This is a genomic window from Streptomyces sp. A 4/2 (assembly GCF_940670765.1).
Lineage (GTDB): Bacteria > Actinomycetota > Actinomycetes > Streptomycetales > Streptomycetaceae > Streptomyces.
The window spans coordinates 113,895-229,237 of the sequence record NZ_CALNVW010000034.1 but is presented as its reverse complement, the minus strand read 5'-3'; the positions used below and the strand labels follow the sequence as shown (position 1 = coordinate 229,237).

Sequence of the window (115,343 nt, the reverse complement as noted above, 5' to 3'; positions counted from 1 at the left end):
GGACGCTCGCCAGATGGGCGACCTGCCGGTGGTACGGATAGCCGTGCAGCAGCACCAGATCCGTGCCGAGGCCTGTCGCCGCAGCGATGAAGTCACCGAGCAGCAGCGGGTCGCTCACGCCGATGTGCAGCTGGAGAGGGCGCCCGGTGGCGACCGCGTTCCACAGGAGGTGGCGCCGGAGCACCGGATCGGTGAGCCTGCCCCCGACCTGGCGGCCCGCCAGCCAGCGCCCGGCGGCACCGCGGACCTCACCGGGTCCTGGCGGGTCGGCTGCCGGTGCGATTCCCTGCTCCAGCGGAGCGACCGCGGTGAAGGCGACCGCGGAACCGGCCGCTCCGTGCACGGCCTCGGCCAGATTGGCGAGGAAGGACTCGACGGTGCCAGAGGTGTCGGCGACCTGCTCGGCGAGCAGTTCCAGACGGACGGTCTCGTGGGCCTCGGCCGCGCCCGCCGCCGCCATCTCCTGCGGCCTCATGAGGTCACCCGGCAGCCCGGTGTCCACCAGAAAGGTGGTGATCCCGCTGCCGCGCAGCAGCCGTCTCCCCACCTCCAGCACGCCGAGTTCCCGGCGGCGGGCCAGGTAGCGGGCGGGCGGGCAGTGCGGTTCGAGGTCGAGCAGCGGCGGACACCAGCGCCGTACGGCGAAGCCGGTCTGGGTGTCGAAGAAGGTGGTGCCGGGGGCGGGCGGCCCCGGAGTCCTGCCGAGGTACGCCTCGAAGGTGCCGAGGCCGAGTTCCGTCCGGAGCACTCCGTGGCAGTACTGGTCCACCAGGGAAGGTGTCTCGATCATCCGGGGCCTCCGCTTCGGACTGTTCTCCTTCAGTCCTAACGGGAGAAGGCACCCTCAGGTGTTGCCCTCAGCCGGTGCCCTCAGCTGTTGCCCGAGCCACCGAGCTGGATGCCCGCCATCCGCTTCCACTCGTACGGGCCGGTGCGGACCTTGGCCGCGAACTCCCCGTCGAAGGATTCGTGGACGGTGACCCCGGCCTTCTCGGCGGCGCTCTGCGCCACGGCGTACGACGGGGCCATCAGGTCACCCCAGTCGCCGTCCTCGCCCACCAGCACGATGCGGGCCCCGCGCCGTCCGATGTACGCGAGCTGCGCCTCGGCGCCGCCGTGCGCCCGGCCGAAGGCCTGGATCTGCTTGGCGAGCCTGGCCGTCCTGCGCTCGGCCCTGGCGTCGTGCTTCTCGTCAGCGTTCTCGTCAACCTGAGTCTCTGCCATGGCCGCACACTACTCGCGAGTAGGAGCGGGGGCGACGGTCGGGTGACGTGGTGTGGGCCACTGACGCGCCGGCCCCGACGCGGACAGCTAGCGCAGGAAGGGGTCCACCGCGACGGCCACGAAGAGCAGCGACACATAGGTGATGGACCAGTGGAACAGCCGCATCTCCTTGAGCTTGACGCCCGTGACGCCGTTGTTGGCCCGCGACCGCAGCGCGTGCGCCTCCCGGAGCCAGAAGCCGCCCGCGAGCACGGCCACCACGGTGTAGAGCCAGCCGGTGTAGCCGAGCGGGGTCAGCAGCAGCGAGACGGCGACCATCACCCAGCTGTAGATCACGATCTGCCGGGCCACGACCTGGTTGGTCGCGATGACGGGCAGCATCGGGACACCGGCGCGCGCGTAGTCGTCCTTGACCTTCATGGACAGCGGCCAGTAGTGCGGCGGCGTCCAGAAGAACATGACGAGGAAGAGGATGACCGGGGCCCACGACATCGAGTCGGTGACGGACGACCAGCCGATGAGCACCGGCATGCAGCCCGCGATGCCGCCCCAGACGATGTTCTGCGAGGTACGGCGCTTGAGGATCATCGTGTAGATGACGACGTAGAAGAGGAGTGCGCCCAGCGAGAGCGCCGCCGACAGCCAGTTGACGAGCAGGCCGAACCACAGCGTGGAGAACACGGCGAGCGTGAAGGCGAAGACCAGGCACTCGCGCGGGGACACCATTCCGGTGATCAGCGGGCGCTGCGACGTGCGGTCCATCACGGCGTCGATGTCGCGGTCGATGTACATGTTGAACGCGTTGGCGCCGCCGGCGGACAGATATCCGCCCACGCAGGTCACCAGAACGAGCCACAGATTGGGGACGCCCTGCTTCGCCAGGAACATCACCGGAACGGTGGTGATCAGCAGCAGTTCGATGATCCGCGGCTTGGTCAGCGCCACAAAAGCCTTGACACGGGCCCCGAATGGCCGACGGGCCCCCGGGCTGGGAGTCAGGACGACCCCTGCGGGTCGGGACTCGACGGCCGTCACGTACACCCCTGACAGAGAATTTCCCAGCAAGTTCCGGCCGTGAAGGCGCGGTAAAGACTTGCGCGTACCACGCCACTCTAAACGCTGCCCCTACGTCGCCCTCCCCGGGGGTGGGGTCGTGTTGAGGCCGTTGCCCGCACCCGGGATGCATGGGGAGAACCGTCTTCCGACGGGCGAACCGACGCGCCCGACCGCACCCTGGGAAGTGTCTGTCTTCCGCCGCGGGGAACTCGAAAAGACGGGCGTTGCCACAGGGGTAGGCTCGACAACGCCCGGACACATCGACCGTCACCGGGAAACACATATCTGGAGAGGAGCCCTGACCCAGGGTGAGCACCAAGCCGACCACCACTGATTTCGAGTGGACCGAAACGGACCAGCGGGCCGTCGACACCGCCCGCGTTCTGGCCGCGGACGCCGTACAGAAGGTCGGCAACGGCCATCCCGGTACGGCCATGAGCCTGGCCCCGGCCGCGTACACCCTCTTCCAGAAGGTGATGCGCCACGACCCCGCCGACCCCGAGTGGGCCGGCCGTGACCGGTTCGTCCTCTCCGCGGGCCACTCGTCGCTGACCCTGTACACCCAGCTCTACCTGGCCGGGTTCGGCCTGGAGCTGGACGACCTCAAGGCGTTCCGCACCTGGGGCTCGAAGACCCCGGGGCACCCGGAGTACGGGCACACCGCCGGTGTCGAGACCACCACCGGCCCGCTGGGCCAGGGTGTCGCCAACGCGGTGGGCATGGCCATGGCCGCCCGCTACGAGCGCGGTCTCTTCGACCCGGAGGCGGCCCCCGGCACCTCCCCGTTCGACCACTTCGTCTACGCGATCGCCGGCGACGGCTGCCTCCAGGAGGGCATCTCCGCGGAGGCGTCCTCGCTCGCGGGCCACCAGAAGCTCGGCAACCTCGTCCTGCTGTGGGACGACAACCACATCTCCATCGAGGGTGACACCGAGACCGCGGTCTCGGAGGACACCTGCGCGCGGTACGAGGCGTACGGCTGGCACGTCCAGCGCGTCGCGCCCCAGGCGAACGGCGACCTCGACCCGGCGGCCCTGTACGCGGCGATCGAGGCGGCCAAGGCCGAGACCGGGCGCCCTTCGTTCATCGCGATGCGCTCGATCATCGCCTGGCCCGCCCCGCACGCCCAGAACACCGAGGCCGCGCACGGCTCGGCGCTCGGCGACGAAGAGGTCGCCGCGACCAAGAAGGTCCTCGGGTTCGACCCGGAGAAGTCCTTCGAGGTGTCCGACGAGGTCGTGGCGCACACCCGCGCGGCGCTCGACCGCGGCCGTGAGGCCAAGGGCGAGTGGGAGAAGACCCTCGCCGCCTGGCGCACCGCCAACCCGGAGCGTGCCGCGGAGTTCGACCGGATCAGCGCGGGCGAGCTGCCCGCGGGCTGGACGGACCACCTCCCCGCGTTCGAGGCCGGTCAGCCGGTCGCCACGCGCGCCGCTTCCGGCAAGGTGCTCCAGGCACTGGGCGGGATCGTTCCCGAGCTGTGGGGCGGCTCCGCCGACCTCGCGGGCTCGAACAACACCACCATCGACAAGACGTCGTCGTTCCTGCCGGCGGGCAACCCGCTGCCGGGCGCCGACCCGTACGGCCGCACGGTCCACTTCGGCATCCGCGAGCACTCCATGGCCGCGGCCATGAACGGCATCGCGCTGCACGGCCACACCCGTATCTACGGCGGCACCTTCCTGGTGTTCTCCGACTACATGCGTAACGCGGTCCGGCTCTCCGCTCTGATGCACCTGCCGGTCACCTACGTATGGACGCACGACTCGATCGGTCTCGGCGAGGACGGCCCGACGCACCAGCCGGTGGAGCACCTGGCCTCGCTGCGTGCCATCCCCGGTCTGAACGTCGTCCGCCCCGCGGACGCCAACGAGACCGTGATCGCCTGGCGCGAGATCCTCCAGCGCCACACCAAGGAGTTCGGCAAGGGCGCCCCGCACGGCCTGGCGCTGACCCGTCAGGGTGTGCCGACGTACGAGGCGAACGAGGACGCGGCCAAGGGCGGTTACGTCCTCCTCGACGCCGAGGGCGGCGACGCCCGGGTCGTGCTGATCGGCACCGGCTCCGAGGTCCACCTGGCCGTGCAGGCGCGCGAGCAGCTCCAGGCCGCGGGGATCCCGACCCGGGTGGTCTCGATGCCCTCGGTCGAGTGGTTCGAGGAGCAGGACCAGGCCTACCGCGACTCGGTGCTGCCGCCGGCCGTCAAGGCGCGGGTGGCGGTCGAGGCCGGTATCGGTCTGACCTGGCACCGCTTCGTGGGTGACGCGGGACGGATCGTGTCGCTGGAGCACTTCGGTGCGTCCGCCGACGCCAAGGTCCTGTTCCGCGAGTTCGGCTTCACCGCCGAGGCCGTGGCCGCCGCTGCCCGGGAATCTCTCGAAGCCGCCGCACGCTGACGCTTCTATACAGACAAGTAGGAGATGCAACTCTCATGACAGACGCACTCAAGCGCCTCTCCGACGCAGGCGTCGCGATCTGGCTCGACGACCTTTCGCGCAAGCGCATCACGTCCGGCAACCTCGCCGAGCTGATCGACCAGCAGCACGTGGTGGGTGTCACCACCAACCCGTCGATCTTCCAGAAGGCGATCTCCCAGGGCGACGGTTACGACCAGCAGCTCACGGACCTCGCGGCCCGCAAGGTCACCGTCGAGGAAGCCATCCGCATGATCACGACGGCGGACGTCCGGGACGCGGCCGACATCCTGCGCCCGGTCTTCGACGCCACGCAGGGCCAGGACGGCCGGGTCTCCATCGAGGTCGACCCGCGTCTCGCGCACCACACCACGGCCACCATCGCCGAGGCCAAGCAGCTCGCCTGGCTGGTGGACCGCCCGAACACGCTCATCAAGATCCCGGCGACGAAGGCGGGCCTGCCCGCCATCACCGAGACCATCGGCCGGGGCATCAGCGTCAACGTCACGCTGATCTTCTCGCTGGAGCGCTACCGCGCGGTCATGGACGCCTACCTGGCGGGTCTGGAGAAGGCCAAGGCCGCGGGCCTGGACCTCTCGAAGATCCACTCGGTCGCCTCCTTCTTCGTGTCCCGGGTGGACACCGAGATCGACAAGCGGCTGGACGCCCTGGGCACCGACGAGGCCAAGGCACTCAAGGGCAAGGCCGCCGTCGCCAACGCGCGTCTCGCGTACGAGGCGTACGAGGAGGTCTTCTCCTCCGACCGCTGGACCGCGCTCGACAAGGCGCAGGCCAACAAGCAGCGTCCGCTGTGGGCCTCGACCGGTGTCAAGGACCCGTCGTACCGGGACACGATGTACGTCGTGGACCTGGTCGCGCCCAACACGGTGAACACCATGCCGGAGGCGACGCTCGACGCGACCGCCGACCACGGCGAGGTCACCGGCAACACCGTCTCCGGCACCTACGAGCAGGCTCGCGCCGACCTCGGTGCGGTGGAGAAGCTCGGGATCTCGTACGACGATGTCGTACAGGTCCTGGAGGACGAGGGCGTCGAGAAGTTCGAGGCCTCCTGGATCGACCTGCTCAAGTCCACTGAGGCAGAGCTCGCACGCCTCGCCCCTTCGGAGGGCTGAAACCTTGTCAAGCAGCAACCCGCTGCGTGACGCTGCGGACCGACGGCTCCCGCGTATCGCGGGGCCGTCGGGCCTGGTCATTTTTGGCGTCACGGGTGATTTGTCCCGTAAAAAGCTGATGCCCGCCGTCTACGACCTGGCCAATCGCGGCCTGCTGCCGCCGGGCTTCTCGCTCATCGGCTTCGCGCGCCGCGACTGGGAGGACGAGGACTTCGCCCAGGTCGTCCACGACTCGGTCAAGGAACACGCGCGCACGCCCTTCCGCGAGGAGGTCTGGCAGCAGCTGATCCAGGGCATGCGCTTCGTCCAGGGCGACTTCGACGACGACACCGCGTTCGCCACGCTCAAGTCGACCATCGAGGAGCTCGACAAGCAGCAGGGCACCGGAGGCAACTTCGCCTTCTACCTGTCCGTGCCGCCGAAGTTCTTCCCCAAGGTCGTCCAGCAGCTCAAGAAGCACGGGCTGGCCGACCAGCGGGACGGATCCTGGCGCCGCGCGGTCATCGAGAAGCCGTTCGGCCACGACCTGAAGAGCGCCCAGGAGCTCAACAAGGTCGTGCACGAGGTCTTCCCGCCGCACGAGGTCTTCCGGATCGACCACTACCTCGGCAAGGAGACCGTCCAGAACATCCTGGCGCTCCGCTTCGCCAACACCCTCTTCGAACCCATCTGGAACCGGTCCTATGTCGACCACGTCCAGATCACCATGGCCGAGGACATCGGCATCGGCGGCCGGGCCGGGTACTACGACGGCATCGGCGCGGCCCGTGACGTCATCCAGAACCACCTGCTCCAGCTGCTCGCGCTGACCGCGATGGAGGAGCCCGCCTCCTTCGACGCCCAGGCGCTGGTGGCCGAGAAGACCAAGGTCCTCGGTGCCGTCAGGCTGCCCAAGGACCTCGGCAAGGAGACCGTACGCGGTCAGTACGCCGCGGGCTGGCAGGGCGGCGAGCAGGCCGTCGGCTACCTCCAGGAAGACGGCATCGACCCCAGGTCGACGACCGACACCTACGCCGCGGTGCGGCTGGAGATCGACAACCGCCGCTGGGCGGGCGTCCCCTTCTACCTGCGTACCGGCAAGCGGCTGGGCCGTCGCGTCACCGAGATCGCGGTCGTCTTCCAGCGCGCGCCGCACTCCCCCTTCGACCACACGGCGACGGAGGAGCTGGGCCAGAACGCGATCGTCATCCGGGTGCAGCCCGACGAGGGCATCACGATGCGGTTCGGGTCCAAGGTGCCCGGCACCTCGATGGAGATCCGCGACGTGTCGATGGACTTCGCGTACGGCGAGTCCTTCACGGAGTCCAGCCCCGAGGCGTACGAGCGGCTCATCCTCGATGTGCTGCTCGGCGACTCGAACCTCTTCCCGCGCCTGGAGGAGGTCGAGCTGTCCTGGCGGATCCTCGACCCGATCGAGGAGTACTGGGACACCCACGGCAAGCCCGCACAGTACGAGTCGGGCACCTGGGGACCGGCCGAGGCGGACGAAATGCTCGCACGCGAAGGACGGAGCTGGCGTCGCCCATGAAAATCGATCTGACGGAAACCACGGCCAGCAAGGTCAACAAGGCACTGGTGGAGGGGCGTCGCGCGGTCGGCACCCCCGCCGTCGGCATGGTGCTGACCCTCGTCATCGTCACCGACGAGGAGAACGCCTACGACGCGCTGAAGGCGGCCAACGAAGCGTCGCGCGAGCACCCCTCGCGCATGCTGGTCGTCGTCAAACGCGCCTCCCGCTCGCCCCGTGACCGGGCCACGGCCCGGCTCGACGCCGAGATCAGGGTCGGTGCGGACGCGGGCACCGGCGAGACGGTCGTCCTGCGGATGTACGGCGAGGTGCTGCACCACGCCCAGTCGGTGGTCCTGCCGCTGCTGCTGCCGGACGCCCCCGTGGTGGTCTGGTGGCCGGTGAACGCGCCGCTCGACCCGGCCAAGGACCCGCTCGGCGCGCTGGCCCAGCGCCGGGTCACCGACTCGTACGCGGCCGAGCAGCCCATCAACGAGCTGTCCGCCCGCGCCGCCGCCTACACCCCGGGCGACACGGACCTGGCCTGGTCGCGCATCACCCCCTGGCGCTCGATGCTCGCCGCGGCGCTCGACCAGGTGCCGAGCCGGGTGACCGGGGTCGAGGTGGAGGGTGAGGAGTTCAACCCGAGCTGTGAGCTGCTCGCGATGTGGCTCGCCGACCGTCTCGACGTGCCGGTGATCCGCTCCGTGTCGGCCGGCCCCGGCCTCACCGCCGTACGGATGCAGACGGACCACGGCGAGATCGTGCTGGACCGCCCGGACGGCTCGCTGGCCACCCTCTGCATGGCGGGCCAGCCGGACCGCGCGGTGGCACTGAAGCGGCGGGAGACCTCGGAGCTGCTCGCGGAGGAGCTGCGCAGGCTGGACCCGGACGACACCTATGCGGCGGCGCTGAAGTTCGGCGTGGACCGGCTTGCCGAGCCCGCGCCGAAGAGCGCCGCGTCCGGGAGCGCGCCCGCCGTGGACGATGCTCCGAAGGCCGCTCCCGCGTCGAAGAAGGCGCCGGCCAAGAAGGCGGCGTCGAAGTGACTGCTCCGCAGCTCGTCGTCCACCGCGACAAGGAGCTGATGGCGCAGGCCGCGGCGGCCCGACTGATCACCAAGATCGTGGACGCCCAGGCCGCCCGCGGCTCCGCCTCGGTGGTGCTCACCGGTGGGCGCAACGGCAACGGGCTGCTCGCGGCCCTCGCCGAGGCGCCCGCCCGGGACGCCGTCGACTGGTCGCGGATCGACCTGTGGTGGGGCGACGAGCGTTTCCTCCCGGAGGGCGACCCGGAACGGAACATCACCCAGGCCCGAGCGGCGCTGCTCGACTCGGTGGGTGTGGACCCCGCGCGGGTGCACGCCATGGCCGCTTCGGACGGTCCGCACGGCAGCGACGTGGAGGCCGCCGCCGCGGCGTACGCCGCGGAGCTGGCCACTGCCGCCGGTCCCGGGGACCACGGCGGGGTTCCGGCGTTCGACGTGCTGATGCTCGGGGTGGGCCCGGACGCGCACGTGGCCTCGCTCTTCCCCGAACTCCCGGCCGTACGGGAGTCCGTGCGCACGGTCGTCGGTGTGCACGGCGCACCCAAGCCCCCGCCCACCCGCATCTCGCTGACGCTGCCCGCCATCCGGGCGGCACACGAGGTGTGGCTGCTCGCCGCGGGCGAGGACAAGGCCGGGGCCGCGGCCCTCGCACTGTCCGGGACCGGGGAGATCCAGGCCCCGGCCGCGGGCGCGTACGGCCTCAGCAGGACACTGTGGCTGCTCGACTCGGCAGCGGCTTCCCAGCTGCCGCCGCAGCTCTACGCACCGGCCACGGCCTAGCACCGCGTACATGGGACCGGCCCGCACCCTTGAGGGGGTGCGGGCCGGTCCCTTTTGCCAAGCGGCAGGTCAACGACCGCGCAGGGTGCGGTACGTGGAGATCAGCGCGGCGGTGGAGCTGTCCAGCTGCTCGTCGGCCCCGGCCTCGCTCCCGCTTTCGGTGAGGAGCGGCTCGATCTTCTTGGCGAGGACCTTGCCGAGCTCGACGCCCCACTGGTCGAAGGAGTCGATGTTCCAGATGGCGCCCTGGACGAACACCTTGTGCTCGTAGAGCGCGATCAGCTGGCCCAGCACGGACGGGGTGAGCGTGTCCGCGAGGATCGTCGTCGTCGGGTGGTTGCCCCGGAACGTCTTGTGCGGGACGAGCTCCTCGGCAACGCCTTCCGCCCGTACCTCGTCGGGCGTCTTGCCGAAGGCGAGGGCCTGGGTCTGGGCGAAGAAGTTCGCCATGAGCAGGTCGTGCTGGGCCTCCAGCCCGGACGTCAGGTCGTCGACGGGCCTGGCGAAGCCGATGAAGTCCGCCGGGACGACCTTGGTGCCCTGGTGCAGCAACTGGTAGTACGCGTGCTGGCCGTTGGTGCCCGGCGTGCCCCAGACCACCGGTCCGGTCTGCCAGTCGACCGGATTGCCCTGACGGTCCACGGACTTGCCGTTGGACTCCATGTCCAACTGCTGGAGGTAGGCGGTGAACTTGGAGAGGTAGTGCGAGTACGGCAGGACCGCGTGCGACTGCGCGTCGAAGAACGCGCCGTACCAGACGCCCAGCAGGCCGAGCAGGAGCGGGATGTTCTCCTCGGGCGGGGCGGTGCGGAAGTGCTCGTCGACCTGGTGGAATCCGTCCAGCATCTGCCGGAAGCGGTCGGGGCCGATCGCGATCATCAGCGAGAGGCCGATGGCCGAGTCGTACGAGTACCGTCCGCCGACCCAGTCCCAGAACTCGAACATGTTGGCCGTGTCGATGCCGAAGTCCGCGACCTTCTCCGCGTTCGTCGACAGGGCCACGAAGTGCTTCGCCACCGCGTCCTCACCGGCCCGCAGATTCGTCAGCAGCCAGTTGCGCGCGGACGTCGCGTTGGTGATGGTCTCAATGGTGGTGAAGGTCTTGGACGCGATGACGAACAGCGTCTCCGCCGGGTCCAAGTCCCTTACGGCCTCGTGCAGATCGGCACCGTCGACGTTGGAGACGAAGCGGACCTGCAGCTCGCGGTCGGTGAACGAGCGCAGCGCCTCGTACGCCATCGCGGGGCCGAGGTCCGAACCGCCGATGCCGATGTTGACGACGGTCCTGATGCGCTTGCCGGTGTGACCGGTCCACTCGCCCGACCTGACCCTGTCGGCGAAGGCGGCCATCTTGTCGAGCACGGCGTGCACGGCCGGCACGACGTTCTCCCCGTCCACCTCGACGACCGCGTCGCGCGGAGCGCGGAGCGCGGTGTGCAGCACCGCGCGGTCCTCGGTGGTGTTGATCTTCTCGCCGCGGAACATCGCGTCGCGCAGCTCGGCCACCCCGGCGGCAGCGGCCAGCTCACGGAGCAGGCCGAGTGTCTCGTCGGTCACCAAGTGCTTGGAGTAGTCGAGATACAGATCGCCCGCCCGGAGGGTGTATGCGGTCCCTCGCGCCGGATCCCTGTCGAACAGCTCCCGCAGACGCGTGTCGCCCAGCTGCTCCCGGTGCTTGCCCAGTGCGGTCCACTCGGGCATCTGGTTGAGCCTGGTACGGCCTTCTGCGTTCATCTCGGACATCGGTCCATTCTTCTCGTACCTGCGTACATGCCCCGCTGCACATCCAACCTAATTGATCTGACGTGCGAGTGACGCTACGGCAGCCGCGAAGAGAGCCGCTGCGAGAAGTGCCGGGGTGTTCAGCCCCCACGCGGCGGCCACCGCACCGCCCAGCAGCGCACCCAGGGGGGCTCCGCCGGTCGACAGCGTACGGAAGGCGGCGCTGATCCTGCCCACCATGGCTTCCGGGCTGCGCTGCTGCATCAGCGTGACCTGGTTGACGTTCCACAGCATTCCGCACGCCCCGAACAGGGCCAGCGCGGCGACCGTCACCCAGAGCTCCCGGACGCTCCCGACGGCGACCAGACAGCCGGTCTGGACGCTTCCGGCCAGGAAGACGCTCCGGACGCGCCCGACGCGCAGGGACACCCGGCGGGACAGCAGCCCGCCCGCCAGACTGCCCGCCCCGACCGCGGTGAGGGCCGCCGCATAGCCGCTGTGCCCGGCGCCGAGCCATCCGGTGACGTCCAGGACCAGAGTGGCGATCAGCGCGCCCATGCCGATGTTGCACAGCATGGTGGCGATGCACAGCGCTCTCAGCATCCCGTCGCGCCACAGCACCCGTATGCCTTCGGCGATGTCGCTCCGCAGGGTGCGGCCCGTGGCCCTGGGCGGCCGGTCGGGCGCGGCCGTCCGCAGCGAGGCGACCAGACCCGCCGCGAGGACGTAGCTGACGGCGTCCGCACCGTACGGCGCCGCCGCCCCGGCCACCAGGAGCGCCGGCACCAGGGGCGCGGCCAGGAAACCGCCGACGATCTGCTGACCGGTCATCAGCCGCGCGTTGGCACTGCCCAGCGCCTCAGGCGGGACGAGTTGGGGCAGCAGGGCGGTCGCCGCGTTGTCGAAGAGCGTCTGGAGTGTGGTGAGCGCGAAGGCCAGGGCGATCAACAGGGCTATCGACGCGTGCCCCAGCGCGACCATCACCGCGAAGGCGGCCATCAGCACGCCCCGCACCACATCGACGCCCCACATCGCCCGCCGCTGGTCCACCCGGTCGGCGACCGCGCCACCCAGCAGCCCGAACAGCAGCCACGGCAGATATCCGCAGGCCGTCACCAGGGACACCAGCACCGGATCCCGGGTCAGCGACGCGGCGAGCAGCGGCATCGCCGCCGTACGCAGCGAGTCCCCGAACTTCGAGACGACGGCCGCCGTCCAGAGACGGCCGAACCCGCCACGCCAGGCCGGAGCGCATACCTGCGCGGCTGCGTCGGCCATCACAACTTCCCTGCCGGGTCCACCGGTTGACGTTCCATGGTGAAGACCGTAGACGGCACCACTGACAACGCGGTCCGACCGTGCGGTCCGGCAACGCGGTCCGGCCGGACACCCCGAGAGGGTCCGGCCGGAATTCATACGGTTAGATCTCGCCCCGCAGTTTCGCCAGGGCCTCGGCGAGAATCGCCTCGCCGTCCTCGTCGCTGCGCCGCTCCCGTACGTACGCGAGGTGCGTCTTGTACGGCTCGGTGCGCGGCGGGTCCGGCGGATTCTCGCTGTCCTGACCGGCGGGGAACCCACAGCGCGGGCAGTCCCAAGTCTCCGGAACCTGTGCGTCGTGGGCGAAGCTCGGCTGCGTCTCGTGCCCGTTCGAGCACCAGAAGGAGATGCGGAGGCGCGGCGCGGACTCGCCCCGCTCGGCCTCCCCCATCGGCCCCGCTCCGACCCGGCTTCCCCGGATCGCGTTGCCACTTGCCACGGTCGTAACTCCCTGCGTGATGGTGCTCGAAGATGCCCCAGTCTACGTAAGGCCCAACGCGCGTCCAGTGATTGGAGTTACACCCCCGCACCGGAACGCGGGGGCACGGAAGCGGACGGTCAGTTCTTCAGCTTCATCAGCAGACCGAGCACGACGATGCACACGAACCACAGCAGGCCGAGCACCACGGTGATGCGGTCGAGGTTGCGCTCGGCGACCGAGGAGCCGCCGACGGACGACTGCATGCCACCACCGAACATGTCGGAGAGGCCGCCGCCCTTCCCCTTGTGCATCAGCACCAGCAGCATCAGCAGCAGGCTGAAGACGATCAGGGCGATCGAGAACCCCAGAATCACGGCTGGACCAACTTCCTCGGAACTCTAAACGGACGACGGGGCCGGACGGCTGCTGCCAGCCGTCTCGGCCCCGCAAGGGTACGACGGATCCGCGCTACCGCATACTCACTGGTCGCGGAACCGGACGATCTTGACGAACTCGTCGGCGTCGAGCGCCGCGCCACCGATCAGCGCACCGTCCACATCGGGCTGCGCCATGATCGCGGCGACGTTCCCGGACTTGACGGAGCCGCCGTACTGGATGCGGACCTTGTCGGCCAGCTCCTGCGAGTACAGCTCGGCCAGCCGCCCGCGGATCGCACCGCAGACCTCCTGGGCGTCCTCGGGGGTGGCGACCTCGCCGGTGCCGATCGCCCAGACCGGCTCGTACGCGATCACGATCGACTCGGCCTCGTCGGCCGGGATGTCCTTGAGCCCGCCGTCGAGCTGCTTCAGCGTGTACTCGACCTGCTGTCCGGCCTTGCGGATGTCCAGGCCCTCACCGACGCACAGGATCGGGGTGATGCCGTACTTGAACGCGGCCTTGACCTTGGCGTTGCAGAGCTCGTCGCTCTCCTCGTGGTACTGACGGCGCTCGCTGTGGCCGACGGCCACGTAGCTGCACTTCAGCTTGGCCAGCATCGGGCCCGAGATCTCGCCGGTGTACGCGCCGGAGTCGTGCGCCGAGATGTCCTGGGCGCCGTACTTGATCTTGAGCTTGTCCCCGTCGACCAGGGTCTGGACGGACCGCAGGTCGACGAAGGGCGGCAGGACCGCCACCTCGACCGCGTCGTAGTCCTTGTCCGTGAGCGCGAAGGACAGCTTCTGGACGTGCGCGATGGCCTCGAGGTGGTTGAGGTTCATCTTCCAGTTGCCCGCCATCAGCGGGGTGCGGGTGCTCTGATTCGTCATGAGGGTGTCAGTTCTCCAGTGCGGCGAGGCCGGGAAGCGTCTTGCCTTCGAGGTATTCGAGGCTCGCGCCGCCACCGGTCGAGATATGTCCGAATTTGTTCTCGTCGAAGCCCAGGATGCGGACCGCGGCGGCCGAGTCGCCACCGCCGACGACGGTGAAGGCGGGGCTGTCGAGGAGTGCCTGCGCGACGGCCCGGGTGCCGTCCGCGTAGTCGGGGTGCTCGAAGACGCCCATCGGGCCGTTCCAGAAGACGGTGGCCGCGTCGGCGAGCTTCGATGCGTACAGCTTGTCGGTCTCGGGGCCGTTGTCCAGCCCCATCTGTCCGGCCGGGATGGCGTCCGCGGGGACCGTCTGGGGGTGGGTCGGCGCCTTGGCCTTGAGGTCCGGGAACTGCGCGGAGACCACGACGTCGACGGGGAGCACGAACTCCACGCCCTTCTCCTTCGCGCGCTGCAGGTACTCCAGCACCACCGGGATCTGGTCTTCCTGGAGCAGCGAGCTGCCGACCTCGTGGCCCTGGGCCTTGAGGAAGGTGTACGCCATGCCGCCGCCGATGAGGATGCGGTCGGCCCGCTCCAGGAGGTGGTCGATGACGCCGAGCTTGTCGGAGACCTTGGCACCGCCGAGGACCACCGCGTACGGGCGCTGGACGTCGGAGGTCAGCTTCTTGAGGACGCCGACCTCGGTGGCGATGAGGTAGCCGGCGGCGTGCGGCAGGCGCGCCGGGAGGTCGAAGACCGAGGCGTGCTTGCGGTGCACCGCGCCGAAGCCGTCGCCGACGTAGAGATCGGCGAGACCGGCGAGCTGGTCGGCGAAGGCGCCGCGCTCGGCGTCGTCCTTGGAGGTCTCACCGGCGTTGAAGCGGAGGTTCTCGATGACGGCGACCTGGCCGTCGGCGAGAGCGGCGACCGTGGCGCGGGCGGACTCGCCGACGGTGTCGGTCGCGAACGCGACGTCGGTGCCGAGGAGTTCACCGAGACGCGCGGCGACGGGTGCGAGCGAGAACGCCGGGTCCGGGGCACCCTTCGGGCGGCCCAGGTGGGAGGCGACGACGACACGTGCGCCCGCCTCGGCGAGCTTGGACACCGTCGGCAGGACGGCGCGGATGCGGCCGTCGTCGGTGATGGTGGTGCCGGAGAGCGGCACATTGAGGTCGGCGCGGACGAATACCCGCTTGCCCGCGACCCCTTCGGCGAGAAGTTCGTCGATGGTCTTCATGAGTTCCTGGACTCCTTGGAAGATCTGGACAGGCGACGGGGCCCGGACCGCGCGTCGTTGCGCAGTCCGAGCCCCGTGCTCACATCGAGGTGCCTACCGGCCCGTGATCAGAGCTGGTTGCCGACGAAGACCGTGAGGTCGACCAGACGGTTGGAGTAGCCCCACTCGTTGTCGTACCAGCCGATGACCTTCACGCTCTTGCCCTGGACCATGGTCAGGGAGGAGTCGAAGGTGCAGGACGCCGGCCAGTTGACGATGTCCGAGGAGACGATCGGGTCCTCGGTGTAGTCGAGGAGGCCCTTGAGCTGGCCCTCGGAGGCCTTCTGGAACGCGGCGTTCACCTCGTCCTTGGTGACCTCGCGCTCCAGCTCGATGACCAGGTCGGTCACGGAGCCGGTCGGGACCGGGACGCGCATCGCGATGCCGTCGAGCTTGCCCTCGAGCTCCGGGATGACCAGCGCGGTGGCCTTGGCGGCACCCGTGGTGGTCGGAATGATGTTCTCGGCGGCGGCGCGGGCGCGGCGCAGGTCCGAGTGCGGGTAGTCAAGGATGCGCTGGTCGTTGGTGTACGCGTGGACCGTCGTCATCATGCCCTTGACGATGCCGAAGTTCTCCAGGAGAACCTTGGCCATCGGCGCCACACAGTTGGTGGTGCAGGAGGCGTTGGAGATGACGTTGTGCTTTGCCGCGTCGTACTTGTCCTGGTTGACGCCCATCACAATGGTGATGTCCTCGCCCTTGGCCGGAGCCGAGATGAGGACCTTCTTGGCGCCGCCCGCAATGTGCTTCTCGGCATCGGCCTTCTTGGTGAAGAAACCGGTCGACTCGATGACGATGTCGACTCCCAGCTCACCCCAGGGGATGTCGGCCGGGTTGCGCTCGGACAGCACCTTGATGGTGTGGCCGTCAACGGTGATGGTGTCTGCGGTGTGCGAGACCTCGGCCTTGAGACGGCCCAGAATCGTGTCGTACTTCAGCAGATGCGCGGTGGTCGCAGTGTCACCCAGGTCGTTGACAGCCACGATCTCGATGTCTGCACCCTGCTCCAGCAGCGCGCGGAAGTAGTTACGACCGATGCGGCCAAAGCCGTTGATGCCTACGCGGATCGTCACGAACTCGATCTCCTCGTTGGTACGCCGGGTTTCGACGCCACGGCGAGATGTATGGGATGTCCCCGACCGCTTCCGACCCTACCTCTCGAATGGCCTCAGGGTCATATCGAACGGCACCGTAAGGGATTCCGGACCTGACGCCGGCACCTGTACCTACCAGTAAAAGCGTCGTGGCTCATACGACGGTGCCGGTACCCATATGGGCACCGGCACCGATCAGTTGGCCGTTGCGGGAAGGCCGGGTGAATTCAGCGGATTCAGCCGACGAGGCTGTCGTCCATCTCTTCGGAGAGGGTCGACTCCGTGCCGGGAATTCCCAGATCCTGTGCCCGCTTGTCCGCCATCGCCAGCAGCCTGCGGATCCGCCCGGCCACCGCGTCCTTGGTCAGCGGCGGATCGGCGAGCGCGCCCAGCTCCTCCAGCGACGCCTGCTTGTGCTCCATCCGCAGCCGCCCTGCCGCCGCGAGATGCTCGGGGACCTCGTCGGCGAGGATCTCCAGCGCGCGCCCCACCCGGGCCCCGGCGGCGACCGCGGCCCGCGCCGAGCGGCGCAGGTTGGCGTCGTCGAAGTTGGCGAGGCGGTTGGCGGTGGCGCGGACCTCGCGGCGCATCCGCCGCTCCTCCCAGGCCAGTACGGACTCGTGGGCGCCGAGCCGGGTCAGCAGGGCGCCGATCGCGTCCCCGTCCCGGACGACGACCCGGTCCACGCCCCGCACCTCGCGGGCCTTGGACGCGATCTGGAGCCTGCGGGCCGCGCCCACCAGCGCCAGGGCCGCCTCGGGCCCCGGGCAGGTCACCTCCAGCGAGGAGGAACGGCCGGGCTCGGTGAGCGAGCCGTGCGCCAGGAAAGCACCCCGCCAGGCCGCCTCGGCGTCACAGGTGGCCCCCGAGACCACCTGCGGGGGCAGTCCGCGGATGGGACGGCCCCGGCCGTCCACCAGGCCTGTCTGGCGTGCCAGCTGGTCGCCGCCTGCCACGACCCGTACGACGTAGCGGCTGCCTCTGCGCAGACCGCCGGGTGCCATCACGATCAGTTCGGAGTTGTGTCCGAAGATCTCCAGGACGTCCCGCTTGAGCCGGCGCGCCGCCATCGCGGTGTCCAGCTCCGCCTCGATCACAATCCGCCCGCTCACCAGGTGCAGCCCGCCGGCGAACCGAAGAATCGCCGAAACCTCCGCCTTCCTGCAGCAGGTCCGGGTGACGGGGAGCCGGGAAATTTCGTCCTTCACCGCTGCCGTCATCGCCATGGGCCGATCCTTCCATGCATCCGAAAAATACGGTCGTACGCGGCGGCCAGCAGCTCCCGGTCATGTGTCGGGGAGCCGTCGGGCGAGGCCACGGGCGCCAGCTCGACCGCCGCACCGAGCCCTTGGGCGGCTTCGGCGAGACTTGAGCGGTCGGGCACGGCGGCCTCGTCGGCCAGCACCACGTCCAGGGCGAGTTTAGGGGCGTGTCGGGCCAAAACCTCCAAATGACGCTGCGGTGAGAAGCCATCGGTTTCACCGGGTTGCGGCGCGAGATTGAGCGAAAGCACTTTGCGAGCCTTCGTCTCGATGAGCGCGTCCAGCAATTCGGGCACCAGGAGATGCGGAATCACCGAGGAGAACCAGGAGCCGGGACCGAGCACCACCCAGTCCGCGTCGAGGACCGCGGCGACGGCCTCCGGCACCGCCGGCGGGTCGTTCGGGACGAGGTGCACCGACTGCACCTCGCCCGGGGTGAGCGCGACCGTCGCCTGGCCACGGACCGTGCCGATCTCGTCGGGGCGGTCCGGGTCGTGGCCGCGTACGAGCGCCTGGAGCTCCAGCGGTACGGCGGACATCGGCAGCACCCTGCCGTGCGCGCCCAGCAGCTTGCCGACCAGGTCGAGGGCCTGCACATGGTCACCCAGCTGCTCCCACAGGGCCACGATCAGCAGATTGCCGACCGCGTGCTCGTGCAGGTCGCCCTTGGACTGGAAGCGGTGCTGGATGACCCGGGACCAGGTCTGCCCCCAGTCGTCGTCCCCGCAGAGCGCCGCGAGCGCCTTGCGCAGATCACCGGGCGGCAGTACGCCCAGCTCCTCACGGAGCCGTCCGCTGGAGCCGCCGTCGTCGGCGACGGTCACCACGGCGGTCAGGTCCCCGGTGATCCGGCGCAGCGCGGCGAGCGAGGCGGACAGTCCCATCCCGCCGCCCAGGGCGACGACCTTGGGCTGGGTGCCACGCCGGATCCGGCCGGGGACCAGACGTACGCGCCGCAGCTTCGGGGTCGCGCGGCTCGTCACTCGCGCCCCATGTCGCGGTGGACGAGCACCGTCTCGATCCCTTCCGACGCCAGCCGGGCGGCGAGCTTCTCGGACATCGCCACCGAGCGGTGCTTGCCGCCGGTGCAGCCGACCGCGATGGTCACGTACCGCTTGCCCTCACGGCGGTAGCCGGTGGCGATGATCTGGAGCAGCTCGCTGTACTGGTTGAGGAACTCCTTGGCACCCGGCTGGTTGAAGACATAGGCGGAGACCTCCTCGTTGAGGCCGGTGAAGGGGCGCAGCTCGGGGACCCAGTGCGGGTTCGGCAGGAAGCGGCAGTCGACGACGAGGTCGGCGTCGACGGGCAGTCCGTACTTGTACCCGAACGACATCACCGTCGCACGCAGTTCCGGTTCCTCGTCGCCCGCGAACTGGGCGTCCATCTTGGCGCGCAGCTCATGGACGTTGAGGCTGGAGGTGTCGATCACCAGGTCGGCGTCGCCACGCAGCTCGCGCAGCAGGTCACGCTCGGCTGCGATGCCGTCGGTGATGCGGCCGTCGCCCTGGAGAGGGTGCGGTCTGCGGACCGATTCGAAGCGGCGCACCAGGGCGTCGTCGGACGACTCCAGGAAGACGATCCGCCGGGTGACCTGCTTGTCCGCCAGGTCGGCGAGGGACTGGCGGAGGTTGTCGAAGAAGCGGCGGCCCCGGACGTCGACGACGACGGCGATCCGCGCCACGTTGCCCTGCGAGCGGGCGCCGAGCTCCACCATGGTGGGGATCAGCGCGGGCGGCAGGTTGTCGACGACGAACCAGCCGAGGTCCTCCAGACACTTGGCCGCGGTGGAGCGCCCGGCGCCCGACATCCCGGAGATGATCACCAGCTCCGGGATGGCCGCCTCGGTGGCCTCGGCCGGTGTGCCCGTGCTGCCCGTGCCCACGTCTGCTCCGTCCCGTTCCTGCTCTTCACTCATGCGTGCTGCCCCCGTCGTCTTCCATGATCTCTCCTGTTGCCGTGTTCACGGCGGGTGCGGCCGGAGCCGCCTCCGCGAGCACCGCGGCCACCGCCTCGGCCGTTCTGCGGCCTATACCGGGCACCTCGCAGATCTGATCAATTGTGGCTTGTTTCAGCTTCTTGACGGAGCCGAAGTGCTTGATCAGGGCTTGTTTCCTGGTCTCGCCCAGACCGGCCACGGAGTCCAGCGGGCCGGATGTGAAGCGCTTGGCCCGCTTGACGCGCTGGTAGGTGATGGCGAAGCGGTGGGCCTCGTCACGCACCCGCTGGAGGAGGTAGAGCCCTTCGCTGGAACGCGGCAGGACCACCGGGTCGTCGTCATCGGGGAGCCAGACCTCTTCGAGGCGCTTGGCCAGGCCGCAGACGGCGACGTCATCGATGCCGAGCTCGTCGAGCGCGCGCTTGGCCGCGGCCACCTGGGGCTGTCCGCCATCGACCACCACCAGCTGGGGCGGGTAGGCGAAACGCTTGGGGCGGCCGTCGTCCTCGGGGGCCTCGGCCGTCTGTTCCTCGGTCCACTCCCCCGTCCGCTCCTTCTCCTGGAGGTAGCGCTTGAAGCGGCGGGCGATCACTTCGTGCATCGAGCGGACATCGTCCTGCCCCTCGAAGCTCTTGATCTGGAAGCGGCGGTACTCGCTCTTCCGCGCCAGACCGTCCTCGAAGACGACCATCGACGCCACCACGTCGTCCCCCTGGAGATGGGAGATGTCGTAGCACTCGATGCGCAGGGGCGCGCTGTCGAGACCGAGCGCCTCCGCGATCTCCTCCAGGGCCCGGGAGCGAGTGGTGAGGTCGGACGCACGCTTCGTCTTGTGCAGCACCAGCGCCTGCTGGGCGTTGCGCGCGACCGTCGCCATCAGGTCCTTCTTGTCACCGCGCTGCGGGACCCGCAGGGAGACGTGCGAACCTCGGCGGTCGGCGAGCCACTGGGTGACGGCCTCGGGCTCCTCGGGAAGGGCGGGGACCAGCACCTCCTTGGGTACGGCGTCGCCCTGCTCCTCCCCGTACAGCTGCTGGAGCGCGTGCTCGACGAGGCCCGCGGTGTCCACGGCCTCGACCTTGTCGGTCACCCAGCCGCGCTGTCCGCGGACCCGGCCGCCCCGGACGTGGAAGATCTGGACGGCGGCCTCCAGCTCGTCCTCGGCTACGGCGATCAGATCGGCGTCGGTGGCGTCGTTGAAGACGACCGCGTTCTTCTCCAGGGCACGCTTGAGCGCCTCGATGTCGTCGCGGAGCCGGGCCGCCCTCTCGTACTCCATCTCCTCCGCCGCTTCCCGCATCTCCTGCTCGATGCGGCGGATGTACGTGCCGGTGTGGCCCGCCATGAAGTCGCAGAATTCCTCGGCCAGTTCGCGGTGTTCCTCGGGGGTGACGCGGCCGACGCAGGGCGCCGAGCACTTGCCGATGTAGCCGAGGAGACACGGGCGGCCGATCTGGGCCGAGCGCTTGAACACCCCGGCCGAGCAGGTGCGTACCGGAAAGACCCGGAGCATCAGGTCGACGGTCTCGCGGATGGCCCAGGCGTGGCCGTACGGACCGAAGTAGCGCACGCCCTTCTTCTTGGGGCCGCGCATCACCTGCACCCGCGGAAATTCCTCGTTGAGGGTGACCGCGAGGGACGGATAGCTCTTGTCGTCCCGGTACTTGACGTTGAAGCGGGGGTCGAACTCCTTGATCCAGGAGTATTCGAGCTGGAGCGCCTCGACCTCGGTGGCGACGACGGTCCACTCCACGGAAGCGGCCGTCGTGACCATCGTGCGGGTGCGCGGGTGGAGGTTGGCCAGGTCCTGGAAGTACGAGGAGAGGCGCGGGCGCAGGCTCTTCGCCTTCCCGACGTAGATCACCCGGCGGTGCTCGTCGCGGAATTTGTAGACCCCCGGCGAGTCGGGGATCTGTCCCGGCTTGGGGCGGTAGCTGGAGGGGTCTGCCATGTCTCCCACCCTACTGGCGGGGACTGACAGTGCGAGGCCGTAGCGGGCCGGGGTCAGGCCTTCTTGTCGGGGCCCGCGATCAGCTTGCCGCCGACCACCTTCACCGGGACGTCGTTGAGCGGGCGGCTGGCGGGGCCCTGGAGCACCTTCCCCGTCATGGCGTCGAAACGGCTCCCGTGGCAGGGGCAGATGCCCACCGTTCCCTCGATCTTCTGCAGGGGGCAGTTCTGGTGCGTGCACCGCGACCAGAGCGCCTTGTACTCGTCGGTGCTCGGGCGGCTCACGATCAGGAACTGGTCCTTGTAGTACTTGACCCCGCCCACCGGGACCGCGTCCGCGGCGCCGAGGTCGACGGGCTTGTCCGGCCCCGTCGACGTGCTGCTTCCCCCCGAGCAGGCCGTGAGTCCGAGCCCTGCGGCGCCTGCGAGGGCGGCTCCCATGAGGACGGTACGGCGGGCGGGGGGCAGACCGGACATGGGAGGCTCCACTGTTCAAGGCATCGGTGACGGAACCGACGATACCGGTGGAGATCTCCGCCCCTTCCGGCGGCGTTTACGGTCCAGGAATCTTCGGCTACGTTCGGGATCTGTGATCACCGTCGCCGGAGAGTCCCTGATCGACCTGGTGCCGCAGAACGCCGCCGCGCCCGGTGAACCGCTGCCCGCACTGCTGCCCCGGCTGGGCGGCGGGCCGTACAACACCGCGATCGCGCTCGGGCGGCTGGGTGCCCGGGTGGGTTTCTGTTCGCGGGTCTCCACGGACCACTTCGGCGAGGCGCTGCTCGACGGGCTGCGGACGGCCGGGGTGGAGCTCTCGCTCGTTCAGCGCGGCCCCGAGCCGACGACGCTCGCGGTGGCGACGGTGGGGGCGGACGGTTCCGCCGGATTCGGTTTCTACGCGGAAGGCAGCGCGGACCGGCTCTTCACACTGCCGGTGCAACTCCCCTCCGGAGTAAGGGCGCTGTCACTCGGCACGTGTTCGCTGGTCCTCGAACCAGGTGCGAGTGCGTACGAGGCGCTGCTGCGGCGGGAGTCGGCACGCGGGGTGTTCACCCTGCTCGACCCGAACATCCGGAGCGGGCTGATCCCGGATGCGGACGGCTATCGGAAGCGGTTCAGGGGCTGGCTGCCGGATGTGACGCTGCTGAAGCTGTCGGAGGAGGACGCGGAGTGGCTCGGCGGCGGCCCGCAGGAGTGGCTGGCCGCCGGCCCGCAGGCCGTGGTCATCACGCACGGTGGTGACGGTCTGACCGTACGGACCAGGGCCGGTGGCTCCTACCGCGTGCCCGGCGTGGCCGTCGACGTGGTGGACACGATCGGCGCGGGTGACACGGTCAACGCGGCGCTGCTGCACGGCCTCGCCGAGCGGGACGCCCTGTCGGCGCGGGCGATCGCCGCGCTCTCCGGCGACGACTGGGCGCAGGTACTGGGCTTCGCCGCCCGAGCAGCCGCGCTGACCTGCTCCCGTGCCGGGGCGCAGCCGCCGTATGCGAGGGAGCTGGGGTAGCGGCCGTACACGTACGCGGGGCCGGGCGCAGCCGCCGTCGCGGTGCGGGGTGCGGGGTGCGGGCCGTAACCGCTGGAGGCGTGCAGAGGTACGGACCGTAACCACCGGGGGGCCGTGGCGTCCGGCGGTCAGGGACCGGCCGTCGCGGGTCCGTGCCTTCGGAGAAAGGCGGTGACCGCGAAGCCGAATCCGGCAGGCTCCTCGGCCCAGGGCAGGTGCCCGGCGCCCCGCAGGGTGACCCGCTCCACCCGTGGCAGGGCCCGCTCCAGGGAGTCGACCGCCGAGCGGGGCCGGATGTCACGGTCGCCGTCCACGATCAGCACCGGGACGTCCAGCTCCGCGCACCGCACGCGCAGTGCCGGGGTGCCCCAGCTCTGCCGGTTCTCGGCGTTGATGGTGTCGTTGGCCGTCTCGTTGACGCCGTACCAAGGGGTGGCCATGGTCTCGGCCAGCTCCCGGGCACGGTCCCGGTCCTGGAATTCCACCGACCACTGGAGTACGGCTCTGTCCCGGCCGGTCAGCGTGCGCCAGCGCTCCAGGTCCTCTCCCAGACCTCGGTGGAGGCCGTGGACGAACTCCGGGTGCCAGCCCGCTTCCGGGTCGATGCCGGTGCCGGACACATAGACCAACCCGCTGACCCGGCCGGGGTGTTCCAGCGCATAGCTCAGGGCCAGTTGGGCACCCCAGGAGTGACCGAGCAGCGCCATCCGGGCCAGCCCGAAGTGGCGCCGTACGTCGTCGAGATCCTGGACCGAACGGGCCACCGTGTACGGACCGTCGGACGGCTCCGAACGGCCGCAGCCGCGCTGGTCCCAGCGGTGTACGGCGTAATCGGGCAGCAACTCGGCCACCTCGTCCAGGGTGTCCCACAGGCCGGGACCGCCGTGGCAGAGCACCACGGGCGGGCCCGCGCCACGGCGCACGGCCCAGAGCCGTGCGCCGTCGTCGGTCCGTACAGCCTCCGCGGTCACGACGAAGCGCGGCGCGTACGCGTCGTCTTCTTCGCGGCGGTCTTCGCCGGGGTGCTCCTGGCAACCGTCTTCCCGGCCCCGGCCCCGGCCGTCTTCGCCGCTGCCGTCTTCCTCGCGGCCGTCTTCTTGACCGGCGCCTTCGTCCCGGACAGGGCCGCGTCGCTGATCCGGTCCGCGTCCAGGATGTCCCGGAGGAACTTCCCGGTGTGACTGGCCGGGACCCCGGCGACCTGCTCCGGAGTGCCCTCGGCGATGACGAGGCCACCGCCGTTGCCGCCCTCGGGGCCCATGTCGATGACCCAGTCCGCCGTCTTGACGACATCGAGGTTGTGCTCGATGACGATCACCGAGTTGCCCTTGTCCACCAGGCCGGACAGCACATGGATGAGCTTGCTGATGTCCTCGAAGTGGAGCCCGGTCGTCGGCTCGTCCAGCACGTACACCGTGCGTCCGGTGGAGCGCTTCTGGAGCTCGCTCGCCAGCTTCACCCGCTGCGCCTCGCCTCCCGACAGGGTGGGCGCGGACTGGCCGAGCCTGACGTACCCGAGGCCGACCTCGTTGAGCGTGCGCAGATGGCGTGCGATCGTCGGGACCGCCTCGAAGAAGTCCAGGCCCTCCTCGATCGGCATGTCCAGGACCTCGGCGATGGACTTGCCCTTGTAGTGGACCTCCAGGGTCTCCCGGTTGTACCGCGCCCCGTGGCAGACCTCGCAGGGGACGTACACATCCGGCAGGAAGTTCATCTCGATCTTGATCGTGCCGTCACCCGAGCAGTTCTCGCAGCGACCGCCCTTGACGTTGAAGGAGAAGCGTCCCGGCAGGTAACCGCGGACCTTGGCCTCCATCGTCTCGGCGAAGAGCCGACGGACGTGGTCGAAGACCCCGGTGTAGGTCGCCGGGTTGGAACGCGGGGTGCGTCCGATGGGCGACTGGTCGACGTGCACGACCTTGTCGACCAGGTCGTCGCCGTCGACGCGGGTGTGCCGGCCCGGGACCGTACGCGCGCCGTTGAGCTCGCGCGCGAGATGCGTGTAGAGGATGTCGTTGACGAGTGTCGACTTACCGGATCCCGAGACTCCGGTGACCGCGGTCAGCACGCCCAGCGGGAACGACACGTCGATGTCCTGCAGGTTGTTCTCCCGGGCGCCGTGCACCGTCAGCCGGCGCCCCGGGTCCACCGGCCGGCGCAGGTCCGGGATCGGGATGGCCCGCTTGCCCGCCAGGTACTGGCCGGTCAGCGACTCCTTGTTGGTCAGCAGGTCCTTCAGCGATCCGGAGTGGACCACCTTGCCGCCGTGCTCACCCGCGCCGGGGCCGATGTCCACCACCCAGTCGGCCACCTTGATGGTGTCCTCGTCGTGCTCGACGACGATGAGGGTGTTCCCCATGTCCCGCAGCCGGACCAGCGTCTCGATGAGGCGGTGGTTGTCCCGCTGGTGCAGACCGATGGACGGCTCGTCCAGCACGTACAGCACGCCGACCAGGCCGGAGCCGATCTGGGTGGCCAGCCTGATGCGCTGCGCCTCGCCGCCCGAGAGGGTCCCGGCGGCACGATTCAGCGAGAGGTAGTCGAGGCCGACGTCGACCAGGAACTTCAGGCGTTCGTTGACCTCCTTGAGGACCCGCTCGGCGATCTTCTTGTCGCGGGCGTTGAGCTTCATCCGGCCCAGGAACTCGGCACACTCGCTGATCGACATCGCGGCGACCTCGGCGATGGACTTCTCCATCACCGTGACGGCGAGAACGATCGGCTTGAGGCGGGTGCCTTCACAGGTGGGGCACGGCACTTCGCGCATATAGCCCTCGAAGCGCTCCCGGCTGGAGTCGCTCTCGGCCTCCGAGTGCCGTCGCTTGACGAACGGCACGACCCCCTCGAAGGAGGTCGTATAGGCGCGCTCGCGCCCGTAGCGGTTGCGGTAGCGGACCTCGATCTGGGTCTTGTGTCCGTGGAGCAGGGCCTTCTTGGCACGCTGCGGGAGTCCCGCCCAGGGGATGTCCGTACGGAATCCCAGCTCTTCGGCGAGCGCGCCGACGAGCCGTGCGAAGTACTCCTTGGTGTGACCGAGCGACCACGGGGAGATCGCGCCCTCGTCGAGCGACTTGTCCTCGTCGGGGATGATCAGCTCGGGGTCGACCTCCATCCGCGTACCGATGCCGGTGCAGTCGGGGCAGGCGCCGAAGGGCGAGTTGAACGAGAAGGAGCGCGGCTCCAGCTCTTCGAAGGACAGGTCGTCGTACGCGCAGTAGAGGTGCTCGGAGTACATCCGCTCGCGCTCGGGGTCGTCGGCGGGCAGATCGACGAAGTCGAGGATGACCATGCCCCCGGCGAGGCCGAGCGCGGTCTCCACCGAGTCCGTGAGACGGCGCTTGGCACTGTCCTTCACCGTGAGGCGGTCGATGACCACCTCGATGGTGTGCTTCTCCTGCTTCTTCAGCTTGGGCGGCTCGGAGAGCTGGATCGTCTCGCCGTCCACCCGGGCACGGCTGTACCCCTTGGTCTGCAGATCGGAGAAGAGATCGACGAACTCTCCCTTGCGTTCCCGCACGAGCGGCGAGAGCACCTGGAACCGGCTGCCCTCGGGCAGGGCGAGGACCTTGTCGACGATGGCCTGCGGGGACTGCCGCGAAATGGGCCGGCCGCACTGGGGACAGTGCGGCTTGCCGATGCGCGCGAAGAGGAGACGCAGGTAGTCGTAGACCTCGGTGATGGTGCCGACCGTCGAGCGCGGGTTGCGCGAGGTCGACTTCTGGTCGATGGAGACAGCCGGGGAAAGACCTTCGATGAAGTCCACATCGGGCTTGTCCATCTGGCCGAGGAACTGCCGGGCGTACGAGGAGAGCGACTCGACGTAGCGCCGCTGCCCCTCGGCGAAGATCGTGTCGAACGCGAGAGAGGACTTACCCGATCCGGAGAGCCCGGTGAAGACGATCAGGGAGTCGCGAGGGAGGTCGATCGAGACGTTCTTGAGGTTGTGCTCGCGAGCGCCACGAACGATGAGACGGTCGGCCACGCCGGTCCGCACCTTTCTGAGAGAAGAAGCAGGGGCGGAGCCCCCTCCCCAGGGTATGGGGGGCGCCTCAGCGATGTCTGAAGATGGCTTGTTGGATGTCTCTCACGAGCCTATAGCACGTGCATTCGATTTACGGCCATCGGTAAAGAGCTTCACCCGAAGGAGTGGAGAGGCCTATCGTCAGGCACATGATCGATCACGAGCGGGACCTGGCGTCTGTGGATGAAGCGACCGAACGGCTCCTGGCCTCGGCCGCCGGACTGGACAACGCGGCGGTCCACGAACCGTCACGGCTTCCCGGCTGGTCGCGCGGGCACGTACTCGCCCATCTCGCCCGCAACGCCGATGCGCTGTGCAATGTCTTCGAGGGCCGTCCGATGTACGAGACGGCCGAGGTGCGCGATGCCGACATCGAGCGGGACGCACCGCGCCCGCTCTCCGAGCAGTTGGAAGACGTACGCGCCAGCGCGGCCCGACTCCGGGAACGGGCGGCGCTCCCCGCCGACTGGTCACGGACCGTCACCCTGCGCAACGGCGTCACCGACACGGCCGCCCGGATCCCCTTCCGCCGGCGGGTGGAGATCGAGCTGCACCACGTCGATCTGGGCATCGGCTACGAGCTGGAGGACCTGTCGGCGGAATTCACCGCACGGGAGATCGATTTCCTCCAGCAGCGCTTCTCCTCGGACCCCGCCGTGGCGGAGGTCACCGGTCCCGCCACCGCACTGCTCGGCTGGCTCTCGGGCCGCAGGGACGGCGCGGGACTGACCGCCCCCGGCGCAACGCTGCCTGTGCTCCCCTCGCTCTAGACTCGGCAGCATGACGTACAGCGGAGTGGTGAAGGTCGGCGGCGGCGCGGACGTGCACGAGCTGACAGCTCTGATGATCTCCAAGGTCGCAGTGGGGCCGATGAACAACAACGCGTACCTGCTGCGCTGCCGGGAGAGCGGCGAACAGCTGCTGATCGACGCGGCCAACGACACCGCGACACTGATGCAGCTGATCGGCGAGGACTCCATCGCGTCCGTCGTCACCACCCACCGCCACGGCGACCACTGGCAGTCCCTGGAAGCCGTGGTCGCGGCGACCGGCGCCCGCACCTATGCGGGGCGGTACGACGCCGAGGGCATCCCCGTCACCACCGATGTCCTCGTGGAGGACGGTGACACGATCCGGGTGGGGCGGGTCGCACTGACCGCCCGCCGGCTGATCGGCCACACCCCGGGTTCCATCGCACTCGTGTACGACGACCCGCACGGCCATCCGCACGTCTTCACCGGCGACTGCCTGTTCCCCGGCGGGGTCGGGAACACCTGGGAGGATCCCGCGGCCTTCGCGAGCCTCCTGCACGATGTCGAGACGAAGCTTTTCGACGAGCTCCCCGACGAGAGCTGGGTCTACCCGGGCCACGGCCACGACACCACGCTGGGCGACGAGCGTCCGCACCTCGGGGAGTGGCGCGCTCGCGGCTGGTGATCCCCCGATCCCAGCCGCGAACCCGCGCCGCCCCCCTGCTTTCCGCCCGCTGCTTCCCGCCCGCCGGGGACAGCGCGGGCCGCTGGGCCGTCAGACGTCCACGCTGTCCTTCTTCGCTGCCTCCGCCGCCTCCGCTGCCGCCTGCTTCTTGTTGGCGAGAAGGCTGGTGACAGTGGTGACGATCAGCACGCCGCAGATCACCCCCAGCGAGACCGGGATGGAGATCTCGGGAACGTGCACCCCGGACTCGTGCAGCGCGTGCAGCAGCAGCTTGACGCCGATGAAGCCGAGGATCACCGACAGCCCGTAGCTGAGGTGGACCAGCTTCTTGAGCAGGCCGCCTATCAGGAAGTACAGCTGCCGCAGCCCCATGAGCGCGAAGGCGTTGGCCGTGAAGACGATGTACGGGTCCTGGGTGAGGCCGAAGATCGCGGGGATCGAGTCCATCGCGAACAGCACATCGGTCGTGCCGATGGCGAGCATGACCACCATGAGCGGGGTCATGATCCGCTTGCCGTTCTTCTGAATGAAGAGCTTGGTGCCGTGGTAGCGGTCAGCGACGCCGAAGCGCTGCTCGATGGACTTGAGAAGCCGGTTCTCCTCGAACTCCTCGTCCTCCTCGTCGGAGCGCGCTTCCTTGACGAGCTTCCAGGCGGTGTAGATGAGGAACGCGCCGAACAGGAAGAAGATCCACGAGAAGCTGGCGATGATCGCCGCGCCGGCCGCGATGAAGATCGCACGCAGGACGAGGGCTATCAGTACGCCGATCAGCAGTACCCGTTGCTGGAGCGGGGAGGGCACCGCGAACTTCGCCATGATCAGGATGAAGACGAAGAGGTTGTCCACGCTGAGCGACTTCTCGGTGATGAAGCCCGCGAAGAACTCACCCGACGCCTGGCCGCCCCCGAAGAGCAGCAGGCCCAGACCGAAGAGCGCGGCCAGGGCGATCCAGACCACGGTCCAGATACCGGCTTCCTTGATCGACACATCGTGGGGCTTGCGCCCGATGAAGAAATCGACTGCGATCAGGGCGCCCAGACCAAGAATGGTCAGCACCCACAGGGTCAGAGAAACGTCCACTACGCCTCCGGCGATTGCTACGGCTACTTGATCAGCGTCGTCGCTGCCGGAGGTCTCTTCCACCCGAGCCGGAACACCGGCTTCCGGGTCGACGCCCCGGGTCCCGGACGGGTCCGTATTGACGGGTACGTCGCACTTGGGGAGTACTCCCCTCCGCACCAAGAACAGTACAGGCAATACCAAGAGAAGGTAAAGAGATCGGTAAAGATCAATTCAAAACAGCAGGTCAGTCCGGCAGGCCTCGACGGGCCTCGGCCACGTGACCGAGGACGTGATCCAGCACCCGGCTGCCCGGCGGCGGGAGTGACGGCTCATACGTCCAGGCGTGACCGACCCACGGGTCGGCAAGGTGGTCGTCGGGCACGGGCGTTATACGCAGAAGCGAACGCCACAGCGGATCGAGCACCGGACCGTACCGGCTCGCGTCCTCCCGGTCGGCGACCATCAGCAGATGGACGCCGACGGACGGCCCCTCGTCGGCGAGATAGCGCAGATGCGTGAGCGCACGGTCGTCGAATCCGTGCGGGAAGTCGTTGACGATCAGCAGTTGTTCCGCGGTGTCCAGGTCCGGCGGAAGAGAGTCGGCCGCGCCGCCGCGCACGGCCATCTGCACCAGATCCACCCGCTGGACGAGCCGCCCCAGTACATCGGCCACCGTCCGCGCACCCGCCACCGGCGCCGGGTCGAGCACTCCTGAACCGACCAGCGGGGCAAGCGATCCGGCAGCCGAACCCGCCGGGTCGATGACGTGCACCGCGAACTCACCGGCCGGGTAGACCGCCAGCAGCCGCGCGGCCAGCGCCACCGCGGTGTCCATGGCACGTGTACGCAGCCGGCCCGCGTCCCACTCCACGGCCGGGTCGGATGTGGTGCGAGCGCTGTCGATCCACAGACCGCGCTCCAGTGGCAGCCGTACCAGCATCGGGATGCGCAGCTCGGGCCGTTCCGGAAGGTGCAGATCTCCGACGCGCAGCGCCATCGGGATCTCCATCGGAACGCGGTACCCGTGCCAGACGGGGTTGTCCCAGCGGGCGAAGGCCGGGGGCAGAGCGGGCTCCACGACCTGCGATTCCGCGATGAGCTGGGCGAGGTCACGGTCGAGCACCTCACGCGCCTGGGCTGTCAGCCCGTCACGCTTCTCCTGCGCCTGCCGACGGGCGTCGGCCCCGGCGGGGCCGATACGGCCGCGCGGATCCGAGAGGGCCCGGTCGACCTCCTGCTCCATGCGGGACTCGGCGAAGCCGACCGCACTGCGGTACGCGGCGGTGGTGCGCGCCAGGTCCTCGAACATGCCCCAGACCTGGTTGTACAGGCGCTCCTCCATGGACCAGCCGGTGGCATCTCCCGCGACAGGCGTGGCCGGTTGTCCGGGCGGGGAAGCGGGAGGAGGCGGAGGTGCGGCGCTCCGACGGCGCGGATGCACGTAGTCGACGGGGCCGCTGGGTCCGGTACCGGCCCCGGCCGTCCGGGGCGGCGGCACCGCCACCGCGCGGGCCGCACCGCCCACGACCGCGGCCTGGATGACACCGGCGAGCTCATGGGCCTGCAACAGCCCCTGGTCGCTGAGCATTTCGGCGAGGCCGCCCGCGTATCCCTGGCCGACGGCACGGACCTTCCAGGCACCGTGTCTGCGGTAGAGCTCCAGGGCAACAACCGCTGACTCGGCGTCGAGACCGGTGACGGTGTAGGTGGCGATCTCCGCGCCGTCGAGACCGGTGACCGCGACGAAAGGTGCGGCGACGGCGGCGAACGAGGCAGGGCCCCCGACGCCGTCGGGCAGCGCGAGCAGGACGTTCACGCGGTGCACGGTGTCCGGCAGCGCCTCCAGGTCGACGGCGAGCCGATGGTCGCTCGCCGCCTGTCCGGAGACTTCGAGGCCGGGCAGCTGCGGCGCCCCGGGGTGGGCGACCCACTCCGCGCCACGGACCTTTCCCTGCTCGTCGCCGAGCGTGGCACCGGCCACGACCGGCTTTCCGGTGGAGACCCGGATCTCCAGTCGGGTCCCGGGCAGGGGGTGGTTCTGCCCCCGCACCAGCTCGGCCGTCATCGCGTGTGTCTCCTCGTCGCTCTGCATTTCTGGTCGCTCTGCACTGCTGATGCCGCGCTGCACTACTGATCGCGCTGCACTACTGGTCGCGCTGTACTACTGATCGCGCTGTACAGGTCGTCGCACGGACGTCACTTCGCCGCTGCTCAGCCAGGGCTCGGCCGCCGCTCGGACGCCGGACGCGGTTGCCCTGCGGATGCGAGGCAGCTCCCGGCGGCAACGCGCCCCCGGGAGCTGCTCGTAGTACGTGATGGACGTCCCGGTTACAGGTGCGGCAGGATCGTCGGCATCAGGTCCTGGAACGTGCGGCCGTTGGCGGGGGCGCCGATGGCCGTCATCTGCCAGCCCGCGCCCGCGCGGTGCACCTTCGCCATGATCTGGGCGGTGAACTGGCCGCCGCCGTCGAGCGTGTACCGGGCGAGTTCGTCACCGTTGGCCTCGTCGACGATGCGGCAGAAGGCGTTCTGCACCTCCTGGAACGTCTGGCCGGTGAAGGAGTTCACCGTGAAGACGATCTGGTCGATGTGCACCGGGACCCGCGAGAGATCGACGAGGATCGCCTCGTCGTCGCCGCCCTGTCCGGCGCCGCCGACCAGATTGTCCCCGGTGTGCTTCACCGAGCCGTCGTCGCTGACGAGATGACGGAAGAACACGACGTCCACCGGCTGCTTGTCGGCGAACAGCACCGCCGAGGCATCGAGGTCGATCTCACGGGTGCGTGAACCGAACAGCCCGCGGCGCGGTGCCGCCTGCCAGCCGAGTCCCATCCGCACCGCGGTCAGGGTGCCCCCGTTGTTCTTCTGCAGGCTGATGGCCTGCCCCTTGGTCAGGTTGACGCCAGGGCCCTTGGCAAAATTGGCCGTCACGCGCTGTCCCTTCTTCCTGTTTCCCCACGTTTTCCCCGCACCCTACGCAGTGGCGCCGACACCGCAGGAGGGCCGGGGCGTTTTTGTGTCGTTCTTGCAACAACCAGGTCAGGCCAGCCCTCCCTCCTTCATCTGGCGCAACTCCTTCTTCAGCTCGCCGACTTCGTCACGGAGCCGGGCGGCCACCTCGAACTGCAGATCCGCCGCCGCGGCCCGCATCCGCTCGGTCATCTCCTCGATGATCCCCGCGAGTTCGGCCGCGGGACGATCGGTGGGAACCGTCCTCGCGCCCTTGGCGCCCTTGCCCGCTCCGCCGCCCAGCGCGGGCACCGGAGCCTTCGCCTGCTTCCCGTCCTTCGTCTGGCGGTAGCCGGTGCCGAGCAGTTCCTCGGTGTCGACCTCCTCGCGCGCGATCGTCGCGACGATGTCGTTGATCTTCTTACGCAGGGGCTGCGGGTCGAGACCGCGCTCCTTGTTGTACGCGACCTGCTTCTCCCTGCGCCGGTTAGTCTCCTCGATGGCCTTCTCCATCGCCGGAGTGATCCGGTCCGCGTACATGTGGACCTGCCCGGAGACGTTGCGCGCCGCCCGGCCGATCGTCTGGATCAGTGAGGTCCCCGACCGCAGGAAGCCCTCCTTGTCCGCGTCGAGGATGGCGACCAGCGACACCTCGGGGAGGTCGAGTCCTTCACGCAGAAGGTTGATGCCGACCAGTACGTCGTACTCACCGGCCCGCAGCTCGCGCAGCAGCTCGATACGGCGCAGCGTGTCGACATCGCTGTGCAGATAGCGGACCTGGATGCCCAGGTCGAGGAAGTAGTCGGTGAGGTCCTCGGCCATCTTCTTGGTGAGCGTGGTCACCAGGACGCGCTCGTCCTTCTCCGTGCGCATACGGATCTCGTGCACGAGGTCGTCGATCTGGCCCTCGGTGGGCTTGACGACGACCTCGGGGTCGACGAGTCCGGTGGGGCGGATGATCTGCTCCACGAAGCCGTCGCCCCGCGAGAGTTCGTACTTCCCCGGGGTGGCGGACAGGTAGACGGTCTGGCCGATCCGCTGCTGGAATTCCTCCCACTTCAGCGGTCTGTTGTCCATCGCGGACGGAAGCCGGAAGCCGTGGTCGACGAGTGTGCGCTTGCGGGAGGCGTCGCCCTCGTACATCGCGCCGATCTGCGGAACGGTGACATGCGATTCGTCGAGAACGAGCAGGAAGTCCTCGGGGAAGTAGTCGATGAGCGTGTTGGGCGCGGTTCCGGGCTCACGGCCGTCGAAGTGCATCGAGTAGTTCTCGACGCCGGAGCAGCTGCCGATCTGGCGCAGCATCTCCAGGTCATAGGTGGTGCGCATGCGCAGCCGCTGGGACTCCAGCATCTTGCCCTGTCTGTCCAGCTCCGCGAGCCGCCCCTCCAGCTCCTTCTCGATGCCGTTGACCGCCTTCTCCATGCGTTCCGGGCCCGCCACGTAGTGGGTGGCCGGGAAGATGTAGAGGGATTCGTCCTCGCTGATGATCTCGCCGGTGAGCGGGTGCAGCGTGGAGAGCGCCTCGATCTCGTCGCCGAACATCTCGATCCGGACCGCGAGCTCCTCGTACACCGGGAAGATCTCGATGGTGTCGCCGCGCACACGGAAGGTGCCGCGGGTGAAGGCCACGTCGTTGCGCGTGTACTGGATGTCGACGAAGCGGCGCAGCAGCTCGTCGCGGTCCAGCTCGTCGCCCACCTTGAGCGACACCATCCGGTCGACGTACTCCTGGGGCGTACCGAGGCCGTAGATGCAGGAGACCGAGGCGACCACGATCACATCGCGCCGGGTCAGCAGCGAGTTCGTCGCGGAGTGGCGCAGCCGCTCGACCTCCTCGTTGATCGAGGAGTCCTTCTCGATGTACGTATCGGACTGCGGGACGTACGCCTCGGGCTGGTAGTAGTCGTAGTACGAGACGAAGTACTCGACGGCGTTGTTGGGGAGCAGCTCACGGAATTCGTTGGCCAGCTGGGCGGCGAGCGTCTTGTTCGGCGCCATCACCAGAGTGGGGCGCTGGAGCTTCTCGATCATCCAGGCAGTGGTCGCCGACTTGCCGGTACCGGTCGCGCCGAGCAGGACAACATCCTTCTCACCTGCACGAATGCGCTTTTCCAGCTCTGCGATGGCCGTCGGCTGGTCGCCGCTGGGCTGGTAGGGACTGACGACCTCGAAAGGCGCCACCGTGCGTTCGATCTTGGAAACGGGCCGCATGCAACCACCGTACGACCCACCACTGACAACCGCGGCCGACCGCCGCCCGGCGGCACTGTCGGTGGGCCGCCGTACGGTGGAGGCGTGAACAGCGACCGGCAGATCATCGAGTGGACCGCAGTCGGCAGCGACATCGGGCCACTGCTGCTCGCTGCGACCGGGAGGGGCCTGCTGAGCGTCGTCTTCCATGCCGACGCAGCGGTGCGGAAGAGAGCCCTTGAGCAGCTTGCCGCGCGATGCGGGACCGCACCGGTCGAGGCGCCGGATTCGGTACGGCTGGCCGGACCCGTGCGTCAGCTGGCGGCCTATTTCGCGGGTGATCTGCAGGAATTCGACCTGACGCTGGACTGGACGCTGACCTCCGGGTTCAACCGGCAGGTGCTGCGTGAGCTGGCGACCGGAGTGCCGTACGGCTCGGTCGTCGGGTACGGCGACCTCGCGCACCGGGTGGGCCAACCGGGGGCGGCGCAGGCGGTCGGCGTGGCGATGGGGTCGAATCCACTGCCGGTCGTCGTGCCCTGCCACCGTGTCGTGGAGAGTGATGGAGGGCTGGGCGGATTCGGCGGAGGGCTGGAGACGAAGCGCCGGCTGCTGGCCCTTGAGGGCGTGCTCCCACAACCCCTCTTCTGATTCCGGTGGTTCCGACCTCTGCGGGCCCGCCGGCGGGAGCCCCGGCACCCTGGTGGGAGCCCTGCCTCGAAGCCCCTGGTGGTGGGCTGTCCAAGAGCACCTTTCGCCTGTGCGTAAGGGGTGTCACACTGCGGCGGTGACTACCACTGGAGGCGCCCGATGACCGCCGTCGACAACGAGGCCGACGGCACGGCCGGTATACCGGGCCCGCTCGCCCACCCCGCCGACCTGCCCGCCCTGCGCCGCCGGGTCAATGCCGTGCTCATCGCGAGCCAGATACTCGGCGGGCTCGGCGTCGCGACCGGTGTCGCGCTCGCCGCCGTACTGGCCAAGCAGGTCAGTGGTACCGAGGCCCTGTCCGGGCTCGCTCCGACGGCGACCGTGATCGGCACCGCTCTGCTCTCCGTGCCGCTGGCAGCCCTGATGACCGCCCGCGGACGCCGCCCCGGGCTGGTTCTCGCGTATCTGATCGGTGCGGTCGGTGCGGCTGTCGTCGTGCTGGCCGCCGTCCTCTCCAACTTCCCGCTCCTGCTGGTGGGCATGGCCGGTTTCGGTGCCGCCTCCTCCGCCAATCTGCAGGCCCGCTTCGCCGCCGCCGACCTGGCGGAACCGGAACGCCGCGGCCGGGCCATCTCCACCGTCGTGTGGGCCACCACGATCGGTGCCGTTCTCGGGCCGAACATCGCCGCCCCCGCCGGTCGCAGTGTGACGGGCCTGGGCATTCCCGCGGCGGCGGGCCCGTTCGCCTGGTCGGCCGGGGTGTTCCTGGTGTCGGGGGCGCTCGTCGCCGTACTGCTGCGGCCCGATCCGCTGCTGACGGCGCGCGCCCTGGCCCCGGCCTCGGACCGGTCCCCCGAGGGCCGTTCGCTGCGGGCCGGCGTCGCAGCGGTGGCCGCGTCGCCGCGGGCGCGACTGGCGCTGGTGACCGTCGCGGTGTCGCACACCACGATGGTGTCGATCATGTCGATGACCCCGGTCGCGCTCAGCCACCACGGCGCCGGCATCCAGCTGATCGGGCTGGTCATCTCCGGTCACATCGCGGGGATGTACGCGTTCTCCCCGGTGATGGGGTGGCTCTCGGACCGCATCGGCCGCCTCGCGGTGATCGGTCTGGCGGCCGGACTCCTGGCGTTCGCCGCGCTGCTGGCCGGGACCGCGGGCAGCAGTCACGGACAGACGGCCGCCGGACTCTTCGTGCTCGGCCTCGGCTGGTCGGCGGGGCTGGTGTCCGGTTCGACGCTGCTCACCGATTCCGTGCCACAACCCGCCCGCGCCGCCGTGCAGGGCCTCTCCGACCTGACCATGAACACAGCGGCGGGGGTGGGTGGCGTGGCGGCGGGGCTGATCGTCTCGCGGGCGAGCTACGGCTGGCTGAATGCCGCCGGCGCCTGCCTGCTGCTGCCGCTGGCCGGGCTCGTCCTGCTGACGGTCCGCCGCCGCGCCACCGCGGCCACCGTCAGAGGCTGATGTGGTACGCCTTGCGCAGCGTCTCGTGGACGGTCCAGGTCGTACGGTCGCCCTCGCGCAGCACGCAGGCGTCGCCGGGGCCGATCTCCAGGGTCTGCCCGCCCTCGACCGCGACGCTCGCCCGCCCGCTGACCACCACGAAGAGTTCATTGGCCTCGGTGTCGGTCACCACACCGGGGGTGATCTGCCAGATCCCGCGCAGTTGGGTGCCGTCCGCCGATTCCCAGAGCACCTTGCCCGTGACCTCGGGATTCCCGGAGACGATCTGCGCCGGGTCCAGGGGCTCCGGCTCCAGTTCGGCATCCGGGATGTGCACGGCAAAAGAAGCGGAAGTCTGATCAATTGTTGTCATAGCGCGAAACTTTAGCGACCATGACCGGCTGGAAAAATCCGGTGTCCTCAGGAGCGTGCCATCTGGTCTCCACGAACCCCGCCCGCGCCGCGAAACCGGCGGTCTCCCGCTGGGTGAGCGCCCAGTAAGTGGCCCGGCGCGTGCGCGTCACCCAGGTCGGGCCCTCCTCCGGCAGCAGTTGGAAGTGCTCCAGGTCGTAGCGCTCGCCGTCCCGGTGCCAGTGCCACAGCTGGAAGGTGATGGTCCGCCCCTCGGGCCGCTCCCTCACCTGGGGCGGAGTGGAACCGGGCCGCTCGCGGCGCAGTTGGTCGTACGGACGTGTGGACAGCAGAAGCAGCCCGCCGGGCCGCAGCACTCTGCGCATCTCGTCGAGCGCGGCCCGTACGTCGACGGAAGTGAGCAGGTGCGGCAGGGAGTTGTCGGCGCAGACGACGACATCGAAGGAACGGTCCGCGAACGGCAGCGCGCGCATGTCCGCGGCGCCGGCCGTGAACCGGAGTCCACGCGCACGGGCTTCACGCTGGGCCCGCGCCGCCGCGACCGGGCTGAGATCGCTGCCGGTGACCCGGTGTCCGCGCGCCGCCAGGCCCAGCGCCTGCGTGCCGATACCGCAGGCGCAGTCGAGTACGTCGTGGCGGCCCGGCCCGCGCGCCTCGGAGATCAGCCCGCCGAGCGCATCGCCCTGCCGGGTCACGGCGGCGTCCCAGTCGGCGTAGATCAGGTCGTAATCGGCGGCGAGTTGATCGTAGAAGAGCTGTGTGGGGTCCACCCCCGCACGCTAGCGCGGCCCCTGCTGCGACGGCGAGCAGCTACGGCGACGGCCGACGCGGCCGATTGTCAGTGGTGGCGTCTAGCGTGGAATCACTGAAGATCAGCCGCACCGGCTGGTCCCTGGGGAGGGGTGTGCGATGGCTGCTGCGCAGGTGGGGAAGACGACGTATCTGGAGCTGTCCCAGGAGGGCGGCGGGGCACACAAATTCTACGAAGTGACCGTCACCGGCACGGTGGTAGCCGTGCGGTACGGGCGCATCGGCGCCGACGGGCAGCGCCAGGTCTCGACCTTCCCGACGGTCGAGAAGGCGAAGGCCGCCGCGGCGAAGAAGCTGGGTGAGAAGGTGCGCAAGGGATACGCACCGGCGGTACAGGGCGGGCGCGCACCCCGGTCCGTGACCCGCCGTCAGGTGACCTCGGCTCCTTCCACGGCGCGGGCGACGGCCCCGGTGCTCTGGCGGTTCCGTACCGGCACCTCGGCGTTCGGGATCCATATCGACGAGGACCACTGCTGGGTCGGAAACCAGCACGGCGATGTCTACACGCTGGGCCACGACGGCGAGGTGCTGGCCCGCTTCTCGCTGCCGGACGGCGTCAAGTGCCTGGTCGCGGACGACTTCTGGATCTACGCGGGGTGTGACGACGGCAAGGTGTACGACCTGTCGTCGAAGGTGCCCTTCGCCGCGTACGAGATCGCGGACGACGTGGACATCTTCTGGCTGGACATCCACGAGGGCGTGCTGAACGTGTCCGACCGCAGTGGCGGTCTCACGGTCATCGACCACGAGGACGAGTTCCAGTGGTCCCGCCGCTCCAACGGCAGCAACGCCTGGATGGTGCGAGCCGACGACAGCGCGGTCTATCACGGGCACACGCGCGGTGTGACGGCGTACGCCGCGGACGGCAGCGGCGAGTTGTGGCACACGGACACCTCCGGCGGCGTGCTCTTCGGCTGGCAGGAGGAGACCGCGGTGTACGCGGGAACGGGCCGGCAGGTCGTCGAGCGGCTGACCAAGGCGACCGGCCGGAGCGAGGCGCGGTACCGGTGCGACGCGGCGGTCTACTCCTGCGCGACCTCCGCCGACGGCGAGTACGTCTTCGCGGGCGACCTCGCCTCCTCGGTCTACTGCTTCGCCGCGGACGGCACCCGGCTGTGGAAGCTGGGGACGGGCGGCGGCTCGGCGCTCTCCATGCAGTACCACGCCGAGAAGCTGTACATCGTCACCACAGACGGCTCGCTGGCCTGCATCGATGCGAGCGAGGCGGCCATCACCGCGGCGCAGGGCGGAAGCGTTCCGGTCGCCTTGGACGTCAAGCAGGCTGCGGCGCTTCCCACGTACACCCCGGCGGCGACCGTGGCCACGGTGAGTGCGATGCCCGCGCCGGGAGCCGGGATAGTCGTGGAGTGCGTGCAGGTCGGCGGACGGCTGCGCGTCCAGGTGGTCTCGGACGGCTACGAACCCTCCTGGCACGTCCAGTTCCCCCGGGCGATACGTCAGGTCGGCGCCCGCTACGTGGTGGACGCGCTGCACTCCTCCTCGGGCGGCTTCTACCGGGTGCGGGGAGAGATAAAGCGCCTGGTCTAGACCAGCCCCCGGGTGGGACCGTTCCAGGCGAGGTGGTCGGGGTGGTCCGCCCGTACGACGACATCGGCGGTCTCCGCAGGATCCACTTCGTCCTCGTACCTCCGGAAGGCCGGCAACGTCCACTGCGTGTCCTGCCCGGTACGGCGCTGAAGCGCTCCCGGCGAGAGCCGCAGGTGCACACTCAGATCGAAGGGAAACCAGTGCCCGAACAGAAACGGCCCCTGCACGATCAACAGCGCACCGTCCGGAAGTTGCTGATACGGGCTGCGGGTGGCCCGATCGGTCACCGGGTCCCACAGATCGGGCAGTACACGACCGCTGCCGCCTGCCTCCAGCGGACCGAAGACCTCCCGCCAGAGCGCACCCGTGTCGAACCAGCCGCTGTAATACGCGTCCGGGTCCCGCTTCCCGTACTCGTACCGCAGGGAGGCCGGGCGTAGAAAGCCCTGTGTGCTGACGAGGTGGACGGACCGGCCGCGTTCCCGTAGCGCCTCGGCCACGGCGGCCGACAGTTCGGCGGTGGGCGCGGCGGGTGCGCCATCGATCGCGATCTTGGGCCAGGGGCCGCCGTCCGCGGCCTTCAGTCCGTCCGCGCGCTGTGCCAGGGCATCGGCCAGCCGTTCCCAGGAGATCGCTTCGAGTCGCACCCCTCCATCATCGCTGAGGTCGCCGACCGGCCATGACCGGTGAGGTCCCGGAGGGATGGCGTACGGTGTGGGTCGCGCGGGGCGAGATCGACACGCAGGCCAGGGGGTTGCGGACCATGGTGATTCGTACTAGGCGGACCATGACCCGAGCCGCGAGCCGCGAGCCGCGAGCCGCGAGCCGCGAGCCGCGAGCCGCGAGCCGCGAGCCGCGAGCCGCGAGCCGCGAGCCGCGAGCCGCGAGCCGCGAGCCGCGAGCCGCGAGCCGCGAGCCGCGAGCCGCGAGCCGCGAGCCGCGAGCCGCGAGCCGCGAGCCGCGAGCCGCCAGCGGTGGTTGCGTGTTCCGGTCGGTGAAGATCCCGAGCGCTGGCGCACCCTGCCCGGCAAACGCCTCGTGGTCGCCGTGGCCCGCACCGTCACCTCGACCGTTCGGGTCCTGGACGTGCTGCGCCCCGTTCTGCGGGACGACCCGCGCGTCGATGTCGTCTTCGCGTACGACCCGACCTCCGCGTTCAACCACGGAGTCGAGGAGTTGCTGCGGACTGTCGGCGCCCGCGTCATGCCCTGGGGGCAGTTGGCCTCGGCCGAGCCCGATCTGATCGTCACCGCCACCGAGAACGCCCGGCTTCCCGGAGTCTGTCCCGTCCTCGTCCTGCCGCACGGCGTGGGCTTCCACAAGACCGTCCCCGACTCCCGCAGCACCCGCGAACGGCTGGCCGGGTTGGTGCCCGCCGCCCTGCTGCGCAGCGGGCGGGCCCGGCTCGCGGTCTCGCACCCGAGCCAGGCCGCGCAGTTGGCTGCCGCCCACCCCGCGGCGGACGGACTCAGCGTGCTCATCGGGGATCCCTGCTACGACGCGCTGCTCGAAGGCCGGAACCTGCGCGCCAGGTACCGCGACGCCCTGGGCGTGGGCCCTGAGCGACGACTGGTGATGCTGAGCACGACCTGGCGCGAGGAGTCCACCATGGGCTCTCAACCGGGCCTACCGGCCAGGCTGTTGGCGGAGCTGCCGAGGGACGAGTACGCCGTCGCCCTCGTGAGCCACCCCAATGTGCAGGCCGCGCACGGCTCCTACCAGGTGGAGACCGTACTCGCGTCGGCCCGCGGCTCCGGTCTGCTGCGGATCCCGCCCGCAGCAGGCTGGCAGGGAACGCTGTTGGCCGCCGACCTGCTGATCGGCGACCACGGATCCGTGACCTTCTACGGAGCCGCGCTCGGAACCCCGCTGCTGCTCGGCGCGTTCAGTGAGCACGAGGTGGTACCCGGCACACCGATGGCGGAGCTGGGCCAGCTGGCGCCGCGGCTCGTTCAGGACGCACCGTTGCGCGCACAGATCGAGCGCACACTCTCCGAGCACCAGCCGGACCGCTTCCGCAAGCTCGGGGAGAGCGCCTTCGCCGACCCCGGTCACGCGTTGGGGAATCTGCGCACCGTGGTGTACGAACAGCTCCGGCTCGATCCGTGCGAGGGGCCTCCACCGCCCAGGCTGGCTCCCGTACTCCCCGTGCCACAGCCGGACGAGGAGGACACGACCGCGTCCGTCGTCATCACCCGGGTCGTCACCAGCCAGGGCGACAGCCGGGTCGTGGTCGAACGGTTCCCGGCGTCCGTCGCTCACCTCGTCGCCGAACCGGACACCGACAGCACAGACACCGACCGCACAGACACCGACAGCACGGACAGCGTCTTCCGGTACGTGAGCTGCGGCGACGACGCCCGGGACCAGGGCGTCGCGGAGAGCGCATCCGTCCTGGTGCGCCGTACGGCCGCCCCCACAGCGGTTGCCGCGGCCCGCTGGGCCGAGAACGTCTTCGCCCGCTACCCCGGCGCCCTGCTCGCTGCCTCGTCGCTCGCGGGCGGCTGCTGCCGGGTGCGGCTCACGGACGGCCGTACGGTCGAGGTGTCCACGACCGGCCGGACGACCGACGCCGGGATGTCGGCCTCGGCCGTCTACAGCTGCCTCCGGGCAGGCCTGCCCCTGGCGGGCTTCCTCACCCTCTGCTTCGCCGGGCGCGAGGAGGACGTCACGCTACGGCTGCTCCCCTGAAGGGAATTCAGGGGAGGAGAATTCCGCTGAGAGGCGCTCGCGCAGGACAGCCACGCGCGGGCCGCCGCCCTCCTCGTAGATCTCCAGTGCCCGCACCAGGTGGCGCAGACGCTGGTCTCCCGAACAGAGCTCGGCCAGCGCCTCGCGTGCCGGGGCCTCGTAGTGGCGTGCGCCCACGGACCCGAACGCGTGCACGGCTTCCTCCAGCGCGGTGACCGCCTCGTCGTCACGTCCCAGATGGTGGAGCGTGGTCCCGATGGCGCTGCGTGCGCGGGCCGCCATCCGCTCGTCCTTCACCGTCAGCGCGAGGAACCGTCGCCAGGCCTCGTCGAGCGTGTCCAGGGCTGTGGTGTGCCGCCCCGCCGAGTCCTGTGCGCAGCCCAGGAAGTAGAGGCCGATGGCGATACCGCGCGGGTCACCGTCCAGGCGGTAGAACTCCAGCGCCTCCCCGTACGTCTCCACGGCGCGGGAGAGGTCGTGCCGGTCCCAGTAACGACCGTAGAACTCACGCGCGGAGGCCCGCAGCAGCGTGTCACCGCTCTCGTCGGCCCGGACGATCGCGGTCTCCAGCTCCGCGCGGGCACGGTCGTCGTCTCCGCGGTCCAGCAGGGGACGTGACACCAGGGCGCGCAGCCGGGACTCGGCGGCGGGATTCCCGTCCGCGGCGGCAGCCAGCGCGCCGAGCTCGCCGGACTCCGCCCAGTCGTTGAGGTAGCGGCGGTTGAGGTAGAGCGCGGTGAGCGCCTCCGCCAACTCCCAGGTCCGGCGGTGCAGATTCAGCGCCGCCGCGGCGCGCACGGCTGCGAGGAGTTCGGCGCGGTGTCCGACCAGCCAATTCAGGGCGTCGGCCTTGGTGGAGAACGGCCCAGCGGCACCGTCTAGTCGCCGCGTGTACGCGCCGATGCGCATCCGGCCGCCCATCACGGCCAGGTCTGCGTACCCGGTGAGGGTGAGGAAGTGGTCGATCACGCGCTTCACGGCTGCCGCGCGTTGTTCCACGGTCTCGTGCTGTTCGGCCTGGCTGCGGGCGTGGAGGCGTACCAAACCGTGGAACCCGTACGGACCGGCGGGTTCGTGTCCCGGTCCGGCCCCCGGCTCCCGCTCCCCGTCGCCGGGCACCGCGACCTCCACCAGACTCGCCTCTTCGAGCGTGTCCAGGAGGCGCTGTGCCTGCCGGGGTGTCAGGTCCGCGAGAGCGGCGGCGGTCTCGGCGTCCCAGTGGTGCCCGGGATAGACGCCGAGGAGCCGGTAGAGGCGGGACGCCTCCGCATCGAGGCCCTCGTACGCAACGGTGAAGACGGCAGCCACAGCGTTTTCTCCTCCCAGGCTCAGGGCATCCAGTCGGCCCTGCTCATCGGCCAGTTCGGCGGCCAGCGCGGACGGAGTGAGTCCTCGGTGCATGGCCAGGCGGGCGCCCGCGACCCGCAGCGCGACAGGTAAGCCGTCGCAGAGGTCGACGATGCGGGCTGCCGCATCCGGATCGGCCGCCACGCGCCCGGCCCCGCACAGGTCCTCCAGGACGCGCAGGCCGTGCGCCGGTTCGAGCGGTCCGAGACGCATCAGCTCCGCGCCGGACATGACCAGCTCGCCGAGCCGTCCACGGCTCGTGGCGATGACGGCACTGCCCGGACCACCGGGGATCAGCGCTCTGAGCTGAGCCGGTTCGGTGACGTCGTCGAGCACCACCAGGACCCGCCGGAGCGCCGTGTGGCTGCGGAAGAGCGCGCACAACTCACCGAGTGTGGGTGGCAGGTATTCGTCCGTGACTCCGAGCGCACGCAGACAACTGGTCACGCCGGTGGAGACATCGGCGCCCACCTCGCGGCGCAGTTCGGTGAAGTCGACATAGAAGTCACCATCGGGAAACTGCTCGCGCCGGTCCTGGACCCATTGCCGGACCGTGGCCGACTTCCCCATTCCGGGCAATCCGCTGAGCACCGCGACGCGCGCACCGTTGCCGCCCCGGCCGGCCCAGTCGTCGATGTCGCCGAGGACCGCCGTCCGATTGACGAACCCGGGCGACGCCGGGGGGACTTGCCGGGGCACCACAGCCGTCCGGGGCTGCGGCATGTTCACGGTCAGAGCCCCGATCTCTCCTGCCTGAATGACGGGACCGTACGCGGTTCCGTCGAAGTCGTTCCTCACGGACCCTGAATCCATCTTTTCCCCCGCGGCGGCCGACACCATCCGGTGCACACGCTACCCGTGCGGGCATCCGGGCGCCGGTACGATCTGGGCCATGCCGCTGCCCGACCCCAGGAACGTACAAGTGAATTACGGAAGCGGCATACGCGGCGATACCGGACACTCTAGAATGAACGATGCGATAGCGGTCAGCGGTCAGCGGTCAGCGGTCAGCGGTCAGCGGTCAGCGGTCAGCGGTCAGCGGTCAGCGGTCAGCGGTCAGCGGATGACAGGCGGCGGGCGACAGGCGGCGGAGCAGAAGTCCGTACTCTTCGCGGCCCGTTCGGCGACCGCCCTGCACCGTCTCCTCGACGTCATCCCGGCCTTCGCGGGTGACGACCGCATCCGCCACCGCCGGTTCACCCTCGTCCCCGGCTCGGAGTTCGACATCGACGCCCTCGCCGCGGTCGAACGCGCCGGCGCCCGAACGATCCCGTGGGCCGAGGCCGTACGCCACCCGCACGACCTGATCGTCGCCGCCAGCCCGAAGGGCGATCTCGACCGTCTCACCGGCCCGCTGGCCCTGCTCCCGCACGGTGCGGGCTTCAACAAGGCGGTTCCGTACGAGGGATCGGCCCGTACGGCGTCCGGTCTCGATCCGGCGATGCTGCTGCGCAACGGCCGGCCGATCGCAGACCTGCACGCCCTCGCCCACCCCAGCCAGGCCGACCGCCTCGCCGTCGGCTGCCCTCCGGCCGCAGCCCGCAGCACCGTAGTCGGCGATCCGACCCTGGACCGCATGCTGGTCTCCCTCCCCCGCCGCGGGAGTTACCGCACCGCCCTGGGAACCGGTGGCCGCAAGGTGATCGCCCTGACCTCGACCTGGGGCCCCGAGTCCCTGCTGGCCCGGCGTCCCGGTCTGCCTGCGGAGCTGGCCGCCGGACTCCCCCACGACGGCTACCAACTGGCCCTGATCCTGCACCCCAACGAGTACAGCAGGACCAGCGCCTACGACCTCCGCGAGATCCTGGAGCCCGCGCTGGCCTCGGGGATGGTGCTGGCCCGTCCGTACGAGGAGTGGGCGGCGGTACTCGTCGCCGCCGACGCGGTCATCACCGACCACGGTTCGTCGGCGCTCTACGCGGCGGCGCTGGGCCTGCCCCTGATCGCGGCGTGCGACGGCGGCGACGAGCTCCTCCCCGGCAGTCCGATGGCGGAACTTCTCGCCCAGGCCCGTTTCCTTGCCACACCGGCCGATCTCGAACCGGCGCTGGCCGCCCACTCCCCCAGCGCGGTCCGCGCCCTCGCCGCACCGGCCTTCGCCGAGCAGGGCGCCGCACTTGAGCGCCTGCGCACCGAGCTGTACGCACTGCTCGGCCTCACTCCCCGGGCTGGTGAGCTGGTCGCCCGCCCGTTGCCGGCCCCCGCACCCGCCTCGCACGGTCCGGCAGCCTTCGCCGTACGGACGGAGGTCCACGGGGACCAGATCGACGTCGACCGCCGCCCCGCGCACGCGGATGTCCCGGCCCACCATCTGGCTGCCGAACGGGAACGGGCGACAGAGCCCCAGACGCAGAGCGCGTCGCTGCTGTTCCGGCGCCGCACCCGGACCGCCGTGCCGCACCCGCACACCGCGGCCCCGACCGCGGCCGGCTGGACCGCCCGCGCACTCGCCGACCACCCCGGACACCGGACGGCAGCGGCCGAACTCACCGCCTCCCGCTGGCTGCTGCGCCGACCGGAGACGCCGTTGCTGCTGCTGCGTATCGAACCGTGCCGCACCGGGGACAGGGTCGTACGGACCGATCCGGCGGCCGTGCTGTCCGGCGTGCACGCCTGGCTGACGGACAACCCGTACCCCCGCCTCCCCACCACGCTGCACTGCCGGGTCGGGGGCCAGGTCTACCGCGCCCGGCTGGCTCCGGCCACCGACGAGGAAGCAGACCACGAGCTCTGAAACATCGCGCGCGAGGGGAGTGCGTGCAGGCGATCGAACCCGCACCTCAGCCCCCACCTGAACCCCCTCCTGAACCCTTTCATGGAGCCGTTCCTGGAACCCTTCCTGCGGCTCGGACCCAGTCGGCTCAGAACCCGCCTTCCCGTTCGCGGAGCGCGGCAGCCGCCGCACGGTGGGCCGTTGCCGCGTCCGCGTCCCCGGTGTCCGCGGCCAGCGAGGCGAACGCCTCCAGAATCCGCACCTCGTCCCGAACCGAACCGCGTTCCCGCGCTCCACTCAGCGCGGCGGCGTACAGGCCGGCGGCCTCGTCCCGTCGACCGACGCGGTGCAGCACCCGCCCCAGTTCGAAGCCGGTCCGGGCCGCCATCCGCTCACGCTGCTGTTCCCGCGCCATCGCGTGGGCCTGTTCCAACAGCGCCACGGACCGGTCCAGTTCGCCCATCCCCGCTGCGGCCTGGCCCAGCAGATGGGACTGGAGCAGCACGCCGTACGCATTGCCGATCCCGGTGTGGATGCGCAGCGATGCCTCGAAGTCCGGTGCGGCGCCCGCCCAGTCGCCTTGTACGGAGCGGACCTTGCCCCGGAACTCCAGGGCGGAGGCCAGCAGTTTCGGACGGTCCAGCAACTGGGCCGCGGCTACGGCCGGTTCCACCTCGGCATACGCCTCCTCGTACCGCTCCTGCTCCCACAGGGGGCGGGCCAGCTGGCAGCGCATCCGTACCAGAGCAGCGCTGTGCCCGGCCCGCTGGGCGGCGTCGCGCCCGGTGCGGAATGCCTCGGTCACATCGCCGTAGTGCGCATGGTCGAGGAAGTGGGTCCACAGGGGTTCGCAGAGCGCCCAGGCCGCGTCGTCCATCCCGTGCGCGTACGCGGTGCGGACACAGGCGTACAGAGCGAGCCGCTCTCCCTCCATCCAGTGCAGGGCACGCACCTTGCTCTCCCCGAAGTCCACGTCCGGCGCATCCGCGTCACCGGGCTCCGGCTCCGGCTCCGCGAGCGTCATCCGTGGCCCGGCCGCCAGCGCGTCGGCGCGCTGGGCCTGGCGCAGATACCAGTGGATCACCCGCTGCCGCGCCGCCGCGGCCTCGGCATCCCCGCCGTCCCGGCGTGCGCAGCGCACCGCGTGGGCCCGGAGCAAATCGTGCATCCTGAGCCGGCCGCCCCTTCCGGGGAGCAGCAGGCTGGCCCGCTCCAGCTCCTCCAACGCGTCCTCGGCCGCGTCCGGCCCCGCTCCGAGCAGTGCGGTGACGGCCTCGGGCGCGATGTACGGACCGGGGTGCACCGCGAGCAGCCGGTAGAGGCGGGCAGCCTCACCGCTCAGGTCTCCGTACGCCGCGTTCCATACCGCTTCAACCATCGGGACCCCCCTCTCCGTCAGTTCGTCGGTCAACTGGGCGACGAGCCGCAGGAGTCCGCGCCTGCGGTGTCTGCGCAGCCAGTCACCCGCGACCTCCAGCGCGACCGGAAGTCCGCCACAGACCTGGGCCAGCCTCTCGGCCGCCGCGGTCTCGGTGGTCAGCCGGGGGTCGTCGACGATGCTCCGCAGCAACTGCGCGGCGTGCTCGTTCCCCAGCGGTCCCAGTGGCACCTCCAGGTCGGCGCCGCCCTTGAGGTCGTCCAGCCGCCCCTGGCTGAGGGCGATCACCACGCTGTCCGCCGACACCGGCATCAGCTGTTTCACCTCGAAGCCGATCCGTGCACCGTCGACCACTACGACCATCCGCTTGCCCCGTGTACGCGCCCAGTACTGGCGCTGCCGTCCCGCATACGTCGGCTCCACGCAGTCCGGACGCACCCCCAGTGAGCGCAGCAGCTCTCCCAGGACTTCCGCCATCTCGACACCTCCGCCCCGGCGGTGGTCGTCGAGATCGACGAACCGCACGGCGTCCGGGAAGTCGCCGCCCAGCCGCCGCGCGAGGTGCACTCCGAGTGCGGTCTTCCCGACTCCTCGCACTCCGTGCACCGCGACGACGAGGGGCCGCTCGGCCTCCACGCGTCCCGGTCGTCCGATCACCCCGAGCACGGCGTCCCGTTCGCTCTCCCGGTTCACGAAGTGCGCGGCGCCCGGCGGCAGCTGGAACTCGGCGATATCCGGATCCGCATCCGCGCCCGCATGGAAGTGAACCTCCCCCACGCTTCCGGCCTGAACCACTGTCCCGACCCTGGCTTGCCCGCTCACGCTGTTCCGCGTCTCATCGACCACGTGCCAACTCTATTCAGCATCACTGGCATTGAGTGGATATCAGGGCGGGAAGCATCTCTCCATGACGGTTCGCCCGCTGCTCCTCCTCGACGTGGATGGCCCCCTCAATCCGTACGCCGCCCGCCTGCCCCGCCTGCGCGGCTACACCACACACCGATGCCACCCCGCCAACTGGCTCTCCCGCCAGACCCCCGGCTCCCGCGCCCACCGCCGGGGCCTGCGCGTCCGTCTCCTCCCCGGGCACGGTGCCCGTCTCACCGCGCTCCCCTTCGACCTGGCATGGGCGACCACCTGGATGCACCAGGCGAACGAGATGATCGCCCCAGTCATCGGCCTGCCCCACGACCTCCCGGTAATCGAATGGCCGGAACTCTTCGCCAAGGACCCCGACGGCCTCTACTGGAAGACCCGCCCTCTCCTGAACTGGGCCGCGGGCCGCCCGTTCGCCTGGGTGGACGACATGATCACGGACCTGGACAGGGCCCACGTCACGGCCCACCACGACGCTCCTTCGCTGCTGCTGCGCATCGACCCCCGCCGCGGTCTGCGGGAGACGGACTTCGCCACACTGATCAGTTGGTCGAAGTCCTTGTGACGCCGTGAGGGCTTCCCCGGATAGGCCTCCGCGGCTCCCGCCTCGTAGAGAGGCTTCCCGATGCCCCGGTCCTTGTGCCTCCGCTGCCCCGGAGACCACAGGGCTGGTCACCTGTACGGAACCGGGCGAGGACGAGGGCTTGCGACCGGTCTAAGCGGTGGGCATAGCTCGGCAGATGGCTTCATGCAGGCACAAACGCTGAGGCCCGCGTCGCAGCCGGGGCTGGGTTCTGGGTCTGGGTCTGGGTCTGGGTCTGGGTCTGGGTCTGGGGCCTGGGCCTGGGCCTGGGTCTGGGGCACGCTCCCTCGTCGATCCGTCATCTCAGCCCTCCAAGCCGCCCATACGGCCGGGCAGCACGATCCAGTCCTTCATTGCGCACTGGACCAATGCCTTGATGTGTGCCTTGCCCCCAACCTCACGTCTCGTCCGAGACATATGAAGCCGCCCGTTCCGAGATGACCGCAGCTCCGCCGTCCTTGAACACGTCCTCGCAGAACGACGCCACCTCTGCCGTACCCGGACGGTTTCGAGCCGGCGCGGAGGCAGGCCGGACTGCGGGCGAGCGACGCGGAGGGCTGGTTGTACTTCGCGCGGCCGGGCGAGACACGGTGCGCGTCCCTGCGGTGCGCTTGGCCGGGCGTCGGGAGCCTCCTGATACTCGACAAGTGGCTGGACGGGTTCAGGGCGCCCGCTCGGCGTCGGCTCAGCGCGCCGCGGTTCCCGTCAGGACATCGAGTTCCAGGCCGAGTTCGCGGGCCAGGGCGTCGTCGGTCCACTCCAGCATCGCGGCGCGGGAGAGCGGCGCACCGTAGGAGGTCATCTGGACGGCGAGGCCGTCCAGGAGGGCGGTGAGGCGCCAGGCCGTGGCGGCGGCGTCGGGGCAGTCGAACTCACCGGCGGCGGCGCCCTCCGCGATGACGTCCGCGAGCGCCGCCTTCCACTGCTGGTCGAGCCCGCCGGCGGTCTCGCGCAGTACGGGGTCGCGCAGCGCACCGGCCCAGGCCTCGATCCACAGGCGCCAGCCCTTGGCCTGGCCGGTCGGGGCGTACCAGCGGACCGCCGCACGCAGCCTGCGGACGGCGGAGGTGCGGCGGCCGAGCAGGAGGCGGAGGTGGGCGAGGTCGCCCTCGGCGGCGTGCGCGAAGGCCGCGGCGACGAGCTTCTCCTTGGTGGCGAAGTGGTAGAGCACCAGGGCGTTGCTGACGCCCAGGGCGGAGGCGACATCGGCGACGCGCACGGCCGCGGCGCCGCGCGCCTCGATCTGCTCGATGGCGGCGCGCAGCAGCTCCTCGCGCCGCTCGGCAACGTTCAGTCTGACTCTTGCCACCTCGTCACCCTACTGTCCCCACAGGGTGTCCGAACCCTGTGGGGGACAAGGTCGCACGGACCCTTGACAGCGCGCAACGGCGGGGCCACAGTCGACCACTATTGACTGTTCATTCAGTCAATAGCACTGCGCCACGCCTCCCTTGCCCGCGCCGCAGCAGGAGTCCCTCAGTGACCCGTACACCGATCTCGCCGTCGCACGGCACCGCACCGAGTTCCCCCCAGGGCGCCCCCGGGGACTGCCCCGGTCCGGAGTGCTCCCCCGATTTTCCAGGGGCTGGGGTGAGCAACGTCCCCGGCTGCGCAAGTCCCTGAACCGGATCGAGGGCGCCGGGGGCCGCGGCCTGCACGGCGGGCCGGGTCGTCAGCGGAACCATCCGAAGCGCTCCGCGATGACCGGCAGCCGCTCGGCCACCAGGGCGTGCGCGGCGGCGCGGGGCGTGCAGTCGTCGGCCTCGGCGCGGGACAGCATCTGGTCGATCAGGGCACGCATCGAACGGCGGGTGTGGGCGAACGCCTCGTCGGCGTCGGCGCCGATGTCGCCGAACAGCGTCCACCACCACCACGCGTTGGTACCGGAGTTGACGACGACGTCCGGCAGTACGGTGATGCCGCGGCCGGTCAGCAGCGCCTCCGCCTCCGGCAGCACCGGCATGTTGGCGGCCTCGACGATCCAGCGGGCGGTGATGCCCGCCTGGTTGGCGGTGTCCACGGCGTACGAGACGGCGGCGGGCACCAGCACCTCGGCGTCGGCCGTCAGCCAGGCACCGGCCGGCAGTTCGCTGTCGTCGGCGCGGAGCACGGCGCGGTCCACGCAGCCGTGGCCGTCACGGGCGGCGAGCAGCGTCTCGATGTCCAGACCGGCGGGGTTGGCGAGGGTGCCCTTGATGTCGGCGACGGCGACGACGCGCAGTCCGGCGCGGACCAGGAAACGCGCGGTGGCGCCGCCCATGGTGCCGAAGCCCTGTACCGCCACCCGGGTTCCCTGATAGGGGGTACCGGCCCGGTCCAGCGCGGCGAGTACCGATTCGGCGACGCCGCAGCCACCGACGAGCTCGCCGAGTCCGATGCCGTCCACCTCGATGGCGAACGCGTCGGCGAGGCGCTGCCGGGCGGCCTCCTCGTCGTCCAGGAGCGGGTAGACGGCCTGGATGGAGGAGACGAGGCCCGCCTCGGAGGCGGCCCGGTCGACGAGGTCCTGAGTGAGGCCGAGGTCCTCGCCGGTCGTCCAGAAGCGTTCGACGTAGGGGCGTACGGCGCGCAGGTAGCGGACGAGAACGCCGTGGGCGGCGGGGTCGCGCGGGTCGCAGTCGATACCGCCCTTGGCGCCGCCCAACGGGATGTAGCGGCCCTGCGGGTTGTAGTGCAGCGCCTCCTTCATCGTCATGCCGCGGGCCAGACCGGTCACTTCCTCCAGGGTGCAGCCGGCGCGCATCCGCAGGCCGCCGCTGGAAACCCCGCGCACCAGCCGGTCGACGACGAGGTGTCCCTGGTGCCCGGTCTCGTGGTCGGTCCAGGTGAGAGAGATCAAGGGGGCGGCGGGAGCGGGCGACGGGCTCGTCACGGGCGTGGCGGGGGTCTGCGGCGCGGGGGAGGACGGCGTGTGGGAAGACGTGGTCATCAGGAGGACTCCTCCGGAACGGTGATGAGGGTGGGCCCCGGGGTGGTCAGGGCCAGGCGCAGGGCTTCGGCGAGCGCCTCGGGGGAGTCGGCGTGCACTCCGTGGCCGCCGTAGGCGCGGGCCAGTGCGGGCAGGTCGACCGGGGGCAGGTCGACGCCGGTCGGGTGGTCGCAGCGGGCCGCCATTTCGCAGCCGGTGCGCGTCCCGGCTCCGCGTCCCGGCGTCCCGCTCGTCCCGCAGCGCGGCGACGGCCCGGCGGACGGCGACGGCCCGGCGGACGGCGACGGCCCGGCGGACGGTACCGGTCTCCGGCCGTGGGGTACCGGCATCCGGCCGTGGGGTACCGGCATCCGGCCGTACGGTGCCGGTCTCCCGGCTGGTGCGGGTCGTTGCCCCGCCGCCGCGGCAGGCGGCGAGCAGTGCGCGCACGGTGTGGCAGGCATCGCCCACCAGCGGGAGGTCCGCGGGCAGTCCCGCGTACATCTGCGCCGGGTCGACATCCACCCGGACGAGGGTGCCGCCGAGTGCGGGCGGATCCGTCCACAGGTCGGACTCGGCCAGCTCCGTGCCGACGCCGGTGGTGCGGGTGGCCGTAGTGGTGAGGGAGGCGGCGTCCGAACCGGTGCCGGGCTCGGTGACGGCCAGCATGAATCCGGTGATGCCGACCTCGGCGGCCCTGCGCCACAAGTCCCAGGGGGTCTCGACGTCGGCCTCGTCGACGGCGCGCGCCACCGGCCGGATCTCCTCCAGCGCGAAGGTACGGGTGAGGTCGACGATGTCCCGCTGTTCGGGGGTCAGCGGGATCAGCTCGGTGGGCAGCTCCGACATGGCGTCTCCAGACACGACGATGACGTCCTCGGACCGACCGGCACACGGGGAGGAGCTGTCACGGGGCCATGCACCGACCGGCCTTACTGAATCGCTAGTCAGTATTTGGAGTCCGGGCCGCCGGTGTCAATGAGTGCGGATACTGAACCTTCATTCAGTGACCTTTCCACCATGCGCAACGGGGGGTTGACCACCCCCCGATCACCTCGTACGGTGCTCCCACCTCGCAGGTGTATCGATTAACCACCTCCCGGGCACCCACTCCCCTGCTCCCCTGTAGGAGGCCGCACGCCGTGCGTTCCATGCTGAATCGTCGCGGATTCATCACCGCGGGAGCGGCCGTCGCGGCCGGTGTCGCCGCCCCCGGGCTGTCCGGGTGCGGGCTGGTCGGAGGGGACGAGTCCGACCCCGACACCCTGGTCGTCCACAGTTCGCTGGGCGGCACCGCGCCCGGCTCCGCGACCTTCCGGGCCGTTCTCGACATGTTCCGCAAGGAGAACCCCGGACTCAGGGTCAAGAGCCTGATCAACGGGGACGAGCTGGGTCAGGTCTACGAGACGTCCCGGCTGGCGCACAAAGAGGCCGACGTCGTCATGGTCAACCTCTACGACAAGACCGTCTCCTGGACGGCGCTCGGCGCCACGGTGACCGTCAACGGGTACCTGGACGACTGGGGCCTCCGCGAGCGCATCCTGCCCGCAGCGCTCGACGAGTGGACCGACGACAAGGGACGACTCCGCGCCCTTCCCTACATCGCCAGCAACTGGCCCGTGGCATTCAACCGCGGCCTGATGCACAGAGCCGGGGTCGAGGACATACCGCTCACCGGGGACGCCCTGATCGCCGCCGCCAGGAAGCTGCGGGCGAAGGGCACCGCGCCCGTCACCATCGGCGGCAACGACTGGACCGGACAGAAGCTGCTCGCCCAGATCATCCAGTCCTTCGTCACCGCCCCGCAGGCCAAGAAGCTCTACGCCACCGGGGACTTCAGCGGGATCAGCGGGGCGCGCGAAGGCATCGAGTACTTCGTCGAACTGCGGGACGCCGGTGTCTTCACCGACAAGGCCCAGGGGCTCACCACCGACTCGATGACCACCCAGTTCAACACCGAGGCCGCCGCCATGCAGTCGGCGATGTCCTCGGCCCTCGCCCGGGTTCCTGACAACGTTGCCAGGCATACGGATGTCGGTGGCTGGCCGCTGCCGCCCGGAGCCGTGCACGACAGGCCGACCATCCTGCGGACCTTCACCGTCTCCGGGTTCTGGGTGAGCCCCAACGGCACCAAGAAGATCGAGACCGTCGAGAAGTTCGTCCGCTTCATGTACCGGCCCGACATCGTCTCCCGCTTCATCACCGAGGGCGGCCGGGACATGGCGGTGAAGAGCGACACCCTGAGCGACGGGTTCCCGCTGGTCGCCAAGGCCCAGCAACTCGGCGCCGACGTCAGCCAGGTCGTGCTTCCCGATCTGTACGTACCGCCGTCGGCCGTCCAGCCGATGATCCAGGCCACCAGTACGGCCTTCACGCCCGGCGTCAGCGCCCGGCGGATTCTCTCCGCGCTCCAGGGCGCGTACCGCAACGCCTGAGGAGGCAACCCCATGACGATGACGTCATCCGTCAGGCCCGCCTCCCGGCAGGCCGGTCCCCCCTCCGCCGCGCAGCGCAGGCAGCGCGGGCCCCGGACCACGATTCTCGCCCTGCCCGCCCTTGCCTGGTACCTGGTCTTCATGGTCGGGCCCATGGTCGCGATCTTCGTGATCGCCGCCCTGCACTGGCCCGGCATGCTGCAGCCGACCTCCTTCGCCGGATTCGACAACTTCGGCGCGCTGTACGACGATCCGGTCTTCTGGCAGGCCGTGCGCAACACCGGCGTCCAGATGGTCATCGCGATCCCGGTGATGATCGTCTGCGCCTACATGGTCGGGTACTACGTCGCCCAGAAGCCGCCGGGACACCGGGTCATCCGCTATCTGCTGTTCGTGCCGGGGCTCATCTCCACCCCGGCCAAGGCCATGGTCTTCTACGCGGCGCTCTCCCCCGACGGCCTGGTCAACGGCGCCCTGAAGTCGGTCGGTCTCGGCTCGCTGACCGACGCCTGGCTCGCCAACCCCGACACCGCGCTCTACTGCCTGATCGCGCTCGACGTCTGGGCCGGTATCGGCTTCACCGCCGTCCTCTTCGCCGCCCGGCTCGACAGCGTCCCCGAAGAGATCGGCGAGGCCGCGCAGCTGGACGGCGCCGGGCACTGGCGCGCCATGTGGCGGATCCACTTCCCCGTCATCAAGGAGTACGTCGGTGTGGTGACGATGCTCCAGTTCCTCTGGACGCTCTTCGGCTCCGCCCAGCAGGTACTGCTGCTGACCCAGGGCGGCCCCGCCAACTCCTCGACCACGCTGTCGTTCCTCGTCTACGAGAAGGCGTTCATGGAGAGCGACCTCGGCTACAGCCAGGCCGTCGGCGTGGTCCTCTTCCTCGCGGGGCTCGTCGGGCTGCTCGCCATCCGCCGCGCTTTCCGCCAGAGCTACTGATCGGAGCCCGACCCACCATGGCCACCACACAGTTCAGAAAGCCCCGGTTCAGGAAGTCCTGGCTCCCCGCGCACATTCTGGTGTGGGCGTACGCCGTGCTGCTCGCCATTCCGCTGTACTACTTCCTCGCCTCCGCCTTCAAGTCCAACGAGGCCATCTTCGCGAGCCCGCTCGCCCCGCCGACCTCGTTCGGATTCGGCAATTTCCGTACCGCGTTCGAGAGCGCGGACCTGGGGATGGCGATCCTCAACTCCGCGATCGTGACGGTGTTCTCGCTCGCGCTGACCCTGGGCCTCGCGATACCCGCCGCGTTCGCACTCGCCCGCGCACAGGGCAGGGTCGGGTCCGTCATCGAGAAGATCTTCTCGCTCGGCTTCCTCGTCCCCACCTTCGCCGCCCTCTTCCCGACCTTCCTGCTCTCGGCGGCCACCGGCCTCTTCCACACCCGGCTGTTCATGGTGCTGTTCCTGCCCGCCACGGCGATGCCGCTGTCGGTGGTGATCCTCATCCAGTTCATGCGGACCATTCCGCGCGAGATGGAAGAGGCCGCCCGGATCGACGGCGCTTCGACCTTCGGCGTGCTGCGGCACATCTACACCCCGATGTGCATGTCGGGCATCGCCACCGTGCTGCTGCTGAACTTCCTCACCTTCTGGAACGAGTACCTGTACTCGCTGATCATCATCGGCCCGGACCCCGACCTGCGGACCATTCAGGTGGCCCTGCCCACGCTCAAGTCGCAGATCGGCACGGACTACGGCATCCTCACGGCCGGTACGATCCTCACGCTCGTCCCCGTCTGGATCATGTACACGCTGCTGCAGAAGCGCATGCAGCAGGCCCTCGTGAGTGGTGCGGTGAAGATGTGAGTCCGAGTACGCCCTCCGGCCCCCGGCCGACGATCAAGGATGTCGCAGCCGGGGCCGGAGTCTCCACGGCCGCGGTGTCCAAGGTCTTCAACAACACCGGCCGGATCTCCGAGCCCACCCGCCGCCGCATCCTCGACGCGGCGGAGCGACTGGGCTGGTCGCCGAGTGCGTCGGCGAGCGCGCTGCGCCGCTCGCGTACGCGCACGGTCGCCATGGTGGTGCGCCGCCCCACCGATGTCCTCGGCGCCGATCCGTTCTTCTCCGAGCTCATCACCGGTCTGGAGAGTGAGCTGTCGCCGCGCGGCTACGGGCTGCTGCTGCACCTCGCCGGCGACGTGCGCGAGGAGACCGCGCTGTACGAACGGCTGGCCGCCGAGGGCCGCGTCGACGGCGCCGTACTCACCGAGCACCGCGCCGACGATCCACGGCTGCCGCTCCTGAAGGGCCTGGGACTGCCGGCGGTCCTGCTGAGCACGGCGCACGGCAACGGGATCACCGAGGCCGTCGGGCACCTGCTGGCCCTCGGGCACCGGCGCATCGGCTACGTCTGCGGGCCGGACGACCTCCTGCACACCCGTTTCCGGCTGCGGGTCCTCAGGGAAGCCCTGGCCGCACACGGTCTCGTACCGGCCGCGGTGGTCCACACGGACTTCACCGAGGCGGAAGCGACAGCCGCCACCGAGCGGCTGCTCGCACTCGACGACCGGCCCACGGCCCTCGTGTACGCCAACGACTCGATGGCCGTCTGCGGACTCGGCACCGCCCAGCGGGCAGGCCTGTCCGTACCCGGCGAACTCTCCGTGGTCGGCTACGACAACCTGCCGCTGGGCCGCTGGATCCACCCCCGCCTGACCACCGTCGACCAGTACGTCCAACAGGCCGGCGCAGCCGCCGCCCGCGAGCTGCTCGCGCAGTGCGGGGAGGACGTCCGCACCGAACCCCTCACCGGACAACCCCGGCTCGTCGTACGTGAGTCGACCGGTCCCGCCTGACCCCCTGGAGCACCACAGATGCAGCGCCACAGCGCCCAGCTCGCCCACGACCCCGCCGTACTGCCCTGGCTCGGGGCCAACTACTGGTCCCGCACCGGCGGCCCCCTGATGTGGCGCGACTACGACCCGGCGGTCGTCCGCGAGGAGCTCGCCGTACTGCGCGAGCACGGGCTCAACATGACCCGGTCGTTCTTCTACTGGCCCGACTTCCACCCCGAACCGCACCGCATCGACGAGAAGTTGTGCGACCGGTTCCGGGACTTCCTGGACGCGCACGGCGAGTACGGGATGGGGACCGTTCCCACGTTCATCGTCGGTCACATGTCCGGGGAGAACTGGGACCCCGTCTGGCGCGCGGGCCGCGATCTGTACGAGGACGTGTGGATGGTCGGCCGCCAGGCGTGGTTCGCGAGCGAGATGACCCGGCGCTTCAAGGACCACACGGCCGTCACCGGCTGGCTGATCACCAATGAGATGCCGGGGTACGGGCGGATCTACCAGGTCGACCCGCCGTCGGTGGACGTGGTGACGGCGTGGGCGCAGTCGATGTGCAACGCGGTACGGGCGGCGGGCGGCACCCAGCCCGTCTCGCTCGGCGACGGCGCCTGGGGGCAGGAGGTGACCGGGCGCGACAACGGTTTCTCGCTGCGCGAGACCGCCGAGTACGTCGATTTCGTCGGGCCCCACGTGTACCGCTCGGACACCGACAAGGTCCGCCAGCACTACCGGGCGGCCTTCGAGTGCGAGCTGGCCGCGGTGACCGGACAGCCGGTGGTCCTGGAGGAGTTCGGGCTCTCCACGGACACCGTGTCGGCGCGCAACGCGGGCGTGTACTACCGGCAGACACTGCACAATTCGCTGCTCGGCGGTGCGACGGGCTGGATCGCCTGGAACAACACCGACTACGACGACCTGTGGGAACGGTCCCCGTACGACCACCACCCCTTCGAGATGCACTTCGGCATCACGGACAGCGCGGGACGCCCCAAGGAGCCGCTGCGCGAAGTGGCCGCCTTCGGCAAGGTGCTGGAGCAGGTCGACTTCCCGCGCTGCCGGCGGGCCGACACCGGAGCGGCGCTGGTCGTCCCCGCCTTCCTGGAACGCGGATACCCCTACAGCAGGCCCGCCGACCGGCCGTTGATCTTCTCCTCGCTCCACCAGGGCTATGTGGCCGCCCGCGGCGCCGACCTCCCGGTGGGCTTCGTCCGGGAGGCGGACGGGATCGCCGACGACGTCCAGCTGTACCTGCTCCCGTCGACCCGGCAGCTGACGACGCGGACCCGGCGGGATCTGGAGCGGCGGGCGCGGGCGGGGGCGACGGTGTACCTGTCGTTCTGCTCGGGCGAGCACCCGGCGACGCGCGGCCCGTGGTTCCACGACCTGGACGGCCTCTTCGGGGTGGAGCACCAGTTGTCGTACGGGGTCGCCGAACCGATCGAGGACAACGTCCTGGAGATGACCTTCACCGAGGACTTCGGCCCGCTGAAGTCCGGGGAGACGCTGCGTTTCCCGGTGTCGGGGAACGAGGACAGCCGCGCGTATCTCCCGGTGGTGCCGCAGGGCGCCCGGGTGGTGGCGACCGACGGGCACGGTCGCCCCGCACTGCTGGTCCACGAGATCGGGGAGGGCCGGACGGTACTGGCCACGTACCCGCTGGAGAACATGGCGGCCCGCACCGCCCGGGTCAACCCGGAGCAGACCCACCGCCTGTACGAAGCGCTGGCGGAGGTCGCCGGGGTGGCGCGGGCCGTGACGGTGGACACCCCGTACGTCAGCGCCGATGTCCTGGTCCACGAGGACGGGCGGCGCTTCGTCTGGCTGGTCAGCCAGTCGGAGGACGCGCTGAACGTACGGCCGGGCGGAGGCCGCCTGTTCGACCTCGGTACGGGCGCGGAGTCACCGGAGGTCGCGCTGGAGCCGTACGGGGTGCGGGTGCTCGAACTGCGCGACCAGGACCAGGAACTGCTCTAACCGCGACCGCGGTCCCCGCCCATGCTCTGGCGACCGATGATCCCGGCCTGGATCACGGGAGCTTGGTAAGTGCCCCCGGACATGCTGTTGTTGATGACCCCGACCCGCGTGCCGGACGTCGGCGGTGCCATCTCGTCGAGCAGCGTGCGCAGTTCGGCGGCGGCTTCCGGGTCCGCCTGGAGGGCGCGGCGCATCCGCAGTCGCCACTCGCCCTGCACATCGGCGGCGGTGTCGGTGTCACCGGCCTGCTGTGCGGTGGTCAGTTCGGCGCGGGCCGCGTCCAGTTCGGCTGCCACCGCCGTCGGTTCGGCGCTGCCCCGCCGGGCCAGGAACGCGGCCATCCGGTCACGGGTACGCGTCCAGGCATCGGTCGCCATCTGCTGTACGAGTGCGGTCGCCCCCGCCGTCACCAGCGCCGTCAACTCCGCGTCCACTGTTCCCCCTTGGCCGTCTCTGCTGTCCGGTGAGTTCCTTTTCCCCGGCTGCTTCCGAAGCCTAGCGCCGCAACGCCGCCACCGGGTCGCGGTGCGGGCTGTCGCGTGGCCACCAGTCGTCCCTGCCCGGGTCCGATTCGTACGGATACCAGCGGCCGTCCTGGCCGAAGCGCAGCTGGAGTGCGCTGCCGGGGATCGTCAGGCGGTTGCGCCAGGGCTGGAAGCGCGGCAGCCCGGCGGCGGCCAGGGCGGGGCGAGCCCGGTCGAAGGGGCCCGCCGGTGGGTCCCACGGTGTTTCGAGTACGGACAGCCCGTCGGCTCCGCCCTGCCGCCAGGCGGCGACCGCGCGTGCCAGGTCGGTGGGGCTGCGCCCGGTGGCTCCGGCGAGGTCGCGGTAGAGCGTGCGGGTGGTGGCGGTCAGCCCGGCGGTGGGACGGGCGGCGGCCAGCCGGACGGCGTCCTGCCAGGGGGTGAGACCGGCGACCGGGTCGGTGCCCGTGGTCAGCAGGGTGTGGGCGCGGGCGGCGGCGTCGGTGGCGAGGTGGTCCAGGGTCAGCGGGTCGGGGGCTCCGCGCGCGCCGGGGTAGGCGGGGGGCTGGCCCGGGTACGGGCCGGGCGGCAGGGGCGCGGGCAGCGGCGGGAGGAACCGCGGGGCGAGCGCCTCGCGCGCGGGCACTCCGGGCGTGGGCGGCGCCGCACGCCGGTCACGGGCCGCGTGGGCCGCGTTGCGCCTGGCCAGTTCGTCGAGGAGTTCCCGCTCACCCCTGCCGCGCATCAGCAGCAGCACGAAGGGGTCGGAATCGAGGAGCCGGGCCGTCTCGTAGCAGAGGGCGGCGGCGTGCTTGCAGGGCCGGCCGCCGTCCGGGCAGGAGCAGGACGGTGTGAGGTCACCGGGCGCGGGGAGCAGGGCCACCCCCGCTTCGGCCGCCGCGTCGACCAGCGAGTGGGGCATGTCCTTGTCGAGGAGAGCGGCGATGTGGCCCGGCTGGGCAGCGGCAGCGTCGAGGAACTGCTCCCAGTCGGGGTCCGTGAGCGTACGCAGCCGCAGCTCGGCACGGTAGGGGCGCGGACGGCTCCCCTGGACGTACGCGAGGATGCGGCCCGGCGCCACGTTCACCGCGGCCACATGGCCGCCGTCCGCGTACTTCCTGCCGCGTTCGAGACGTCCTTCGTCCAGTGAGAGCGCCTCCACGGCTGCCACCCAGGCGTTCCCCCACCAGCTGCTCATGACGGCCTCCGCAGCGACACCAGGTCGGCGAGTTCCGCGTCGCCCAGCTCGGTCAGGGCGCTCTCGCCGGAGCCGAGGACCGCGTCCGCCAACGCCCGCTTGGCGGTGAGCATGTCGGCGATGCGGTCCTCGACCGTACCCTCCGCGATCAGCCGGTGGACCTGCACGGGCTGGGTCTGGCCGATGCGGTAGGCGCGGTCGGTCGCCTGCTCCTCCACCGCCGGGTTCCACCAGCGGTCGTAGTGGATGACATGGCCCGCTCGGGTGAGGTTCAGGCCCGTCCCCGCGGCCTTGAGGGAGAGCAGGAAGACCGGGGATTCACCGGCCTGGAAACGGTCCACCATCTCCTCGCGCCGGGCCACGGGGGTGCCTCCGTGCAGGAGTTGGGAGGGGACGCCGCGGGCGGTCAGATGGTCGGAGAGCAGCCGGGCCATCGCCACGTACTGGGTGAAGACCAGGACGGAGCCGCCCTCCGACAGGATCGTGTCGAGGAGTTCGTCGAGGAGCGCGAGCTTGCCCGAGCGGCCCGCGAGCCGCGAGGGCCCCTCTTTCAGGTACTGCGCCGGGTGATTGCAGATCTGTTTGAGCGCGGTGAGCAGCTTCATGATCTGGGCGCGGCGGCCGGCACCCTCGTCGGCCTCGATGACCGCCATCGATTCACGGACCACGGCCTGGTAGAGGGATGCCTGTTCACGGGTGAGCGAAACGGGGTGGTCGGTCTCCGTCTTGGGCGGCAGTTCGGGGGCGATGCCCGGGTCGGACTTCTTGCGGCGCAGCAGGAACGGGCGGACCAGCCGGGCCAGCCGCTCGACCGCCCCGTCCTCCTCGCCGTTCTCGACGATCCTCGCGTGGCGGGCGCGGAAGGTCTTCAGCGGGCCGAGCAGTCCGGGAGTCGTCCAGTCGAGCAGGGCCCACAGCTCGGAGAGGTTGTTCTCCACCGGCGTTCCGGTGAGGGCGACGCGGGCCGGGGCGGGGATCGTGCGCAGGGCCTTCGCCGTGGCCGCGTGGGGGTTCTTGATGTGCTGCGCCTCGTCCGCGACGACCATGCCCCAGGGGTGCGCGGCCAGTTCGGCGGCGCTGGTGCGCATCGTGCCGTAGGTGGTGAGCACGAAGCCGCCCCCGGTGTCGTCGAGGGAGCGGTCCGTGCCGTGGAAACGGCGGACGGGCACCCCGGGCGCGAACCGGGCGATCTCCCGCTGCCAGTTGCCGAGCAGCGAGGCGGGGCAGACCACCAGTGTCGGTTCGCGGCGTGCCCGGTGCAGGTGGAGGGCGATGAGCGTGATGGTCTTCCCCAGGCCCATGTCGTCCGCGAGGCAGCCGCCGAGGCCGAGCGAGGTCATCAGATCGAGCCAGCCGAGGCCGCGCAGCTGGTAGTCGCGCAGCGTGGCGTCCAGGCCGGTGGGCTGCGGCAGCGGGGCGGCGTCCGTGGTGAGCCGGGAGTGGAGGGCCGCGAGCGCGCCGACCGGCACCGCTTCGACCGTCTCGCCGTCCACCTCGGCGCTGCCGGTGAGCGCCGCCGACAGCGCGTCCACGGGTGCGAGAAGCCCCAACTGCCGCTTGCGCGCCTTGCGTACGAGGGCCGGATCGACCACCACCCACTGGTCCCGCAGCCGGACCACCGGGCGGTGCGCCTCGGCCAGGATGTCCATCTCCGCATCGGTCAGCCGGTCGTCACCGAGCGCCAACTGCCAGCTGAAGGAGAAGAGGTGCTCGGTGTCGAAGAACGAGGTGCCGTCCGTGGCCGAGCCGGGGGCGGACCGTACGACTGCGGTGGCGGTGAGCGAACGGGCCAGCTCCCTGGGCCAGTGCACGGCCACCCCCGCCGCGGCGAGCCTGGCCGCCGCCGGGCCGAGCAGCTCGTACAGCTCCTCCTCGGACAGCGGCAGTACGTCGGGCACCGGGCGCTCCAGGAGCCGGGCCAGCGGGGGCCAGACCCGGGCCGCGCGCCGCAGCGCCAGTACCGCGTCGATCCGCACCCGCGGCCCGAAGTGCTTGTCGCCGTCCCCCGCCCAGAGCCGCCCGGCGTCGATCACGAGGGTCGGGTCGGCGAGGCTGTGCACCTGGACGACGGCCGCACCCGCCCGGCGCTCCACTTCCGCGGCGCCCCCGCCCCGGTCGGTCCCATCGGTCCCATCGGTCCCGTCAGCCTGGTCGAAGAGTTCGAACCCGGAGAGGTCGAGGCGCAGCGAGACCTGCACCCCGGCGTCCGACCCGGCCGCCACCTCCGCCGCCCACTCCCGCAGTCCGGGCAGCTGCTGGGCCTCACGGGCCGCGTAGGCGGCCCCGGCCGCGTGCGGTGCCGCCGGGGTGCGGGGCAGAGTGTCGGCGACGGCGTCGTAGAACGCCCGGATCAGTCCCGGTGGCTCGGGCAGTTCCATGGGGGTGCGCCCGGGAAGCGGCGTGGCGTGTGCCTCCGGTGGCATGGCTGCGGCGATGGCCCGCAGGTGTGCGATGTCCTCCGCGTCCAGCGGTCCGGCTCGCCAGGCGTCGTGGTCGTCGGCGGTCAGGCCGGGGAGCAGCCGACCGCGCGCGACCAGCTGCAGGGCGTGCAGCGCCGCCGCGCCCCAGCAGCGGACGGCCGGATGGGCCACCGGGGAGTGCCGGGCCGCCACCAGCAGCGGCAGCGCCTCGGCGACGGACAGCAGCACCGCAGGGACGGTCCGGCGCCGGACCGCTGCGCCCTGGCGTCGCACGACCGCGAGCTCGTCGGGCCCGGACACCTCACCGTCGGGGTCCCAGAAGGCGAAGCGGCCGTCCCGTGGCAGCACGGCGGGGAGGAACACCGCGGCCCCTCTGATGAGCCCGGCCGGCCCCGGCCCGGCGGCAGGCACGGTCCCGGCGGCAGGCACGGTCCCGGCGGCAGGCGCCGGCCCACCGGTCCTCCGCGCTCTCCCCGTCTCCGGCACCCCGCTCACCTGCCTTCCCCCCTCGCATCCGATGTCTCTGCGAGTCTAGGTGCGGGGTCTGACAACGGACCCGGGAACCGGAACCTGCCCTTCCGACAGGCCTCAGCGCACCCCCTCCCACAAGGCGCGCTCCCGCGCCCGCGGGTCCTGGCGGGGAGCGGACTCCTCGTCGAAGATCATCGTTGTGCGCGCGGCCCGGTCGTAGGGCGCCCATCCGGGGTCTCCGGTCGTCGCGAAGGCCACCCACGCACCGTGCACGGTGTCCGCCAGGCTCTGGGGCGGGCAGTTCCCGAGCATCGCGGCGTACGACGGATCGCGGAGGTTGTCGAAGACGAAGCCCAGCTCGGCCGCATGGCAGGCGCCGAGCCTGCCGCCGAACTGCGGGGAACGCCAGGCGAATTCGTACAGCCGGGAGCCGGGAACCGCCTCGGCGAGGCGGACGGCCGGAATCCGGTAGAACCAGTCGGTCGCCACTACGTCGAGGAGCTCACCCGGCGACGCCTGCGGGCGGGTCGCACGGTAGACGGCGAGTGCCCTGTCCGGGTCGAGTCCGTACGCCGTCAGCGCGAGCCGCAGCCGTTCCTCGGTGATCGCGTCCAACCGTCCGGTCGGGACCATGAAGAGCCGGTTCTCCTCACGGTTGCTGCCGACGAGCAACTGGACACCGCACTCCGGACCCGGCAGGGCGAGCCCGGGGAGCACCGGCTCGAAGGGCATCACGTTGAGCGCCGCATCGCCCCACAGCTCCGGATCCGGGCGTCGCCCGATCTCGGCGCGCAGCCTGGCCTGGGCGGGCAGCAGCTCCGCGAGCGGCACAGCGGCGAACTTCTCGGCGGTCGGCTCGATCCCCAGGTACTCCGCGAGCCGCGCGGCGATCAGAGCGGCCGTCGCGGGCCGCAGGAAGTGGTGGGCGGCCCCGCTCTGCAGAATCGCCCGGCCGAACAGCCCGGCCGCCCGTTCCGTCCCGAGCAGCACCCCGATGCCCATGGCCCCGGACGACTCCCCGAAGACGGTGACCCGGTCGGGAGCGCCGCCGAAGGACTCGATGTTCTCGCGCACCCACTCCAGGGCGGCGATCTGGTCGAGCAGCCCCCGGTTGTCCGGCGCTCCGTCCAGGCTCAGGAAACCGTCCGTGCCGAGCCGGTAGTTGACCGTCACACAGACCACACCGTCGCGGGCGAACGCACTGCCGTCGTAGCCGGACGCCGAACTCGAACCGTTCGCGAACCCTCCGCCGTGCAGCCACACCAGCACCGGAAGCCCCCCGTTGGGCCCCGGCTGCGGCGTCCAGACGTTGAGGTTCAGACAGTCCTCACCGTCACCGCCACGGCCCTCCGGGATGAGCGTGTCGAACGGGGGCGCGTACGGAGCCTTGGGCGCGGTCGGGCCGTACGCCTTCGCCTCGCGCACGCCCTCCCACGACGGGGGCGCCGCCGGTGCACGGAACCGGCGCGGGCCGAAGGGCGGCGCCGCGTAGGGGATGCCGAGGAAGGACGCCACCCCTTCGTCGCCCATCCGCCCCCGGACCGCACCCTGGCGGGTCATGCACACAGGTTCCATCTGGTTCGGGCTCACTCTGTTCAATTCCGGTCCCATCGGCTCGAAGAACAGCAATGTGGCGGACGTTCCCTTCCCTGGTACCGTGCCGCGCCCCTCCCGTAAAGATCCCGGAGTCCCCGGCCTGGAGAACCGAGACGGACCCAGCCGGCACAGGACCGACCGGGAGAGGTTCGGATCGGCGGGCCGCACCAAGGCGGCCGTAGTGACGTCCCCCGCGCGGCCCAGCACCGGATGCCGTCCCGCCCGGGGCACGGCAGGGTGGGGCCCACCAGTGACTCTCTGTACAGACGGGACCGCCCATGTCCGATCACCGGCGTCTCGGCATCATCGCCGGGGCAGTGCTCCTGCCGTTCGCCGTCACCGGCTGTTCCGGTCTCAACCGCAGCGCCGTCGGCACGATCTCGTACACCACTCCGGCCTCACAGGTCGTCACCGTGTCGAACCCGTCCGTACGGGGCTGTCACCCGCTGCTGCGCGGCGGCGCCGCTTCCGTCGTCAACAACACACTGATCGACATGGTGCTGTATCCGGGCACCAACTGCGCCGGCAGGCCATCGGTGTACAACGCCACCACGCTCACGAACACGGTGACGCCCCCGCTCGTCGCCTGGCGCAGTTACAGCCTGGTCCACTGACCACCTCACGGACGACGCCACTGGCACCACCGCCGGAAACACCGCAGCCGGCACCACGGACGACGCGGCACGGCGCGCCCGCCCGCAGTCGGAGCCAGAGCTGGGCTCAGTGCCGGGGCAGCGCCCTCACCCATGTTCCGTCGTCCGTGAGACAGCGGTCCACGACGAGCCCCGCCCCGTCGAGGTGGTGCGCGAACTCCTCCCTGGTCAGCGGGCGCGACAGGAAGGTCTGCGTCCACGTCGCGTCGGGGTAGACGTACTCGCAGACCATCGAGTCCACGCCGTCCCCGACCGGGGTCGCGGACAGGATCCGCACGATCCCGCCCGTGTCGTTCTGCCGCTCGCGCGGGACGTCCGTGTGCCAGTCCGGGCCTTCACGCTGGATCAGCACACAGCCCTCGTCCTTGACATGCCGACGGCAGGTACGCAGCATGCCCTGACGGACCGCCGGGTCTCCCGAGTGCACCAGGTACGACGCCAGCATCACCACGTCGAAGGTCTCTCCCGCGTCGAGCGTCTCGATCGGGCTGCATATCGTGCGCACACCCTCGATCTGCTCCAGCATTCCTGGCGACTCGTCGACCGCGGTGACGGCGAAGCCCCGCTCGGTCAGCGGGCGGGTCACCCGGCCCGCCCCGCAACCCAGTTCGAGGATGCTCGCTCCGGCCGGGACAGCCGAAGCGATCACATCCGGTTCGCTGCCGACCGGCAGGCGTCTGTACAACTCCACGGAGCAGCCGTCGGGCGTCCGCGCGCCCGGCCCCGTGCCGTCATATCCCTCACGCATCCGAAGGCTCATGCCCGCCGAACGAACACGCCGGACCGGTCGTTCCCTCCCGGTCGCCGGTCTCCGGTCGCCGGATCAGCGGTCCGGTCAGCCCCCGGACCGGCCCTCCGAATCGAAGCGGGCCGCTTCCAGGTACTCCGGCTTCGGATCGAGCGCGGCGGCCAACCGGAAGTGGCGCCTGGCCTGTTCCGGACGGCCGGCCCGCTCGAAGGTACGGGCCAGGGCGAAATGCGCGAAGGCGTTGTCCGGCTCCCGCTCCAGTACCAGCTGGAACTCCAGCTCGGCCGGGCGCAGTTGGGCAGCAGCGAAGAACGCGCGCGCCCGCAGCAGACGGGCCGCCGTGTTCTCCGGGTGGGCGGCGATGACCTCGTCGAGCAGCTTCACGGCGCCGCGCGGATCACGGGCCGCCAGCAGCGCTTCCGCCGCCCGGTAGTCGATGACGTGGGTCTCGGGGTTGCTGTGGGACATCCGTCCGGTCCTTTCCGTCGTACTACTGCCCGCCCGGGGCTTCGGGGTCAGCCGCCCGCCCGGCCTGCTGCCCGCTCGGACAGCTGCGCCCAGACCGTGCGGACCTGCGGCTCCAGGGCCTCCAGGGGGCCGTCGTTGTCGATCAGGAGATCTGCGATCTCCCTGCGTTCTTCCCGGCCGGCCTGGGCTGCCATCCTGGCTCGGGCCTCGGATTCCCGCATGCCGCGCAGCCGTACCAACCGGTCGAGCTGTGTCCCGGGCGACGCGTCGACCACGATCACCAGGTCGTAGAGCGGGGCGAGACCGTTCTCGGTCAGCAGGGGCACGTCGTGGATGACGATCGAGTCCGCTCCCGCAAGGCCCTCCAGCTCCGCGGAGCGGGCTCCGACGAGCGGGTGGACGATCGCGTTCAGCGTCGCGAGCCGGTCCGCGTCGGCGAAGACGATCGAACCGAGCTTCGGCCGGTCCAGGCTTCCTTCGGCCGTGAGGACCGACTCCCCGAACGCCTCGACGACGGCCGCCAGCCCGGGAGTTCCGGGCTCGACCACCTCGCGCGCGATCCGGTCGGCGTCGATCAGCACCGCTCCGTACGAGACGAGCAGCCGGGACACTTCGCTCTTTCCGGCGCCGATTCCACCGGTCAACCCCACTTTCAGCATGGGCAGGAGCTTAGACCGACCGTCTTTCCTCCGGACCGGGCCGGGCCCCGGCCGGAGCCGTCAGAGTTCACCTTCCCGCTCCGCGAGGAAGCGCTCGAACTCGCGGCCGATCTCGTCGGCCGACGGCAGATCGACCGCCTCGGCGACCAGATTGCCGCGGGTCTCCGATCCGGCCAGCGCGTCGTACTGGTGCTCAAGTCCCTGGACGAGTGCGACCAGTTCCTCGTCGCCCTCGCCGATCTGGCGCTCGATCTCGTCCTGGGTGCGCTGCGCCTCCGTACGCAGGGAGTGTGCGACTCCCGGCAGCACGAGCCCGGTCGCTCCCGTGACGGCTTCGAGCGCGGTCAGCGCGGCGTCCGGGTACGAGGAGCGTGCGACGTAGTGCGGCACGTGGGCGGCGACGCCGAGCACGTCGTGCCCGGACTGCGCCAGCCGGTACTCGACCAGCGCCTCCGCGCTGCCCGGTACCTGCGCCTCGTCGAACGGGGACCGGTGCCCCGGCATCAGGTCGGTGCGGTTGCCGTGCGGAGTGATGCCGACCGGGCGGGTGTGCGGGACGCCCATCGGGATGCCGTGGAAGTTCACCGAGATGCGTACGCCGAGCCGCTCGACGATCTGCTCCACCGCTGCTGCGAACCGCTCCCACTCGACGTCGGGCTCGGGGCCCGACAGCAGCAGGAAGGGCGCTCCTGTCGCGTCCTGCACCAGACGCACTTCGAGGGCCGGTGTCTCGTAGTCCGCCCACTGGTCGCGCTTGAAGGTCAGCAGGGGGCGGCGTGCCCGGTAGTCCACGAGCCGGTCGTGGTCGAAGCGGGCCACCACCTGATGGGGGAGGGTGTCCAGCAGCCCCTCGACGATCTGGTCGCCGGTCTCGCCCGCGTCGATGTACCCGTCGAAGTGGTAGAGCATGACAAGTCCGGCCGACTCCTGCGCGAGCGCCACATCGACGACTGCCAGGCCCTTCGGCTCCCATGCGTACAAATCTTGCGGATCCAGCACGATTACCGCTCCTCCTCGTGTTCATCGGGGAGAACGTCCGAGGGGGCGCGAGCATTCCCCGCGTACGCCTCTTCACAGGCGGCTCCCGGTGCGGGGCAACTCCCGGCCCCCTGACGGTCCGTCCTCTCGCGCCCCCTCCGTCGTCCTCCCCCTCCGGCGCGACGCGCACCCCTCCCCCGGGCGTCCCCCCGGACTCTCCCCCGGACTCCCCCGTACCCCTTCCCCCGCACCCCTTGGTCCAGACCTTGACATGTCCACGCGCCGTCCCTACCGTCTCGGGGCAGCACAGCGTTCAGAAACTCGCCCACGGTTCACATGGACAAACATCGAGCGATGCTGTGGCGCGAATCCCGAACCCCGACGCGGAGGCCCCCATGCGTACCCGCCCGCTCCTCCTGCCCCTTCTGATCACGACCCTGGCCGCCGGCGGCCTGACCGCGACCGCATCGACCGCCGAAGCCGCCACGGTCGTCCAGGTGTCCACCGCGGCCCAGTTGAAGTCGGCCCTCACCACCGTCGGCCCCGGTGACACCATCCGGCTCGCCGACGGCACGTACACCGGCAACTTCAAGACGACAGCCGCCGGAACGTCCTCGTCCCGGATCACCCTCACCGGTTCGTCCAAGGCCGTCCTCACCACCACCGGCGGCGGCTACGGCCTCTATCTGAACGGGGCCTCGTACTGGACGGTCCAGGGCATCACCCTCACCGGCGGCCAGAAGGGGATCATGATGGACACGGCGGTCGGCGTGACCATCGATTCGGTGACCGTGCACGGCCTGGACATGGAGGGCGTGCACTTCCGCAGGTCCAGCAAGGACGGCGTCGTCAAGAACTCCCGGATCTACGACACCGGCCGCGACGGCCGCGGCATGGGTGAGGGCGTCTACGTCGGCACGGCGGGCGACCTCTCCGACAACAGCGACCGGGTGCAGATCCTGAACAACACCATCGGGCCCGGCGTCGGCGGCGAGAACGTCGACGTCAAGGAGGGCACCAGCGGCACACAGATCATCGGCAACACCTTCGACGGCAGCGGCCTCACCGGCGCCCACTACGACGACTCCTGGGTCGACGTGAAGGGTAACGACGCACTCGTCGAGAACAACACCGGCACCCACACCAGCAACACCGGCTACGAGACCCACACCCAGCAGCCGGGCTGGGGCTGCGGCACGGTCTTCCGCTCCAACACGTCCGACCTGAGCGACGATCCGGGCGCGCTCCAGCTCGCGTTCAACATCACCAACTACCAGGCGGACAGCTGCCCCACCACGGTCTACGCCAGCAACACGGTCACCGGCGGCAAGGGGCTCACCAACATCGCCGTCACCCCGTGAACCCGCGCCCGCAGACATGAGCAAGGCCCGCCCCCCGAAGGGAGCGGGCCTTGCTTTCAGCTATCTACCAGCTGGGACCTGAGCGTCAGCTCTGGCCACCGGCCAGCTTCTCGCGCAGGGCGGCCAGCGCCTCGTCCGACGCCAGGGCGCCGGAGTTGTCGTCCGACTCCGAGGAGTACGAACCACCCGAGACACCCGCACCGGCGTTGCCACCGGTCGCGGCCGGGGCGGCAGCGCCCTCGGCAGCAGCGGCCTCGTCGGCCTCGCGGGACTTGATGACCTGGGCCTGGTGCTGCTCGAAGCGCGACTGCGCCTCGGCGTACTGACCCTCCCAAGCCTCGCGCTGGGTCTCGAAGCCCTCGAGCCAGTCGTTCGTCTCGGGGTCGAAGCCCTCGGGGTAGATGTAGTTGCCCTGGTCGTCGTACGACGCGGCCATGCCGTACAGCGTCGGGTCGAACTCGACCGAGGCCGGGTCGGCACCGAAGGACTCGTTGGCCTGCTTCAGCGAGAGGCTGATGCGGCGGCGCTCGAGGTCGATGTCGATGACCTTGACGAAGATCTCGTCGTTGACCTGGACGACCTGCTCCGGGATCTCCACGTGGCGCTCGGCCAGCTCGGAGATGTGGACCAGACCCTCGATGCCCTCGTCGACGCGCACGAACGCACCGAACGGAACGAGCTTCGTGACCTTACCCGGGACGACCTGACCGATCTGGTGCGTACGGGCGAACTGCTGCCACGGGTCTTCCTGCGTCGCCTTGAGCGACAGGGAGACGCGCTCGCGGTCCATGTCGACGTCGAGGACCTCGACGGTGACTTCCTGGCCGACCTCGACAACCTCGGAGGGGTGGTCGATGTGCTTCCAGGAGAGCTCGGAGACGTGCACGAGACCGTCGACGCCACCCAGGTCCACGAAGGCACCGAAGTTGACGATCGAGGAGACGACGCCGGAGCGGACCTGACCCTTCTGCAGGGTCGTGAGGAACGTCTGGCGGACCTCGGACTGGGTCTGCTCGAGCCAGGCACGGCGGGACAGGACCACGTTGTTGCGGTTCTTGTCCAGCTCGATGATCTTGGCCTCGAGCTCCTTGCCCACGTAGGGCTGGAGGTCGCGGACACGACGCATCTCGACCAGGGAGGCCGGCAGGAAGCCACGGAGGCCGATGTCGAGGATGAGACCACCCTTGACGACCTCGATGACGGTACCGGTGACGATGCCGTCTTCTTCCTTGATCTTCTCGATGGTGCCCCAGGCACGCTCGTACTGAGCGCGCTTCTTCGAGAGGATCAGGCGGCCTTCCTTGTCCTCCTTCTGGAGAACCAGGGCCTCGATCTCGTCGCCGACCTTGACGACCTCGTTCGGGTCGACGTCGTGCTTGATCGAGAGCTCGCGGCTCGGGATGACGCCTTCGGTCTTGTAACCGATGTCGAGGAGAACCTCGTCCCGGTCAACCTTGACGATGACGCCGTCAACGATGTCGCCATCGTTGAAGTACTTGATCGTCTCGTCGATCGCCGCGAGGAACGCGTCCGCGTCGCCGATGTCGTTGACCGCAACCTGCGGCGTGGTGGCGGTGGTCTCGGTGCTGCTCGTCATGTGGGAAAGGGCTCCGGTACGGACATTGAAGTCGTAGGTACTGCTACGCCGGGAGCCCGTATCGCCTCTGCAGACGCCGGACAGCCCAGGAAGCGCCGATCCGGTGTTCCGTGTTCGTTGCCGAACACGTCGGTGGCGCCTCGATAACCGAGGGGACATGCAACAGATGCAAGCGCAGCCTGCTAGGTCTGAGGAGCGCAGGCTCGCAGCGCAACTTGTAGCATACGGGGACGGCCGGACACGGTCAATGCGCGAAGGCGCACACCCGGGGCGGAACGCCCCATTCCCGGCACAACTTCGGCCGCACGGGGCCGGATCGGCCCCGGACACCGTTCCACCAGCGACGCATCCCGTTGGTCCCGACGATACAGACAGGCACGATGAGCGAAGAGTACGAGCCCGAGGCGACACGTCGTGACGCCGGGGACACCGAGAGCAGCCGTGCCAACCGTGGCTGGTGGGACCGGAACGCCGACGAGTACCAGACCGAGCACGGCTCGTTCCTCGGCGACGACCGTTTCGTCTGGGGGCCCGAGGGCCTCGACGAGGTCGAGGCCGAGCTGCTCGGCCCCGCCGAGGAGCTGAAGGGACTCGACGTCCTGGAGATCGGCGCGGGCGCCGCGCAGTGTTCGCGCTGGCTGGCCGCGCAGGGCGCGCACCCGGTGGCACTCGACGTCTCGCACCGCCAGCTCCAGCACGCGCTGCGGATCGCCGAGCACAACCCCGGCGGCGCGAGCGTGCCGCTGGTCGCGGCCGACGCGTCGGTCCTCCCCTTCCGCGACGGCTCCTTCGACCTGGCCTGTTCCGCGTACGGCGCGGTCCCCTTCGTCGCGGACCCGGTGAAGGTCTTCCGCGAGGTGCGGCGGGTGCTGCGGCCCGGCGGGCGCTGGATCTTCTCCGTCACGCACCCGATCCGCTGGGCGTTCCCCGACGAGCCGGGGCCCGAGGGCCTGACCGTCGCCGCCTCCTACTTCGACCGCACTCCGTACGTCGAGGAGGACGAGAAGGGCGACGCGGTGTACGTCGAGCACCACCGCACCGTCGGTGACCGGGTGCGGGACGTGGTGGCGGGCGGCTTCCGGCTGGTCGACCTGGTCGAGCCGGAGTGGCCGGCCTGGAACACCTCGGAGTGGGGCGGCTGGTCCCCGCTGCGCGGCAAGCTGATCCCGGGGTCCGCGATCTTCGTCTGCGTACGGGACTGAGCCCGCGGCGTGACGGACCGTCCCGGCGGCGTACGGGACTGAGCCCGCGGCGTACGAGACTGGGCGGGTGATCCGTACCGGCGCGCTCGACGTGCTCCCCGTCCGTACCGCCGTGCCCGCCCTGGAGCGGGCACTCGACGCGCACGGGACCGCCGTGCTCTGCGCGCCGCCCGGCACCGGCAAGACCACCCTCGTCCCCCTGGTGCTCGCCGGTCTCGTCGGGGACGGAGCCGGGCGCGGTCCGGTGCGGAAGGTGGTCGTCGCGGAACCCCGGCGCATCGCCGCACGCGCGGCGGCCCGCCGGATGGCCTGGCTGCTCGGCGAGTCCGTCGGCGGCCGGGTGGGATTCACCGTGCGCGGGGAGCGGGTGGCGGGCCCCGGCACGGTGGTGGAGGTCGTCACGACCGGTGTCCTGCTGCAGCGCCTCCAGCGCGACCAGGAGCTGGCCGGGGTCGATGTGGTGATGCTCGACGAGTGCCACGAACGCCATCTCGACGCGGACACCGTCGCCGCCTTCCTGCTGGACGTACGGGCGGCGCTCCGGCCCGAGCTGCGGCTGGTCGCCGCCTCCGCGACGACGGACGCGCAGGGGTGGGCGCGGCTGCTCGGGGACGCGCCGGTGGTGGAGGCCCGGGGCGTGGCGTACCCGGTGGAGACGGTGTGGGCGCCGCCGGCCCGGCCGGTGCGCCCGCCGCACGGGATGCGGGTCGACCCCGCACTGCTGACGCATGTCGCCTCGGTCGTCCGGCGGGCGCTGGCCGAGCGGACCGGGGACGTGCTCTGTTTCCTGCCCGGGGTCGGTGAAATCACCAGGGTGGCCGGGCAGTTGGGCGGCCTGGGGGTGGATGTCCTCCAGGTGCACGGGCGGGCTCCGGCCGCCGTTCAGGACGCGGTACTCGCGGGTTCGGACAGCCGGCGGGTGGTCCTCGCGACATCGGTGGCCGAGTCGTCGCTGACCGTGCCGGGGGTACGGGTGGTGGTCGACGCCGGGCTGGCCCGGGAGCCGCGCACCGACCACGCGCGCGGGCTGAGCGCCCTCACGACCGTACGGGCTTCGCAGGCCGCGTCCCGCCAGCGCGCGGGCCGGGCCGGGCGGGAGGCCCCCGGCACCGTCTACCGCTGCTGGACGGAGGCCGAGAACACCCGGCTCGCCCGCTTCCCCTCCCCCGAGATCAAGGTCGCCGACCTGGCCGCCTTCGCACTCCAGGCGGCCTGCTGGGGCGACCCGTCGGCTGCCGGCCTGGCACTGCTCGACCCGCCGCCGGCCGGGGCGATGGCCGCGGCCCGGGAGGTACTCGCCGCGATCGGCGCCGTGGACGCGGACGGCCGGGCCACCGGACGGGGCGTACGGATGGCCCGGCTGGGACTGCACCCCCGGCTCGCGCGGGCGCTCGTCGACGGCGCACGCGAGGTCGGAGCCCGCCGGGCCGCGGAGGTGGTGGCACTGCTCAGCGAGGAGCCGCCTCGGGAGTACGGGGACGACCTGGCCGCCGCCTGGCGCACCGCGCGCGCGGGCGGCGACAGCTACGCGGGCCGCTGGCGTCAGGAGGCCCGCAGGCTGGCTTCGGGGGTGGACGGCGGCGGTACGGGCCGGGGCGGCCGGGCACCCGCCGCAGGCGACGACGCCGTGGCGGGGCTGGTCGCCGCGCTGGCCTTCCCCGAGCGGGTGGCGCGGGCCCGGTCCGAGGGCGTGTTCCTGATGGCGTCGGGAACGGGGGCCGAGACGGCGGCCGGGTCGCGGCTGCGCGGCTCACCGTGGCTGGCCGTCGCGGTCGCCGACCGGCCCGCGACCGCCGCCTCCGCACGGGTGCGGCTGGCGGCCGTGATCGACGAGGACACCGCACGGCTGGCCGCCGGGCACCTGCTCGGCACGGACGAGGAGGTCCGCTGGGAGAGCGGCGACGTGCTGGCGCGGCGGGTGGAGCGGCTGGGCGCCGTCGAACTGGCGGCGAGAGCGCTGAAGAGCCCGGAGCCCGCTCTCGTACGGGAGGCGCTCCTCGACGGGCTGCGCCGCGAGGGGCTCGGGCTGCTGCGGTGGTCGCCCCACGCGCGGGAACTGCGGCAGCGGCTGGCCTTTCTGCACCGGGAAGTGGGCCGGGGCTGGCCGGACGTCTCGGACGAGGCCCTCGCCGGGCACCCCGACGCCTGGCTGGAACCCGAACTGTCCAGGGCACGGCGGAGAGCGGATCTGGCGCGGATCGACGCCGGACAGGCACTCGACCGGCTGCTGCCCTGGGCGACCGGTGAGGCGGCGCGGCTGGACGAGCTGGCGCCCGAGCGGTACGAGGTGCCGAGCGGGTCACGGATCCGGCTCGACTACGGGGGCGCGCAGCCGGTGCTCGCGGTGAAGCTCCAGGAGATGTTCGGTCTCGCCGAGACCCCGGCCGTCGCAGGGGTGCCGGTGCTGGTGCATCTGCTGTCCCCGGCCGGGCGGCCCGCCGCCGTGACCGCGGACCTGGCGTCGTTCTGGCGCGAGGGGTACCGGTCCGTACGGGCGGAGCTGCGCGGGCGCTACCCGCGCCACCCCTGGCCGGAGGACCCTTCGGCGGCGGAGCCCACGCGGTACACGAAGGCCCGCCAGAACGGGAGTCGGTAACCCTTCACGCGTTGACCGGCACGGGGTCCGGGAGGTGCGACCCGGACGGGTCCGGATCCCCGGGCCTGCGGCTGCGGGCCTCCAGGAGCAGCGCGAGCGCCAGCAGGCAGATCCCCAGGCCCAGGAACCCCCAGGGGAGGTAGGAGGTCAGCAGCAGCACCAGCAGGCGGTTGGACTTGACCAGGGCGACCGTGGCGTCGACGTAGTCCGGGCGCATCTTCACATCACCGGCGAACACGGTGACCTTCGCCCGGCCCCCCAGCAGGGTCCCGCCGCGCAGCTCCTCCTTGTGGAGCTCCTCACCGTTGACGGGGGCGCCGGTGACCGGGTCGACCCAGAACATCCGCTTCGTGGTGTACCAGCGGGTGGTACCCGTCTTCGCCACGGACTCCGCGGTGATGCCCTTGACGGGCATCTTCTTGGGCAGCGGAACCTTGGTCCACGGGACCGTCTGCTCGAAGTAGTAGACGTCGAGGCCGTGGAACTTCACGGTGCCCTTGTAGTGGATCGGGGCGGACGTCCGGGACTGCGCGTCGAAGTACTCGTAGTCGCGCTTCTGGGTCAGGAAGGGCCACTTGTACTCGATGCCCGTACGGATGACTGGGTCGCCGTCGACCATCTCGCCGGTCGCGTGCACCGGTGCCTGGCTGTGCGCGTCGAAGATGTAGCGCTCGGGGATCTCCGAGACCATTTTCCCGTCGGGCCCGGCGATGTACGACAGCGTGTCCCAGACGACGACATCGCGTCCGGCGCTCTGCTCGATCCGGTCGGACTCCTCCACGTTGCCCTTGAGCGTCTGCACGATCGTGACCTCGGGGACCTTCTTGGCCTGCATCGTGCCGTAGTCGATGAGGGTCGCGGGCTTCGCCTGGAGCACCTCCTCCTGGTACTGGTTGGCCGGGATCTTGGCCAGCCGGGGGAACGCGTACCAGCGCAGCAGCGGGGACATGGCGGCGCAGAAGACCGCGAACGCGAGCAGCACCAGACTGGCTTTACGACGCATGACCGTCGTCCTCCTACTTCTTGGGACCGGGGACGGTGGTGAGCAGGGGTTTGGGCGAGGTCTTGCCGGTGGGCGAACCGACAGCCGAGATGGTGAGGACGAGGGCGAAGGCCACTGCCAGCCCGATGGCGGCGGCGATGAGGGCGCGCATACTCGGCCTCCTGGAGAATCTGATACAGCGTCAGGGATGGGGCACCGTAGCAACGCAGCCGCGAGATGAGAACACGTCGTACCGAGAAGACATCGCACCGGGCCGCCGGACGGCACCTGCGCGCCGGCACGCAACACCCGTGTCAGGACATGGCGAAGCCCGGCCGGACACCGCGTCGGGTGTCCGGCCGGGCCGGGTCAGGTGTCCAGCCGGGCTGTTACCCGGCGGAGCAGGGTTCCGGGCTGCCGCTCCCGCTCGGTGAGGGCGAGGGCGACGGCGAGCCGCCGGCACTGCCCGAAGGACTGGGCGTCGGTGTCGGCGTGGGGCTCGCCGAGTCCGAGGGAGAGGGCGAAGGTGTCGGGCTCGCACTGTCCGAGGGGGACGGCGAGGGCGACGGGCAGCCGGAACCGCTCGGTGAGGGCGACGGGGACGGCGAACCGCTGCCGGACGGGTGCGGCGAGGGCTTCCCGCTGCCGCTCGGGGTGGGGTGCGGGGAAATCGTCCCCTCACCGGTCTTCGTCGGCTTCGGCTTCGGCTTCGCGGACGGACTCGGGGACGAGGTGGAACCCGCCGGACCACCACCGGGGTGCGAGCCGTTGCCCCCCGTACCGAACCCCTCGCCGTCGGGGCCGGTACCGGCCGGCAGCACTCCCGTGCCGTCCGGGACACCGTGGCTGCCCTTCTTGTAGAACTCGAACCAGGACAGGACCGTACTCAGGTACTCCTGCGAGTGGTTGTAGCCGAGGATCGACTGGTCGAGATCGTGCTTCACCGCCAGATCACGGCTGTCGGCGCAGAGATACCGGCCGGTGGCGAGCGACGCGTCGAAGATGTTGTTGGGGTCCTTCTTCCCGTCGCCGTTCCCGTCCTGCCCCCAGACGGCCCAGGTCGAGGGGATGAACTGCATCGGGCCGACCGCACGGTCGTGCTCCGAGTCCCCGTCGTACTGCCCGTGGTCGGTGTCGGGGATATTGGCGAAGCCCGCGCCGTTGAGCACCGGACCCAGGATCGGCGAGAGCGTGGTGCCCCCGGCGTCCACCCGGCCACCACGCGCCTGACCCGACTCGACCTTGCCGATCGCCGCGAGCAGCTGCCACGGCAGATGACAGGACGGATCGGTACCCGCGACGGTCTGCTCCGCCTTCTTGTACGCGGCCAGCACCGAAGCCGGTATGCCCGCCTCGGCCGCCCCGGCGGGGGTGTTCACCGGAGGCGTCGTGGTCTCCGGGGTGACCAGCGGCGGAAGGTCCGTGAAATACGGCGAGTCGCCGCTCACCGGGGTACCGGCAGGTGGCGTCGCGTCAGCAGCCTGCCGGTTGCCCAGGGGCTGATCGCCCGGACTGCCCACCGCGCCCGGCGCCTGCGAGGCGGTCATCGCCGCCACCGCCAGCGCGGCCATCGTGGTCGCGGTCGCCCCCTTGCGCAGCCGACTGCTGAAATGCGGTGCCATGTACGGGCCCTCCCCTGGACTGCTCGTCGCGCTCCCCGGCGCAGGACTCCGGTGACACTACGACAACTCCCGGCGCCACAACACCGGTCCCTGACCGCTATTCACCGATTCTTCAGCTTCGGACCCCACACAACCCGGACACCTCCGGACGACCCGAACACCCGCCACCCCGACCGGCCCCCCCTGCTCCGCCGGTCAGCGCCCCGGCCCGCTCAGTGCGCGGCGGACTCCCAGTCCGCGCCCACCCCCACCGACACATCCAGCGGAGCACGCAACTGCGCAGCCGCAGCCATCTCCCGGCGAAGGATCTCCTCGACCCGCTCACGCTCGCCCGGAGCGATCTCCAGCACGATCTCGTCATGCACCTGGAGCAGCATCCGCGACGCCAGCCCCGCCCCCGTCAGCGCCCGGTCGACCTTGAGCATCGCGACCTTCACGATGTCCGCCGCCGTCCCCTGGATCGGCGCGTTGAGCGCCATCCGCTCGGCCATCTCACGACGCTGACGGTTGTCACTGTTGAGATCCGGCAGATAACGGCGGCGCCCCAGCATCGTCTCCGTGTACCCCGTGGCCCGCGCCTCCTCCACGACACGCTGCAGATAGTCCCGCACCCCACCGAACCGCTCGAAGAACGTGTCCATCAGCGCACGCGCCTCACCCGCCTCGATATTCAACTGCTGGGAAAGACCGAACGCCGAGAGCCCGTACGCCAGCCCGTACGACATCGCCTTGATCTTGCGGCGCATCTCCGGGTCGACAGCGGACTTCTCCACACCGAACACCTGCGAGGCAACCGTCGTGTGCAGGTCCTCACCCGAGGCGAACGCCTCGATCAGCCCCGCGTCCTGAGACAGATGCGCCATCACCCGCAACTCGATCTGGCTGTAGTCCGCCGTCATCAGCGACTCGTACCCCTCGCCCACGACGAAGCCCCGGCGGATGGCCCGCCCCTCGTCCGTACGCACCGGGATGTTCTGCAGATTGGGATCCGTGGACGACAGCCGGCCGGTCGCCGCGACCGTCTGGTTGAACGTCGTGTGAATACGGCCGTCCGCCGCCACCATCTTGATCAGACCCTCGACCGTCACCCGCAGCTTGGCCTGCTCACGGTGGCGCAACATGATCACCGGCAGATCGTGCTCGGTCTGCGCGGCAAGCCACGCCAGCGCGTCCGCGTCCGTCGTGTACCCGGTCTTCGTCTTCTTCGTCTTCGGCAGCCCCAGCTCACCGAAGAACACCTCCTGCAGCTGCTTCGGCGAACCGAGATTGAACTCGTGTCCCACCGCCGCATGCGCCTCCTTCACCGCCTGCTGCACCGCACCCGCGAACTGCCGCTCCATCCCCTCCAGATGAGCCCGGTCCGCGGCGATGCCATGACGCTCCAGCCTGGCGAGCAACACCGACGTCGGCAGCTCCACCTCATGAAGAAGATCCGCCGCACCGACCTCCTGCAGCCGCTCACCGAACGCCGCACCGAGATCGAGCACCGCACGCGCCTGCGTCATCAGCGCCTCGGCCTCGGCCTGCTCGTCCGAACCGAAAGCGAGCTGCCCGTCCGCCGAAGCAGCCGGAGCCAGCTCCCGGCCCAGATACTCCACCGCCAACGCCTCCAGCGCGAACGAACGCCGACCCGGCTTCACCAGATACGCCGCGAGCGCGGTGTCCATCGTGACGCCCCCGACACTCCACCCGTGCTCGGGGAACACCCGCATCGCGTTCTTCGCACCGTGCATGACCTTCGCGGCGCCCTCATCCGCGATCCACGCCGCGAACGCCCGCTCGTCCGCCTCATCCAGCTGCGCCGGATCGAACCACGCCGCCGCGCCCCCCGCAGCCGCCAGCGCGACCTCACCGACACTGCCCGTACCCAACGCCCAGGACTCGACCGTCGCCACACCCAGCGGCTGCCCGCCGTGCTCGGCCAACCACGGCGCCAGCTCACCGGACCCCAACACCGAACCGTCCAGCTCCACCCCGGCCGCCGGAGCCGCCGGCTCCTCCTCCGCCGCGCCCGGATCAACGGCCAGCAACCGCTCCCGCAGGCTCGGGTTCCGGATCTCCAGCACCTCCAGCACCCCCGCCAGCGCCTCACGGTCGTACGCGACACGCTCCAGATCCGCAGGACCCTTCGGCAACTCCACGTCCCGCACCATCTCGGTCAGCCGGCGATTCAGCCGCACCGCATCCAGATGATCACGGAAATTCTGCCCGGCCTTCCCCTTCACCTCGTCCGCACGCTCCACCAGCTCCGCGAACGAACCGAACTGATTGATCCACTTCGCGGCCGTCTTCTCACCGACCCCCGGAATCCCCGGCAGATTGTCCGACGGGTCACCCCGCAGAGCCGCGAAATCCGGATACTGCTGCGGAGTCAGCCCGTACTTCTCCTCGACCTTCTCCGGCGTGAAACGGGTCAGCTCCGAGACACCCTTCGTCGGATACAGCACCGTGACCCGGTCCGTGATCAGCTGGAAGGAATCCCGGTCACCCGTCACGATCAGAACATCGAAACCCTCCGCCTCGGCACGCGTGGCCAGCGTCGCGATGACATCGTCCGCCTCGAACCCCTCGACCGCGAACCGGTCCACCCGCATCGTGTCCAGCACTTCACCGATCAGCTCGACCTGCCCCTTGAACTCGTCCGGCGTCTTCGAACGGTTCGCCTTGTACTCCGGGAACTCCTCCGAACGCCACGTCTTACGGGACACATCGAAAGCCACCGCGAAATGCGTCGGCGCCTCGTCACGCAACGTATTCGCCAGCATCGACGCGAAACCGTAGACGGCATTCGTCGGCTGACCGCTCGCGGTCGTGAAATTCTCCGCGGGCAGCGCGAAGAACGCCCGGTACGCCAGAGAATGCCCATCCATCAGGAGCAGGCGGGGGCGGGTGCTTGCGGTCTGCTTCGGCGCTGCCTGTGCTGTCTGCGCGGTCTTCGCTGTCTTTGCCACGGAAGCGATCCTGCCACGGAGCACTGACAATCCAGACCTCCGCACACCTCCCCGGAGCACCTGTCGGTGCCGCGTGACAGGATCGGTCACGTACGCCAGATCCGCCCGTTCGAAGGGGAGCGCCATGGCTGCCAAGCCGCCCGCAGGTGACCCGGTCCAGGACGCACCGCAGGTCGCGCCCCCCAAACACGCCGCCGCCGGAATCCCCGCCATCGCCCACACCCTGCAGATCGCCCAACAGCAGATGGGCGTCGTGCGCACCGCCAGGACACTCCTCAAGGTCAACCAGAAGGACGGCTTCGACTGCCCCGGCTGCGCCTGGCCCGAAGGCGACAAACGACACACCGCGGAATTCTGCGAGAACGGCGCGAAAGCCGTCGCCGAAGAAGCGACACTCCGCCGCGTCACCCCCGAATTCTTCGCCGCGCACCCCGTCGCCGACCTCGCCGAACGCAGCGGCTACTGGCTCGGACAACAAGGCCGCATCACCCAGCCCATGCTGCTCCCCGAAGGCGGCGACCACTACGAACCGGTCAGCTGGGACCAGGCCTTCACCCTCATCGCCGACGAGCTCAACGCCCTCGGCTCCCCCGACGAAGCACTCTTCTACACCTCGGGCCGCACCAGCAACGAAGCAGCCTTCCTCCTCCAGCTCTTCGCCCGCGCCTACGGCACCAACAACCTCCCCGACTGCTCCAACATGTGCCACGAGTCCTCCGGCACCGCCCTGTCGGAAACCATCGGCATCGGCAAAGGCAGCGTCTCCCTCGACGACATGCACCAGGCCGACCTGATCATCGTCGCCGGACAGAACCCCGGCACCAACCACCCCCGGATGCTCTCCGCACTGGAGAAGGCCAAAGCCGCCGGCGCCAAGATCATCTCGATCAACCCGCTGCCCGAAGCCGGACTCGCACGCTTCAAGAACCCGCAGACCCCCCAGGGCATGCTCCGGGGCGCAGCACTCAACGACCTCTTCCTCCAGATCCGCATCGGCGGCGACCAAGCACTCTTCCGCCTCCTCAACAAACTGATCATCGAGACCGACGGCGCCACCGACGAACTGTTCGTACGCGAACACACCCACGGCTACCAGGAGTTCGCCGCCGCCGCACGCGCCGCCGACTGGGACCAGACCCTCACCGCGACCGGCCTCGACCGCACGGACATCGAACAGGCCCTCGCCCTGATCCTCGCCTCCAAACGCACCATCGTCTGCTGGGCCATGGGCCTCACCCAGCACAAACACTCCGTGCCCACGATCCGCGAAGTCGTCAACTTCCTCCTCCTGCGCGGCAACATCGGCCGCACCGGCGCCGGCGTCTGCCCCGTCCGCGGACACTCCAACGTCCAGGGCGACCGCACCATGGGCATCTTCGAACGACCCGCCCCCGCATTCCTCGACGCCCTCGACCAGGAATTCGGCATCACCTCACCCCGCCACCACGGCTACGACGTCGTCCGCTCCATCGAAGCCCTGCGCGACGGCAGAGCCAAAGTCTTCTTCGCCATGGGCGGCAACTTCGTCGCCGCCACACCCGACACCCACGTCACCGAGGCAGCGATGCGCCGCGCCTCCCTCACCGTGCACGTATCGACGAAACTCAACCGCTCACACACCGTCACAGGCACCCGCGCACTGATCCTGCCCACCCTGGGACGCACCGACAAAGACATCCGGCCAGGCACCCGCGGCACCAGGAGCACCACCCGGTTCGTCACCGTCGAGGACTCCATGGGCCTCGTCCACGCCTCCCGCGGCAACCTCACCCCCGCAAGCCCCCACCTCCTCCCCGAACCCGCCATCGTCGCCCGCATGGCACGCGCCACCCTCGGCGACCGCACCACCATCGACTGGGAGGAATTCGAGCAGGACTACGCCACGATCCGCGACCGGATCTCCCGCGTCGTCCCCGGCTTCGAAAACTTCAACACCCGCATCGCCGCCCCCGGCGGCTTCGCCCTCCCGCACGCCCCCCGCGACGAACGCCGCTTCCCCACCACCACCGGCAAAGCCAACTTCACCGCGGCACCCGTCGAGTACCCCACACTCCCCGCAGGCCGGCTGCTCCTCCAGACACTGCGCTCCCACGACCAGTACAACACCACGATCTACGGCCTCGACGACCGCTACCGCGGCATCAAGGGCGGTCGCCGCGTCGTCCTCGTCAACCCCGACGACGCCCGCGAACTCGGCCTCCCCGACGGCACGTACGCCGACCTCGTCAGCGAATGGAAGGACGGCGCAGAACGACGCGCCCCCGGCTTCCGGATCGTGCACTACCCCACCGCCCGGGGCTGCGCCGCCGCGTACTACCCGGAGACCAACGTCCTGGTCCCGCTCGACGCCACGGCCGACATCAGCAACACCCCCGTGAGCAAATCCGTGGTGATCCGTCTGGAACAATCTCCCCCCGCCTAAGCGTTTGCTTAAGCGCCCCGGACACCACCACGATCGGAGCCACACCCCCATGGGCGAGCAGACCACCGTGAATTTCCCCCAGGAAGTCATCGACGAGTACGCGGCCCTCGGCGTCGACCTGGTCGCACTCTTCTCCGCCGGGCACCTCGGCGAACGCATGGACGTACGCATCGTCGAAGCCTCCGCCGACCGCGTCGTCGGCACCATGCCCGTCGAAGGCAACACCCAGCCCTACGGCCTGCTGCACGGCGGCGCCTCCGCCGTCCTCGCCGAAACCCTCGGCTCCGTCGGCGCCATGCTGCACGGCGGCCCCGCCAAACTCGCCGTCGGCGTCGACCTCAACTGCACCCACCACCGCGGCGCCCGCAGCGGACTCGTCACCGGAGTCGCCACCCCCGTCCACCGGGGCCGCTCCACCGCCACCTACGAAATCGTCATCACCGACGAACACGACAAGCGGGTCTGCACCGCACGCCTCACCTGCCTCCTCCGCGACGCCAACCCCGGCAACCCCACGGGCTGACACGGAAACCTGACAGCACACGCACCACCCCGGCACAGCGCCCGACCGGTACAGAACACGCCATCGCGCACCACGGCAGCGAGCGGAATCCGTCACTCCCGACGACCGCCACACCACTCCGCCGTCACCCTGCGTCACAGGAACGCAAGGAACGCACGGGTCCGCGACGCCCCCCGCACCCCCACCTCCACCGGGTCCGGGGGCGCCGTCGCCCCAACTCCCTTACACCACAAGGTGACAGCAGCAAGATTGCCTCAAGCCCCTGAGCGGAACTGCGCGTTCTCATCATGTGGGCAGATAGATGGTGACCGCATTCCTCCCAACTGTCCGCTGTAGGACAGCCGTTCAACCCTCCGGGCATAACAAGACAGTCACATCCTGACCCTCTCCGGCCCACACCTCTGCCACCTGCGCTTAGAGTCACGGCCAGTCACCGCGCCGCCGGGCGCGTCTGCAGCACGGCTCAGTACCACCCCAGTACGGCCCGGCGAGACCTACGTCGCCTCAGCAGAGGCGACGCGCCAGGGAGAGGAAACATCGTGCGACACCGTTCGTTGCTCATACTCACCACCGTGCTGACCACCGGAGCACTCACACTCACCGCCTGTGGATCACGCGACAACAAGGACAGCAAGGGCGGCGACAGCAAGACCGAGGTCATCATCGGCGTCGACGCGCCCCTCACCGGAGCGAACTCCGCCACCGGCCTCGGCATCCAGGGCGGCGTCAAGGTCGCCATCGACGACGCCAACAAGAACAACACCGTGCCCGGCGTGAAGTTCGCCATCAAGGCCCTCGACGACAAGGCCCTGCCGCCCACCGGCCAGCAGAACGCCTCCACCCTCGTCGCCGACAAGAACGTCCTCGGCGTCGTCGGCCCCCTCAACTCCGGTGTCGCACAAACGATGCAGCAGGTCTTCGCCACCGCCAACCTCGTCGAGATATCACCGGCGAACACCGCCCCCGAACTCACCCAGGGCAAGAACTGGCAGACCTCCAAGGTCCGCCCCTACAAGACGTACTTCCGCACCGCCACCACCGACGCCCTCCAGGGCGGCTTCGCGGCCCAGTACGCCGGCCAGACCCTCAAGAAGAAGAAGGTCTTCGTCGTCGACGACAAGCAGACCTACGGCGCCGGCCTCGCCAAGCTCTTCAAGTCCAACTTCCTGAAGGCAGGCGGCAAACTCGCCGGCGAAGACCACGTCAACACCGGCGACAAGGACTTCTCCACCCTCGTCACCAAGATCAAGAACTCCGGCGCCGACATGCTCTACTACGGCGGCCAGTACGACGAGTCCCAGATCATCACCAAGCAGCTCAAGGACGCCGGCGCCAACATCCCCCTCATGGGCGGCGACGGCATGTTCTCCCCGACCTACATCAAGACCGCCGGCAAGGCAGCCGAAGGCGACCTCGCCACCTCCGTCGGCGTCCCCGTCGACTCCCTCCCCGCCGCCAAGGACTTCATCGCGAAGTACAAGGCCGCCAAGTACACCGGCGACTACGGGACCTACGGCGGATACTCCTACGACGCCGCCACCGCCATCATCAAGGCCGTCGGCGCCGTCGTGAAGGACGGCAAGATCCCCACCGACGCCCGCCAGCAGATCGTCGACGCCGTCCAGAAGACCGACTTCGACGGCATCGCCGGCCACGTCGCATTCGACCAGTACGGCGACACCACCAACAAGCAGCTCACCGTCTACCAGGTCAAGAACGGCGTCTGGAAGGCCGTCAAGAGCGGCGTCTACACCCCCGCCGGCTGACCAGGAACACCGCACCACCCAGGGCCGCGCGGCCAGGACCACCCGTCACCGCGCGGCCCGCAGTCTCCCCCCGCTCACTTCCCACCCACATGGAGGCCACGCGGTGAACTCCCTGCCGCAGCAGCTGGCCAACGGGCTGTTCCTCGGCTCGATGTACGGGCTGATAGCCATCGGATACACGATGGTCTACGGCATCGTCCAGCTCATCAACTTCGCCCACGGCGAGATATTCATGACCGGCGGCTTCGGCGCACTCACCATCTACCTGTACGTGCTGCCCAACGGCACATCCATGTGGATAGCCCTGCCCGCCATGCTCATCGGCGGCGCCCTCGTCGCCGTACTCGTCGCCGTAGGAGCCGAACGCTTCGCCTACCGCCCCCTACGCGGCGCACCACGCCTCGCACCACTCATCACCGCCATCGGCCTCTCCCTCGCCCTCCAGCAGGCCGTCTTCAACTGGTACCCCGGCGCCGAGAACGCCCGCGTCTTCCCCGCCCTCCCCGGCGGCCCCTACCACCTCGGCTCCGTCACCGTCCAGAGCGGCGACCTCTTCCTCATCATCGCCGCCCCGCTCTGCATGGCCGCCCTCGCCGTCTTCACCCGGACCTCCCGCACCGGCCGCGCCATGCAGGCCACCGCCCAGGACCCGGACACCGCCCAGCTCATGGGCATCGACACCAACCGCATCATCGTGATCGCCTTCGCCATCGGCGGCCTCTTCGCCGCCGTCGCCGGCATCGCCTACGGCTTCAAAATCGGCAACGTCGACTACAGCATGGGCTTCCAGGCCGGACTCAAGGCCTTCACCGCAGCCGTACTGGGCGGCATCGGCAACATCTACGGCGCCATGCTCGGCGGCCTCGTCCTCGGCGTCGCCGAAGTCATGGCCACCGCCTACATCGACCAGGTACCCGGCATGCACCAACTCGGCGGCCAGGCCTGGTCCTCCGTCTGGGCCTTCGTCCTCCTCATCCTCGTACTGCTCCTACGACCACAAGGTCTACTGGGCGAACGCGTCGCGGACAGGGCGTGACCACCATGACCACCAACGCCACCACAGAACCCGCCAAGAGCCCCGAACCCACCGGGCCCCAGCCGCCGATACCGCTCCCCCCGGCCGCCGCCCGCGCACTCACCGCCGTCGGCGCCGTCGCCACCATCATCAGCGCCTTCCTCTCCTGGACCTGGAAAGCGGACTTCGCCGACGACCTCACCTACTCCGGCAACCCCTCCGGCCTCCAGATCCTCATCGTCATCGCCGGCGTCATCACCCTCCTCTACCTGCTCGGCCACCAGAACACCCGCGGACTGCGCTGGCTCAACCCCGGCGCCGCCACCGCCCCCGTGTTCCTCGCCGCACTCGCCGCCTTCGCCGCCGCCTGGTACGTCGTCCTCGCCATCTCCTTCGAACTCGGCGGACTCGTCAACGTCGACCCCGGCGGCTGGATCGCCGTCGCAGGCTCCACGCTCTCCCTCGCCGGAACCCTCGCACTCCCCCGCCCCGGCCCCACCACCAAGCACTACTTCGCCAAAGCCGAAGGCATCCCCGCACCCAAGCGCCTGCCCACCTGGGCACAACGCGTCGTCATCACCGCCGCCACCGCACTCGGCCTGACCGTCTTCACCTACGGCATCGACGTCCCCGACGAACAACCCGAGGTCTTCCTCGCATTCGTCCTCCTCGTCCTCTTCAACGCCTGGGCCCTCTTCAGCGCCGGACTCACCGACCGCTTCTCCCAACTCAACGCACGGCACAAGGGATTCGCCACCTCCATGGCCTTCCTCGCCGCCGCGATCTTCCCCTTCACCCAGACCGAGGACGCCAACGCCAACCTCGGCGTCAGCATCCTCGTCTTCGGAACCGTCGCCCTCGGCCTCAACATCGTCGTCGGCCTCACCGGACTCCTCGACCTCGGATACGTCGCCTTCCTCGGCGTCGGCGCCTACGCAGCCGCCCTCGTCTCCGGCTCCGAATTCTCCAGATTCGCCGGCGTCCAATTCCCCTTCTGGGCAGCCGCCCTCACCGGAATGGCCGCCTCACTGATCTTCGGCGTCCTCATCGGCGCCCCCACCCTCCGCCTCCGCGGCGACTACCTCGCCATCGTCACCCTCGGCTTCGGAGAGATCTTCCGCATCGCCGTCAACAGCATGGACGGCTCCTCAGGACCCGACATCACCAACGGCCCCAACGGAATCCCCTCCATCCCCGACCTCAACCTCTTCGGCTTCAACCTCGGCACAGCCCACGACATCGCAGGCTTCGCCCTCGGCCGCTTCGCCAACTACTTCCTCCTCATGCTGGTCATCACCGGACTCGTCGTCGTGGTCTTCAACCGCGCCGCGGACTCCCGCATCGGCCGCTCCTGGATCGCCATCCGCGAGGACGAAACCGCAGCAACCGCCATGGGCATCAACGGCTTCCGAGCCAAACTCATCGCCTTCGCCCTCGGCGCCACCCTCGCCGGACTCGCCGGCACCGTCAGCGCACACGTGACCTACAGCGTCACACCCGCCCCCTACCAGTTCGCCGGAGCAGCCCCACCCAACTCCGCGTTCCTCCTCGCCGCCGTCGTCCTCGGCGGCATGGGCACCGTCGGCGGCCCCCTCCTCGGCGCCACCTTCCTCTACCTCATCCCCCAGAAACTCACCTTCCTCCGGCAGTACGAACTCCTCGCCTTCGGCATCGCCCTCGTCCTCCTCATGCGCTTCCGCCCCGAAGGCGTCATCGCCAACCGGCGACGCCAACTCGAATTCCACGAGGACGACACCCCCGACCTACCGGAACAGCGCGCACCCGGCGACGACACCGTCCCCGCCGGCACGGCAGGGGCGTGAGGAACGACATGACCACCGAAACCACCGCACAGACACCCCAAGCCACCGGCACCCCGGTGCTCCAGGCCGAAGGCGTCATCATGCGCTTCGGCGGCCTCACCGCCGTACGCAACGTCGACCTCACCGTCAACACCGGAGAGATCGTCGGCCTCATCGGCCCCAACGGCGCAGGCAAAACCACCTTCTTCAACTGCCTCACCGGCCTCTACGTCCCCACCGAGGGCAAGGTCAGCTACAAGGGCACCGTCCTGCCACCCAAGCCCCACCTCGTCACCAAGGCAGGCATCGCCCGCACCTTCCAGAACATCCGGCTCTTCGCCAACATGACCGTCCTGGAAAACGTCCTCGTCGGCCGCCACACCAGAACCAAAGAAGGCCTCTGGTCCGCCATCCTCCGCGGCCCCGGCTTCCACAAGGCCGAAGCGAAATCCCGCGAACGCGCCACGGAACTCCTGGAGTTCATCGGCCTCGCCCACAAGGCCGACCACCTCGCACGCAACCTCCCGTACGGCGAACAGCGCAAGCTCGAAATCGCCCGCGCCCTCGCCAGCGAACCCGGCCTGCTCCTCCTCGACGAGCCCACCGCCGGAATGAACCCCCAGGAAACCCGCGCCACCGAAGAACTCGTCTTCGCCATCCGCGACCAGGGCATCGCCGTACTCGTCATCGAGCACGACATGCGCTTCATCTTCAACCTCTGCGACCGCGTCGCCGTCCTCGTCCAGGGCGAAAAACTCGTCGAAGGCACCTCCGACGTCGTCCAAGGCGACGAACGCGTCATCGCCGCCTACCTCGGCACCCCCTTCGAAGGCGCCCCCGGCGACGAAGAAGCCGCCGAAGTCGAAGCAGCAGAAGCCGAAGCAGCACAACAGAACAGCGCCACCGGCACCGAAGGAGACACCCCGTGACCGCTCTCCTCGAAGTCGAGGACCTCAGAGTCGCCTACGGCAAGATCGAAGCCGTCAAAGGCATCTCCTTCACCGTCGAAGCCGGCCAGGTCGTCACCCTCATCGGCACCAACGGCGCAGGCAAAACCACCACCCTGCGCACCCTCTCCGGACTGATCAAGCCGGCCGGCGGCACCATCACCTTCGACGGGAAACCACTCGCGGGCATCCCCGCCCACAAGATCGTCGCACTGGGCCTCGCCCACTCCCCCGAAGGCCGCCACATCTTCCCCCGCCTCTCGATCTACGAGAACCTCCAGCTCGGAGCGTTCCTGAGAGACGACAAAGAAGGCATCGAGAAGGACATCCAGCGCGCCTACGACCTCTTCCCCATCCTGGGCGAACGCCGAAAGCAAGCCGCCGGAACCCTCTCGGGCGGCGAACAGCAGATGCTCGCCATGGGCCGCGCACTGATGTCCCAGCCCAAACTGCTCATGCTCGACGAGCCCTCCATGGGCCTCTCCCCGATCATGATGCAGAAGATCCTGGAGACCATCGTCGAGCTCAAGTCCCAGGGCACCACGATCCTGCTCGTCGAACAGAACGCGCAGGCCGCGCTCTCCCTGGCCGACCAGGGCTACGTCATGGAGATCGGCAAGATCTCCCTCTCCGGCACCGGCCAGGACCTGCTCCACGACGAGTCGGTCCGCAAGGCGTACCTCGGCGAGGACTGACCCACCACGGACGAAGGCCCGCCCCCGTGCGTCACCGGGGCGGGCCTTCTCCGTACAGAGCGGCGGGCGTCTACTGGCCCTGCTCCTTCGCCGCCTTCTTCTCCTCGGCGTCCTCGATGACCGCCTCGGCGACCTGCTGCATCGACATCCGCCGGTCCATCGATGTCTTCTGGATCCACCGGAACGCGGCGGGCTCGGTCAGCCCGTACTGCGTCTGCAGCACCGACTTCGCCCGGTCCACCAGCTTCCGGGTCTCCAGCCGGAGCGACAGGTCCGCGACCTCCTGCTCCAGGGCCTTCAGTTCGGTGAAGCGGGACACCGCCATCTCGATGGCGGGCACCACGTCGCTCTTGGAGAACGGCTTCACCAGGTACGCCATCGCTCCGGCGTCCCGGGCCCGCTCCACGAGGTCGCGCTGCGAGAACGCGGTCAGCATCAGGACGGGGGCGATGGACTCCTCGGCGATCTTCTCGGCGGCGGAGATGCCGTCCAGGACGGGCATCTTCACGTCGAGGATGACGAGATCGGGCTTGTGTTCCCGGGCCAGCTCGACAGCCCGCTGACCGTCACCGGCTTCGCCGACGACCGCGTAACCCTCTTCTTCGAGCATCTCTTTGAGGTCGAGGCGGATGAGGGCCTCGTCCTCGGCGATGACGACGCGGGTCGTCAGCGGCGGGACGTGCGACTTGTCGTCGTCGGCGACGGGCTGGGGCGACTCGGGGGCGGTCACGGGGGCTCCTCGTTGCGGGGCAGGTGCAGCTCCCAAGAGCGTACCTAGCTGCGGTATGGTGGGGGCGCAGCGGGTCAAGGTTAACCTTCGATCCTGCGGGCCCCGGTAGCCCAATTGGCAGCAGGCAATGGATTCAAAACCCATACAGTGTCGGTTCGAGTCCGACCCGGGGCACTTTTCCTTCGATTCCAAGGTCGCTCGGGAATCGAGAGATTTCACGTGAACGTGTGATCGCATTGCTGTTCCGTCCCGAAGGCGCCAGGCACTCGTCAGGATCGGGCGCATGTACGACATGGACACGCGTAAGCGTGCACTGTCGCTCGTCGCGCAAGGCCGCAGCCTCAACTCCGTCAGCAAAGAAACCGGAGTATCTCGTGCCGCGATCCGCGACTGGCGAACCCGAATAGACCCGCTCCCCCTACTGCGTCGTGAAGCACCGCCCTGCCCCAGGTGCCGTCCTGCGCCAGGCCTTCCTGCGGACACGGCCGCATACGCCTATCTCCTGGGCCTCTACCTCGGAGACGGTTGCATCAGTCAGCATCCGAGGGGCGGGTTCTACCTGCGTATTACGTGTACCGACACATGGCCAGGACTGATCACCAAGTGTCGGGAGGCCATCAAAACCGTCCGGCCGGAAGACTCCGTATCCGTACTGCAACGGCAGGGCTGCGTATCAGTCAGCAGTTACAGCCGTCACTGGCCATGCCTTTTCCCGCAGCACGGCCCCGGCAAGAAGCACGAACGCACCATCGCGCTGACCCCCTGGCAGCTCACCATCGTGGACGGACAGCCGTGGGATTTCATCCGTGGGCTCATCCACTCCGACGGATGCCGGGTGACCAATTGGACCACTCGTATCGTTGCCGGTGCATCCAAGCGCTACGAGTATCCGCGCTACTTCTTCACCAACACGTCCGTCGACATTCTGAGGCTCTTCACCGACACGCTCGACAAGGTCAACGTCGAGTGGAAGTCGGCCCACTACGGCCGGAAGACACACAACATCTCCGTCGCCAAGCGCGCGTCCGTCGCCCTCATGGACCGCCACGTGGGCCCGAAGTTCTGACCCGGGCCGCAGCGCCGCTACTCCGGGGCGTCGTTCTCGCCGATGTGGTGGACGCGGACCAGGTTGGTGGAGCCCGCGATGCCGGGCGGGGAGCCCGCGGTGATGACCACCGTGTCGCCCCTCTGGCAGCGGCCGGTCCTCAGGAGCTGTTCGTCGACCTGCGCGACCATTTCGTCGGTGGAGTCGACGTGCGGGCCGAGGATCGCTTCGACGCCCCAGCTGAGGTTGAGCTGCGCGCGGGTGGCCGGGTCGGGGGTGAACGCCAGCAGCGGGATCGGGGAGCGGTAGCGGGAGAGGCGTCGGGCGGTGTCGCCGGACTGGGTGAAGGCGACGAGGAGTTCGGCGCCGAGGAAGTCGCCCATTTCGGCGGCTGCGCGGGCGACGGCGCCGCTCTGGGTGTGGGGTTTGTTGCGGTCGGTGAGGGGCGGCAGGCCCTTGGCGAGGAGGTCCTCCTCGGCTGCCTCGACGATGCGGCTCATGGTCTTGACGGTCTCGACGGGGTGCTTTCCGACGCTGGTCTCGCCGGAGAGCATGACGGCGTCGGTGCCGTCGATGATCGCGTTGGCGACGTCGGAGGCTTCGGCGCGGGTGGGGCGGGAGTTCTCGATCATCGAGTCGAGCATCTGGGTGGCGACGATGACGGGCTTCGCGTTGCGCCTGGCGAGTTTGACGGCGCGCTTCTGGACGATCGGGACCTGTTCCAGGGGCATTTCGACGCCGAGGTCGCCGCGGGCCACCATGATGCCGTCGAATGCGGCGACGATGTCGTCGATGTTGTCGACGGCCTGGGGCTTCTCGATTTTGGCGATGACGGGGAGGGTGCGGCCCTCTTCTTTCATGACGCGGTGGACTTCGTTGATGTCCTGTCCGGTGCGTACGAAGGAGAGGGCGATGATGTCGGCGCCGGTGCGGAGGGCCCAGCGGAGGTCTTCGGTGTCTTTTTCGGACATCGCGGGGACGGATACGGCGACGCCGGGGAGGTTGAGTCCCTTGTGGTCGGAGATCATTCCTCCTTCGATGACGATGGTGTGGACGCGGGGGCCTTCGACGGAGATGACTTCGAGGGTGACTTTTCCGTCGTCGACGAGGATGCGTTCGCCGGTGGTGACGTCGCGGGTGAGGCCGCTGTAGGTGGTGCCGCAGCTGTTGCGGTCGCCCTGGGCGTCGGGGTCGACGGTGAGGGTGAAGTCGTCGCCGCGTTCAAGGAGTACGGGGCCTTCGGTGAATCGGCCGAGGCGGATCTTCGGGCCTTGAAGGTCGGCGAGGATGCCGACGCTGCGGCCGGTTTCCTCTGATGCTTTGCGGACGTGGTGGTAGCGCTGTTCATGCTCGGCGTAGCTGCCGTGGCTGAGGTTGAAGCGGGCGATGTCCATTCCGGCGTCGACGAGTGTCTTGATCTGCTCGTACGAGTCGGTTGCTGGGCCCAGGGTGCAGACGATCTTTGCTCGGCGCATGGTTCGAGCGTAGGGCTTACCGATGGGTAGGCAATTGGGTGGGGGTGACGGCTCAACCACCTTTGGATGAAGGCTAGTTGACAAGTGTTGAAGTGGGCGGAGTGGTGCTCTGATGAGCGGTTGGTTCAGAGCTGGGGTGGGGTCATGGTGAAGCGGGCGTTTACTTGTGCGTACACGGTCTGACGTTGGGGTTCGAGGTCGAGGGCGGTGGGGGTTTCGTCGGTGCCGCTGTAGGCGGATCGGGTCCGGAGGCCGCCGGGGGCCGGGGGCATTGCGCCGAGGGTGGGGGTGTTCTCGGCGCCGAGGTCGGCGAGTTCGACGAGTGCGGTGAGCCGGGCGCCGAGGGCGTCGGCGTATTCGCGGGCTCGTTGGACGGCGTCCCGGACTGCTTGGCGGCGTGCTTCGCCGTGGGCGGGTGAGGCGGGGCGCAGGGACCACCAGGGTCCGGTGGTGCGGGTCATGTCGTGGTCGGCGGTGCGGGTGGTGAGTTCGCCGAGTGCGGTGAAGTCGTTGAGTTCGACGGTGATGTGGACGCGGCCGTGGTAGGCGCGGATGCGTTCGCCTCTGCTGTGCGGGGTGGTTTCGGGGGTGATGGAGAATGCCCCGTTTTCCACCTTTTCGATGGCTGGTCCGTAGGTTTTGACGAGGGTGAGGAGTTGGTTGTTGCGTCGGGTGAGGTCGTCGAGTGCGGCGCGGCGGTCTTTGCCGCGGGCGCTGACGGTGATGTCGATGCGGGCGATCTCGGGGTCGACTTCGAGGTGTGCTTCGCCGCGTACGGCGACGCGGGGGGTTTCGGGGGTGCCGTAGGGGGGTGCGGGGGCGGGGGTTTCGGAGGTCATGGGTTCCACTGTGGCAGCCCCGGCCGGACGGTGGTCGGTCATCAGATCGAAATGTGCGGGGGGTGTTGCGGGGTGTGGCTCCTGGGTCAGAATCTACGCGCGTTGTGCATCGTGCTGGACAGCATCTACGCGCGTTGTGTTGTGGACTAGGGAGATGAAATGCCGCTCAACCGTAGGACGTTTCTGGGTACTTCGGCAGCCGCCGGCGCCGGTGTGGCTGTGGCTGGGGGTACGGCTGTGCCTGCTGAGGCGCATGGGCGTGGGCCTGGTCAGGGTCATGGGCGTCCGCAGCAGCGGTACTCCTTCACCGTGATGGGGACGACCGATCTGCACGGTCATGTCTTCAACTGGGACTACTTCACGGACAAGGAGTTCGACGACGCGGACCACAACGACGTCGGTCTGGCGAAGATCTCCACGCTGGTGGAGCGGATCCGTAAGGAGAAGGGCCGCCACAACACCCTGATGATCGATGCGGGTGACACGATCCAGGGCACGCAGTTGTCGTACTACTACGCCAAGATCGACCCGATCACGGCGAAGCACGGTCCGGTGCATCCGATGGCGCAGGCGATGAACCTGATCGGTTACGACGCTGCGGCGCTCGGTAACCACGAGTTCAACTACGGTATTCCGGTGCTGCGGAAGTTCGAGGAGCAGTGTCGTTTTCCGCTGCTGGGTGCGAATGCGCTGGATGCGAAGACGTTGAAGCCGGCGTTCACTCCGTATGTCTTCAAGACGTTGCGTACGCCGCACGGTCGTGATGTGAAGGTGGCGATCCTGGGTCTGACGAATCCGGGTATTGCGATCTGGGACAAGGCGAACGTTCAGGGGAAGATGACGTTTCCGGGCCTTGAGGAGCAGGCGGCGAAGTTTGTTCCGCGGCTGCGGTCCATGGGTGCGGATGTGGTGATCGTGGCGGCGCATTCGGGTGCGAGTGGTACGTCGTCGTACGGGGATCAGATTCCGCATGTGGAGAATGCGGCGGGTCTGGTGGCGCAGCAGGTGCCGGGGATCGATGCGATTCTGGTGGGTCATGCGCATGTGGAGATCCCTGAGTCGTTCGTGGTGAACGAGGAGACGGGTAGGAAGGTTGTTCTGTCGGAGCCGTTGATGTGGGGTGAGCGGCTGACGGTCTTTGATTTCGATCTGGTGTGGGAGAAGGGGCGTTGGGCGGTCGAGAGGGCCGGTTCGAAGGTGTTGAACACGAATGCGGTGGCGGAGGATCCGAGGATCACGAAGTTGCTGAAGGATGAGCACAAGAAGGTGGTGGCGTATGTCAATGAGGTGATCGGGACGTCGTCGGTGGCGATGACGACGGCGGATGCGCCGTGGAAGGACGAGCCGATCATTGATTTGATCAATGTGGTGCAGGCGGACACGGTGAGGGCGGCGTTGGCGGGTGGCGCGTATGCGGCGTTGCCGGTGTTGTCGCAGGCGTCGTGTTTCTCGCGTACGGCGCAGATTCCTGCGGGGAGTGTGACGATCAAGGATGCGGCGGGGTTGTATCCGTTCGAGAACACGCTTGAGGCGCGGTTGGTGACGGGTGCGCAGATGAAGGATTATCTGGAGTTCTCGGCTCGGTATTATGTGCAGACGCCGGCGGGTGGGGCGGTGGATACGTCGAAGTTGACGAATGCGGAGGGGACTCCGGATTACAACTACGATGCGGTTTCTGGTCTGACGTATGAGATCGATATTGCGAAGGCGGTGGGTTCGCGGATCGTGAATCTGTCGTTCGGTGGGAAGCCGATTGATCCGGCGGCGAAGTTCGTGCTGGCGGTGAATAACTATCGGGCGAGTGGTGGGGGTAATTTCCCGCATGTGCCGGGTGCTGAGCAGGTGTGGGCGAATTCGGATGAGATCCGGAATACGATCATTGCTTGGGTGCAGGCGAAGGGGACGGTGGATGCGGCGGAGTTCGCGTCGGTGGACTGGAAGTTGACGCGGGACGGGACGCCGGTGTTCTAGGGCGTTTTTTGTGTGTGGGCGGGGTCCGGTTCGGCTGTTGCTGAGCCGGGCCCCGTTTTTGTGTGTGGTGTTTTCAGGTGGCTTCGGTGAGGGGGATGAGGTCGGTGCGGTCGTGTGGGTGCGGGGGGTGGGGGTGGGTGAGGCCGAAGGTGGTGAATGCGGTGCGGTTGGGGAGGGGGTAGGGGTTGGTGCCGGTGAGGGAGTTGAGGATGGTGGCGCTGCGCCAGGCGGAGAGGCCGAGGTCGGGGGCGCCTACGCCGTGGGTGTGGCGTTCGGCGTTCTGTACGTAGACGGCTCCGGTGACGGTGGGGTCGAGGACGAGGCGGTAGTGGTCGTCGATGCGGGGGCGTTGTGAGGTGTCGCGGCGCATGTAGGGGTCGAGTCCGGCGAGCATGGTGTCGAGGGGGCGTTCGCGGTAGCCGGTGGCGAGGACGACGGCGTCGGTGGTGAGGCGGGAGCGGGTGCCTTGCTGGGTGTGTTCGAGGTGGAGTTCGACTCGGGTGGTGGCGACGCGGCCTGCGGTGCGGACGGTGACGCCGGGGGTGAGGACGGCGTCGGGCCAGCCGCCGTGTTGGGTGCGGCGGTAGAGCTCGTCGTGGATGGCGGCGATGGTGTCGGCGTCGATGCCTTTGTGGAGTTGCCATTGTTGGGGGGCGAGGGTGTCGCGTACGGATTCGGGGAGTTGGTGGAAGTAGCGGGTGTAGTCGGGGGTGAAGTGTTCGAGGCCGAGTTTGGAGTACTCCATGGGGGCGAAGGCTTCGGTGCGGGCGAGCCAGGTGATTTTTTCTTGGCCTTCGGGGCGGGCGCGGAGGAGGTCGAGGAAGATTTCGGCGCCGGATTGTCCTGCGCCGATGACGGTGATGTGGTGTGCGGAGATGAGGCGTTCGCGGTTGTCGAGGTATTGGGCGGAGTGGACGACGGGGACGGTGGGTGCTTCGGCGAGTGGTTTGAGGGGTTCGGGGATGTGGGGTTCGGTGCCGACGCCGAGTGCGAGGTTGCGGGTGTGGGTGCGGCCGAGGGCGCGGGCTTCTCCGTCGGTGTCGAGTTGGGTGTAGTCGACTTCGAAGAGTGCGCGTCGGGTGTTCCAGCGGATGGAGTCGATCTGGTGGGCGAAGTGGAGGCCGGGGAGGTTTTCGCTGACCCAGCGGCAGTAGGCGTCGTATTCGGTGCGTCGGATGTGGAAGTGCTCGGCGAAGTAGAAGGGGTAGAGGCGTTCGCGGGCTTTGAGGTAGCTGAGGAAGGACCAGGGGCTGGCGGGTTCGGCGAGGGTGACGAGGTCGGCGAGGAAGGGGACTTGGAGGGTGGCGTCGTCGATGAGGAGTCCGGGGTGCCAGTGGAAGGCGGGGCGTTGTTCGTAGAAGGCGGTTCGGAGTTGGGTGAGGGGGTGGGCGAGGGCGGCGAGTGAGAGGTTGAAGGGGCCGATGCCGACGCCCACCAGGTCGTGGGGCTGGCCTTCGGGGAGGTGTTGGGGGGGCAGGGTCATCGGGGTGCGGTGCCTTCCAGGAGTGCGAGGAGCGCTTTGAGGTCGCCGGTGGTGGTGTGGGGGTTGAGGAGGGTGACTTTGAGCCAGAGGCGGTTGTCGGCGCGGGCGCGGCCGAGGACGGCGCGGCCTTCGTCGATGAGGGTGCGGCGGATGGTGGCGATGGTTTCGTCGTCTGCTCCGGTGGGGCGGAAGAGGACGGTGGAGATGGTGGGGCGGTCGTAGAGCTCCAGGTGGGGGTGGGTTTCGATGAGGTCGGCGAGTTCCTGGGCGAGTGCGCAGGTGTCGTCGATGAGTGCGGCGAGTCCGGTGCGGCCGAGGGCGCGGAGGGTGACGGCCATTTTGAGTACGTCGGGGCGTCGGGAGGTGCGGAGGGAGCGGCCGAGGAGGTCGGGGTGGCCTGCTTCGGTGTCGTCGTCGGCGTTGAGGTAGTCGGCTTGGTGGTTGAGGGCGTCGAGGGTGGCGGGTCGGGGTACGGCGAGGAGCCCGGCGGCGACGGGTTGCCAGCCGAGTTTGTGGAGGTCGAGGGTGACGGAGTCGGCGCGTTCGATGCCGTTGAGCTGGTGTCGGTGGGTTTCGCTGAAGAGGAGGGGGCCGCCGTATGCGGCGTCGATGTGGAGTTCGGCGCCGTGGCGGTCGCAGAGGTCGGCGATTTCGGGGAGGGGGTCGATGAGTCCTGCGTCGGTGGTGCCTGCGGTGGCGGTGACGAGGACGGGTCCGCCGCGGGGGCGGAGTCCGGGGGTGTTTCCGACGGTGAGGGCTTCATCGAGGGCGGCGAGGTCGATGGTTCCGGCGGGTGCGGGGATGGTGAGGGGTGGGGGGAGGCCGAGGAGCCAGGCGGCGCGGGGCAGTGAGTGGTGGGCGTTGGCGCCGCAGATGATGCGGAGGGCGCCGTGCCGTTCGCGGGCGAGGAGCAGCGCGAGTTGGTTGGATTCGGTGCCGCCGGTGGTGATGAGGGCGTCGCCGGTGGGGTAGATCTCGGCGGCGATGGTGCGGGTGACGAGGGCTTCGAGTTCGGAGGCGGCGGGTGCCTGGTCCCAGGAGTCCATGGAGGGGTTGAGTGCGGACGCGGCGAGGTCGGCGGCGGCTGCGAGGGCGAGTGGGGGGCAGTGCAGGTGGGCTGCGCAGTGGGGGTCTGCGGGGTCTGCGGCGCCTTGGGTGAGGGCGTGTACGAGGGTGTGGAGGGCTTCTTCGGCGCCGGTTCCGGTGTGGGGCAGTACGGGGTGGGCGGTGGCTCGTACGCGTGCGGCGACGGTTTGTGGTCCGCCGGCGGGGAGGGGGCCGGCGCGGTCGGTTGCGCCTTGGTGGAGCGCGTCGAGGACGGTGCCGATGAGGGGCCGCAGGGCGCTCGGGCCTGTGGCCCCTCCGGCGAGGGGCGGCGTGCTCATGCGGGTGTCCTTCGTTGCGCGTGGGGCTGTGGCCCCGGCCTGGGTGGGGTACCAGCCTGTTCGGGGGCCGGCCTGTACGGGGAACAGGTGGCGTGCCCGTTGAGCACAACGATGTCGACCCGGAAGTGGTATTGCCTTCGCCGGAGGGGTTGTTGGGCGGTGTCCGGGTGTTATGGGGGGTGTTCGGTCTTGTGTGCGGGGGGTTCGGTTCTTGTTCTGTGTGCGGGTTTCAGTTTCCGCGGATGTCCAGGGCGCGTCGCAGGTCGTCGAGTTGGTCGGTGAGTTTGCGGCGCAGGGCGGGGATCATGTCGGCGTCGCGGAGGCAGGTCTGTCCGTGGTCGAGGGCTTGGGGGGTGATGTCGTAGGCGGGGAATCCGTAGCGGCCTGCGGCTTCGGCGATGGCGGGGCCGCGGCGGTCGGCGAGGGTGACGGCGTCCTGGTAGTAGCGCGGTACGTAGGTGCTGAGGAGGTCGGTCTGTTCGGGTTGCCAGAAGCCTTGGGCGGTGGCGGTGAAGAGGTAGTTGGAGAGGTCGTCGGTGTGGAACATCTGCTGCCAGGCGGTGGCTTTGGCCTGGGGGGTGGGGAGGGCGGCCCGGCAGCGGGCGGCGCCTTCCTGGCCGGTGGCGCTGTTGTCGCGGTCGAGTTCGGCGGTGATGGCGGTTTCGTCGGTGGCGCCGAGGGCGGCGAGGCGGGTGAGGATGCGCCAGCGGAGTTCGGGGTCGAGTTCGGGTCCACCGGGGACGCTGCCGTCGGTGAGCCAGGCCTGGATGCCGTCGGGCTGGGTGGCGGCGTCGATGAAGTGGCGTACGGCGGTGAGGCGCAGTCCGGGGTTGGTGCCGTCTTCGGTGCGGCGGATGAGGGCGCGGCAGGTCGTGGTGAGGGTGGTGAGGGCGGTGGTGCGGTCCTCGGTGGGGAGGTAGCGGTCGGTGATCTGGGTGGCTGCGAAGCTGAGGACGCCTTGGACGACGGCGAGGTCGGTTTCGTGCGGGAGGTGGGTGTGGGCGGCTTCGAGGTAGGCGGTGGGGGGGAGTTCGCCGTCGCGGACCATGTCGCGGGCGGCGTTCCAGATGACGGCGCGGGTGAGGGGGTCGGGGATGCCGGAGAGGGCGTGCAGTGCGGTGTTCCAGGAGGGGGGGTCGAGGCGGACCTTGGCGTAGGTGAGGTCGCTGTCGTTGACGAGGAGGAGGTCGGGGCGGCGGCCTTGGAAGCTGTGGGTGGTGTCGGGGGCCGGGACGTCGAGTTCGAGTCGTTCGCGCAGGACGAGGTGGGCGGGGTCGACGGGGTCGTGGTCGTAGGCGCCGACGGCGATGCGGTGGGGGCGGGTGCCGTCGCGGGTGACGGCGAGTGACCAGGTGTGGTCGGTTTCGGTGATGCGGGGGGTGAGGGTGTCGACTCCGGTGGTGGTGAGCCACTGTTCGGCCCAGGTGTGGACGTCGCGGTCGGTGGCGGAGGCGAGGTTGTCGATGAAGTCGGCGAGGGTGGCGTTGCCGAAGCGGTGGCGGGCGAAGTGGTTGTTGATTCCGGCGAGGAAGTCTTTTTCGCCGAGCCAGGCGACGAGTTGGCGCAGGGCGGATGCGCCCTTGGCGTAGGAGATGCCGTCGAAGTTGAGCATCGCGGATGCGGTGTCGGGGACGGCTGCGGGGTCGGGTGCGACGGGGTGGGTGGAGGGGCGTTGGTCGGCGTCGTATCCCCAGCTCTTGCGGGCGATGGCGAAGTCGACCCAGGTGTCGGTGAAGCGGGTGGCTTCGGCGAGGGTCTGGTAGCCCATGTATTCGGCGAAGGATTCGTTGAGCCAGATGTCGTCCCACCATTGGAGGGTGACGAGGTCGCCGAACCACATGTGGGCCATTTCGTGGGCGATGACCATGCCGCGGGTCTGGCGTTCGGTGTCGGTGACGGCGGAGCGGTAGATGAATTCGTCGCGGAAGGTGACCAGGCCGGGGTTTTCCATGGCGCCTGCGTTGAATTCGGGGACGAAGGCCTGGTCGTAGGAGTCGAAGGGGTAGGGTTCGTCGAATTTTTCGTGGTAGCGGTCGTAGCAGGCGCGGGTGATGTCGAGGATTTCGTCGGCGTCGGTGTCGAGGTGGGCGGCGAGGGAGCGGCGGCAGTGGATGCCGAAGGGCAGTCCGGCGTGTTCGGTGGTCACGGAGTGCCAGGGGCCTGCGGCGATGGCGACGAGGTAGGTGGAGATGGGTGGGGTGGGTGCGGCCTGCCAGTGGCCGGGGGTGTTCTGCCGGGTGATGCCGTTGGCGAGGACGCTCCAGTCTTCGGGGGCGGTGACGGTGACGTCGAAGACGGCTTTGAGGTCGGGCTGGTCGAAGGCGGCGAAGAGGCGTTGGACGTCTTCCATGAACAGCTGGGTGTAGACGTAGGTCTCGCCGTCGGTGGGGTCGGTGAAGCGGTGCATGCCTTCGCCGGTGTGGGAGTAGCGCATGGAGGCGTCGACGTGGAGTTCGTGGTCGCCTTCGGTGAGGCCGGTGAGGGGGAGCCGGTTCTCGGTGAGGGTTTCGGGGTCGAGGGGTTGTCCGTCGAGGGTGATGGAGCGCAGTTCTGCGGGCTTGAGCTCGACAAAGGTGTTGCCGGCGGTGCGTGCGGTGAAGTGGATGACGGTCCGGGAGTCGAAGGTGTCGTCGCCCCGGGTGAGGTCGAGGTCGATCGTGTACCGCTGGACATCGAGGAGCTGGGCTCGGAGCTGCGCTTCGTCGCGCGTCAGTACGGACATGGACCCATCGTGCCGTAAGGCGTTGATCGTGTGTACGGGTCCGAGGGAGTCGGGGAGGTGGCGGGCGGCGGTGTGGTGGTGCGGGTCGCCGTGGGGGCTCGGGGTGTTCGGGGTTCTTGCCGGGTGTGCGGGGTGCCGGTGAGCGGGTCGCGCCGGCCGGGGGGATCGTCGTTGATCCCCCCGGCCGGCGGGGTTTCCCGTGCGGAGCCGTCCGCGCCACGGTGTCCTGGTTCTGCACGGTCCGTGGGGCGGCTCGGTGGGGTTCTCAGGTGGCGGTTGCCTCGCTGTTCCTGTGGCGGGGCGTCAGCGGAGAGGCTGTCAGGAGGAAGTGGCCATGGCGAAGAGGTGGAGGTACCCCGAGGCCGGCTTGGGCAGCTGGATCATCTCCGTGGTCTTGTTCGGGTCGATGGGCACCGAGGCGGAGAAGACGTAGGTGGTGACGTTCTCGGGGCCGGACGCCTTGTTGCGGTAGGTCGTCTTCGCCACGGTGCTGCCGGCGGGCGGGACGCTGCCGCCGCCGTTCAGGGTCCAGTCGCTGAAGCCGAGGGAGAACGTCTGCGTCGTGCCGTCGGTGTACGTCACCGTGCCGGTGCCGGTCAGCGGCCCGTAGACGCCGGAGCCCAGGAAGGCGAGCTTTGATCCCTTGCCGGAGAACTCGACCTTCTGCCCGGTGGAGTTGACGTTGTCCGAGGTGCCGGCCGGCACGTTCGGCCAGGTGAGGGTGGTTCCTTCTGCGGTGACGGTGCTTCCCGGGGTCAGGTGCTGCGCCGCGAGTGCCTGGGCGGAGTAGCTGTGGCCGGTGACGTCGAAGGCTCCTGCGGAGGCGTTCTGGTCGTCGGTGATGCCGACGTCGTTGAACGCCGCTGTCAGAGACGTGTAGGGGACGTCGACGGAGCCGGTGCCCTCGTCGCTGCTCTTCGCGTTCTTGTAGGTGGCCTGCGCGGACAGTGTCTTGGCGCCGGGTGTTTCGTCGGCGGGGGTGGTGAGCGTCCAGGTGGTCTTCACGGACTGGCCGGGCTTGACGGCGGTGAATGTGGTGGGCGAGGTGGCTCTGGCGGTCCAGCCGCTGGGCGCTGCGAGGCTGACGGAGGCGTCGGTGAGCGCTACCGGGCTGCCGTCGTTGGTGTAGGTGGTCGTCACGGTGGTGGTGGCGCCGGGCTTGACGGTCGAGGGTGTGTCGACTGTGAGTGAGTGGTGCGCGTGGTAGCCGGGCACGATCCACTTCTGGTGGAGTTTGCCGTCGCAGTCCTGGAGTTCGGCCGGGGTTCCGTTGGCGGGGTTCGCGGCGGGGACGGTGAGGCAGCGGCCGGATGCCGGGTTGGTCAGGGAGCCGTCGGCTGCGGGCTGCCAGGTCTGCGTGGGGGTGCCGTCGCAGTCGGCGAGGTCGGTCTTTCCGTTCGTGGTGGCGGTCAGGCATGTGCCGGACTGGCGGATCGTGCCGTCCGCGTGCCTGATCCACTTCTGGTCGGCGGCTGATTCGCAGTGCCACAGGCCGGGTGGGTCCGTCTCTGCCGGGTTGGTCCGGTGGTTCTCCAGGCATCGCCCGGCCGTGCCCTGCAGGCGGGCGGTCTTCGACATGTCCCAGGTGTCGGTGATCGTCGAGACGTCCGCGTCGGCCGTGTGGTTGATGTGGTCCAGGCCGTACATGTCCAGCAGGGTGCGCAGGACGCTGTAGTGGTTGATCTTCTCGCTGTACTCGCCGGCCTCGGCCATCGGCCCGACCATGATCGTCGGGATGTGGTTGGCCGGGGTGAAGTCGTCCTCGTCCCAGGTCAGCACGAAGAGGCTGTTGTGGGTCCTGGCCCACTGGATGTACGAGCCGAAGGTGTTCTTGACGAAGGCGTCGCCCTGGGCGATGGAGCCGTCGTGCATGCTCTGCATGCCGTTGCCCACGTAGAAGGAGACGGTGGGCAGTTCGGCGAATCCGTCCTGGGTGGTCGGGAACTCCTCCTGCCGCTTGTCCATCGGGTTCAGGTTGCCGGGTACACCGGGGGTGGTCTTGTAACGGAGCCACTGGGTGGGGAGGGCCTGGTCGGCGTAGTCGGCGAAGCTGTACCCGTGGGTGACCAGCTGGTTGGGGAGGTTGTCGGCGTCGACGGACGACGGCGCGGGAAAGTCGCTGGTCCTGACGGTGTCCGAGGCGGACAGCAGCGCGTAGTAGTTGGGGAGGCTCGGGTGGGTGATGCCGTACGAGTTGGTGAACGACGCGCCCTGCGCGACCAGGGACTTGATGTACGGGGCCTGGTCCTGCGGCTTGTCGGACGTGTTGTTGAGGATGTCGTCGTAGCCGTGGTTCTCCATCATCACCATGACCACGTGGTCCGGCTTGGGGACCGCGGTGGATCCCACGACGACCGGGGAGCCGGTGTTCGCGGGTGTGGTGTCCGAGGTCGCCGCGGTCGCGGAAGCCGTCCCCGGAAGGGCGGCGCATGCCAGCAGGGCCGCGACCATCAGACTTCGGATTCTCGCGCGTGGTATCTGCATCCCAGCGTTTCCTTTGTATTTGCTCTGAGGTTCTTCTGAAAGGTCCGCGGATCGTCTTCTTGTCGATTCGCGGAGAGCCAGTCGGCAGAACACGGGCCGGCATCGGTGAAAACCCCTCGGAATACCTACCGCCGGGTATTTTCCTTTGCATTTCCGTGTCTGTCCGTGGCAACCCGCACCATAGGCATCCACGACGTCCGATGCCTGTAGTGATCGAATGAATTTCGCTCGAACATGACCTGACGGGAAATGTGCGGCGGTTCTTGGTTCGTGACGGGTAGTGGCCCGCTGGTCGGCGGCGCCGCGAGGGCGTGCGGGCGGACCTGGAGGAGAAGAACCTCGCGTCCCTCGGCGTCAGTTCAGGAGGTGGAGCAGCCGGCGTGCTTGGCGGGTGACGGTTCCGGGTGGGTTGCGGGGGTGTGCGGTGGCGCGGTCGAGGGTGAGCATGCAGAGCCACATGAGGGCGGTGAGGCGGCGGAGTTCGCGCAGGCGGCGGGTTTCGGCGGGGGTGAGGGTGAAGTGGCCGAGGAGGGTGTCGGTGTCGAGTTCGCTGTCGGACCAGGCCGATATGTGTTCGGTGATCTCGGCGAGTTCGTGGATGCGGTCGGCGCGGCCGGCGCTCTCGAAGTCGACGAGGCGGATGCGGGTGCCGTCCCACAGGTAGTTGGCGAGGTTGCCGTCGGCGAAGCCGAGGACGGGGGTGGTGGGTTCGGTGGCGGCGAGGGTGTCGAGGTGGGGTGCGGAGATCCAGGCGGTGCCTGCGCTGAGGGCGGCCTGTTCGGTGGGGTCGGTGTCCGGTGCGGTGGGTGAGGGTTGTGCGCACTGGTCGCGTACGCCGCGCAGGATGAGGGCCGGGGGCCAGAGTCGTGGCGGGAGGGCGTCGAGTTGGGTGCGGGGGACGGCTTCGTGGAGGCGGGTGAGTGCTGCGGCGAGTGCGGTGGTCTGTGCGGGGCCGACGTGGGTGCCGCGCAGGGGGGTGCCGGGGACGCGTTCCATGGTGACGGCCGGTGGGTGGGCCGACCGGTCGAGTGGGCGTGGGGCGAGGCCGGGGGCGTGCCGGGCGAGGAGGGTGAGGGTCTGCCATTCGCGGCGGGGTTCGTCGCGGTCCCAGGACCGGTAGCGCTTGACGACGGTGGTGGGGCCGATGTCGAGGGTGTGGGTGGTGGTGAGGTCGGCAGGGGGGCGGCGCTGTTGGCCCGTGGGATCGGCGGGTGTCATGCGCACTTACCCTAGGTCCCTTGGGTTCCGGTTCGTCGGTGAGCGCGGGAATGTGCTGGTCGGCGGGTGGGCAGGGCGACGCTGGGGTGGGGTTGAGGATGCGGGTGCGCAGGTGGAGACGGGTTGCCGGGGTCGCGGTGGGCGCGGTGGTGGCGCTGGTCGCTGTGGGGTGCGGGCCGGAGGAGAGTGCGGCGGAGAAGCCGGCGGGGAAGCCCGCGCCGGTGACGACTCCGTACAAGGTGCTGCCCGAGCGGCTGGAGAGCGACGGCACCACGATCACCGTGGGTGATCCCGCTGCCCGTAGGACGGTCGCGTTGTACGAGGATCCGCGGTGCCCGGTCTGCAGGACGTTCGAGGAGACGGGTGGCGCGCCTGCGGCGCTGGATCTGGCGCGGGAGCGGACGGTGAAGATGCAGTACACGCTCGCGTCGTTCCTGGACAAGTCGCTCGGGGGGCACGGTTCGGTCCGGGCGGTCAACGCGCTGCGGGCGGCCCTGGAGCAGGGGAAGTTCGCGGAGTACCACGCGGTGCTGTACCGGGATCAGCCCGAGGAGTCGGTGGACGGTTTCACCACTGCGCGGTTGCTGGAGCTTGCGTCGAAGGTGCCGGGGTTGCGGGGTGCGCGGTTCGACAAGGCGGTCGAGGACATGACGTACCGGAGTTTCGTGACGCGGTCCGAGGCGGCTTTCGAGAGCAGTGGGGCGGAGGGGACGCCGACGGTGCTGCTGGACGGTGCGGCGATTCCGCAGGATCAGCAGAGTGTCGTCTTCGACCGGGGCCAGTTCGCGAAGTATCTGACGCTGTGGGCGGCGGCGGGCTGAGCGGCGGGTGGGGCGGGCGGACGGCGTGGGGCCGTCGGTGGCCCGCCCCTGCCGGGTGTGTGGGGCTCAGGTGTTGTTCTCGGAGCCGTCCGCGATCTGTTCGTGGTGGCGGATGACTTCCGCGACGATGAAGTTGAGGAGTTTCTCCGCGAAGGCCGGGTCCAGTCTGGCGCTCTCGGCGAGGCTGCGCAGCCTGGCGATCTGGCGGGCCTCGCGGGCCGGGTCGGCGGGCGGCAGGTGGTTCTGTGCCTTGAGGTGGCCGACCTGCTGGGTGCATTTGAAGCGTTCGGCGAGCATATGGACGACGGCGGCGTCGATGTTGTCGATGGATCCGCGGAGGCGGTCCAGTTCGGCCTGTACGGACGGGGCTGTCTCGGTCATGGTCGTCGAGCTTACGTCGTGATCGTCGGCGGGTCGTCGGGGTCCGGTATCTGGTCACTCCAGCCGCCGGGGACGGTGTGTCCCTGCTGCTGGCGGAAGATGACGGGGGCCTTTCCGACGCGGCGGGTGAACAGCCGGGAGAAGTACGCCGGGTCGTCGTAGCCGACGCGGCGGGCGACGGCGGCCACCGGGAGGTCGGTGGCGGCGAGGAGTTCCTTGGCGCGGCCCAGGCGGATGCCCAGGAGGTAGTCCTTGGGGCTGCAGCCCGCTCCTTGCCGTACGGCGTGGCGCAGTTCCGCGGGGGTCATGCCGTGGCGGGAGGCGTGTTCGGCGACGGTCAGCGGCTGGAAGGCGTCGCGGGCGAGTGCCTGGAGGACGGGGGCGCCTTCGGCGTCGGTGTCGGCGCGGGCGCGGCGCAGGGCGACGAGGAGTTCGTGGACGGCGGCGCCGGTCTCCACTTCGAGCAGCGGGTTGCCGCGGCGGGCGGCGCGGGCGATGCGTCCGACGGCGGCGCGGGCGGCTGCGACGTCGGTGAGGGGGACGACGGGCCGGTCGGGTTCGATGTAGCCGAGTTCGGTGTACGTGGTGGTGGCGGGGCCGGTGAAGTCGACGAAGGATTCGTCCCAGCCGGTGGCGGGGTCGGCGCCGTAGTGGTGGGTGGTGCCGGGGGTGATCCAGATCAGTGCGGGCGCGGTGACGGGGGTGCGGCGTCCGTCGGCGCCGCGGTACCAGCCGGTGCCGGCGCTGACGACGACGGCGACGTGGTGGTCGAGGGTGCGGGGGCCGACCGGGGGCAGGGTGCCGTGCTGGAGGCCGACGCCGAGGCAGACGAGGCCGAGTTTGTGGTGGACGGGGCTGGGGGTGAAGTAGCGCATCCAGGTGTGGTACATCCCTTTTCCGGCCTCCCTGCGTGATCCGTTGTCATCCATGGCTATCCGTCATGTGCGATCCGTCATGTTTCGTGACGCTGCGTCCGTACCGCGGCGGGTGTGTTCCCTTGCGTCCAATGAGTGCTGATCTTTGTCCATGGACCGGATCGCCGCCAGGGGTCAAGGTGGCAACGTGGCTGATTTCACGGTGGGTGACGAGGATTTCCGGATGGACGGGCGGCCGGTGCGGCTGCTGTCGGGGGCATTGCACTATTTCCGGGTGCACGAGGGGCAGTGGGGGCATCGGCTGGCGATGCTCCGGGCCATGGGGCTCAATGCTGTGGAGACGTATGTCCCATGGAATCTGCACGAGCCTCAGCAGGGACGATTCCATGATGTGCAGGCGTTGGGCCGGTTCCTGGACGCGGCGCACGAGGCCGGGCTGTGGGCGATCGTGCGCCCGGGTCCGTACATCTGCGCCGAGTGGGAGAACGGCGGGCTGCCGCACTGGCTGACCGGGTCGTTGGGCCGGCGGGTGCGGACGCGTGACGCTGAGTATCTGCGTCATGTGGATCGCTGGTTCCACCGTCTGTTGCGTGAGGTGGTGCCCCGGCAGATCGACCGGGGCGGTGCGGTGATCATGGTGCAGGTCGAGAACGAGTACGGCAGTTACGGCTCCGACCAGGTGTATCTGCGCCATCTCGCGGGGCTGTTGCGGCGGCTGGGGGTGAGTGTGCCGCTGTTCACGTCGGACGGGCCCGAGGATCACATGCTGACGGGTGGTTCGGTGCCGGGTGTGCTGGCCACGGCGAACTTCGGGGCGGGCGCGCGGGAGGGCTTCGACGTGCTGCGCCGCCATCAGCCGAAGGGCCCGCTGATGTGCATGGAGTTCTGGTGCGGCTGGTTCGACCACTGGGCGGCCGAGCCGGTCGTACGGGATCCGGCGGACGCGGCGCGGGCGTTGCGGGAGATCCTGGAGTGCGGCGCCTCGGTGAATGTGTACATGGCGCACGGGGGGACGAACTTCGCCGGGTGGGCGGGCGCGAACCGCTCCGGTGACCTGCACGACGGTGAGCTGCAGCCGACCGTGACGTCGTACGACTACGGTGCGCCGGTCGACGAGTACGGGCGGCCGACGGAGAAGTTCTGGCTGTTCCGTGAGGTGCTCGCCGAGTACGCGGACGGTCCGCTGCCGGAGCTGCCCGCGGCGCCGGACGCGCTCGGGGCGCCGGTCGACGCCGTGCTGCCCGAGTGGGTGCCGCTCGGGGAGGTGACGGACGCGCTGGGCGGTCCCGAGGAGGAGACGGGGGTGCCGCCGACGTTCGAGGAGCTGGACGTGGACCGCGGTCTGGTCCGCTACCGGGTGAAGGTGCCGGGTACGCGCCGTCCGTATCCGCTGACGGTGCCGGGCTTGCGTGACACGGCGCTGATGTTCGTCGACGGGGTGCGGACCGAGCTGGGTGCTCCGGTGGCGGGGCCCGCTTCGGTGGAGTTGTGGGTGGAGTCGCTGGGGCGGGTCAACTACGGTCCGCTGGTGGGTGAGGCGAAGGGGCTCACGGGTGGGGTGCTGCACGAGCGGCAGTATCTGCACGGGGTGCGTGCGCGTGGTCTGCGGCTGGACGCGTTCGACGACGCGGGGGCGGTCACGAAGCTGCCGTTCCGGGCGGCGGAGCCCGGGGGGCGGGGGTTGCACCGGGGCACGTTCGAGGTGTCCGGTGCGGGTGACGCGACGCTGGAACTGCCGGGCTGGGAACGGGGGTTCGTGTGGGTGAACGGTTTCTGTCTGGGCCGCTACTGGTCGGCCGGTCCGCAGGATTCGCTGTTCGTGCCGGGGCCGGTGCTGCGTGAGGGGGAGAACGAGGTGTGGGTGCTGGAACTGGCGGGCGCCGAGCCGGGTTCCGGTGCGGGGTCCGGGGGTGGGCCGCGTCTGAGGTTCCGCTGACGCGGGCCGCCGGGCACGGGGCCCGGTTCCGTACGGCGGGTGAGTGAGACGGATGGCCGGTCCTCGGTGAGGACCGGCCATCCGTGTGTGTGCGTGTTGTCTCTCGTGCGCCTCTGCTACACCTCGCGGACCTCGAAGGCGTCGAGTGCGAACTCGGCGACTCCGTCGTCGCCGACCTTGCGCAGGCCCACCCAGGTGTCGCCCCCGGCCGGTGCGGTGAACTCGTAGCTCAGCAGGGTCGGTTCGGTGGCGACCGGCAGTTCCTTGCGGTCCAGTTCGCGTGCCGCGGGCTCGTCGACGGCGGTGATCCAGGCGTACTGGCCGGCCGTGTCGTTCTCGTACCGGAAGGAGACGCGGTAGCGCTTGGACGCCTCGAAGCGGACGGTGTGCTGCACGGTCCGGTAGACGAGGCCGTCGTTCTCGCCGCGGGACTTGAGGGACTGGCCGCCGTCGATGACGTCGTCGATGGCCTTGCCGTTCCAGCCGCGCTGGGTGAACTGCGCGTGGCGCTGCGCGATGTGCGTGCGGGGGTCGGTGGAGCCGCCCGCGTCGCCCTTGACGAAGACGCCCCAGCCCTGCGGGACGTTCTCGAAGTCCTCGAAGGCCAGCGTGCCGGTCTTCGTGGTGGGCACGGCCTCGGCGATCCGGACGTTGTCGAACCGCACCCGTGCGTCGCCCGCCGCGGCCCGCAGCGTCAGGTCGACCCGGCCGCCGCTCTCCGGCACGGTGAAGTACGTGAACATCCGCTGGAAGCGGGTGTCGTGCTTGCGGTCGGCCGCGACGTAGTTGCCCGCGCTCGACGTGTCGGTCCAGTTGCTGGCGGTGACCCCGTCGGCGGTGCGGATCTCCAGTGCGGCCCGGCGCTGCTCCCCCGCCGTGCTGCCCACCTCGACCTGTACGGAGGCGACGTAGGTACCGGCGCGCAGGCGTCCGAGGCGCTGGCCGACGGTGGTGGCGGCGCCCGCGCCGATGACGAGTTCGTAGTCGCCGATCTCGTTGCGGACGACGGAGGCGGGGCCCTGGGTCTGCCAGCCCTTCAGGGAGCCGGAGTTGAACCCGGGGTCGTAGACGGGGGTGCCCTGGCCCCACTGGGGGGCGGCGAGGGCTGCGGCGCGGGAGCGGTACAGCACGTAGGGCTGTCCGGCGGTGGCGTCGACGGTGACCTTGCCGGAGCGGACCGTCAGGTCACCGGTGTGGACCCGGCCCTGGTCGGTGAGCTTGTACAGGGCGACGCGGGAGGAGCCGGACCAGCCGCGCGGCAGCTGCCAACTGGTGTTGCCGCCCTTGGGGTTGTAGTGGTAGAGCTTGTCCGGGTCGGTGGCCTTGCGGGGCTCCCAGGGCAGCAGGTAGCTGCCGTCGGCGTAGACGACGCGTCCGTCGGTGGTGATGCGCCGGCCGGCCGTGTCGTCGACGACGGTTCCGGTGGGGCCGAAGAAGCTGATCTCGTGCTCGGTCCACCGCTTGACCGGGTAGGCCTGGAGGTACTTCGCGGGCAGGCCCTCGGTCCAGACGATGTCGTAGAAGGTGTTCCAGTCGACCTTGTTGGTCCAGCCCTCGAAGTTGCCCATGCGGCCCGCACCGAGGAGGGTGGGCCACTTGTTGGAGAAGACGTCCTTCTGGTGGTTGCGGATGAAGCGGATCAGCTGGGAGTTGATGCCGCGGGAGGTGTCGCCGCCGTAGTCGGTCTCGTTGGCCCAGTGCGACCAGAGCGAGGAGCGCTCAAGGCCGTGGCCCCATTCGCTGGAGACGAGCCAGCCCTGTTCGCGCAGGGCGCGCTGGAGGCGGTCGGAGTTCCAGCCGGACTCGCGGAACACGTCGATGTAGATCGTGTTGAGCGCGGGGTCGGTCTCCTTGCGCAGGTCCTTGAAGCGCTTGATGATGTCGCCGGAGACCAGGTCACGCCGTGAGTCGATGCGGTAGGACTGGTCGAGCCAGTCCCACTGCTCGTTGGTCTTGTCGACGAGCTTCTCGGAGAAGGCGTTCGCCACGGGGTACGACTCGGTGGCGTTGACGTGGACGCTGAAGTCGCTGTTCCACTTCCGGCCTTCTTTGACCAGGGTGTTGAGGTCGGCGAGGCCTCCGGCGCGCTTGTTGTAGTTGCCCGCGTAGTCGGGGTGGGCGGAGTCGTGGCCCTCCGACTGGTAGCCCTTGAGCAGGGTGTACTGGCGCAGTCCGTCGGTGGCGAGCGAGATCCGCTTGACGTTGTCGAGGGTCGCCAGGAAGGGGTTGGTGGCCTGCGAGGCGAAGTTGAAGGGGATGTGCGGGACGACCCGCAGGTGGGTGTCGTCCGCGCCGAGCGGGGTCACCATGATGTCGCGGAAGGCGATGGCGGCGTCCTGCCAGTCGACGATCCCGTCGCCGTTGCGGTCCCGGGTGAGGACGACGGTCGCGTAGGGCAGCGGTTCGGTGGCGTCGACGGGTGAGGTGGCGGCCCGGTGGGTCCACTGCCCGCAGGCCAGCTGCGCCTTGACGTAGCCGTCCCGGTGCAGGGTCTGCCGCCAGAGGCGGCCGTTCTCCCAGGTGGCTCCGGGGGTGGCGCTGGGGTTGTCGTAGACGGTGTTGGTCTCGACCGCTGCCCCGAGGTGGTCGTGTGCCAGTACCGCGTAGGCGCAGCCGACGGGCGCCCCGTCCGCCGGGCTGTCCGCGGTGACCTTGACCAGGGTGTCGCCGCTCTTCGCCTTGTCCAGGTCGAGCTTGGCGGCGAGGAGTGCGGCGCCGGGCTGGTCGCTGCGTACGGAGAGGAACGCGAGTCCGGGGATCTCCAGCGTTCCGACGCGCAGCGCGGCGGTGTCCGCGATCCGGGTCACCCGCCAGTCGGTCTGCCAGCCGTCGACGGCGATCGTGATGTCGATGCGGGTGCCGCCGTCGAAGGTGAGGGTGTAGGTGATGCGGTCCCGGCCGGGGGCCGAGGTGACGCGCGGGGTGTGTGCCGTTCCGTCGATGAGTACGGAGGTGACCTGGTCCTCCTGCCCGTGCAGCAGGGCGCCCGTCTTGCGGTCGGTGTAGGACACGATGCGCGGGAAGGCCCGGTCGACGCGCACGTCGAGGGCGTCGGAGCGCAGTACGGCCTCGGCCGGACCGGCGTTCCCGGAGCCCTTGGTCCCGGCGTCCGCCGCGAAGGCGGACGGGGTGACGAATGCCGCGCCGACACCGGCCAGTGCGGTGGCGGCGACAACTGTCCTGCGGCTGGGCCCTCGGTCTTGTTCGTGCACGCTCGCTCCTCCATCGCGACGATCATCCGTGCACGTCACGATGGAGGGGCGGGGCGTGTGCGCCTATGGACAAAGGAGGAACAGGTGTTGGACTAAAGCGTTATCCGCCGCTTTGCCCGCCGTTCACGTCCGGCGCTTTGACCGGCCCTTTACCGGGGTTGTCGACCGGGAGGGCTGCCGTGGCGTCACTTGAGTGTGTCCGCCGCTGCCTCGATGTCCGCGGCGAAGGTGGACAGCTGGGTGTAGATGCCCGGGTATCCGGGCTCGGCGCAACCCTGGCCCCAGCTGACGATCCCGACCTGGATCCACGCCCCGTGGTCGTCCTTGCGGAACATCGGTCCGCCGGAGTCGCCCTGGCAGGTGTCGGTGCCGCCCTGGTCGACGTATCCGGCGCAGATCTCGTCGGTGGGGGTGAGCCCCGTTCCGTACGCCTTCTGGCACTGGTCGTCCGGGACGTAGGGCACGGTCGCCTTGCGCAGGTAGCGTTCCTGGCCGCCGTCCTCGCTCGTCGATCCCCAGCCCACGATGGTGAAAGTTCCCTGGTCGTAGGCCGTATCGGTGACGATCGGGAGCCTGGGGAGCTCGAACGGCCGGGCCAGTTTGATCAGCGCCCAGTCCTTGCCCTTGCCGTGGTAGCCGGGGGCGCGGAGGACTTTGGTGGAGGTGATGTGGACGGCGCGGGGGCTCTGCAGGTCGATGGAGCCGGCGGTGGCGGTGATGGAGGTGTTGTTCCCCGTCGCGGGTACGCAGTGTGCGGCGGTCAGGACGATGTCCTTGGCGTAGAGGGCGCCGCCGCAGCCCCGGGAGAGATGCACCATGAAGGGGAACTGGCCCTCGGCCACCCGGGTACCGCCGACGACGGGCACGGGTGAGGCGGACGCGGACGCGTACGGGGCGGGCTGCAGGCTGAGAGCGGCGAGGGCCGCGGCGGCTGTGGCCGCGCCTCGGCCGAGGTGGCGCATGCGCTGGTTCAACGGGCTTCCTCTCGTGGGGGGCTCGGGATTCGTGATCCCGCGGTCCGGAAGGGATCGTTCCCACGACCATGGCCGCTGTACGGGGTTTCCGCCCGGCCGTACGACCTCACCCGGCCCGCGGGTGGGGTCGTTACAGTGGGGTCCGTGACGGGCGGCAGCGAGGTCGTGCACGGTTTTCCGCACCTGGACACGGTCCGGGCGGCCATCACGGCGCTCCACAAACGCCTCTCGTACGACGGCATCCGCGGTTACGCGCCGAGTGTCGCGCCGGTCGATGTGGCTTTCTCCGATCTGGACGACCTGTATCCGGGCGCGCAGCGGGTGGCCCGTGCGCTGGTCCAGCACTTCCGGCTGCCGGATGCCCGCCTGATCGTCAGTTTCCGTGAGATGCAGCATGCGGCCGGGGTCGAACTGGCCGCGGGGCCGGAGTACTTCATCGAGCTCAACGACCGTTTCCGCACGCACCGCGAGGACATCGGCGCGGCCCTCGCGCACGAGGTCGCGCATGTGCTGCTGCACCGGCTGGACCTGGCCTTCCCCGGTACCCGGGACAACGAGATCCTCACCGACACCGTGACGACGTATCTGGGTGCGGGCTGGCTGTTGCTGGACGCGTTCCGCGAGGACGGGGTGTCCAGCCAGAAGCTCGGGTATCTCACTCCGGAGGAGTTCGGGTACGTCCTGGCCAAGCGGGCGCTGGTCTTCGACGAGGACCCGGCGATCTGGTTCACCAGTCCGCAGGCGTATGCGGCGTACACCAAGGGGTCGGCCCTGGCCGGGCAGGACGGGCGGCAGCCGCCGCTGACCGCGGCGGGCCGGTCGGGCCGCCGGGCCTACGCCAGGAACCGCGCGGCTGCGCTGAAGCACGGCGGGCACGGCTCCCCCGGTGCGCCGTACGCCTTCGAGCAGGGTGCGGACGGACTGCGCGTCAGCTTTCCCTGCCCCACCTGCTGTCAGCGCATCCGGGTGCCCGTGCGGGGGCGGGTGCGGGCGCGCTGCGGGCTCTGCCGCACGGTGCTGGAATGTGACACGTAGCGCTCCGGTTCCGGTGGGTTCCGGTGAGTTCCCGTGGGTTCCGGTGGGCGAAACCGCCTTGCGGGACGGCGCGCGCAGGGGGGAGGGTCGCGTCATGACGCAGGAGCGGGCGACCGGGTGCGATGAACTGTTCGAGGCGGTGCACGGCGGGGACGACGACGCCGTGGTGCGGCTGCTGCGCTCGGGGGTCCCGGCCGGTACGACCGACGGGGAGAGCGGGGAGACGGCGCTCTACCGGGCGTCGGTCAGCAACGAGCCCGGCATCGTACGGCTGCTGCTCGCGGCGGGCGCCGATCCTGACGGGGCGAGCGGCCGTGACGGCGTGGATCTGCCGCTGTGCGGGGCCGCCAGCGGTGGTCACACCGAGGTCGTGCGGGCGCTGCTCGCGGCGGGCGCGGAGCCGGACCGGCGGGAGGAGTTCGACTTCACGGCGCTGTCGTGGGCGGTCCGGGCGGGGTACGCGAGGACGGCGGAGGCGCTGCTCGAAGCCGGCGCCGATCCTGGTGCGCCGGGTCCCGGCGGGGTGC

The 115,343-nt window shown here is 69.8% G+C and carries 90 protein-coding genes, 1 tRNA gene and 1 pseudogene (2 of these 92 cut by a window edge); 37 read left to right on the top strand and 55 right to left on the bottom strand.

Annotated elements, in window-relative coordinates; all coding sequences use genetic code 11:
* The 3 genes from NBY69_RS25680 to NBY69_RS25670 all read right to left on the bottom strand — a co-directional run.
* On the bottom strand, positions 1–790 hold the 5' portion of the coding sequence (locus tag NBY69_RS25680; RefSeq protein WP_250303845.1) for an amidohydrolase family protein. The gene continues 317 nt to the left of window position 1, outside the view; the window shows 790 of its 1,107 coding nt (coding positions 1–790); the start codon lies at positions 788–790; the stop codon falls past the left edge of the window.
* A gap of 80 nt (positions 791–870) precedes the next feature.
* Complete coding sequence (locus NBY69_RS25675) at positions 871–1,224, bottom strand: hypothetical protein (protein ID WP_250303844.1); 354 nt, start codon at positions 1,222–1,224, stop codon at positions 871–873.
* 87 nt (positions 1,225–1,311) lie between these two features.
* Positions 1,312–2,259 (bottom strand): heme o synthase, encoded by a 948-nt coding sequence (locus NBY69_RS25670; RefSeq protein WP_250303843.1) that lies wholly within the window; start codon positions 2,257–2,259, stop codon positions 1,312–1,314.
* Positions 2,260–2,588: 329 nt separating this feature from the next.
* Here NBY69_RS25670 and tkt point away from each other — a divergent pair, with 329 nt between their 5' ends.
* The 5 genes from tkt to pgl are packed head-to-tail and all read left to right on the top strand — an operon-like array spanning position 2,589 to position 9,165.
* Positions 2,589–4,676, top strand: coding sequence for a transketolase (gene tkt / locus NBY69_RS25665; protein ID WP_250303842.1), 2,088 nt, complete (start codon positions 2,589–2,591; stop codon positions 4,674–4,676).
* Between the two features lie 35 nt (positions 4,677–4,711).
* Positions 4,712–5,830 (top strand): transaldolase, encoded by a 1,119-nt coding sequence (gene tal, locus NBY69_RS25660; protein ID WP_250303841.1) that lies wholly within the window; start codon positions 4,712–4,714, stop codon positions 5,828–5,830.
* A 4-nt stretch (positions 5,831–5,834) separates the two neighbouring features.
* Complete coding sequence (gene zwf, locus NBY69_RS25655) at positions 5,835–7,358, top strand: glucose-6-phosphate dehydrogenase (protein ID WP_250303840.1); 1,524 nt, start codon at positions 5,835–5,837, stop codon at positions 7,356–7,358.
* Complete coding sequence (opcA, locus tag NBY69_RS25650; protein WP_250303839.1) at positions 7,355–8,386, top strand: glucose-6-phosphate dehydrogenase assembly protein OpcA; 1,032 nt, start codon at positions 7,355–7,357, stop codon at positions 8,384–8,386. Before zwf ends, opcA begins: the two co-directional genes overlap by 4 nt.
* A complete protein-coding gene (gene pgl / locus NBY69_RS25645; RefSeq protein WP_250303838.1) occupies positions 8,383–9,165 on the top strand; it encodes a 6-phosphogluconolactonase in 783 nt (260 codons plus the stop codon). The genes opcA and pgl overlap by 4 nt, the downstream gene beginning before the upstream one ends.
* A gap of 69 nt (positions 9,166–9,234) precedes the next feature.
* On the opposite strand, the gene pgi is transcribed toward pgl, so the two are convergent.
* The 12 genes from pgi to NBY69_RS25585 form a co-directional block, all read right to left on the bottom strand.
* A complete protein-coding gene (gene pgi / locus NBY69_RS25640; RefSeq protein WP_250303885.1) occupies positions 9,235–10,899 on the bottom strand; it encodes a glucose-6-phosphate isomerase in 1,665 nt (554 codons plus the stop codon).
* A gap of 57 nt (positions 10,900–10,956) precedes the next feature.
* Complete coding sequence (locus NBY69_RS25635) at positions 10,957–12,165, bottom strand: MFS transporter (RefSeq protein ID WP_250303837.1); 1,209 nt, start codon at positions 12,163–12,165, stop codon at positions 10,957–10,959.
* A 142-nt stretch (positions 12,166–12,307) separates the two neighbouring features.
* A complete protein-coding gene (locus NBY69_RS25630; protein ID WP_266643683.1) occupies positions 12,308–12,643 on the bottom strand; it encodes an RNA polymerase-binding protein RbpA in 336 nt (111 codons plus the stop codon).
* Between the two features lie 119 nt (positions 12,644–12,762).
* Positions 12,763–12,993 carry a preprotein translocase subunit SecG gene (gene secG / locus NBY69_RS25625; protein WP_250303883.1) on the bottom strand — a complete coding sequence of 77 codons (231 nt, stop codon included), beginning with the start codon at positions 12,991–12,993 and terminating at the stop codon, positions 12,763–12,765.
* A 111-nt stretch (positions 12,994–13,104) separates the two neighbouring features.
* On the bottom strand, positions 13,105–13,890 hold the full coding sequence (tpiA, locus tag NBY69_RS25620) for a triose-phosphate isomerase (protein ID WP_250303836.1): 786 nt from the start codon (positions 13,888–13,890) through the stop codon (positions 13,105–13,107).
* Between the two features lie 7 nt (positions 13,891–13,897).
* Positions 13,898–15,109, bottom strand: a complete 1,212-nt coding sequence (pgk, locus tag NBY69_RS25615; protein ID WP_250303835.1) for a phosphoglycerate kinase — start codon at positions 15,107–15,109, stop codon at positions 13,898–13,900.
* Between the two features lie 107 nt (positions 15,110–15,216).
* Positions 15,217–16,221 carry a type I glyceraldehyde-3-phosphate dehydrogenase gene (gene gap, locus NBY69_RS25610; RefSeq protein WP_250303834.1) on the bottom strand — a complete coding sequence of 335 codons (1,005 nt, stop codon included), beginning with the start codon at positions 16,219–16,221 and terminating at the stop codon, positions 15,217–15,219.
* A gap of 257 nt (positions 16,222–16,478) precedes the next feature.
* The gene (gene whiA, locus NBY69_RS25605) at positions 16,479–17,468 is read right to left on the bottom strand and encodes a DNA-binding protein WhiA (RefSeq protein ID WP_250303833.1); all 990 of its coding nucleotides are present in this window, start codon (positions 17,466–17,468) and stop codon (positions 16,479–16,481) included.
* On the bottom strand, positions 17,459–18,487 hold the full coding sequence (yvcK, locus tag NBY69_RS25600) for a uridine diphosphate-N-acetylglucosamine-binding protein YvcK (protein WP_250303832.1): 1,029 nt from the start codon (positions 18,485–18,487) through the stop codon (positions 17,459–17,461). Before yvcK ends, whiA begins: the two co-directional genes overlap by 10 nt.
* The gene (rapZ, locus tag NBY69_RS25595) at positions 18,484–19,422 is read right to left on the bottom strand and encodes an RNase adapter RapZ (RefSeq protein WP_250303831.1); all 939 of its coding nucleotides are present in this window, start codon (positions 19,420–19,422) and stop codon (positions 18,484–18,486) included. Before rapZ ends, yvcK begins: the two co-directional genes overlap by 4 nt.
* Positions 19,415–21,394 (bottom strand): excinuclease ABC subunit UvrC, encoded by a 1,980-nt coding sequence (gene uvrC / locus NBY69_RS25590; RefSeq protein WP_250303830.1) that lies wholly within the window; start codon positions 21,392–21,394, stop codon positions 19,415–19,417. Before uvrC ends, rapZ begins: the two co-directional genes overlap by 8 nt.
* A gap of 53 nt (positions 21,395–21,447) precedes the next feature.
* A complete protein-coding gene (locus NBY69_RS25585; protein ID WP_250303829.1) occupies positions 21,448–21,870 on the bottom strand; it encodes a Rieske (2Fe-2S) protein in 423 nt (140 codons plus the stop codon).
* Between the two features lie 112 nt (positions 21,871–21,982).
* Between NBY69_RS25585 and NBY69_RS25580 the strand changes: the two genes are divergently transcribed.
* Entirely contained in the window at positions 21,983–22,900 is a 918-nt protein-coding gene (locus tag NBY69_RS25580; protein WP_250303828.1) for a carbohydrate kinase, read from the top strand.
* 128 nt (positions 22,901–23,028) lie between these two features.
* Here NBY69_RS25580 and NBY69_RS25575 read toward each other — a convergent pair whose 3' ends face one another.
* Both NBY69_RS25575 and uvrA read right to left on the bottom strand, forming a co-directional pair.
* Positions 23,029–23,871, bottom strand: a complete 843-nt coding sequence (locus NBY69_RS25575) for an alpha/beta fold hydrolase (RefSeq protein WP_250303827.1) — start codon at positions 23,869–23,871, stop codon at positions 23,029–23,031.
* Entirely contained in the window at positions 23,868–26,882 is a 3,015-nt protein-coding gene (uvrA, locus tag NBY69_RS25570; protein WP_250303826.1) for an excinuclease ABC subunit UvrA, read from the bottom strand. The genes NBY69_RS25575 and uvrA overlap by 4 nt, the downstream gene beginning before the upstream one ends.
* Before the next feature lie 188 nt (positions 26,883–27,070).
* Here uvrA and NBY69_RS25565 point away from each other — a divergent pair, with 188 nt between their 5' ends.
* Both NBY69_RS25565 and NBY69_RS25560 read left to right on the top strand, forming a co-directional pair.
* Positions 27,071–27,691, top strand: a complete 621-nt coding sequence (locus tag NBY69_RS25565; RefSeq protein ID WP_250303825.1) for a maleylpyruvate isomerase family mycothiol-dependent enzyme — start codon at positions 27,071–27,073, stop codon at positions 27,689–27,691.
* Positions 27,692–27,701: 10 nt separating this feature from the next.
* Positions 27,702–28,358, top strand: coding sequence for an MBL fold metallo-hydrolase (locus tag NBY69_RS25560; RefSeq protein ID WP_250303824.1), 657 nt, complete (start codon positions 27,702–27,704; stop codon positions 28,356–28,358).
* A 90-nt stretch (positions 28,359–28,448) separates the two neighbouring features.
* Here the strand turns inward: NBY69_RS25560 and NBY69_RS25555 are convergent, their stop codons facing one another.
* The 4 genes from NBY69_RS25555 to uvrB all read right to left on the bottom strand — a co-directional run bounded on the left by NBY69_RS25555 (position 28,449) and on the right by uvrB (position 34,583).
* Positions 28,449–29,438: a TerC/Alx family metal homeostasis membrane protein gene (locus tag NBY69_RS25555; RefSeq protein WP_250303823.1), complete on the bottom strand. Its 990-nt coding sequence runs from the start codon at positions 29,436–29,438 to the stop codon at positions 28,449–28,451.
* A gap of 226 nt (positions 29,439–29,664) precedes the next feature.
* Entirely contained in the window at positions 29,665–31,485 is a 1,821-nt protein-coding gene (locus NBY69_RS25550; protein ID WP_250303882.1) for a TerD family protein, read from the bottom strand.
* A 263-nt stretch (positions 31,486–31,748) separates the two neighbouring features.
* Entirely contained in the window at positions 31,749–32,315 is a 567-nt protein-coding gene (locus NBY69_RS25545) for a TerD family protein (RefSeq protein WP_250303881.1), read from the bottom strand.
* A 144-nt stretch (positions 32,316–32,459) separates the two neighbouring features.
* The gene (uvrB, locus tag NBY69_RS25540; protein ID WP_250303822.1) at positions 32,460–34,583 is read right to left on the bottom strand and encodes an excinuclease ABC subunit UvrB; all 2,124 of its coding nucleotides are present in this window, start codon (positions 34,581–34,583) and stop codon (positions 32,460–32,462) included.
* Positions 34,584–34,667: 84 nt separating this feature from the next.
* On the opposite strand from uvrB, the gene NBY69_RS25535 reads away from it, so the two are divergent.
* The gene (locus tag NBY69_RS25535) at positions 34,668–35,213 is read left to right on the top strand and encodes a methylated-DNA--[protein]-cysteine S-methyltransferase (protein WP_250303821.1); all 546 of its coding nucleotides are present in this window, start codon (positions 34,668–34,670) and stop codon (positions 35,211–35,213) included.
* 159 nt (positions 35,214–35,372) lie between these two features.
* Positions 35,373–36,680, top strand: coding sequence for an MFS transporter (locus NBY69_RS25530; protein ID WP_250303820.1), 1,308 nt, complete (start codon positions 35,373–35,375; stop codon positions 36,678–36,680).
* Here NBY69_RS25530 and NBY69_RS25525 read toward each other — a convergent pair.
* Both NBY69_RS25525 and NBY69_RS25520 read right to left on the bottom strand, forming a co-directional pair.
* Positions 36,670–37,032, bottom strand: a complete 363-nt coding sequence (locus NBY69_RS25525) for a cupin domain-containing protein (protein ID WP_250303819.1) — start codon at positions 37,030–37,032, stop codon at positions 36,670–36,672. The genes NBY69_RS25530 and NBY69_RS25525 overlap by 11 nt on opposite strands.
* Positions 37,019–37,801, bottom strand: coding sequence for a class I SAM-dependent methyltransferase (locus tag NBY69_RS25520; protein WP_250303818.1), 783 nt, complete (start codon positions 37,799–37,801; stop codon positions 37,019–37,021). The genes NBY69_RS25525 and NBY69_RS25520 overlap by 14 nt, the downstream gene beginning before the upstream one ends.
* Positions 37,802–37,940: 139 nt before the next feature.
* On the opposite strand from NBY69_RS25520, the gene NBY69_RS25515 reads away from it, so the two are divergent.
* The gene (locus tag NBY69_RS25515) at positions 37,941–39,389 is read left to right on the top strand and encodes a WGR domain-containing protein (protein WP_250303817.1); all 1,449 of its coding nucleotides are present in this window, start codon (positions 37,941–37,943) and stop codon (positions 39,387–39,389) included.
* On the opposite strand, the gene NBY69_RS25510 is transcribed toward NBY69_RS25515, so the two are convergent.
* Positions 39,386–40,036: a uridine kinase gene (locus NBY69_RS25510; RefSeq protein ID WP_250303816.1), complete on the bottom strand. Its 651-nt coding sequence runs from the start codon at positions 40,034–40,036 to the stop codon at positions 39,386–39,388. The genes NBY69_RS25515 and NBY69_RS25510 overlap by 4 nt on opposite strands.
* Positions 40,037–40,367: 331 nt before the next feature.
* On the opposite strand from NBY69_RS25510, the gene NBY69_RS25505 reads away from it, so the two are divergent.
* Positions 40,368–42,080 (top strand): CDP-glycerol glycerophosphotransferase family protein, encoded by a 1,713-nt coding sequence (locus tag NBY69_RS25505; protein ID WP_250303815.1) that lies wholly within the window; start codon positions 40,368–40,370, stop codon positions 42,078–42,080.
* Here the strand turns inward: NBY69_RS25505 and NBY69_RS25500 are convergent.
* Positions 42,063–44,225 carry a tetratricopeptide repeat protein gene (locus NBY69_RS25500; protein ID WP_250303814.1) on the bottom strand — a complete coding sequence of 721 codons (2,163 nt, stop codon included), beginning with the start codon at positions 44,223–44,225 and terminating at the stop codon, positions 42,063–42,065. The two genes, NBY69_RS25505 and NBY69_RS25500, sit on opposite strands and share 18 nt — an antisense overlap.
* Before the next feature lie 265 nt (positions 44,226–44,490).
* Here NBY69_RS25500 and NBY69_RS25495 point away from each other — a divergent pair, with 265 nt between their 5' ends.
* Positions 44,491–46,161 carry a translation initiation factor 2 gene (locus NBY69_RS25495; protein ID WP_374211338.1) on the top strand — a complete coding sequence of 557 codons (1,671 nt, stop codon included), beginning with the start codon at positions 44,491–44,493 and terminating at the stop codon, positions 46,159–46,161.
* Between the two features lie 127 nt (positions 46,162–46,288).
* Here the strand turns inward: NBY69_RS25495 and NBY69_RS25490 are convergent, their stop codons facing one another.
* Entirely contained in the window at positions 46,289–48,295 is a 2,007-nt protein-coding gene (locus NBY69_RS25490) for a hypothetical protein (protein ID WP_250303812.1), read from the bottom strand.
* 130 nt (positions 48,296–48,425) lie between these two features.
* Here NBY69_RS25490 and NBY69_RS25485 point away from each other — a divergent pair, with 130 nt between their 5' ends.
* A complete protein-coding gene (locus NBY69_RS25485; RefSeq protein WP_250303811.1) occupies positions 48,426–48,959 on the top strand; it encodes a hypothetical protein in 534 nt (177 codons plus the stop codon).
* A gap of 703 nt (positions 48,960–49,662) precedes the next feature.
* Here NBY69_RS25485 and NBY69_RS25480 read toward each other — a convergent pair.
* From NBY69_RS25480 to NBY69_RS25465, 4 genes and pseudogenes are all read right to left on the bottom strand, one after another.
* Positions 49,663–50,286: a TetR family transcriptional regulator C-terminal domain-containing protein gene (locus tag NBY69_RS25480; RefSeq protein ID WP_250303810.1), complete on the bottom strand. Its 624-nt coding sequence runs from the start codon at positions 50,284–50,286 to the stop codon at positions 49,663–49,665.
* Between the two features lie 363 nt (positions 50,287–50,649).
* Positions 50,650–51,849 (bottom strand): glutamate dehydrogenase, encoded by a 1,200-nt coding sequence (locus NBY69_RS25475; RefSeq protein WP_250303880.1) that lies wholly within the window; start codon positions 51,847–51,849, stop codon positions 50,650–50,652.
* Positions 51,850–51,905: 56 nt separating this feature from the next.
* Positions 51,906–52,091, bottom strand: coding sequence for a thiamine pyrophosphate-dependent enzyme (locus tag NBY69_RS25470; protein ID WP_250303879.1), 186 nt, complete (start codon positions 52,089–52,091; stop codon positions 51,906–51,908).
* 424 nt (positions 52,092–52,515) lie between these two features.
* Positions 52,516–52,734: pseudogene (locus NBY69_RS25465) on the bottom strand (acyl-CoA dehydrogenase family protein); the annotation flags it as partial.
* Between the two features lie 293 nt (positions 52,735–53,027).
* Between NBY69_RS25465 and NBY69_RS25460 the strand changes: the two are divergent.
* From NBY69_RS25460 to NBY69_RS25440, 5 genes are read left to right on the top strand one after another with little or no spacing between them, the layout of a single operon-like run.
* Positions 53,028–54,320, top strand: coding sequence for an ABC transporter substrate-binding protein (locus NBY69_RS25460; protein WP_250303809.1), 1,293 nt, complete (start codon positions 53,028–53,030; stop codon positions 54,318–54,320).
* 12 nt (positions 54,321–54,332) lie between these two features.
* Positions 54,333–55,262, top strand: a complete 930-nt coding sequence (locus NBY69_RS25455) for a carbohydrate ABC transporter permease (protein ID WP_250303808.1) — start codon at positions 54,333–54,335, stop codon at positions 55,260–55,262.
* 17 nt (positions 55,263–55,279) lie between these two features.
* Positions 55,280–56,131, top strand: a complete 852-nt coding sequence (locus NBY69_RS25450) for a carbohydrate ABC transporter permease (RefSeq protein WP_250303807.1) — start codon at positions 55,280–55,282, stop codon at positions 56,129–56,131.
* Entirely contained in the window at positions 56,128–57,123 is a 996-nt protein-coding gene (locus tag NBY69_RS25445) for a LacI family DNA-binding transcriptional regulator (protein WP_250303806.1), read from the top strand. The genes NBY69_RS25450 and NBY69_RS25445 overlap by 4 nt, the downstream gene beginning before the upstream one ends.
* A gap of 18 nt (positions 57,124–57,141) precedes the next feature.
* Positions 57,142–59,094, top strand: coding sequence for a cellulase family glycosylhydrolase (locus tag NBY69_RS25440; RefSeq protein WP_250303805.1), 1,953 nt, complete (start codon positions 57,142–57,144; stop codon positions 59,092–59,094).
* Here NBY69_RS25440 and NBY69_RS25435 read toward each other — a convergent pair.
* The 4 genes from NBY69_RS25435 to NBY69_RS25420 all read right to left on the bottom strand — a co-directional run bounded on the left by NBY69_RS25435 (position 59,091) and on the right by NBY69_RS25420 (position 65,207).
* Positions 59,091–59,528, bottom strand: a complete 438-nt coding sequence (locus NBY69_RS25435; RefSeq protein ID WP_250303804.1) for a hypothetical protein — start codon at positions 59,526–59,528, stop codon at positions 59,091–59,093. The two genes, NBY69_RS25440 and NBY69_RS25435, sit on opposite strands and share 4 nt — an antisense overlap.
* Before the next feature lie 61 nt (positions 59,529–59,589).
* Positions 59,590–60,756, bottom strand: a complete 1,167-nt coding sequence (locus tag NBY69_RS25430) for an SWIM zinc finger family protein (protein WP_250303803.1) — start codon at positions 60,754–60,756, stop codon at positions 59,590–59,592.
* The gene (locus tag NBY69_RS25425; protein WP_374211334.1) at positions 60,753–63,605 is read right to left on the bottom strand and encodes a DEAD/DEAH box helicase; all 2,853 of its coding nucleotides are present in this window, start codon (positions 63,603–63,605) and stop codon (positions 60,753–60,755) included. The genes NBY69_RS25430 and NBY69_RS25425 overlap by 4 nt, the downstream gene beginning before the upstream one ends.
* A 159-nt stretch (positions 63,606–63,764) precedes the next feature.
* Complete coding sequence (locus NBY69_RS25420) at positions 63,765–65,207, bottom strand: carboxylesterase/lipase family protein (RefSeq protein WP_250303802.1); 1,443 nt, start codon at positions 65,205–65,207, stop codon at positions 63,765–63,767.
* Positions 65,208–65,521: 314 nt separating this feature from the next.
* Here NBY69_RS25420 and NBY69_RS25415 point away from each other — a divergent pair, with 314 nt between their 5' ends.
* Complete coding sequence (locus NBY69_RS25415) at positions 65,522–65,857, top strand: hypothetical protein (RefSeq protein WP_250303801.1); 336 nt, start codon at positions 65,522–65,524, stop codon at positions 65,855–65,857.
* 106 nt (positions 65,858–65,963) lie between these two features.
* On the opposite strand, the gene NBY69_RS25410 is transcribed toward NBY69_RS25415, so the two are convergent.
* From NBY69_RS25410 to NBY69_RS25395, 4 genes are all read right to left on the bottom strand, one after another.
* On the bottom strand, positions 65,964–66,644 hold the full coding sequence (locus tag NBY69_RS25410) for a bifunctional 2-polyprenyl-6-hydroxyphenol methylase/3-demethylubiquinol 3-O-methyltransferase UbiG (protein WP_250303800.1): 681 nt from the start codon (positions 66,642–66,644) through the stop codon (positions 65,964–65,966).
* An 87-nt stretch (positions 66,645–66,731) separates the two neighbouring features.
* A complete protein-coding gene (locus tag NBY69_RS25405; RefSeq protein WP_250303799.1) occupies positions 66,732–67,112 on the bottom strand; it encodes a tetratricopeptide repeat protein in 381 nt (126 codons plus the stop codon).
* Positions 67,113–67,159: 47 nt separating this feature from the next.
* Positions 67,160–67,771, bottom strand: coding sequence for a dephospho-CoA kinase (coaE, locus tag NBY69_RS25400; RefSeq protein ID WP_250303798.1), 612 nt, complete (start codon positions 67,769–67,771; stop codon positions 67,160–67,162).
* A gap of 60 nt (positions 67,772–67,831) precedes the next feature.
* Positions 67,832–68,770, bottom strand: coding sequence for a PAC2 family protein (locus tag NBY69_RS25395; RefSeq protein ID WP_250303797.1), 939 nt, complete (start codon positions 68,768–68,770; stop codon positions 67,832–67,834).
* 374 nt (positions 68,771–69,144) lie between these two features.
* Between NBY69_RS25395 and NBY69_RS25390 the strand changes: the two genes are divergently transcribed.
* On the top strand, positions 69,145–70,110 hold the full coding sequence (locus NBY69_RS25390; protein ID WP_250303796.1) for a right-handed parallel beta-helix repeat-containing protein: 966 nt from the start codon (positions 69,145–69,147) through the stop codon (positions 70,108–70,110).
* Positions 70,111–70,195: 85 nt separating this feature from the next.
* Here NBY69_RS25390 and rpsA read toward each other — a convergent pair whose 3' ends face one another.
* Positions 70,196–71,707 carry a 30S ribosomal protein S1 gene (gene rpsA, locus NBY69_RS25385; protein ID WP_250303795.1) on the bottom strand — a complete coding sequence of 504 codons (1,512 nt, stop codon included), beginning with the start codon at positions 71,705–71,707 and terminating at the stop codon, positions 70,196–70,198.
* A 380-nt stretch (positions 71,708–72,087) separates the two neighbouring features.
* Here rpsA and NBY69_RS25380 point away from each other — a divergent pair, with 380 nt between their 5' ends.
* Both NBY69_RS25380 and hrpB read left to right on the top strand, forming a co-directional pair.
* The gene (locus NBY69_RS25380; protein WP_250303794.1) at positions 72,088–72,909 is read left to right on the top strand and encodes a class I SAM-dependent methyltransferase; all 822 of its coding nucleotides are present in this window, start codon (positions 72,088–72,090) and stop codon (positions 72,907–72,909) included.
* A 67-nt stretch (positions 72,910–72,976) separates the two neighbouring features.
* Positions 72,977–75,505 carry an ATP-dependent helicase HrpB gene (gene hrpB / locus NBY69_RS25375; RefSeq protein WP_250303793.1) on the top strand — a complete coding sequence of 843 codons (2,529 nt, stop codon included), beginning with the start codon at positions 72,977–72,979 and terminating at the stop codon, positions 75,503–75,505.
* 4 nt (positions 75,506–75,509) lie between these two features.
* On the opposite strand, the gene NBY69_RS25370 is transcribed toward hrpB, so the two are convergent.
* The 4 genes from NBY69_RS25370 to polA all read right to left on the bottom strand — a co-directional run bounded on the left by NBY69_RS25370 (position 75,510) and on the right by polA (position 80,979).
* A complete protein-coding gene (locus NBY69_RS25370; protein ID WP_250303792.1) occupies positions 75,510–76,508 on the bottom strand; it encodes a DUF3068 domain-containing protein in 999 nt (332 codons plus the stop codon).
* A gap of 13 nt (positions 76,509–76,521) precedes the next feature.
* Positions 76,522–76,659 (bottom strand): SPW_0924 family protein, encoded by a 138-nt coding sequence (locus NBY69_RS25365; RefSeq protein ID WP_250303791.1) that lies wholly within the window; start codon positions 76,657–76,659, stop codon positions 76,522–76,524.
* 217 nt (positions 76,660–76,876) lie between these two features.
* Positions 76,877–78,109: a hypothetical protein gene (locus tag NBY69_RS25360; RefSeq protein WP_374211333.1), complete on the bottom strand. Its 1,233-nt coding sequence runs from the start codon at positions 78,107–78,109 to the stop codon at positions 76,877–76,879.
* Between the two features lie 212 nt (positions 78,110–78,321).
* A complete protein-coding gene (gene polA, locus NBY69_RS25355) occupies positions 78,322–80,979 on the bottom strand; it encodes a DNA polymerase I (RefSeq protein WP_250303877.1) in 2,658 nt (885 codons plus the stop codon).
* A gap of 205 nt (positions 80,980–81,184) precedes the next feature.
* On the opposite strand from polA, the gene NBY69_RS25350 reads away from it, so the two are divergent.
* From NBY69_RS25350 to NBY69_RS25320, 7 genes are all read left to right on the top strand, one after another.
* Complete coding sequence (locus NBY69_RS25350; protein WP_250303790.1) at positions 81,185–83,482, top strand: FdhF/YdeP family oxidoreductase; 2,298 nt, start codon at positions 81,185–81,187, stop codon at positions 83,480–83,482.
* Between the two features lie 49 nt (positions 83,483–83,531).
* Positions 83,532–84,005 (top strand): PaaI family thioesterase, encoded by a 474-nt coding sequence (locus tag NBY69_RS25345; protein WP_250303789.1) that lies wholly within the window; start codon positions 83,532–83,534, stop codon positions 84,003–84,005.
* A gap of 539 nt (positions 84,006–84,544) precedes the next feature.
* Positions 84,545–85,771 (top strand): branched-chain amino acid ABC transporter substrate-binding protein, encoded by a 1,227-nt coding sequence (locus NBY69_RS25340; RefSeq protein ID WP_250303788.1) that lies wholly within the window; start codon positions 84,545–84,547, stop codon positions 85,769–85,771.
* Between the two features lie 103 nt (positions 85,772–85,874).
* A complete protein-coding gene (locus NBY69_RS25335) occupies positions 85,875–86,807 on the top strand; it encodes a branched-chain amino acid ABC transporter permease (protein ID WP_250303787.1) in 933 nt (310 codons plus the stop codon).
* A 5-nt stretch (positions 86,808–86,812) separates the two neighbouring features.
* Positions 86,813–88,609 carry a branched-chain amino acid ABC transporter permease gene (locus NBY69_RS25330; protein ID WP_250303876.1) on the top strand — a complete coding sequence of 599 codons (1,797 nt, stop codon included), beginning with the start codon at positions 86,813–86,815 and terminating at the stop codon, positions 88,607–88,609.
* Positions 88,610–88,617: 8 nt separating this feature from the next.
* Complete coding sequence (locus NBY69_RS25325; protein WP_250303786.1) at positions 88,618–89,517, top strand: ABC transporter ATP-binding protein; 900 nt, start codon at positions 88,618–88,620, stop codon at positions 89,515–89,517.
* Complete coding sequence (locus NBY69_RS25320) at positions 89,514–90,230, top strand: ABC transporter ATP-binding protein (RefSeq protein WP_250303785.1); 717 nt, start codon at positions 89,514–89,516, stop codon at positions 90,228–90,230. The genes NBY69_RS25325 and NBY69_RS25320 overlap by 4 nt, the downstream gene beginning before the upstream one ends.
* A 70-nt stretch (positions 90,231–90,300) precedes the next feature.
* Here NBY69_RS25320 and NBY69_RS25315 read toward each other — a convergent pair whose 3' ends face one another.
* Complete coding sequence (locus NBY69_RS25315; protein ID WP_250303784.1) at positions 90,301–90,960, bottom strand: ANTAR domain-containing response regulator; 660 nt, start codon at positions 90,958–90,960, stop codon at positions 90,301–90,303.
* Positions 90,961–91,059: 99 nt separating this feature from the next.
* Here NBY69_RS25315 and NBY69_RS25310 point away from each other — a divergent pair.
* Both NBY69_RS25310 and NBY69_RS25305 read left to right on the top strand, forming a co-directional pair.
* A tRNA-Leu gene (locus NBY69_RS25310) sits at positions 91,060–91,134 on the top strand.
* A gap of 109 nt (positions 91,135–91,243) precedes the next feature.
* Complete coding sequence (locus NBY69_RS25305; RefSeq protein WP_250303783.1) at positions 91,244–92,026, top strand: helix-turn-helix domain-containing protein; 783 nt, start codon at positions 91,244–91,246, stop codon at positions 92,024–92,026.
* Between the two features lie 17 nt (positions 92,027–92,043).
* On the opposite strand, the gene pyk is transcribed toward NBY69_RS25305, so the two are convergent.
* Together pyk and NBY69_RS25295 are read right to left on the bottom strand one after the other, a co-directional pair.
* Positions 92,044–93,480: a pyruvate kinase gene (pyk, locus tag NBY69_RS25300; RefSeq protein ID WP_250303782.1), complete on the bottom strand. Its 1,437-nt coding sequence runs from the start codon at positions 93,478–93,480 to the stop codon at positions 92,044–92,046.
* Between the two features lie 125 nt (positions 93,481–93,605).
* Positions 93,606–94,319, bottom strand: a complete 714-nt coding sequence (locus tag NBY69_RS25295; protein WP_250303781.1) for an SIMPL domain-containing protein — start codon at positions 94,317–94,319, stop codon at positions 93,606–93,608.
* A 159-nt stretch (positions 94,320–94,478) separates the two neighbouring features.
* On the opposite strand from NBY69_RS25295, the gene NBY69_RS25290 reads away from it, so the two are divergent.
* Positions 94,479–96,290 (top strand): bifunctional UDP-sugar hydrolase/5'-nucleotidase, encoded by a 1,812-nt coding sequence (locus NBY69_RS25290; protein ID WP_250303780.1) that lies wholly within the window; start codon positions 94,479–94,481, stop codon positions 96,288–96,290.
* 73 nt (positions 96,291–96,363) lie between these two features.
* Here NBY69_RS25290 and NBY69_RS25285 read toward each other — a convergent pair whose 3' ends face one another.
* The 5 genes from NBY69_RS25285 to NBY69_RS25265 all read right to left on the bottom strand — a co-directional run bounded on the left by NBY69_RS25285 (position 96,364) and on the right by NBY69_RS25265 (position 105,582).
* Positions 96,364–97,773 (bottom strand): lysine N(6)-hydroxylase/L-ornithine N(5)-oxygenase family protein, encoded by a 1,410-nt coding sequence (locus NBY69_RS25285; protein WP_250303779.1) that lies wholly within the window; start codon positions 97,771–97,773, stop codon positions 96,364–96,366.
* On the bottom strand, positions 97,770–99,158 hold the full coding sequence (locus tag NBY69_RS25280; RefSeq protein ID WP_250303778.1) for a pyridoxal-dependent decarboxylase: 1,389 nt from the start codon (positions 99,156–99,158) through the stop codon (positions 97,770–97,772). Before NBY69_RS25280 ends, NBY69_RS25285 begins: the two co-directional genes overlap by 4 nt.
* Before the next feature lie 229 nt (positions 99,159–99,387).
* Positions 99,388–101,880: an aminopeptidase N gene (pepN, locus tag NBY69_RS25275; protein ID WP_250303777.1), complete on the bottom strand. Its 2,493-nt coding sequence runs from the start codon at positions 101,878–101,880 to the stop codon at positions 99,388–99,390.
* Positions 101,881–102,198: 318 nt separating this feature from the next.
* Positions 102,199–104,364, bottom strand: coding sequence for an alkaline phosphatase family protein (locus NBY69_RS25270; RefSeq protein WP_250303776.1), 2,166 nt, complete (start codon positions 104,362–104,364; stop codon positions 102,199–102,201).
* A 354-nt stretch (positions 104,365–104,718) separates the two neighbouring features.
* Positions 104,719–105,582 carry a phosphotransferase gene (locus NBY69_RS25265; RefSeq protein ID WP_250303775.1) on the bottom strand — a complete coding sequence of 288 codons (864 nt, stop codon included), beginning with the start codon at positions 105,580–105,582 and terminating at the stop codon, positions 104,719–104,721.
* A 98-nt stretch (positions 105,583–105,680) separates the two neighbouring features.
* Here NBY69_RS25265 and NBY69_RS25260 point away from each other — a divergent pair, with 98 nt between their 5' ends.
* Positions 105,681–106,403: a DsbA family protein gene (locus NBY69_RS25260; RefSeq protein WP_374211332.1), complete on the top strand. Its 723-nt coding sequence runs from the start codon at positions 105,681–105,683 to the stop codon at positions 106,401–106,403.
* Between the two features lie 66 nt (positions 106,404–106,469).
* Here NBY69_RS25260 and NBY69_RS25255 read toward each other — a convergent pair whose 3' ends face one another.
* Both NBY69_RS25255 and NBY69_RS25250 read right to left on the bottom strand, forming a co-directional pair.
* Positions 106,470–106,784, bottom strand: a complete 315-nt coding sequence (locus NBY69_RS25255) for a chorismate mutase (protein ID WP_250303773.1) — start codon at positions 106,782–106,784, stop codon at positions 106,470–106,472.
* 11 nt (positions 106,785–106,795) lie between these two features.
* Positions 106,796–107,674, bottom strand: coding sequence for an AraC family transcriptional regulator (locus NBY69_RS25250; RefSeq protein WP_250303875.1), 879 nt, complete (start codon positions 107,672–107,674; stop codon positions 106,796–106,798).
* A gap of 172 nt (positions 107,675–107,846) precedes the next feature.
* Between NBY69_RS25250 and NBY69_RS25245 the strand changes: the two genes are divergently transcribed.
* Positions 107,847–109,595: a beta-galactosidase family protein gene (locus NBY69_RS25245; protein ID WP_250303772.1), complete on the top strand. Its 1,749-nt coding sequence runs from the start codon at positions 107,847–107,849 to the stop codon at positions 109,593–109,595.
* A gap of 116 nt (positions 109,596–109,711) precedes the next feature.
* On the opposite strand, the gene NBY69_RS25240 is transcribed toward NBY69_RS25245, so the two are convergent.
* Together NBY69_RS25240 and NBY69_RS25235 are read right to left on the bottom strand one after the other, a co-directional pair.
* A complete protein-coding gene (locus NBY69_RS25240) occupies positions 109,712–112,807 on the bottom strand; it encodes an endo-alpha-N-acetylgalactosaminidase family protein (RefSeq protein WP_250303771.1) in 3,096 nt (1,031 codons plus the stop codon).
* 185 nt (positions 112,808–112,992) lie between these two features.
* The gene (locus NBY69_RS25235; protein ID WP_250303770.1) at positions 112,993–113,781 is read right to left on the bottom strand and encodes a trypsin-like serine protease; all 789 of its coding nucleotides are present in this window, start codon (positions 113,779–113,781) and stop codon (positions 112,993–112,995) included.
* 144 nt (positions 113,782–113,925) lie between these two features.
* Between NBY69_RS25235 and NBY69_RS25230 the strand changes: the two genes are divergently transcribed.
* Positions 113,926–114,816, top strand: a complete 891-nt coding sequence (locus NBY69_RS25230) for a hypothetical protein (RefSeq protein ID WP_250303769.1) — start codon at positions 113,926–113,928, stop codon at positions 114,814–114,816.
* Between the two features lie 94 nt (positions 114,817–114,910).
* Positions 114,911–115,343, top strand: partial view of an ankyrin repeat domain-containing protein gene (locus NBY69_RS25225; protein ID WP_250303768.1) — the 5' portion only. 1,097 nt of this gene lie beyond the right edge of the window; 433 of the gene's 1,530 nt are visible here — the first part of the coding sequence; the start codon lies at positions 114,911–114,913; the stop codon falls past the right edge of the window.

Coding starts and splice junctions, on each gene's coding strand:
- NBY69_RS25675 (WP_250303844.1), bottom strand. CDS start 1,224: ATGGCAGAGACTCAGGTTGACGAGAACGCTGACGAGAAGCACGACGCC.
- tal (WP_250303841.1), top strand. CDS start 4,712: ATGACAGACGCACTCAAGCGCCTCTCCGACGCAGGCGTCGCGATCTGG.
- opcA (WP_250303839.1), top strand. CDS start 7,355: ATGAAAATCGATCTGACGGAAACCACGGCCAGCAAGGTCAACAAGGCA.
- pgi (WP_250303885.1), bottom strand. CDS start 10,899: ATGAACGCAGAAGGCCGTACCAGGCTCAACCAGATGCCCGAGTGGACC.
- NBY69_RS25635 (WP_250303837.1), bottom strand. CDS start 12,165: ATGGCCGACGCAGCCGCGCAGGTATGCGCTCCGGCCTGGCGTGGCGGG.
- tpiA (WP_250303836.1), bottom strand. CDS start 13,890: ATGACGAATCAGAGCACCCGCACCCCGCTGATGGCGGGCAACTGGAAG.
- pgk (WP_250303835.1), bottom strand. CDS start 15,109: ATGAAGACCATCGACGAACTTCTCGCCGAAGGGGTCGCGGGCAAGCGG.
- whiA (WP_250303833.1), bottom strand. CDS start 17,468: ATGGCGATGACGGCAGCGGTGAAGGACGAAATTTCCCGGCTCCCCGTC.
- rapZ (WP_250303831.1), bottom strand. CDS start 19,422: ATGAGTGAAGAGCAGGAACGGGACGGAGCAGACGTGGGCACGGGCAGC.
- uvrC (WP_250303830.1), bottom strand. CDS start 21,394: ATGGCAGACCCCTCCAGCTACCGCCCCAAGCCGGGACAGATCCCCGAC.
- NBY69_RS25585 (WP_250303829.1), bottom strand. CDS start 21,870: ATGTCCGGTCTGCCCCCCGCCCGCCGTACCGTCCTCATGGGAGCCGCC.
- NBY69_RS25565 (WP_250303825.1), top strand. CDS start 27,071: ATGATCGATCACGAGCGGGACCTGGCGTCTGTGGATGAAGCGACCGAA.
- NBY69_RS25560 (WP_250303824.1), top strand. CDS start 27,702: ATGACGTACAGCGGAGTGGTGAAGGTCGGCGGCGGCGCGGACGTGCAC.
- NBY69_RS25550 (WP_250303882.1), bottom strand. CDS start 31,485: ATGACGGCCGAGCTGGTGCGGGGGCAGAACCACCCCCTGCCCGGGACC.
- uvrB (WP_250303822.1), bottom strand. CDS start 34,583: ATGCGGCCCGTTTCCAAGATCGAACGCACGGTGGCGCCTTTCGAGGTC.
- NBY69_RS25530 (WP_250303820.1), top strand. CDS start 35,373: ATGACCGCCGTCGACAACGAGGCCGACGGCACGGCCGGTATACCGGGC.
- NBY69_RS25525 (WP_250303819.1), bottom strand. CDS start 37,032: ATGACAACAATTGATCAGACTTCCGCTTCTTTTGCCGTGCACATCCCG.
- NBY69_RS25515 (WP_250303817.1), top strand. CDS start 37,941: ATGGCTGCTGCGCAGGTGGGGAAGACGACGTATCTGGAGCTGTCCCAG.
- NBY69_RS25495 (WP_374211338.1), top strand. CDS start 44,491: ATGACAGGCGGCGGGCGACAGGCGGCGGAGCAGAAGTCCGTACTCTTC.
- NBY69_RS25485 (WP_250303811.1), top strand. CDS start 48,426: ATGACGGTTCGCCCGCTGCTCCTCCTCGACGTGGATGGCCCCCTCAAT.
- NBY69_RS25470 (WP_250303879.1), bottom strand. CDS start 52,091: ATGGCGGCCCGCTGCGACCACCCGACCGGCGTCGACCTGCCCCCGGTC.
- NBY69_RS25455 (WP_250303808.1), top strand. CDS start 54,333: ATGACGATGACGTCATCCGTCAGGCCCGCCTCCCGGCAGGCCGGTCCC.
- NBY69_RS25450 (WP_250303807.1), top strand. CDS start 55,280: ATGGCCACCACACAGTTCAGAAAGCCCCGGTTCAGGAAGTCCTGGCTC.
- NBY69_RS25440 (WP_250303805.1), top strand. CDS start 57,142: ATGCAGCGCCACAGCGCCCAGCTCGCCCACGACCCCGCCGTACTGCCC.
- NBY69_RS25430 (WP_250303803.1), bottom strand. CDS start 60,756: ATGAGCAGCTGGTGGGGGAACGCCTGGGTGGCAGCCGTGGAGGCGCTC.
- NBY69_RS25420 (WP_250303802.1), bottom strand. CDS start 65,207: ATGACCCGCCAGGGTGCGGTCCGGGGGCGGATGGGCGACGAAGGGGTG.
- NBY69_RS25415 (WP_250303801.1), top strand. CDS start 65,522: ATGTCCGATCACCGGCGTCTCGGCATCATCGCCGGGGCAGTGCTCCTG.
- NBY69_RS25410 (WP_250303800.1), bottom strand. CDS start 66,644: ATGCGTGAGGGATATGACGGCACGGGGCCGGGCGCGCGGACGCCCGAC.
- NBY69_RS25405 (WP_250303799.1), bottom strand. CDS start 67,112: ATGTCCCACAGCAACCCCGAGACCCACGTCATCGACTACCGGGCGGCG.
- coaE (WP_250303798.1), bottom strand. CDS start 67,771: ATGCTGAAAGTGGGGTTGACCGGTGGAATCGGCGCCGGAAAGAGCGAA.
- NBY69_RS25390 (WP_250303796.1), top strand. CDS start 69,145: ATGCGTACCCGCCCGCTCCTCCTGCCCCTTCTGATCACGACCCTGGCC.
- rpsA (WP_250303795.1), bottom strand. CDS start 71,707: ATGACGAGCAGCACCGAGACCACCGCCACCACGCCGCAGGTTGCGGTC.
- NBY69_RS25380 (WP_250303794.1), top strand. CDS start 72,088: ATGAGCGAAGAGTACGAGCCCGAGGCGACACGTCGTGACGCCGGGGAC.
- NBY69_RS25370 (WP_250303792.1), bottom strand. CDS start 76,508: ATGCGTCGTAAAGCCAGTCTGGTGCTGCTCGCGTTCGCGGTCTTCTGC.
- NBY69_RS25365 (WP_250303791.1), bottom strand. CDS start 76,659: ATGCGCGCCCTCATCGCCGCCGCCATCGGGCTGGCAGTGGCCTTCGCC.
- NBY69_RS25360 (WP_374211333.1), bottom strand. CDS start 78,109: ATGGCACCGCATTTCAGCAGTCGGCTGCGCAAGGGGGCGACCGCGACC.
- polA (WP_250303877.1), bottom strand. CDS start 80,979: ATGGATGGGCATTCTCTGGCGTACCGGGCGTTCTTCGCGCTGCCCGCG.
- NBY69_RS25350 (WP_250303790.1), top strand. CDS start 81,185: ATGGCTGCCAAGCCGCCCGCAGGTGACCCGGTCCAGGACGCACCGCAG.
- NBY69_RS25345 (WP_250303789.1), top strand. CDS start 83,532: ATGGGCGAGCAGACCACCGTGAATTTCCCCCAGGAAGTCATCGACGAG.
- NBY69_RS25330 (WP_250303876.1), top strand. CDS start 86,813: ATGACCACCAACGCCACCACAGAACCCGCCAAGAGCCCCGAACCCACC.
- NBY69_RS25325 (WP_250303786.1), top strand. CDS start 88,618: ATGACCACCGAAACCACCGCACAGACACCCCAAGCCACCGGCACCCCG.
- NBY69_RS25305 (WP_250303783.1), top strand. CDS start 91,244: ATGTACGACATGGACACGCGTAAGCGTGCACTGTCGCTCGTCGCGCAA.
- pyk (WP_250303782.1), bottom strand. CDS start 93,480: ATGCGCCGAGCAAAGATCGTCTGCACCCTGGGCCCAGCAACCGACTCG.
- NBY69_RS25295 (WP_250303781.1), bottom strand. CDS start 94,319: ATGACCTCCGAAACCCCCGCCCCCGCACCCCCCTACGGCACCCCCGAA.
- NBY69_RS25290 (WP_250303780.1), top strand. CDS start 94,479: ATGCCGCTCAACCGTAGGACGTTTCTGGGTACTTCGGCAGCCGCCGGC.
- NBY69_RS25285 (WP_250303779.1), bottom strand. CDS start 97,773: ATGACCCTGCCCCCCCAACACCTCCCCGAAGGCCAGCCCCACGACCTG.
- NBY69_RS25280 (WP_250303778.1), bottom strand. CDS start 99,158: ATGAGCACGCCGCCCCTCGCCGGAGGGGCCACAGGCCCGAGCGCCCTG.
- pepN (WP_250303777.1), bottom strand. CDS start 101,880: ATGTCCGTACTGACGCGCGACGAAGCGCAGCTCCGAGCCCAGCTCCTC.
- NBY69_RS25270 (WP_250303776.1), bottom strand. CDS start 104,364: ATGCAGATACCACGCGCGAGAATCCGAAGTCTGATGGTCGCGGCCCTG.
- NBY69_RS25265 (WP_250303775.1), bottom strand. CDS start 105,582: ATGACACCCGCCGATCCCACGGGCCAACAGCGCCGCCCCCCTGCCGAC.
- NBY69_RS25260 (WP_374211332.1), top strand. CDS start 105,681: ATGCGGGTGCGCAGGTGGAGACGGGTTGCCGGGGTCGCGGTGGGCGCG.
- NBY69_RS25255 (WP_250303773.1), bottom strand. CDS start 106,784: ATGACCGAGACAGCCCCGTCCGTACAGGCCGAACTGGACCGCCTCCGC.
- NBY69_RS25250 (WP_250303875.1), bottom strand. CDS start 107,674: ATGTACCACACCTGGATGCGCTACTTCACCCCCAGCCCCGTCCACCAC.